The 89,577-nt window shown below is 69.4% G+C and carries 81 protein-coding genes; 34 read left to right on the plus strand and 47 right to left on the minus strand.

From position 1 onward, the window contains the following. Nucleotides 1-303: 303 nt before the first annotated feature. The 3 genes from ACFWIW_RS12185 to ACFWIW_RS12195 all read right to left on the minus strand — a co-directional run bounded on the left by ACFWIW_RS12185 (nucleotide 304) and on the right by ACFWIW_RS12195 (nucleotide 3,504). Nucleotides 304-1,335 carry a sigma-70 family RNA polymerase sigma factor gene (locus tag ACFWIW_RS12185; RefSeq protein WP_126731471.1) on the minus strand — a complete coding sequence of 344 codons (1,032 nt, stop codon included), beginning with the start codon at nucleotides 1,333-1,335 and terminating at the stop codon, nucleotides 304-306. Between the two features lie 247 nt (nucleotides 1,336-1,582). Then, nucleotides 1,583-2,008, minus strand: a complete 426-nt coding sequence (gene dtd / locus ACFWIW_RS12190) for a D-aminoacyl-tRNA deacylase (RefSeq protein WP_378368478.1) — start codon at nucleotides 2,006-2,008, stop codon at nucleotides 1,583-1,585. Beyond that, the gene (locus tag ACFWIW_RS12195; protein WP_378368479.1) at nucleotides 2,008-3,504 is read right to left on the minus strand and encodes a methyltransferase; all 1,497 of its coding nucleotides are present in this window, start codon (nucleotides 3,502-3,504) and stop codon (nucleotides 2,008-2,010) included. The genes dtd and ACFWIW_RS12195 overlap by 1 nt, the downstream gene beginning before the upstream one ends. A 27-nt stretch (nucleotides 3,505-3,531) precedes the next feature. On the opposite strand from ACFWIW_RS12195, the gene ACFWIW_RS12200 reads away from it, so the two are divergent. Both ACFWIW_RS12200 and ACFWIW_RS12205 read left to right on the plus strand, forming a co-directional pair. Then, entirely contained in the window at nucleotides 3,532-4,797 is a 1,266-nt protein-coding gene (locus ACFWIW_RS12200) for an amidohydrolase (protein ID WP_378368480.1), read from the plus strand. A 17-nt stretch (nucleotides 4,798-4,814) separates the two neighbouring features. Then, on the plus strand, nucleotides 4,815-5,168 hold the full coding sequence (locus tag ACFWIW_RS12205; protein WP_043848012.1) for a DUF3099 domain-containing protein: 354 nt from the start codon (nucleotides 4,815-4,817) through the stop codon (nucleotides 5,166-5,168). Nucleotides 5,169-5,234: 66 nt separating this feature from the next. Here ACFWIW_RS12205 and ACFWIW_RS12210 read toward each other — a convergent pair whose 3' ends face one another. From ACFWIW_RS12210 to ACFWIW_RS12225, 4 genes are read right to left on the minus strand one after another with little or no spacing between them, the layout of a single operon-like run. Further along, nucleotides 5,235-6,107 carry a carbohydrate kinase family protein gene (locus ACFWIW_RS12210; RefSeq protein ID WP_378368481.1) on the minus strand — a complete coding sequence of 291 codons (873 nt, stop codon included), beginning with the start codon at nucleotides 6,105-6,107 and terminating at the stop codon, nucleotides 5,235-5,237. Then, nucleotides 6,104-7,021: a pseudouridine-5'-phosphate glycosidase gene (locus ACFWIW_RS12215; protein WP_378368482.1), complete on the minus strand. Its 918-nt coding sequence runs from the start codon at nucleotides 7,019-7,021 to the stop codon at nucleotides 6,104-6,106. The genes ACFWIW_RS12210 and ACFWIW_RS12215 overlap by 4 nt, the downstream gene beginning before the upstream one ends. A gap of 9 nt (nucleotides 7,022-7,030) precedes the next feature. Beyond that, a complete protein-coding gene (locus tag ACFWIW_RS12220; protein ID WP_378368483.1) occupies nucleotides 7,031-7,675 on the minus strand; it encodes a hypothetical protein in 645 nt (214 codons plus the stop codon). Beyond that, nucleotides 7,675-8,481, minus strand: coding sequence for a sporulation protein (locus ACFWIW_RS12225; RefSeq protein WP_378368484.1), 807 nt, complete (start codon nucleotides 8,479-8,481; stop codon nucleotides 7,675-7,677). The genes ACFWIW_RS12220 and ACFWIW_RS12225 overlap by 1 nt, the downstream gene beginning before the upstream one ends. A gap of 58 nt (nucleotides 8,482-8,539) precedes the next feature. Between ACFWIW_RS12225 and ACFWIW_RS12230 the strand changes: the two genes are divergently transcribed. Together ACFWIW_RS12230 and ACFWIW_RS12235 are read left to right on the plus strand one after the other, a co-directional pair. Continuing rightward, nucleotides 8,540-8,782, plus strand: coding sequence for a DUF3039 domain-containing protein (locus tag ACFWIW_RS12230; protein ID WP_007033595.1), 243 nt, complete (start codon nucleotides 8,540-8,542; stop codon nucleotides 8,780-8,782). Between the two features lie 120 nt (nucleotides 8,783-8,902). Beyond that, a complete protein-coding gene (locus tag ACFWIW_RS12235; protein ID WP_378368485.1) occupies nucleotides 8,903-9,739 on the plus strand; it encodes a hypothetical protein in 837 nt (278 codons plus the stop codon). A 59-nt stretch (nucleotides 9,740-9,798) separates the two neighbouring features. On the opposite strand, the gene ACFWIW_RS12240 is transcribed toward ACFWIW_RS12235, so the two are convergent. Beyond that, nucleotides 9,799-12,933, minus strand: coding sequence for an efflux RND transporter permease subunit (locus ACFWIW_RS12240; RefSeq protein WP_378368486.1), 3,135 nt, complete (start codon nucleotides 12,931-12,933; stop codon nucleotides 9,799-9,801). A 123-nt stretch (nucleotides 12,934-13,056) separates the two neighbouring features. Next, a complete protein-coding gene (locus tag ACFWIW_RS12245; protein WP_378368487.1) occupies nucleotides 13,057-14,181 on the minus strand; it encodes a YihY/virulence factor BrkB family protein in 1,125 nt (374 codons plus the stop codon). A gap of 264 nt (nucleotides 14,182-14,445) precedes the next feature. Between ACFWIW_RS12245 and ACFWIW_RS12250 the strand changes: the two genes are divergently transcribed. From ACFWIW_RS12250 to ACFWIW_RS12270, 5 genes are all read left to right on the plus strand, one after another. Beyond that, nucleotides 14,446-16,200, plus strand: coding sequence for a DEAD/DEAH box helicase (locus ACFWIW_RS12250; RefSeq protein ID WP_378368488.1), 1,755 nt, complete (start codon nucleotides 14,446-14,448; stop codon nucleotides 16,198-16,200). 456 nt (nucleotides 16,201-16,656) lie between these two features. Further along, nucleotides 16,657-17,790 carry a sugar ABC transporter substrate-binding protein gene (locus ACFWIW_RS12255; RefSeq protein WP_063274526.1) on the plus strand — a complete coding sequence of 378 codons (1,134 nt, stop codon included), beginning with the start codon at nucleotides 16,657-16,659 and terminating at the stop codon, nucleotides 17,788-17,790. Between the two features lie 78 nt (nucleotides 17,791-17,868). Next, the gene (locus ACFWIW_RS12260; protein ID WP_005164482.1) at nucleotides 17,869-18,642 is read left to right on the plus strand and encodes an ATP-binding cassette domain-containing protein; all 774 of its coding nucleotides are present in this window, start codon (nucleotides 17,869-17,871) and stop codon (nucleotides 18,640-18,642) included. 23 nt (nucleotides 18,643-18,665) lie between these two features. Beyond that, entirely contained in the window at nucleotides 18,666-20,126 is a 1,461-nt protein-coding gene (locus tag ACFWIW_RS12265; RefSeq protein WP_378368489.1) for a sugar ABC transporter permease, read from the plus strand. Between the two features lie 11 nt (nucleotides 20,127-20,137). Next, the gene (locus ACFWIW_RS12270; RefSeq protein WP_378368490.1) at nucleotides 20,138-21,319 is read left to right on the plus strand and encodes an ROK family protein; all 1,182 of its coding nucleotides are present in this window, start codon (nucleotides 20,138-20,140) and stop codon (nucleotides 21,317-21,319) included. A 24-nt stretch (nucleotides 21,320-21,343) separates the two neighbouring features. Here ACFWIW_RS12270 and ACFWIW_RS12275 read toward each other — a convergent pair whose 3' ends face one another. The 3 genes from ACFWIW_RS12275 to ACFWIW_RS12285 all read right to left on the minus strand — a co-directional run bounded on the left by ACFWIW_RS12275 (nucleotide 21,344) and on the right by ACFWIW_RS12285 (nucleotide 23,219). Further along, nucleotides 21,344-21,952 (minus strand): TetR/AcrR family transcriptional regulator, encoded by a 609-nt coding sequence (locus tag ACFWIW_RS12275; protein ID WP_378368491.1) that lies wholly within the window; start codon nucleotides 21,950-21,952, stop codon nucleotides 21,344-21,346. Next, nucleotides 21,933-22,796, minus strand: a complete 864-nt coding sequence (locus ACFWIW_RS12280; protein WP_378368492.1) for an alpha/beta fold hydrolase — start codon at nucleotides 22,794-22,796, stop codon at nucleotides 21,933-21,935. Before ACFWIW_RS12280 ends, ACFWIW_RS12275 begins: the two co-directional genes overlap by 20 nt. Before the next feature lie 243 nt (nucleotides 22,797-23,039). Beyond that, nucleotides 23,040-23,219 carry a hypothetical protein gene (locus ACFWIW_RS12285; protein ID WP_016332937.1) on the minus strand — a complete coding sequence of 60 codons (180 nt, stop codon included), beginning with the start codon at nucleotides 23,217-23,219 and terminating at the stop codon, nucleotides 23,040-23,042. Nucleotides 23,220-23,558: 339 nt separating this feature from the next. Between ACFWIW_RS12285 and ACFWIW_RS12290 the strand changes: the two genes are divergently transcribed. From ACFWIW_RS12290 to ACFWIW_RS12300, 3 genes are read left to right on the plus strand one after another with little or no spacing between them, the layout of a single operon-like run. Then, nucleotides 23,559-24,353 carry a DMT family transporter gene (locus ACFWIW_RS12290; RefSeq protein WP_378368546.1) on the plus strand — a complete coding sequence of 265 codons (795 nt, stop codon included), beginning with the start codon at nucleotides 23,559-23,561 and terminating at the stop codon, nucleotides 24,351-24,353. Nucleotides 24,354-24,399: 46 nt separating this feature from the next. Continuing rightward, a complete protein-coding gene (locus tag ACFWIW_RS12295) occupies nucleotides 24,400-24,816 on the plus strand; it encodes a GNAT family N-acetyltransferase (protein ID WP_240597737.1) in 417 nt (138 codons plus the stop codon). Continuing rightward, on the plus strand, nucleotides 24,816-25,484 hold the full coding sequence (locus ACFWIW_RS12300; protein ID WP_378368547.1) for a DUF6885 family protein: 669 nt from the start codon (nucleotides 24,816-24,818) through the stop codon (nucleotides 25,482-25,484). The genes ACFWIW_RS12295 and ACFWIW_RS12300 overlap by 1 nt, the downstream gene beginning before the upstream one ends. Here the strand turns inward: ACFWIW_RS12300 and ACFWIW_RS12305 are convergent. The 3 genes from ACFWIW_RS12305 to ACFWIW_RS12315 all read right to left on the minus strand — a co-directional run bounded on the left by ACFWIW_RS12305 (nucleotide 25,459) and on the right by ACFWIW_RS12315 (nucleotide 29,120). Then, a complete protein-coding gene (locus tag ACFWIW_RS12305; RefSeq protein WP_378368548.1) occupies nucleotides 25,459-26,898 on the minus strand; it encodes an APC family permease in 1,440 nt (479 codons plus the stop codon). The two genes, ACFWIW_RS12300 and ACFWIW_RS12305, sit on opposite strands and share 26 nt — an antisense overlap. Nucleotides 26,899-27,282: 384 nt before the next feature. Then, entirely contained in the window at nucleotides 27,283-27,945 is a 663-nt protein-coding gene (locus ACFWIW_RS12310; protein ID WP_378368493.1) for a response regulator, read from the minus strand. After that, nucleotides 27,942-29,120 (minus strand): sensor histidine kinase, encoded by a 1,179-nt coding sequence (locus tag ACFWIW_RS12315; protein WP_378368494.1) that lies wholly within the window; start codon nucleotides 29,118-29,120, stop codon nucleotides 27,942-27,944. The genes ACFWIW_RS12310 and ACFWIW_RS12315 overlap by 4 nt, the downstream gene beginning before the upstream one ends. 110 nt (nucleotides 29,121-29,230) lie before the next feature. Between ACFWIW_RS12315 and ACFWIW_RS12320 the strand changes: the two genes are divergently transcribed. Next, nucleotides 29,231-29,815: a hypothetical protein gene (locus tag ACFWIW_RS12320; protein ID WP_378368495.1), complete on the plus strand. Its 585-nt coding sequence runs from the start codon at nucleotides 29,231-29,233 to the stop codon at nucleotides 29,813-29,815. Further along, complete coding sequence (locus tag ACFWIW_RS12325; protein WP_378368496.1) at nucleotides 29,812-30,021, plus strand: hypothetical protein; 210 nt, start codon at nucleotides 29,812-29,814, stop codon at nucleotides 30,019-30,021. The genes ACFWIW_RS12320 and ACFWIW_RS12325 overlap by 4 nt, the downstream gene beginning before the upstream one ends. Here ACFWIW_RS12325 and ACFWIW_RS12330 read toward each other — a convergent pair. Both ACFWIW_RS12330 and ACFWIW_RS12335 read right to left on the minus strand, forming a co-directional pair. Continuing rightward, nucleotides 30,013-31,203: a hypothetical protein gene (locus tag ACFWIW_RS12330; protein WP_378368497.1), complete on the minus strand. Its 1,191-nt coding sequence runs from the start codon at nucleotides 31,201-31,203 to the stop codon at nucleotides 30,013-30,015. The two genes, ACFWIW_RS12325 and ACFWIW_RS12330, sit on opposite strands and share 9 nt — an antisense overlap. Next, a complete protein-coding gene (locus tag ACFWIW_RS12335; protein ID WP_378368498.1) occupies nucleotides 31,200-31,991 on the minus strand; it encodes a class I SAM-dependent methyltransferase in 792 nt (263 codons plus the stop codon). The genes ACFWIW_RS12330 and ACFWIW_RS12335 overlap by 4 nt, the downstream gene beginning before the upstream one ends. Before the next feature lie 62 nt (nucleotides 31,992-32,053). Between ACFWIW_RS12335 and ACFWIW_RS12340 the strand changes: the two genes are divergently transcribed. Continuing rightward, nucleotides 32,054-32,431, plus strand: coding sequence for a hypothetical protein (locus ACFWIW_RS12340; RefSeq protein WP_378368499.1), 378 nt, complete (start codon nucleotides 32,054-32,056; stop codon nucleotides 32,429-32,431). Between the two features lie 46 nt (nucleotides 32,432-32,477). Continuing rightward, the gene (locus tag ACFWIW_RS12345; protein WP_378368500.1) at nucleotides 32,478-33,677 is read left to right on the plus strand and encodes a hypothetical protein; all 1,200 of its coding nucleotides are present in this window, start codon (nucleotides 32,478-32,480) and stop codon (nucleotides 33,675-33,677) included. Nucleotides 33,678-33,717: 40 nt separating this feature from the next. Here ACFWIW_RS12345 and ACFWIW_RS12350 read toward each other — a convergent pair whose 3' ends face one another. From ACFWIW_RS12350 to ppgK, 3 genes are all read right to left on the minus strand, one after another. Beyond that, nucleotides 33,718-34,236 (minus strand): pyridoxamine 5'-phosphate oxidase family protein, encoded by a 519-nt coding sequence (locus tag ACFWIW_RS12350; RefSeq protein WP_378368501.1) that lies wholly within the window; start codon nucleotides 34,234-34,236, stop codon nucleotides 33,718-33,720. Between the two features lie 94 nt (nucleotides 34,237-34,330). After that, entirely contained in the window at nucleotides 34,331-35,731 is a 1,401-nt protein-coding gene (locus ACFWIW_RS12355; protein ID WP_016332951.1) for an RNA polymerase sigma factor, read from the minus strand. A 246-nt stretch (nucleotides 35,732-35,977) separates the two neighbouring features. Beyond that, a complete protein-coding gene (gene ppgK, locus ACFWIW_RS12360; protein WP_378368549.1) occupies nucleotides 35,978-36,739 on the minus strand; it encodes a polyphosphate--glucose phosphotransferase in 762 nt (253 codons plus the stop codon). 67 nt (nucleotides 36,740-36,806) lie between these two features. On the opposite strand from ppgK, the gene ACFWIW_RS12365 reads away from it, so the two are divergent. After that, nucleotides 36,807-37,625 (plus strand): inositol monophosphatase family protein, encoded by an 819-nt coding sequence (locus ACFWIW_RS12365; protein WP_378368502.1) that lies wholly within the window; start codon nucleotides 36,807-36,809, stop codon nucleotides 37,623-37,625. Nucleotides 37,626-37,628: 3 nt separating this feature from the next. Here the strand turns inward: ACFWIW_RS12365 and cei are convergent, their stop codons facing one another. Beyond that, on the minus strand, nucleotides 37,629-38,312 hold the full coding sequence (gene cei / locus ACFWIW_RS12370) for an envelope integrity protein Cei (protein WP_240597711.1): 684 nt from the start codon (nucleotides 38,310-38,312) through the stop codon (nucleotides 37,629-37,631). A gap of 454 nt (nucleotides 38,313-38,766) precedes the next feature. Here cei and ACFWIW_RS12375 point away from each other — a divergent pair, with 454 nt between their 5' ends. Further along, the gene (locus ACFWIW_RS12375) at nucleotides 38,767-39,075 is read left to right on the plus strand and encodes a DUF4193 domain-containing protein (protein ID WP_005164528.1); all 309 of its coding nucleotides are present in this window, start codon (nucleotides 38,767-38,769) and stop codon (nucleotides 39,073-39,075) included. 85 nt (nucleotides 39,076-39,160) lie between these two features. Here the strand turns inward: ACFWIW_RS12375 and ACFWIW_RS12380 are convergent, their stop codons facing one another. Next, nucleotides 39,161-39,661 (minus strand): DUF3093 domain-containing protein, encoded by a 501-nt coding sequence (locus ACFWIW_RS12380; protein WP_378368503.1) that lies wholly within the window; start codon nucleotides 39,659-39,661, stop codon nucleotides 39,161-39,163. Between the two features lie 24 nt (nucleotides 39,662-39,685). Between ACFWIW_RS12380 and dut the strand changes: the two genes are divergently transcribed. Both dut and ACFWIW_RS12390 read left to right on the plus strand, forming a co-directional pair. Further along, a complete protein-coding gene (gene dut / locus ACFWIW_RS12385) occupies nucleotides 39,686-40,168 on the plus strand; it encodes a dUTP diphosphatase (protein WP_378368504.1) in 483 nt (160 codons plus the stop codon). Next, nucleotides 40,168-40,824: a DUF3710 domain-containing protein gene (locus tag ACFWIW_RS12390; protein ID WP_378368505.1), complete on the plus strand. Its 657-nt coding sequence runs from the start codon at nucleotides 40,168-40,170 to the stop codon at nucleotides 40,822-40,824. Before dut ends, ACFWIW_RS12390 begins: the two co-directional genes overlap by 1 nt. Here ACFWIW_RS12390 and ACFWIW_RS12395 read toward each other — a convergent pair. Further along, nucleotides 40,821-41,528 (minus strand): alpha/beta fold hydrolase, encoded by a 708-nt coding sequence (locus tag ACFWIW_RS12395; protein WP_378368506.1) that lies wholly within the window; start codon nucleotides 41,526-41,528, stop codon nucleotides 40,821-40,823. The genes ACFWIW_RS12390 and ACFWIW_RS12395 overlap by 4 nt on opposite strands. Before the next feature lie 103 nt (nucleotides 41,529-41,631). On the opposite strand from ACFWIW_RS12395, the gene ACFWIW_RS12400 reads away from it, so the two are divergent. After that, nucleotides 41,632-42,012 carry an OB-fold nucleic acid binding domain-containing protein gene (locus tag ACFWIW_RS12400; RefSeq protein WP_034316985.1) on the plus strand — a complete coding sequence of 127 codons (381 nt, stop codon included), beginning with the start codon at nucleotides 41,632-41,634 and terminating at the stop codon, nucleotides 42,010-42,012. Nucleotides 42,013-42,021: 9 nt separating this feature from the next. Beyond that, on the plus strand, nucleotides 42,022-42,750 hold the full coding sequence (locus ACFWIW_RS12405; RefSeq protein ID WP_378368507.1) for a DUF3159 domain-containing protein: 729 nt from the start codon (nucleotides 42,022-42,024) through the stop codon (nucleotides 42,748-42,750). On the opposite strand, the gene ACFWIW_RS12410 is transcribed toward ACFWIW_RS12405, so the two are convergent. Together ACFWIW_RS12410 and ACFWIW_RS12415 are read right to left on the minus strand one after the other, a co-directional pair. Continuing rightward, nucleotides 42,747-43,403: a TrkA family potassium uptake protein gene (locus ACFWIW_RS12410; protein ID WP_016332961.1), complete on the minus strand. Its 657-nt coding sequence runs from the start codon at nucleotides 43,401-43,403 to the stop codon at nucleotides 42,747-42,749. The genes ACFWIW_RS12405 and ACFWIW_RS12410 overlap by 4 nt on opposite strands. Then, a complete protein-coding gene (locus tag ACFWIW_RS12415; protein ID WP_016332962.1) occupies nucleotides 43,403-44,068 on the minus strand; it encodes a TrkA family potassium uptake protein in 666 nt (221 codons plus the stop codon). Before ACFWIW_RS12415 ends, ACFWIW_RS12410 begins: the two co-directional genes overlap by 1 nt. A 97-nt stretch (nucleotides 44,069-44,165) precedes the next feature. Here ACFWIW_RS12415 and ACFWIW_RS12420 point away from each other — a divergent pair, with 97 nt between their 5' ends. The 3 genes from ACFWIW_RS12420 to ACFWIW_RS12430 all read left to right on the plus strand — a co-directional run bounded on the left by ACFWIW_RS12420 (nucleotide 44,166) and on the right by ACFWIW_RS12430 (nucleotide 47,992). Further along, nucleotides 44,166-46,193 (plus strand): APC family permease, encoded by a 2,028-nt coding sequence (locus tag ACFWIW_RS12420; RefSeq protein WP_378368508.1) that lies wholly within the window; start codon nucleotides 44,166-44,168, stop codon nucleotides 46,191-46,193. Further along, nucleotides 46,190-47,395 carry a class I SAM-dependent RNA methyltransferase gene (locus ACFWIW_RS12425; RefSeq protein ID WP_378368509.1) on the plus strand — a complete coding sequence of 402 codons (1,206 nt, stop codon included), beginning with the start codon at nucleotides 46,190-46,192 and terminating at the stop codon, nucleotides 47,393-47,395. Before ACFWIW_RS12420 ends, ACFWIW_RS12425 begins: the two co-directional genes overlap by 4 nt. A gap of 252 nt (nucleotides 47,396-47,647) precedes the next feature. Continuing rightward, nucleotides 47,648-47,992 (plus strand): hypothetical protein, encoded by a 345-nt coding sequence (locus tag ACFWIW_RS12430; RefSeq protein WP_378368510.1) that lies wholly within the window; start codon nucleotides 47,648-47,650, stop codon nucleotides 47,990-47,992. A gap of 73 nt (nucleotides 47,993-48,065) precedes the next feature. Here the strand turns inward: ACFWIW_RS12430 and ACFWIW_RS12435 are convergent, their stop codons facing one another. The 5 genes from ACFWIW_RS12435 to ACFWIW_RS12455 form a co-directional block, all read right to left on the minus strand. Further along, a complete protein-coding gene (locus ACFWIW_RS12435) occupies nucleotides 48,066-49,313 on the minus strand; it encodes a DUF222 domain-containing protein (RefSeq protein ID WP_378368511.1) in 1,248 nt (415 codons plus the stop codon). Between the two features lie 403 nt (nucleotides 49,314-49,716). Then, nucleotides 49,717-50,259, minus strand: a complete 543-nt coding sequence (locus tag ACFWIW_RS12440) for a DUF1062 domain-containing protein (protein WP_378368512.1) — start codon at nucleotides 50,257-50,259, stop codon at nucleotides 49,717-49,719. A gap of 232 nt (nucleotides 50,260-50,491) precedes the next feature. Next, on the minus strand, nucleotides 50,492-52,045 hold the full coding sequence (locus ACFWIW_RS12445) for a GMC family oxidoreductase (protein ID WP_378368513.1): 1,554 nt from the start codon (nucleotides 52,043-52,045) through the stop codon (nucleotides 50,492-50,494). Further along, nucleotides 52,042-53,553: an APC family permease gene (locus tag ACFWIW_RS12450; RefSeq protein ID WP_378368514.1), complete on the minus strand. Its 1,512-nt coding sequence runs from the start codon at nucleotides 53,551-53,553 to the stop codon at nucleotides 52,042-52,044. The genes ACFWIW_RS12445 and ACFWIW_RS12450 overlap by 4 nt, the downstream gene beginning before the upstream one ends. A gap of 17 nt (nucleotides 53,554-53,570) precedes the next feature. After that, nucleotides 53,571-55,055 (minus strand): aldehyde dehydrogenase family protein, encoded by a 1,485-nt coding sequence (locus ACFWIW_RS12455; RefSeq protein ID WP_378368515.1) that lies wholly within the window; start codon nucleotides 55,053-55,055, stop codon nucleotides 53,571-53,573. 217 nt (nucleotides 55,056-55,272) lie between these two features. Here ACFWIW_RS12455 and dxs point away from each other — a divergent pair, with 217 nt between their 5' ends. Further along, complete coding sequence (dxs, locus tag ACFWIW_RS12460) at nucleotides 55,273-57,177, plus strand: 1-deoxy-D-xylulose-5-phosphate synthase (RefSeq protein ID WP_378368516.1); 1,905 nt, start codon at nucleotides 55,273-55,275, stop codon at nucleotides 57,175-57,177. 69 nt (nucleotides 57,178-57,246) lie between these two features. Here dxs and ACFWIW_RS12465 read toward each other — a convergent pair whose 3' ends face one another. After that, a complete protein-coding gene (locus ACFWIW_RS12465) occupies nucleotides 57,247-57,774 on the minus strand; it encodes a TetR family transcriptional regulator (RefSeq protein ID WP_378368517.1) in 528 nt (175 codons plus the stop codon). Between the two features lie 90 nt (nucleotides 57,775-57,864). On the opposite strand from ACFWIW_RS12465, the gene ACFWIW_RS12470 reads away from it, so the two are divergent. Then, entirely contained in the window at nucleotides 57,865-58,680 is an 816-nt protein-coding gene (locus tag ACFWIW_RS12470) for an oxidoreductase (RefSeq protein ID WP_378368518.1), read from the plus strand. On the opposite strand, the gene ACFWIW_RS12475 is transcribed toward ACFWIW_RS12470, so the two are convergent. From ACFWIW_RS12475 to ACFWIW_RS12495, 5 genes are read right to left on the minus strand one after another with little or no spacing between them, the layout of a single operon-like run. Continuing rightward, nucleotides 58,677-60,119: a purine-cytosine permease family protein gene (locus tag ACFWIW_RS12475; RefSeq protein ID WP_378368519.1), complete on the minus strand. Its 1,443-nt coding sequence runs from the start codon at nucleotides 60,117-60,119 to the stop codon at nucleotides 58,677-58,679. The two genes, ACFWIW_RS12470 and ACFWIW_RS12475, sit on opposite strands and share 4 nt — an antisense overlap. Before the next feature lie 19 nt (nucleotides 60,120-60,138). After that, complete coding sequence (locus tag ACFWIW_RS12480; RefSeq protein WP_378368520.1) at nucleotides 60,139-61,545, minus strand: aminobutyraldehyde dehydrogenase; 1,407 nt, start codon at nucleotides 61,543-61,545, stop codon at nucleotides 60,139-60,141. Next, the gene (locus ACFWIW_RS12485; protein ID WP_378368521.1) at nucleotides 61,542-63,191 is read right to left on the minus strand and encodes a thiamine pyrophosphate-binding protein; all 1,650 of its coding nucleotides are present in this window, start codon (nucleotides 63,189-63,191) and stop codon (nucleotides 61,542-61,544) included. Before ACFWIW_RS12485 ends, ACFWIW_RS12480 begins: the two co-directional genes overlap by 4 nt. Then, nucleotides 63,188-64,141 carry an agmatinase gene (speB, locus tag ACFWIW_RS12490; RefSeq protein ID WP_378368522.1) on the minus strand — a complete coding sequence of 318 codons (954 nt, stop codon included), beginning with the start codon at nucleotides 64,139-64,141 and terminating at the stop codon, nucleotides 63,188-63,190. The genes ACFWIW_RS12485 and speB overlap by 4 nt, the downstream gene beginning before the upstream one ends. 19 nt (nucleotides 64,142-64,160) lie before the next feature. Further along, entirely contained in the window at nucleotides 64,161-65,609 is a 1,449-nt protein-coding gene (locus ACFWIW_RS12495) for a sodium:solute symporter (protein ID WP_378368523.1), read from the minus strand. A gap of 111 nt (nucleotides 65,610-65,720) precedes the next feature. Between ACFWIW_RS12495 and ACFWIW_RS12500 the strand changes: the two genes are divergently transcribed. The 4 genes from ACFWIW_RS12500 to ACFWIW_RS12515 all read left to right on the plus strand — a co-directional run bounded on the left by ACFWIW_RS12500 (nucleotide 65,721) and on the right by ACFWIW_RS12515 (nucleotide 69,940). Continuing rightward, nucleotides 65,721-67,205: a PucR family transcriptional regulator gene (locus ACFWIW_RS12500; protein ID WP_378368524.1), complete on the plus strand. Its 1,485-nt coding sequence runs from the start codon at nucleotides 65,721-65,723 to the stop codon at nucleotides 67,203-67,205. An 81-nt stretch (nucleotides 67,206-67,286) separates the two neighbouring features. Continuing rightward, on the plus strand, nucleotides 67,287-67,964 hold the full coding sequence (locus ACFWIW_RS12505) for a response regulator transcription factor (protein WP_007033550.1): 678 nt from the start codon (nucleotides 67,287-67,289) through the stop codon (nucleotides 67,962-67,964). Continuing rightward, the gene (locus ACFWIW_RS12510) at nucleotides 67,961-69,088 is read left to right on the plus strand and encodes a sensor histidine kinase (protein WP_378368525.1); all 1,128 of its coding nucleotides are present in this window, start codon (nucleotides 67,961-67,963) and stop codon (nucleotides 69,086-69,088) included. The genes ACFWIW_RS12505 and ACFWIW_RS12510 overlap by 4 nt, the downstream gene beginning before the upstream one ends. A 27-nt stretch (nucleotides 69,089-69,115) precedes the next feature. Further along, complete coding sequence (locus ACFWIW_RS12515) at nucleotides 69,116-69,940, plus strand: aldo/keto reductase (protein WP_378368526.1); 825 nt, start codon at nucleotides 69,116-69,118, stop codon at nucleotides 69,938-69,940. 48 nt (nucleotides 69,941-69,988) lie between these two features. Here the strand turns inward: ACFWIW_RS12515 and ACFWIW_RS12520 are convergent, their stop codons facing one another. After that, nucleotides 69,989-71,584 (minus strand): histidinol-phosphatase, encoded by a 1,596-nt coding sequence (locus tag ACFWIW_RS12520; RefSeq protein WP_378368527.1) that lies wholly within the window; start codon nucleotides 71,582-71,584, stop codon nucleotides 69,989-69,991. A 78-nt stretch (nucleotides 71,585-71,662) separates the two neighbouring features. On the opposite strand from ACFWIW_RS12520, the gene ACFWIW_RS12525 reads away from it, so the two are divergent. Beyond that, a complete protein-coding gene (locus tag ACFWIW_RS12525; protein ID WP_378368528.1) occupies nucleotides 71,663-72,208 on the plus strand; it encodes a permease-like cell division protein FtsX in 546 nt (181 codons plus the stop codon). A gap of 155 nt (nucleotides 72,209-72,363) precedes the next feature. Here the strand turns inward: ACFWIW_RS12525 and ACFWIW_RS12530 are convergent, their stop codons facing one another. Then, nucleotides 72,364-74,475 (minus strand): 3-hydroxyacyl-CoA dehydrogenase NAD-binding domain-containing protein, encoded by a 2,112-nt coding sequence (locus tag ACFWIW_RS12530; protein ID WP_378368529.1) that lies wholly within the window; start codon nucleotides 74,473-74,475, stop codon nucleotides 72,364-72,366. 1 nt (nucleotide 74,476) lies between these two features. Beyond that, a complete protein-coding gene (locus ACFWIW_RS12535) occupies nucleotides 74,477-75,718 on the minus strand; it encodes a thiolase family protein (protein WP_073846907.1) in 1,242 nt (413 codons plus the stop codon). A 185-nt stretch (nucleotides 75,719-75,903) separates the two neighbouring features. Between ACFWIW_RS12535 and bla the strand changes: the two genes are divergently transcribed. Continuing rightward, nucleotides 75,904-76,815: a class A beta-lactamase gene (gene bla / locus ACFWIW_RS12540; RefSeq protein WP_378368530.1), complete on the plus strand. Its 912-nt coding sequence runs from the start codon at nucleotides 75,904-75,906 to the stop codon at nucleotides 76,813-76,815. 115 nt (nucleotides 76,816-76,930) lie between these two features. Here the strand turns inward: bla and ACFWIW_RS12545 are convergent, their stop codons facing one another. The 6 genes from ACFWIW_RS12545 to ACFWIW_RS12570 all read right to left on the minus strand — a co-directional run bounded on the left by ACFWIW_RS12545 (nucleotide 76,931) and on the right by ACFWIW_RS12570 (nucleotide 85,743). Then, on the minus strand, nucleotides 76,931-77,518 hold the full coding sequence (locus ACFWIW_RS12545; RefSeq protein WP_378368550.1) for a D-alanyl-D-alanine carboxypeptidase family protein: 588 nt from the start codon (nucleotides 77,516-77,518) through the stop codon (nucleotides 76,931-76,933). A 126-nt stretch (nucleotides 77,519-77,644) separates the two neighbouring features. Next, nucleotides 77,645-79,258 (minus strand): allophanate hydrolase, encoded by a 1,614-nt coding sequence (gene atzF / locus ACFWIW_RS12550; protein WP_378368531.1) that lies wholly within the window; start codon nucleotides 79,256-79,258, stop codon nucleotides 77,645-77,647. After that, the gene (uca, locus tag ACFWIW_RS12555) at nucleotides 79,255-82,827 is read right to left on the minus strand and encodes an urea carboxylase (protein WP_378368532.1); all 3,573 of its coding nucleotides are present in this window, start codon (nucleotides 82,825-82,827) and stop codon (nucleotides 79,255-79,257) included. Before uca ends, atzF begins: the two co-directional genes overlap by 4 nt. Beyond that, on the minus strand, nucleotides 82,824-83,435 hold the full coding sequence (locus tag ACFWIW_RS12560; protein ID WP_378368533.1) for an urea amidolyase associated protein UAAP2: 612 nt from the start codon (nucleotides 83,433-83,435) through the stop codon (nucleotides 82,824-82,826). Before ACFWIW_RS12560 ends, uca begins: the two co-directional genes overlap by 4 nt. Next, nucleotides 83,432-84,265 carry an urea amidolyase associated protein UAAP1 gene (locus tag ACFWIW_RS12565; protein WP_378368534.1) on the minus strand — a complete coding sequence of 278 codons (834 nt, stop codon included), beginning with the start codon at nucleotides 84,263-84,265 and terminating at the stop codon, nucleotides 83,432-83,434. Before ACFWIW_RS12565 ends, ACFWIW_RS12560 begins: the two co-directional genes overlap by 4 nt. Nucleotides 84,266-84,276: 11 nt before the next feature. Beyond that, nucleotides 84,277-85,743, minus strand: a complete 1,467-nt coding sequence (locus ACFWIW_RS12570; RefSeq protein ID WP_378368535.1) for an amino acid permease — start codon at nucleotides 85,741-85,743, stop codon at nucleotides 84,277-84,279. A gap of 177 nt (nucleotides 85,744-85,920) precedes the next feature. On the opposite strand from ACFWIW_RS12570, the gene ACFWIW_RS12575 reads away from it, so the two are divergent. Continuing rightward, complete coding sequence (locus tag ACFWIW_RS12575; protein ID WP_378368536.1) at nucleotides 85,921-86,577, plus strand: TetR/AcrR family transcriptional regulator; 657 nt, start codon at nucleotides 85,921-85,923, stop codon at nucleotides 86,575-86,577. A 50-nt stretch (nucleotides 86,578-86,627) separates the two neighbouring features. Here ACFWIW_RS12575 and ACFWIW_RS12580 read toward each other — a convergent pair whose 3' ends face one another. Both ACFWIW_RS12580 and ACFWIW_RS12585 read right to left on the minus strand, forming a co-directional pair. Continuing rightward, nucleotides 86,628-87,893, minus strand: a complete 1,266-nt coding sequence (locus tag ACFWIW_RS12580) for an HRDC domain-containing protein (protein WP_378368537.1) — start codon at nucleotides 87,891-87,893, stop codon at nucleotides 86,628-86,630. Nucleotides 87,894-87,961: 68 nt separating this feature from the next. Next, nucleotides 87,962-88,678 (minus strand): response regulator transcription factor, encoded by a 717-nt coding sequence (locus ACFWIW_RS12585; RefSeq protein ID WP_034318331.1) that lies wholly within the window; start codon nucleotides 88,676-88,678, stop codon nucleotides 87,962-87,964. Nucleotides 88,679-89,577 lie beyond the last annotated feature (899 nt).

Here is an 89,577-nt window from a genome sequence, read left to right on the forward strand (position 1 = left end):
GCGGGGGGGGGCGGTTGGTCCCCCGGGGGTGTTTGTTTTGTTTTTTTTCATAAACCCCCAAAAAAACCCCCACCCACCCACGGGACCGAGTGCAATTCCCGCGCTGCAATTTGTCGCCGCGCCCCACAAATAGTTCGGGAGGCCGGGCCCACCCCGACGGACCCGACCTCCCGGGGAAAGCGATCCGGGCGCGAACACCCGACCGCGAAGACTTTTTACCTGCTCGACGGTCTCGTGACGCAGGTCATAAGTCAACGCTGCCGAACGGGTGTTGCTTTTTCCGCGCCGAAAGGCTCTGTGGCACTACGAAGCGTAGGCGCGCAGGCGGTCCGCCCGCTCACCTTGACGCAGCTTCGACATGACCTCTCGCTCGATCTGACGAACGCGCTCACGGGAGAGCCCGAAGTGCTTGCCGATCTGGTCGAGCGTGCGCGGCTGGCCGTCGTCGAGGCCGTAGCGCAAGCGGATCACCTGGGACTCGCGGTCGTCCAGCGTCGCGAGCACGCGGCGCAGGTCGTCCTGGAGCAGACCGGAGATCACGGCGCTCTCGGCGTCGGTCGCCTCGGAGTCCTCGATGAAGTCACCGAGCGGGGCGTCCTCCTCGGTGCCGACCGGCATGTCGAGGCTCACCGGGTCACGCGAGTGGTCGAGCAGATCCGAGATCTTGTGCGCCGGGATACCCGATTCGGCGGCCAGCTCCTCGTGGGTGGCGTCCCGGCCGAGCTGCTGGTGCAGGTCGCGCTTGATGCGGGCCAGCTTGTTCACCTGTTCCACCAGGTGGACCGGCAGCCGGATGGTGCGTCCCTGGTCGGCCATCCCCCTGGTGATGGCCTGGCGGATCCACCAGGTGGCGTACGTCGAGAACTTGAACCCCTTGGAGTAGTCGAACTTCTCCACCGCGCGGATCAGACCCAGGTTCCCCTCCTGGATCAGGTCGAGCAGCGGCATCCCCCGGCCGGTGTAGCGCTTCGCGAGCGAGACCACGAGGCGGAGGTTGGCCTCCAGCAGGTGGTTCTTCGCGATGTGGCCGTCACGCACGAGGGCGGACATCTCCGAACGCCGCTTCGGCGTGAGGCCCTCGGCCGTGTCGAGCATGTGCTGGGCGAACACGCCCGCTTCGATGCGCTTGGCCAGCTCGACCTCGTCGGCGGCGGACAGCAGCGCCGTCTTGCCGATTCCGTTGAGGTACACGCGAACGAGGTCCGCGGCCGGGCTCTGGGCGTCGAGGTCGGCGTCGGTGAGCGCCCCCGTGCTCACCGGCTCCTGGGTGGATTGCGCCGGGATACGGCGCTCGCGAATCCCGCGCGCTTCGCGTTCGAGAGTCTGGACTGACATTCTGCCTCCCCGGTCACGGGCTGAACGTGCTGCGATGTGTCCGCCGGATCCGCCTCGGCGTAGCAGGCCCTGTGGAAAACCCGCTACTCCTCGTCGGCCCAGCTTGGCTGGACACTTGGCTCAACGCCGGGAGGTCCGAAAACGTTCCCGGCTTCTACAGAGGAGACGGGCGGCTGACCTGGGGCGTTGCTCGACCAACCCTGAGCTTTTCCTGAGAATGCCCGTGCCGGGGAGAAGGAAACGTGGTCTAGACCTCTATCAGGAGGGTGAACGGACCGTCGTTCACGCTCCGGACCGCCATCATGGCCCCGAACCGGCCGGTTTCGACCCGGGCGCCGCGTTCGCGCAACGCGTCGACGACGGCCGTCACGAGCGGTTCGGCGACCTCGGGCCGGGCGGCCGCGGTCCAGGAGGGACGGCGGCCTTTGCGGGTGTCGCCGTAAAGAGTGAACTGGCTTACGACGAGCAGGGGAGCGCCGGTGCTGGCGCACGACTCCTCGTCGCGAAGTATGCGAGCTTCGTGCAGTTTGCGCGCCATCGCCGGCACTTTCGACACATCGTCGTCGGCGTGGATTCCCAGCAGCACCAGCAAACCCGGCTCGTCGATGGCGCCGGTCACCTCGTCGCCGACGGTCACGCTCGCTTCCGTGACCCTCGCCACCACCGCCCGCATCAGACGGTGGGCAGCAGCATGCCGTGCCGGACCAGTTCCCGGACGACGGGCAACGCGGCCTCGGCCAGTTCCTCCGGTTCCAGGCCCTGAGCGGCCGCCAGGAGCACGATCAGGTCCTCCAGGGGGAGTGCGCCCCGGCAACCGGCGAGCAGCCGTGTCGCGAGCTCGTCCACTTCGTGCGACCACCCGGGACCGTCGGTGCGGTGCAGCCGCTGGACGGTGGTGGCCCAGCCCTCCTCGCCCGGTTCGGCGACGCTCTCCAGCAGAACGGTTTCCGGGACCCGGAACCGGACATCGAGGAGCGAATCCCCGTTGGTGCGAAGCCATTCCACCCGATCCAGCCAGTTCGCGGCCTCGGCGCCCAGCGGGTCGTCGTAGGCCTGACGCAGGTCTTCGCACACGATCGTCGGGGTCGCGCCGCCGGCCCGGCGAAGGGTGACGAAGCCGAAACCGATGCCCTGTACGTCGTTTTCGGCGAACCAGTCGAGCCACGCGCCCGATTTCGCGCGGCCCTCGGGGGAGCGGGGGTCGATGCCCGCGTCACGCAGCCACGTGCCGACGTAGAGGCCTGGATCGGCGATGTCCCGCTGGACGAACCACGCGTCGGTCTCGGCGGGCAGCCAGCGGGTCACCCGATCGCCCCAATCCTCGCCCTTCACGTGCAGCCAGGACGCCAGGAGCTGGCCGGTGCCGCCGTCGTTGAGGAACCCGGGCAGCTGCCGCACCACGAGCGCGCTGGCGTCGTCACCGGCGAGACCGGAGTCGCGGTAGGTGTAGTCGACCCGCGGCGGGCCTACCACGAACGGCGGATTGCAGACGATCTGGTCGAACCGGCGCCGCGCGACCGGCGCGAACCATTCGCCCCGGACGAGTTCGACGTCCAGCTCGTTGAGCCGGAACGTGGCCGCGGCGAGCGCCAGCGCGCGGGCCGAGACGTCGGTCGCGGTGACCTTCTTCGCGTGCCGGGTGGCGTGCAGCGCCTGGACACCGTTGCCGGTGCCGACGTCGAGCAGGCTGCTGACCTCGCGGCGGCTGGTGGCCCGGATCAGGCTGAGGGAGGCGTGTCCGACACCGAGCACGTGGTCTTCGGGCACGGTCGTGCCCAGGACGTCGGCGTCGAGGTCGGAGACGACCCACCACGAGCCTTCGTCGTCGCCGTGCGGGCGGACATCGAGGCCTGCCCGGTAGCCGTCGGCGACGGGCACGAGCAGGGTGGCGGCGACCGCGTCATCGAGAGACAGTGGCGCGAAAGCGGCCTCGACGTCCTTCTCCGGTTCGGTCGCCCCCAGCAGGAACAGCCGGATCAGCGTGCCGAGTTCACCCGAGTCGCGTGTCGCGCGATAGGCGAGTTCCGGTTCGCCGCGGCCGAGGGCGCCGTGCGCGGAACCGAGGGCGCCGACCACGCCGTCGGTGTCGTACCCCGTCCGGCGGAAGGCGTCCCGCAGCCTCGCGCAAACGTCGTCGGACAGGTCGGGGAGGGCCGCTCGTGTGCTCACGGTGGGTAATACTGCCAGGATTGCGTCGTGAGCCTTGAGAGTGTCCTGGCACCGCTGCAGGCGGCGCTGCCCGGATTGGAAGACCTGTACACCGACCTCCACCGGCATCCGGAGCTGTCGTTCGCCGAAACCCGCACCGCCGCCGAGCTGGCGCGGCGTCTGGAGGCCGACGGCTACGAGGTGCACACCGGAATCGGGCGCACCGGCGTCCTGGGCGTGCTGCGCAACGGGCCCGGCCCGAAGGTGATGCTGCGCGCGGACATCGACGCGCTGCCGGTGGAGGAGAAGACCGGCCTGCCGTACGCGAGCACCGCGCGCGGGGTCGACGCCGACGGCCGCGACGTCCCGGTGATGCACGCCTGCGGTCACGACATGCACGCCACCTGGCTCTCGGGGGCCGCCTCGCTGCTCGCGGCCGGGCGCGGGCACTGGTCGGGCACGCTGATGGTCGTCTTCCAGCCGGGGGAGGAGGCCGGGGACGGCGCGGCAGGCATGGTCCGCGACGGGGTCTTCGAACCCGCCGGCAAACCCGACGTCGTGCTCGGGCAGCATGTCGTGCCCGGTCCGGCGGGCTGGGTGCTGACCAGGCCGGGCGTGATCATGGCGGCGACCGACGCGCTCCGCATCACCCTGCACGGCCGGGGCGGGCACGGCTCGCGCCCCGAGACCACGGTGGATCCCGCCGTGCTCGCCGCGTCCGTGGTGCTCAAGCTGCAGACCATCGTTTCGCGGGAGATCTCGGCGACCGAATCGGCGGTGGTGACCGTGGGGTCGCTGCACGTCGGCACGGCGCACAACATCATCGCCGACCACGCCGTGCTCGAGGTCAACATCCGGTCGTTCGACCAGGCCGTGCGGGAGAAGGTCGTCGCGGCGGTCGAGCGGATCGTCCAGGGCGAGGCGGCCACCGCGGGCGCGCCGAAACCGCCGGAGATCGAGCGGATCGGCGCGTTCCCGGTCACCGAGAACGACGACGCGGCCACGGAGGGGCTCACCGCCGCCTTCCGTGACCATTTCGGCGAGGGCCGGGTGATGCCCGCGCCACTGGTCACCGGCAGTGAGGACTTCAGCGAATTCGGCCGTGCGGCCGGCGTCCCCTCGGTGTTCTGGCTGGTCGGCGGCATGGACGAAGGCGAGGTGATCGCCGCGATGACCGCCGGGCGCTTCGAACAGGACATCCCGTCGAACCATTCGCCGCTCTTCGCGCCGATCCCGCATCCGACGCTTTCGGCGGGTGTGGAGACGCTCGTGGTCGCGGCTCTGCACCGGCTCACCCACCCGGGTGTCGGATGAGCCCGGGGAGTGGGAGCATGGAAGCCGGAGGTGGTGCTGTGAACGCGCCCGCCCACGGTCCCGAACCGAGGGAACCCGCTCCGGTGCTGATCACCGAAGCCGCCCCGTCCTACGAAGACCAGCTGGCCAAGCGGAAGCGGAAGTACATCATCATGATGTCGTTCCGCATCCCGTGTCTCATCCTCGCCGGGATCTTCTACCAGACCTGGTGGCTGGCGCTGGCGCTGATCGCGATCTCGATCCCGCTGCCGTGGGTCGCGGTCCTGATCGCCAACGACCGGCCGCCGCGCAAAAGCGAGAAGGTCAACCGGTACCAGGCCGAACCGACCCGTATCGAAAGCTCCGGTCACCGCGTCATCGACGGCGGCTGACTCGCTTCGCGCCTCGTGAGTGGTAAGGACGGTTCTAACCGTCCTTACCACTCACGAGGGGTGGGACTACGGCTGCGGCCCGACCTTCGAAACCGCGCGGGCCCCCAGCCGCGTCCCGGCCCGAAGCACCTCCACGGTGGACTCGCCGCGCAGCCACGCCGCGAGCACCCCGGCGTCGAAGGCGTCCCCGGCGCCGGTCGAGTCGACGCATTCCGCCGGCTGCGCGGGCACCGAGGTGATGGTGCCGCTCGCGTCGATCCAGCTGGCGCCGTCGAGACCGGCGGTGACCACGACCTCGCCGACGTAGTCGAGCAGTTCCTTCGCCGCTTCGGCATCACTCGACCCGGTCAGCGCGACCAGTTCGCTGGTGTTCGGCATCAGCAGGTCGACGCCGCGCACGTCGTCGAGGAAGGCCGCGGGATCGGTGATCAGCGTCGCCGCCTGCGGGTCGACCGACGTCGTCAGCCCGGCCTTCTTCGCCGCCGCGAGCGACGCGAGCGCCGCGGGCCGTGACGACGGGTACAGCAGGACATAACCCGAGAGGTGCAGGTGGCTCGCCCCGCGCAGCGCGGCCTCGGTGACGTCCTCGGGGCTGAACTTCGCGTTGGCGGCACGGTCGGCGAGCATGCTCCGCTCACCGGCGCCGTCGACCAGCACCACGACGCAGAACGTCGGTTCCTCGGGGTCCACCGCGAACTCGCAGCGGACACCCGCCGCCTCCAGCTCGTTTTTCACCATGCGGCCGCCGGAATCGTCCCCGATCCGGGCGACCAGGGTGGTCTCGGTGCCCTCGGCCCGCAGCCACAGCGCGGTGTTCGCACCCGCGCCGCCGCTGGTGAAGTGGACCTTCGCGCGGATGTCGCCGCCGTGCGGGATGGGGCCTTCGTGCCGCGCGACCACGTCGAGACCGACGTCGCCGACGACGACGATGCCGCTCACGCGGTGGTCCCGGCGAGCGCGACGGCGACCTCGGTGGCCAGTTCCGCGTTGGACAGCACCAGCGCCTCGTTCGCGTCGAGGCTGACGCCCTCGCTGGCGGTGTGGAAGTGCTCCAGCAGCACCGGTGTGACGTCCTTCCCGTGCACGCCACGTGCCTTGAGGAGTTCCAGCCCTTCGGCGAGCAGCCGGTCGTGCAGGTCCCGGTCCATTTCGGACGCTTCCGGGATCGGATTCGCCAGCAGTACACCGGAAGTCGCGTGCGCCCGGTGGGCGGCGATGACCGCGGCCGCCTGCGCGGCGTCGTCGACCCGCCACGGCACCTCGAAACCGGACGAGCGGAGGTAGAACGCCGGGAACTCGCCGGTGCGGAAACCCAGCACCGGCACCGAGTTGGTCTCCAGCACTTCGAGGGTCGCGGCGATGTCGAGGACCGACTTCACCCCCGAGCAGACCACCGTCGTCGGCACCTTCGCGAGCACGCCCAGATCCGCCGAAACGTCCCAGCTCTGTGCCGCGCCCTGGTGCACCCCGCCGAGCCCGCCGGTGGCGAACATGCCGATCCCGGCCGCGGCGGCCAGCGCCGCGGTGCTCGCGACCGTCGTCGCGCCGGAGCGGCCGAGGCCGACGGCCGGGCCGATGTCGCGCAGGGAGAGCTTGTCCAGGTCCGCGCCGGGCGCGCACACGCGTTCCAGCTGCTCGCCGGTGAGGCCGATCAGGGGGACGCCGTCGAGGACGGCGATGGTCGCGGGGACGGCGCCGCCGTCGCGCACGACCTTCTCCAGCCGCCGGGCGACGTCGAGGTTGCGGCCGGGCGGGAGACCGTGGGAGAGGATGGTGCTCTCCAGCGCGACGACGGGGTCACCGCCGGCGAGGGCGGAGGCGACCTCTTCGTGAAGGGACAGTTGCGGAGTCACGAACGAACATCATCGGTGATGTGGGTCCGCGTCACGCCATCGGGTCAGTTCGTTCGAGATGTTCTCGCGCGCCTTGCTCTCCCAGCGTGCCCGCGCGATGTCGCTGCGGTACAGCCGCGGCCGGGCCAGCAGGTTCTCGAGCACGGCCGCCCGCCCCGCCCGCCAGTCCTCGTCGGAGTAGATCGAGTACTCCTCCCGGACACCGTTCGCGTACTGCGCGTAGTCCTCCGGCGCGGCGCCGAGGATGGCGAGGTCGGCGTCCAGCAACGCCGTGGCGAGGAGGTCTTCGTCCGGCGCGGTGTGGTGGACCGTGCTGAGGACCAGCTCGCCGGCCCGCTCGACGTCGGCCTCGGGGACGCCGGCGTTGGTGAGTTCGTCACGCGTCCAGGCCGCGCTCGCCTGTTCGTCCTCGCCGGGGCGGGCGTCGTAGACGACGTCGTGCGTCCACGCCGCGATGGCGACGAGGGCCCGTTCGCGGGCGCCCAGACCGAAGGCGACGGCGAGGGCCCCGCTGTCCCTGGCGACGGCCGTGACGTGCCGGAGATCGTGGTAGCGGCGGTGCGGTTCGGCGTAACGGGTCTGGAGGTCGTCCCACGCGACGGCGGCGATCTGGTGATCGCCACCGAGCCGGGTGATCGCGGTGGGCCAGTCCATCAGTCGAAGATCCCGCGCGACTTGGCCACCTCGTGCAGCCAGCCTTCGAGCTGCGGCTCCCACTTGACCCGGTCCAGCGCCGCGTGGTCGACCTTGAACAGGCCGAGGAACTCCTGGCCGCGGCCGCCGAAGCCACCGCTCTTGGACACGCGCACCCGTTTGGTCACCTCCAGCACGACCTGGGTCTCCGACGGCGAGGACAGGAAGGTCACCGCCACCGAGGTGAAGACGGGCGCGAATCGCGGCGAGGGGGTGAAGCGGATCTCCTGGAAGAACGGGAGCTGCTGGACCGCGCCGTCGACCCGGCCGCGTTCCAGCACGGCCTCGCGGAAGACGAAGCCGATCCGGCTGAAGGCGTCCAAGATCCGTTTCTGCGCGGGCAGCGGCTCGATCGCGGCCCCGTCGACGTCGACCGGGTCGGTCACGGAGTTCGCGATGTCGAGGCTGGTCTGCAAGCCGACGGCCATCCCGTTCAGCGGTTTGCCGAAGACGCTGGAGATCGGCGTCTCCCAGGGCAGGGCCACCTCGAACGGGATGCGGACCTGCTGGCCCGGCGCGATCCGCTCGTTGCCTGCCAGCTGCTGGGTGCCGAATTCGAGGTCCTCGACGCCGGGGCGGCGTTCGTCGGGGACGGTGACCCTGGCGAGCAGCTTCACCGAGAGACCGTTGATCTCTTGATCGACTTCGCCGCCGAGCAGCAGGACCTCGCCGCGCAGCGGGCGGCCGGGGGAGACCGTGCGGTCGAGCAGCCGGGCGTCGATCTTCGCCCCGCCCGAGCCGAACGTCGCGAGCACCTTCTGGAACATGGGCGAGATCCTGCCAGGTCGTCGGTGTGCGCAGGAGGATTTGGGGCATTATGGAGGGGTGAGTACTCAGACCCTTCCGAAGCCGGATACCCGTCCCGAGGGCACCGACGGCACCGACGACGATTCGCCGAAGATGTTCCACTACGTGCGCAAGAACAAGATCGCCGAAAGCGCGGTCATGGGCACGCACGTGGTGGCGCTGTGCGGTGAGGTCTTCCCGGTGACGAAGTCGGCGAAGCCCGGTTCGCCGGTCTGCCCGGACTGCAAGAAGATCTACGACGGTCTCAAGCCGGGCGACTGAGTGTCCGTCCGGTGTCCGAAACCGGACAAAATCTGAAAATCCTTCACATGGCGGCTGCCCGTCCCGGTCTTCGCTGGTAATCAGTACGCGCCAGCGAAAACCCGCCGGGACGGAGCCTTCATGCGTAGAACCGGGATCGTGCTCGCCATCGCCGCGTTGGTCGCGGTGTTCTCACCCGCCGCCGCCCAAGCCGTCACCGGCTGGACCACCGTCGGCTCGGACAACGCCCGCCCGCTCGACGAGGGCCAGGGCCTGGCCACCATCGAACGGCCGTCCGGGACGATCTACCGCTACACCGGGATCGCGACCGTCCCGATGAGCCTGTCGACCCAGGGCTGGAACCACGTCGGCGACCCGGGTTCCGCCCAAGGCTGGTACGTCGAGCCGTACCAGCGTGACGACCGGGGCGCGAAGCTCTTCCGCGTCGAGTCGCCCGACGGGAAGTGGGCGAACTACACGCACGCGCTGGAATCGTGGGAGGCGAACAACAACTCGTTCGCCGCCGTGACGCCCGACGCGCGCTGGATGGTGGCGGGCGAGTGGGGCACGATGGACCGGCTCCTCGTGCACCCGATGCCCGGCGTCGCGCACACGAATCCGTCGGCGAACCTGCCGTACTCGTCCGCGATCCGGCTCGACAAGCCGGTGCGGGACATCCAGGGCTGCGACTTCCTCACCGCGACCAGGCTGCTGTGCGCGTCCGACGATCCCGAAGGCTCGCTCTTCGGGACCACGAAACCGCTGCTGCAGGTGGATCTTTCCGGCGCGCTGTCCGGTTCGGACGTGACCGGGCGGGTGACGTCGCTGGGGCAGCTGCCGCTGAAGAGCACGTGCAGCGGGAACTTCGAGACCGAGGGCATCGACGTCGCCGCCGACGGGACCCTGCGGGTCGTCGTGCTGTCGCCTTCGTGGTGCGTGGCCTTCGACAGCAAGACCTGGCGGTTCCGTAAGGCGTGACTCGCTCGGGCTCGTGAGTGGTAAGGACGGTTAGAACCGTCCTTACCACTCACGAGACCCTAGGCGGTCGGTTCCGGCGCAAGTGTTTCCGACGCGGGTGCCTCCGGCGAGGTCCGGGACCGGCGGGCCGCCTTCTTCGCGCGGCGCTTCTCTTTCCGCGTCTCGACCATCGTGTAGAGCGTCGGCACCAGGATCAGCGTCAGCAGGGTCGAGCTGACGAGCCCGCCGATCACCACGATCGCCAGCGGCTGCCCGATGAACCCGCCCTGCCCGGTCAGCCCGAGCGCCATCGGGATCAGCGCGAAGATGGTCGCGGCCGCGGTCATCAGGATCGGCCGCAGCCGTCGCCGCCCGCCTTCGACGACGGCGTCGGCGACGCTCATCCCCGAAGCCCGGTACTGGTTGATCAGGTCGATCAGCACGATCGCGTTGGTCACCACGATGCCGACGAGCATCAGCATCCCGATCAGCGCGGGCAGGCCCAGTGCGGTCCCGGTGGCCAGCAGCAGCCCGATCGCGCCGGTCGCCGCGAACGGGATCGACACCAGCAGGATCAGCGGCTGGATGAGGCTGCGGAACGTCGCCACCATGATCAGGTACACGATCGCGACCGCGGCCAGCAGCGCGAGGAACAGGTTCCCGAACGCCTCCTGCTGATCCTCGCTGACGCCACCGAGCTTGTACGCCGCCCCGCCGGTGAAGGTCAGTCCGTCCAGTTTGGACTGGATGGCCTTCGTGGTGGCGGCCAGGTCCGCGCCGGTGTTCTTGGCGGTGACCGTGGTGCTCAGCTCGCCCGAGGTGCGGTGCACCGCGGCCGGTCCGTCCACTGTGGACACGGTGGCGACGGAATCCAGCCGCACCACGCCGGTCGCGCTCGGGATCGGCAGCGCCTTGACCGCGTCGACCGACACCGGGGCGGTGCCCGCGCGCAGCACGATGTCCGTGCGCTGACCGTCCACCGGCAGCTGCGTCACCGTGCGGCCGGCGATGGCCTGGTTCGCGATCTGGCCGATCGTGGTCGCCGAAAGCCCGCTCGCGGCCGCCTTGGCGGCGTCGACCTCGACCTGCACGCGCGGCGAGCCCTGCGCGAGGTCACTGGTCACCTCGGTGAGGTCCGGGACGCCCGACAGCGCCTGGCGGACCTGCTCGGCGGCGGGCTTCAGCGCCGCTTCGTCCGGCGCGGTGACGGTGATCGAGATCTGGTCGGAGTTGAACCCGCCCGCTTCCGCGCCGATCTTGACCTCGCCGAGTTCCGGCTTGTCCAGCTTGCCCCGCAGGCGATCCGACAGCGCGTCGAGGTCGGTGTCCTTGGCGACGGTGACCTGGATACTGGTCGCCGTCCCGCCGCCGCCGAAGAAGTTCCCTCCTCCGATGCTGACCTGGTAGGTCTCGACGGCCGGCTCGGCGGCGAGCGCCTGCTCCACCGCGCCCGCGGCCTTCTCCTTGGCCTCGGAACTGGTGCCGGGCGGCAGCTTCTGCGAAAGGCTCAGCGTCGTCGAGCCGGACTGGTCGAGGAAGTTCGTGTTCAGCTGCGAGGCCAGCCCGACCGTGCCGCCGAAGATGATCAGCGCCAGCAGCACGACGGTGACGCGTCGCCGGGTCGCGAACCGGATCACCGGCACGTACCCGCGCTGCAGCAGCCCCCGGCGTTCCTTGTCCTCGGCGGCCTGGCGCGTCAGCTCGGCCTCGCGTTCGTCCGCCGGGGCCTTGGGCGGCTTGAGGAACCAGTACGCCAGCACCGGCACGATCGTCAGCGAGACCAGCAGCGACGCCAGCAGCGCCACGGTGACCGTGATCGCGAACGGCGAGAACAGTTCGCCGACGAACCCGCCCACGAAGGCGATCGGCAGGAACACCGCGACCGTGGTGAGGGTGGACGACGTCACCGCACCCGCGACCTCGCGCACGCCGTCGAGCACCGCGCGCTGTTTCTCCTCGCCGTAGGCCAGATGTCGTTTGATGTTCTCCAGCACCACGATCGAGTCGTCGACCACCCGCCCGATGGCGATGGTGAGCGCGCCGAGGGTGAGCAGGTTCAGCGAGAGATCGCCCGTCCACAACGCCAGCAGCGCCACGACCACCGAAAGCGGGATCGACACCGCCGTGACCAGCGTCGAGCGCACCGACATCAGGAACAGCAGGATCACCACGACCGCGAACGCCAGCCCCAGCAGGCCTTCGGTGGTCAGGCCGCTGATCGCGTCCTTGACCGGGGTGCCCTGGTCGAACACGACGCTCATCTCGGCGCCGATCTTCTTCGACAGCTCCGGCAGCTTGTCCCGCACCGCCTCCGAGATCGCGACCGCGTTCCCGTTCTCCACCATGGTGATCGAGAGCCCGAGGCTCGGCTTGCCGTTGGTGCGGGTGATCGACGTCGGCGGCGCGAAGCCGGCCTGGACGTCCGCGACGTCACCGAGCCTCACGGGCTTGGCCGCCGGCGTGCCAGGGCGGGAAGCCGGTGTCAGGTAAAGGTTCTTGATCGTGTCCACTGTGGTCGGTCCGCCGCCGACCTGGACGGTGAGCGTCTTGCCGCCTTCGGTGAGCGTCCCGGCCGGGACGGCGGCACCGGCGGTCTGCAGCGTGGTGGCGATCGACGACGGGTCGACCCCCGCGGCCGCCAGCTTCGCGTAGTCCAGCGCGATGGTGACCCGCGGCTGCCGCGCGCCGGTCACCTCGACCTCGCGGACGCCGTCGATCTTGCGCAGCTCCGGCGCGACCTCCCCGGTCAGCGCGGGCGCGAGCGCCTGCGGGTCACCCGTGGTCCCGGCGGCGAGCAGCACGACCGGGAGATCGTCGGTGGACCCCGCCGAAACCGTCGGCTCGCTGTTCTGCGGCAGCCGTGCCTTGAGCCCGTCGATGACGCGCTGGATCTGCCCGACGGCCGCGTCGATGTCCGTGCCGAACTCGAACTGCGCGGTGATCCGCGACAGCCCCTCCGACGACGTCGAGCTCAGTTCTTCGAGCCCCTTCAGGCCCTGCAAACCGCCTTCGAGCGGCTCGGTGACCTGACGGTCGACCGCGTCCGGCGACGCGCCCGCGTACGGCGTGATGACCTGCGCCTGCGGGAACTGCAGTGACGGGAACAGCTGCTGCTTCAGCTGCGGCAGGGCGAAGGCGCCGAAACCGATCACCACCAGGGCGAGCAGCCCGATGAGACTTCGGTTGCGCAGGCTCAGTCTGGCCAGCGTGGACATGACGGGATCCCCCAGGAAGACAACTCGGGTACGTGCGGATTAGCGCGAGCTTTTCACGGGAGGGGGTGGAGTGGATTCACACCACGGGTGGAATCGGAGTACGACTTCGGGATGAGGTCCGGCTCAACTTCGCCGTTCGGTCACCTGATCGGTTTCGCTCTGCGTCTCTTCGTTCACCGATTGTTCGGAAGCGTGTTCGGCGTCACCATCGGGAGAATCGCCGTTCTGGCGGGGACGGCGGAGCGGAACGGTCGTCCGTTCCCACAGTTTGCGGCCCTCTTCGGCACGGATCCGTTCGCTGGCGCGTTCCATTTCCAGCCGCCGCCATTTCCGGCGCTGGCGTTTCGTCGCCTTGGCTGGCCACAGTTCCTGGATCGCGCTGTTGAAGTACGCGCCGCCGACCACCGCGAGCCCGATGAAGAACATCAGCAACAGGAACGCGATCGGCGCGGCGAGCGCGCCGTAGGTGTAACCGGTCTTCGTGATCCAGTTCAGGTAGATCCGCAGCCCGATACTGGAGAGCAGGAACACGACCATGGCGAGCATCGCGCCCGGCAGGCCGCGGTGCCACGGCAGCCTGCGCGGCAGGGCCAGCTTGTACAGCGTCGTCAGCGCCAGCACGATCATCACGGCCAGCACCGGGTAGTACAGCGTGCCGACCCAGTACGACACCGTGCCGCGCCAGTCGGTGGGGAAGAACTGGGGGAGCAGGTCCGGCCCGATCGCCAGCAGCGGCAGCCCGACCACCAGGATGACCAGCCCGGCCAGGTACAGCAGCAGCGCGAAGATGCGCTGCCAGACGTCGTTGCGGACGCCGTACTGGTCGTGCGCCACGGTGATGGCGTCGACGAACGACGACATCGCCGACGAGCCCGCCCACAGCGAGATCAGGAAGCCGACGGAGACGATCTCGCCCTTGCCGACGGTGAGGATGCTGTTGACCGTCGGTTCGATGATGTCGTGGACGGCGTTGTCGCTGAAGATCGTCTTGCTGAAGGTGATGATCCGGTCGTGGACCGCGGTCACGACCTCCTGGCCGAACCAGTCGCCGACGAAGCCGAGGCAACCGAGGAGCCCCAGCAGCAGCGGAGGCAGCGAGAGCGTCTGCCAGAACGCGGCTTCGGCGGCCTCGGAGAAGATGTTGCCGTCCCACGCCTTGCTGAGCGTGCGGCTGAGCAGGCGCAACGGCCCCCTGCGGCCCTTCGCGACCTCGGCGGCCGTGTCGGGACGGCCGTTCTCCTCGCTCATGCAGCTCCTCCGCCGGCGCCGAGCGCCCTTGACGGTGTCCAGCATGGTCCATGCCGCGCCATTCGGCTCGCCACCCCTGGGTTTTCGGGTGAGTAAACCGACAACGGGGGTGGCGCTTCCGGCGTTCCACGGGGCTCCGAGGTAGGCTCTCCGGAGTGCCCTCACCTCAGGCGCCGGCGTCGCCGCCGGATACCCAAGTGGGGGTTTTCGCTTGTGTCAGGGTGGATGACCAGGCGTTTCGGGTGAGGGAGGAGGGGAACCTGCATGTCGGAAACCGTTGAACGCGATCGAGGCGAGCTGGGCGCGCCTCCCGCGGCGAAGGACAGCACGGCCCGCCCGCTGCGGGCCTGGCAGCGGCGAGCGCTGACGAAGTACCTCACGAAGAAACCGCAGGACTTCCTGGCCGTGGCGACGCCGGGCGCGGGCAAGACGGTGTTCGGTCTCCGGATCGCCGCCGAGCTGCTGAGCGACCGGACCGTCGAGCGGATCACCATCGTCGCGCCGACCGAGCACCTCAAGCACCAGTGGGCCGCCTCGGCCGCGGCCGCCGGGATCGCGATCGACTCGAACTTCCGCAACGGCACCGGGGTCACCTCGCGTGACTACCAGGGTGTCGCGCTCACCTACGCGCAGGTCGCCGCGCATCCGACGCTGCACCGCGTGCGCACCGAGAACCGCAAGACCCTGGTCATCCTGGACGAGATCCACCACGGCGGTGACGCGAAATCGTGGGGCGACGCGATCCGGGAGGCGTTCACCCCCGCCGTTCGCCGTCTCGCGCTCACCGGGACGCCGTTCCGCAGCGACGACTCGCCGATCCCGTTCGTCACCTACGAGGCCGACGGCTCGGGTTTCCAGCGCAGCAAGGCCGACCACGCCTACGGCTACGCCGACGCGCTCGCCGACGGCGTGGTCCGGCCGGTCGTCTTCCTCGCCTACTCCGGTGAGGCCTCCTGGCGCACCAGCGCGGGGGAGGAGTTCACCGCGCGGCTCGGCGAGCCGCTGACCGCCGAGCAGAACGCGCGGGCCTGGCGCACGGCGCTCGACCCGGCCGGCGAGTGGATCCCGTCGGTGCTGCAGGCCGCGGACACGCGTCTCGCGCAGCTTCGCGCCAACGGCATCCCGGACGCCGGCGGTCTGGTGATCGCCACCGACCAGGACTCCGCGCGCGCCTACGCCAAGATCCTGCAGCGCATCTCCGGCCAGAACCCGACGGTCGTCCTCTCCGACGACCCCAAGGCGTCCGGGCGGATCAAGGAGTTCTCCGATTCGACCGACCGCTGGCTGGTCGCGGTCCGGATGGTGTCCGAAGGCGTCGACGTCCCGCGTCTGGCCGTCGGTGTCTACGCCACGAGCGCGTCGACGCCGCTGTTCTTCGCGCAGGCCATCGGCCGGTACGTGCGTTCGCGCAAGCCCGGCGAGACGGCTTCGGTCTTCCTGCCGAGCGTGCCGGTGCTGCTGGAGCTGGCCAGCGAGCTGGAGGCGCAGCGCGACCACGTCCTCGGCAAGCCGCACCGCGAGAAGGAGGGCTGGGACGACGAACTCCTGGCCCAGGCCAACCGCACCGAGGACGAGCCGGGCGAGGAGGAGAAGGCGTTCACCTCGCTGGGCGCCTCCGCCGAGCTCGACCAGGTCATCTACGACGGCAACTCCTTCGGCACCGCGGTGTTCTCCGGTTCCGACGAGGAGCAGGAGTACCTCGGCCTCCCCGGTCTGCTGGAGCCGGACCAGGTCCGCGCCCTGCTGCGGAAGCGGCAGGAGGAGCAGCTCTCCGACGAGAAGCGGCGCAAGCCCAAGGCCGAGGAAGCGGCGCCGGTCGCGCGGCCGCAGTCGGTCAGCGAGCGGCTCGGCAGCCTGCGCAAGGAGCTGAACGCGCTGGTGGGCGTGCACCACCACCGGACGAAGAAGCCGCACGGCGCGATCCACAACGAACTGCGCCGGGTCTGCGGCGGGCCGCCGACCGCGATGGCTTCGGTGGAGCAGCTCGAAGAGCGGATCGTCACCCTGCGTTCTTGGTGACCGCCCGGTCGCAAACGCCATGAGCGGTCCGTCCTTTGCGTGCACGGACGACACGCGTGATCAGACGGACGCCACGCGTGTTCAGACGGACGCCACGCGGCGGAACCCGGCCGAACACCGTGTCGTCCGTCCAATCACGCGAGTCGTCCCTTGGATCACGCGTGTCGTCCGCCCAGTCACGCGAAACCGCCGGTTCGTCGAGGGCTTCGACACCGCGATCAACTGCGCCGATCACGCTGAGTGAGTGGTGGCGGTCACACCGTCAGCGCACCTAGACTTCGTACGCCTTGCTACGGCCACGTTGCCAAACCGTGTCCATTTGACGAGGCTTAATCGATTCAGCCGTCTTCCGCGAAACCCGATCGGCGGCATATGTTGTCGCCCACAACATATGCGCGATGGTGCGACCGGTCCTCGAGGATCGCCGCCCGCGAGCAAGATCCGGAAGGAACGAGGATGCGCAGCAGAACCCTTACCCTCCTCGCCGCGACGGTGGGCGCCGGCCTGGTGCTCTCCGCCTGTGGCGCCAACACCGCCGACTCGGGCAGCGGCAACTCCTCGCAGTCCGCCCCCGCCCCGGGCGGTGCCGCCGCCGGTGGCAAGGTCGGCGTCATCCTGCCGGAGACCGCCACCTCCGCGCGCTGGGAGTCCTTCGACAAGCCGTTCCTGACCAAGGCGCTCAAGGACGCGGGCTTCGACGCCGACGTCCAGAACGCACAGGGCGACGTCCAGAAGTTCACCACGCTGGCCGACGGCATGATCGCGCAGAACGTCAAGGTCCTGATCATCGCCGCCATCAACGGCGAGGTCGGCGCGGCGGTCGCCCGCAAGGCGCAGGCCGCGGGCATCCCGACGATCGACTACGACCGCCTCAACCTCGGCGGCAGCTCCGACTACTACGTCTCGTTCGACAACGAGAAGGTCGGCCAGCTGCAGGGCCAGGGGCTCGCCGACGCGCTGAAGGACAAGAAGGGCGCCGAGGTCGTCATGATCGAGGGCGCCCCGACCGACAACAACGCGACGCTGTTCGCCAACGGCCAGAAGTCCGTGCTGCAGCCCAAGTTCGCCAGCGGTGACCTGAAGCTCGTGCGCGAGCAGGCCATCGACAACTGGGACAACCAGAAGGGCGGCCAGACCTTCGAGCAGATCCTGACCGACAACAAGGGCAAGGTCGACGGCGTCGTCGCCGCGAACGACGGTCTCGCCGGCGCGGTCATCACGGTGCTGAAGAAGAACGGCCTCAACGGCAAGGTCCCGGTCACCGGCCAGGACGCCACCGCGGACGGCCTCATGGCCATCCTGCGCGGCGACCAGTACATGACCGTTTTCAAGCCCATCAAGGAAGAGGCCGAGGCAGCGGCGAAGCTGGCCGTCCTGCTGGCCAAGGGCGACAAGGCGGGCGCCGACGCGCTGGCCACCGGCAAGGCGAAGGACCCGAAGGGCAACCGCGAGGTCAAGTCCGTGCTCCTCGAGCCGAAGCTGACCACCAAGGACGGCGTCAAGGAGGTCGTGACGCAGGGCTACGTCAAGGCGGCCGAGATCTGCGGCGGCGACCTGGCCGCGGCGTGCACGCAGCTCGGTATCTCCTGACCGTTCCAATCCAGACGACCGGGCCGGTGCGTGCTCCCGACAGCGCGCACCGGCCCGGTACCCAGCCGGGAGAACCCCATGAGTGAACCCATCCTCGAACTGAAGCAGCTCAACAAGAGCTTCGGGCCGGTCCACGTCCTCCACGACGTGGACTTCAACGTGCGGGCAGGCGAGGTCACCGCGCTGGTCGGCGACAACGGTGCCGGTAAGTCCACTTTGGTCAAGTCGATCGCCGGGATCCACGGCTACGACTCGGGAACGGTGACGTTCCAGGGCAAGCAGGTGAACATCCACGGCCCGCGCGACGCCGCGGATCTGGGCATCGAGGTCGTCTACCAGGACCTCGCGCTGGCCGAGAACCTCGACATCGTGCAGAACATGTTCCTCGGCCGGGAACGCGGCAGCAAATGGCTGCTCGACGAGGCCAGCATGGAGAAGGCGGCCCGCGAGACGCTCGCCTCGCTCTCGGTCCGCACCGTGAAATCGGTCCGCACGCCCGTTTCGGCCCTCTCGGGCGGGCAGCGGCAGACCGTCGCGATCGCGAAATCCGTGTTGTGGGACTCGAAGGTCGTCCTGCTCGACGAGCCCACCGCCGCGCTCGGTGTCGCGCAGACCCGTCAGGTGCTCGACCTCGTCCGCCGCCTCGCCGAACAGGGCCTCGGTGTGGTGCTGATCAGCCACAACATGGCCGACGTCTTCGAGGTCGCCGACCGCATCGCGGTGCTCTACCTCGGCCGTCTCGTCGCCGAGGTGCACACCAAGGACGTCACCCACGGCCAGGTCGTGGAACTGATCACCGCCGGTCGCTCCGGCGACCTCGGCCTTGCCCGCCCCGAAGCCGCCGTCCTCTGACCCGAGGCGAGAAAGAACCGGAAATGACTGAGACACCTGCAAAGCCCGCCTCGCCGGAGGGGGGCAAGTCGGCGGCCGCCGCGCTCAACCCGTCGGCGGCCATCACGGACTTCGGCATCGACACGACATCGATGTCGACGCGCGAAGCCGTCGGCGACTACTTCTCCCGGCTCAAGGCCGGACAGCTGGGTTCGCTCCCGGCGCTGCTCGGCCTGCTCGTGCTGGTGATCGTGTTCGCCTCGCTGTCGGACACCTTCCTGACGATGAACAACATCGCGAACCTGATGGCACAGGGGGCCGGCAAGGCGATCATCGCGATGGGCATCGTGTTCGTGCTGCTGCTCGGCGAGATCGACCTCTCCGCCGGTACGGCCTCCGGTGTCACCGCCGCGGTGCTGGCGATGCACTACGTGCGCAACGGAAACCTGTTGGGCGGCATGGGGAACGGCGTGTTCATCGCGTTCCTCGTCGTCCTCGCCGTCGCCGCCCTGCTCGGCGTGATCCTGCGGATCTGGGCGGGCGTCGGATTCGCCGTGCTCGCCATCGCGCTCGTGCTGTCGGGAACCGCGGCCAACGCGTGGATCGAGATGCTGCTCGCGATCAGCGTCGGTGGCGCGATCGGTGTCCTCACCGGCTTCCTCGTCTCGAAGATCGGCATGCCCTCGTTCGTCGTGACGCTGGCGCTCTTCCTCGCCTGGCAGGGTGTCATCCTCCAGTTCATCGGTGAGGGCGGCACGCTCGGCATCAGCACCTCCGACGTGCTGTTCAAGGTCGCCAACGGCAATCTGTCCACTTTGGGCAGCTGGATCCTCTTCGTGATCGCCGCAGGCGGGTTCGCCGCGGTGACGCTCGGCCAGCACTTCTCGCGGCTCAAACGCGGCCTGGTCACCCAGCCGACGCCGATGGTGCTGTTCAAGGTCGGCGCGATCGGCGTGGTCGCCGCGGTCGCGACCTATCTGCTCACGCTGAACCGCGCGCCGAACCCGAACATCGTGATCTCCGGCGTCCCGTACGTCGTGCCGATCGTGCTCGGCCTGCTGGTGCTCGGCACCTACGTGCTCAACCGCACGCAGTACGGCCGCCACATCTACGCCGTCGGTGGCAACCGCGAGGCGGCCCGCCGCGCCGGTATCAACGTCGAGAAGATCCGCGCCTCGGTGTTCGTCATCTGCTCGGCCGTGGCGGCGGTCGGCGCGATCGTCTACTCGTCGAAGGTCGGTTCGGTCGACCCGCAGGCCGGTGGCCTCAACACGCTGCTGTTCGCGGTCGGCGCCGCCGTCATCGGTGGTACGTCGCTGTTCGGCGGCAAGGGCCGGGTCGTCGACGCGGTGATCGGTGGTCTCGTGCTCGCGGTCGTCGAGAACGCGCTGGGCCTGCTGAAGCAGTCGGCGGCGGTGGTCAACATCGTCACCGGTCTGGTGCTGCTTCTCGCGGCCACGGTGGACGCGCTGTCCCGTCGCCGCGCGGCTGCGTCGCCGCGCTGAGTCCGCATGGAATGATGAAGCCCGTGACCAGCACACCCGTTGCACGACCAGACGAGGTGCGCAGGCACAACCGCACGACCTTGCTCCGGTTGCTGCACGTCAGCGGCCCGAGCACCAGGGCGACCCTCGCCACCGAGCTGGGGCTCAACCGCAGCACCATCAAGACCCTCGTCGACGGCCTCGCGGAAGCGGGGGTCGTCGAGGAGCGGGTCCCGAGGCCGGGACGAGGGGCGGGCCGCCCCTCGCTCCTGGTCCTGCCGCAGCCGCACGCGGCGGTGGTGCTCGCGGTGGACCTCCAGGTCGAACACGTGGCGATCGCGCTCGTCGGGTTCGGCGGCCAGATCCTCGGGCGCAACAGCTGGAACCTGCACGGCCGGATGCGGGAGGCCGACGAGGTGATCACGCACGTGATCGAGTCGACCACCGTCCTGGCGGGTGACCTGGGTGTCCAGCCGATCGCCGCGGGCGTGTCCGTCCCCGGTGTCGTCCGCCGGGCCGACGGGCACGTCCACGAGGCGCCCAACCTGCGCTGGACCGACGTGGCGCTCGGGGAACGGCTCGGCGGTGTGCTGCGTATTCCCGTCCTGGTCGGCAACGACGCCGAACTCGGCGCCATCGCCGAACACCTGCGCGGCGCCGCGCGGGGCTCCTCCGACGCCGTGTACGTCTCCGCCGATGTCGGTGTCGGGGGCGGGATCATCGCGGACGGTTCGTCGCTGCGCGGCGGCGCGGGCTACGTCGGCGAGATCGGGCATATGGCGATCCGGCCGGGCGGCCGCCCCTGCTACTGCGGGTCCAGCGGCTGCTGGGAGACCGAGGTCGGCGAGGCGGCGCTGTGCCGCGCGCTCGATCTGCCCGAGGACACCCCGCGCGGGGCGATCCTGTTCGAGCTTCGCGAGCTGGGCCGGGATCCGCACGCGGCCGAGGAACGGCTCTCGGAGTTCGCGGAATGGCTGACGCTGGGCCTGGTGAACGTGGTCAACCTGCTGGGCCCGCAGCTGGTCGTACTGGGCGATCTGCTCACCGTGCTGCCCGATTCGGTGGTGAAATCGGTGGCGGCCGAGGTCCGGCGGCGGAGCCTGGTCAGCCGGGCCGTGGGCGGGACGCAGATCGTGAGCTCCGCGCTCGGGGCGGACGTGAAGCTGCTGGGTGCCGCCGAGTCGGCCTTCGAAATGATCCTGGACACCGTCTAGGCCTCGTGAGTGGCGAGGACGGTTCTAACCGTCCTTGCCACTCACGAGACCGGACAGAAGAGCCACCAGGGCGGCCAGGGCTTTCTCCTTCGCGGCTTCGCGGTCTTCGGCGTGCGCGATCATCAGCGCCGCCTCCGCGCAGGCGCTCAGCGCCAGTTGCGCCAGCTCCGGGATGGGCGCGTCGATCAGCAGCCCGTCCGCCGCGGCGGCTTCCAGGATCTCCGTGATCAGGCCCAGCCCGTACCGGTTCTCCAGCTCCCGCCATTCCTGCCAGCCGAGGACGGACACGGCGTCGGTGAGCGCGATCCGCACCACCTCGGGCCGCAGGCAGAGGTCCAGGAACCGGCTCAGCACCCCGAGCGCCCCCGTCCACGGGTCGCCAGCGGCGCCGAGGACGGTCTTCAGATCCTCGGTGATCTCCGTTTCGATCTGCTCGATCACGGCACGGAACAGACCTTGTTTGTCCCCGAAGTGGTGATACAGCGCGCCGCGGGTGACACCCGCCGCCCGGACGATCTCGTCGGCGGGCACGGCGGCGTAACCCTGTTCGGCGAACAGCGTCCGCGCCGCCGTGATCAACGCGGCCTGCGTCGACTGCGAGCGTTCGGTCTGGCTACGTCGTGGCGTGGGCACGCAGGAATTCCACCATCATGCCGCTCAGCCGCTCCGGCTGGTCCTCCGGCACGAAGGCGTAGGAGTCCTCGATCGTCTTCAGTTCGGCGTTCGGCAGGATCCCGGCGAGCTTGCGGCCCACCCACAACGGGAAGTGCCGGTCTTCGGGCGCCCAGGCCAGCAGCACGGGCTTGGTGAACGCGGGCAGCCGCTCGGCGGCGGTCAACGTGTAGCGGTTGTCGACGCTCGCCGTGAACCGGCGCAGATCGTCGCGGATCTCCGCGCTCCGGCGGCTGGGCAGCAGGTACGCGTCGAGGATGTGGTCCGGGACCGGGTGTTTGGTCAGCCAGAGGAAGTCGGTCTTTTCCAGGAGCCAGCGCCAGCGCAGCGCCTGGACCATCAGCCCGACGCCGCCGGGGATCCGCGCCAGCGTGCTCAGCCCCGCGAACATCGGCGGCAGGAAGCGTTCGAAGGAGTCCGACGGGGTCAGCACGACCCGGCCCACCCGTTCCGGGTTCGTGGTCATGAGCAGTTGGGTGAGCGCGCCGCCGGTGTCGTTCGCGACCACGGTGACGTCGGACAGGTCGAGCACTTCGAGGAACCGCGCGATGAGCGCCGCGACGCCGGGCGGGCTCAGCTCGGCGCGGGGGACCGGGATCTCGTGCGAGCCGAGCGGCCAGTCCGGGGTCAGGCAGCGGAAGCCGGCGTCGGCGACCGCGGGCGCCACCTTGCGCCACAACAGGCCGTTGGTCAGTAGTCCGTGCACGAAGACCACGGGAGGGCCTTCGCCGCGGTCGCGGTAGCGGATACGGGCGTCGCCGAGATCCGCCACGTGTGCTTCGCCGAGGAGGTCGCTGGTCGTCATGGTAACTAACATACATGCTGTCTGTATGTTTTTGGAAGGCGTCGTGGACCGGCGCTCAGCTGAGGTTCTGGGTCCGGATGTCCCCAATGTCGCATTGGAGACGCTCAGCGACACCAATGCCGCATTGGGGACACCGAGCGAGGCGGCAGCAGGCGGAAACCAGGGCGGCCGCAGGCAAAAAAACAGGGCGGCCGGCTCTCTCCCTGGGGAGTAGCCGGCCGCCGGTGGTCGTGGACTGGTGGGTTACCGCTGAATGTCCGCGGACATTTCCTTGAGCTTCGTCTCGTGTGCGCGGGCGTGGTGACCACAGAAGAGCAACTCGCCACCGGTGCTGAGAATGGCTCGAACCTGGGCTGCAGCTCCACACCGGTCGCATCGGTCGGCAGCGGTCAGTTCGGGGCGGGTGAGCGTCGGTGAAGTCATTGGAGTCTCCCTCCGTCCCGGCACCGGTGGCCCGGTGCCATCGATCCAGCTACGACCACTTCGGCACTGATGCCGGCAACGTTCGTTCCCGGCTCCGCCGTGTTCGTGCTTCCACTCTTCCAGACGTTTGGCGGCCCGCAAGTGTTCCCGTGCGGGTGTCTCATTTGTCACTGGTAATTACCTCGGATGCCGTAGCGTAATCACGCAACGTGGGAGAAGACTCCCCGTCGAAGGCTCTTTTCCCACGTCAGGCACCATGCGGGGGTGGGAATCGCAGTCGTCCGGAACCGTCTTCCGAGCGTGCCGTCGCCGATCTTGTTCGTTCTCAGCGGAATTTCGATGTACGCCGGCGCGGCCGTCGCCGTAGGTCTCTTTTCGGTCGCCTCCCCCGCGGGGGTGGCCTGGCTCCGCTGTCTCGGGGCGGCGCTGGTCCTCCTCGCGTGGCGCAGGCCACCCCGTTCGGCGTGGACCGGCCGCACGTTCCTGCTCGCGGGCGCCTTCGGCGTCGTCACCGCCGGGATGAACGTGCTCTTCTACGAGGCGATCGCGCGGCTGCCGCTGGGCACCGCGGTCGCGCTCGAGTTCGCCGGGCCCGTGGTGGTGGCCGCGTTCGGCTCGCGGACCCGTCGTGACGTCTTCGCGCTGGTGCTGGTGGCGGCGGGCGTGCTCGCCATCGCGGACGTCCGGCTCGAAGGCAGCCTGCTCGGCGTGCTGTTCGCGCTCGGCGCGGCGGCCGCCTGGGCGGGCTACATCCTGCTCGGGAAGCGGGTCGCGGTCGGCGGGAACGGGATCGACGGGCTGGCCGTCGGGTTCGCGGTCGGCACCGTGGTGCTGTCACCGCTGGCGCTCGGCACCGGGGCGGTGTGGGGTTCGCCACGTTTGCTGTTGCTCGGCGTCGGAGTGGGCGTGCTTTCCACCGTGGTGCCGTACGCGCTCGACCAGGTGGTCCTGCGCAAGGCCGGGCAGGCGCGGTTCGCGCTGCTGCTCGCGTTGCTGCCGGTCACGGCGGGGGTGATCGGCTTCCTCTGGCTCCGTCAGGTCCCGGCCCTGCCCGAAGCGCTCGGCACGCTGGCCGTGGTCGCCGGGGTGGCGCTGCGCTCCCCGGGGAAACGTGATGACTCGGCGCCCCTCTGAGCGGGATACTGAACGGTCTGAGGCGCTTTCAGCACCGGGAGGACACGTGGCCGAGATCCGGCGGGCCGTCACCGTCGAGGAGGTCGTCGCCGCCCAGCACCTGTTCGACGGCCCCGCGCAACGGGAGGCGTCCGAGAAGTTCCTCGCGGGGGAGGAGAACCATCTCCTCATCGCCTACGAGGACGGCGAGCCCGCGGGGATGATCACCGGCACCGAGGTGACGCATCCGGACAAGGGCACCGAGATGTTCCTCAACGAACTCGACGTCAGCCCGGACTACCAGCGGCGCGGGATCGGCCGCGACCTCGTCGACGCGCTGGCCGGGATCGCGCGGGAGCGCGGCTGCCGCGGGATGTGGGTCGGGGTCGAGACGGACAACAAGGCCGCTCTGGCGACCTACACCTCGGCCGGCGCGTCGAACGACGGGCCGTTCATCATGCAGTCGTGGACGTTCGAAGACTGATGTCCTCCGGAATCGACGGCGACCGGACGGGGCTGTCCGGTCGCCGCTGGCTGCCAGGGGGCGAGCATCTCGTCGCCGTCGCACGGGCCGAACTCCCGCAGCGGGACGGGCTCGCCGGGCCGTTCACGGCGCTGGCGGCCCTGCGTGCGGCGGGTTTCGGCGTCGCGGGCCAGGACGAGGTCGCGGCGCTGGCGGGCACCACGCCGGAAGGTCTCGCGCGGGCGATCGCGACGCTGTCGGGCGGGCGGCTCGTCGCCGTGCCCGCCACCGGGAACTGGGCGCCGCACTCGTTGTTCATGCTCCTGGCGGCGCTGTGGCGGCTGCCGAGGGTGGCGTTGATCGCGGAGGTCGACCCGGCCGAATTCGGCGCGCACGACACCCCGGCGCGAGCGCTGCTCGACTACCTCGACACCGGCATCCCGCCGCTGTGGTCGTCGCGCTGGCGTCCGTCCGAGGGGCATTTCGTGCTGGCGGCCGGGATGCGCATCGGCGCCGAAGGAACCCTGGTGTCCATTATGGACGGTTATCCGTCCTTGGGGGACAACGGTTTGCACGACCAGCCGGTGGAATGGGTGGCCGCGGCGCTGAACCGGATGCTGGTCGTGGTGGACGACGGCGACACCGAGGCCGCCGTCGACGCGATCACGACGGCGGGTTTGTGGAGCTGAGGTCGTCCTTCGCGAAGCGGGAATGCTTGCGTCCGTAGAAGACGTAGATCAGCAGGCCGAGCAGCAGCCACGCGGCGAACCGCAGCCACGTCATCACGTCCAGGTTCAGCATCAGGTAGAAGCACGCCAGCGCCGCCACGATGGGCAGATAGGGCGAGAACGGCACGGTGAACGGCCGGTCCAGGTCCGGGCGGCGCCTGCGCAGCACCGGGACCGCCAGTGCGACGATGATCATCGCCGACAGGGCGCCGATGCTGACCATGTCGGCGAGTTCGGAGATCGGGACGAACGCCGCCAGCGCCGCGATCAGCACCGCGCCGGCGATGGTCATCCGGTGCGGGGTGCCCCAGCGCCGATGCGCCGTGCCGAACTTCTTCGGCAGCAGGCCGTCGCGGCCCATCGCGAAGCCGATCCGGCCGATCGTCACCAGTTCCACCATCATCACCGACGTCAGCCCGGTGACCGCGCCGAGCGAGATCAGCGCGCCGACCCAATGCTGCCCGACCCGGTCGAAGGCGTCGGCGAGCGGGGCGCCCGCGTCGATCTCGGCGAACGGCACCATCCCGGTCAGCACCAGCGAGACCCCGATGTAGAGCAGCGCGCAGACGCCGAGCGCGCCGAGGATGCCGACCCGCAGATCGCGTTTGGGGTTCACGGTCTCCTCGCCGAGGTTGGCGAGCGCCTCGAAACCGGTGTAGGCGAAGAAGACGACGGCGGCGGCGGTCACCATCCCGGCGATGCCGTAGACGGACTGTTCGAGCCCGAGCGCGGCCTGCACGATCGGCTGATGCAGGGTCCCGGCCGTCTCCGTCGGTGGCTGCGCGGCCGGGATGAACGGGGTGAGGTTCTCGCCGCGGACGTAGAACACGCCGACCGCGAGAATCAGCACACAGACCGCGACCTTGACCAGCACGAGCAGATTCGTCACCCGCGCCGACTCCTTGATCCCGAGGACGGCGATCACGGTCAGCACGGCGATGATCACGACCGCGCCTATGTTGACCTTCGCGTCTTCGCCGAACCAGTCGGGGGAGAGCCCCATCAGATTCGCGAGATAGCCGGACCAGCCGCGGGACACGACGGCCGCGCCGAGGGCGAACTCGAGCAGCAGATCCCAGCCGATGATCCAGGCGAAGGTCTCGCCGAGGGTGGCGAAGGCGTAGGTGTAGGCGCTTCCGGCCGTCGGCACGCTGGAGGCGAGTTCGGCGTAACAGAGGGCCGCCATCCCGGCCACCACGGCACCGAGCACGAACGACAGCGTGACCGACGGGCCCGCGTGGGTTTTCGCCTCGACCCCGGCCAGGGTGAAGATGCCGGTGCCGATGATGATGCCGACCCCGAACCCGATCAGGTCGCGCCCGTGCAGGCGGCGTTTCAGCTCACCGGAATCCTGCCGTCGCAGGACCTCGTCCACGTCCAGAGTTCGCCGCATGAAGGGTCACGCTAGAAGATCGCCGTCCACCTCGCAGATCGGTGGGAGATCGAGGGGACATGGCCACCGTGGTGCGAAGTGTCCACAAGGGACGGCTCGCGCCGATTGTGCGCCCGATCTATGCCCTGATGTCGGATTCTCACGTGGGTCGTGAGTGATAAAGAGGGTTAGAACGACCATTGCCACTCACGACCCCCTGTGCAAAACGCTCAAATCGGACATAATGGTGGGAGTGGTGTCCTTTGTGGATGGTTATGGTCGCGTCAGATTCCCCAGATGGGCCCTCGGCATGCCACACGCCACATCAAACGCGGTGAAGGGAGCCTTCAGCCCACGCACGACAGCGGTGAACCATGCGATGGGAGTTCACCCCTCCAGCACGACGCCGTTCTCCTGCGCCAGGATCGCCGCCTGCACCCGTGACCGCAGCTCCAGTTTCGTCAGCACCCGGGAGACATGCGTCTTCACCGTGGTCTCGCCGATGTGCAGCCGCGTCCCGATCTGCGCGTTGGACAGGCCGCCGCCCAGGCACGCCAGCACTTCGCGCTCGCGTTCGGTCAGGTCCGCGAGTCCGGCGGGGACGACGGAAGGTTCCCGGGTCCCGGCGGCGAAGGCGGCGATCAGTTTCCGCGTGACCTGTGGCGCGAGCACACCTTCGCCCGCCGCGACCAGCTTCACCGCCTCGATCAGCCGCGACGCCTCCACCGACTTCAGCAGGAACCCGGCCGCGCCCGCCCGCAGCGCGGCGTGGACGTACTCGTCGAGATCGAAGGTGGTGAGCACGAGGACTTCGCACAGCCCCTCCGCGGTCAGTTCCCGCGTGGCCGCGATGCCGTCGACCCCGGGCATCCGCACGTCCATCAGCACGACGTCCGGCTTCAGCGCCTTCGCCTGGCGGACGGCGATGGCGCCGTCCGCGGCCTCGCCGACCACCTCGATCCCTTCGGCGTTGCCGAGGATCATCATCAGCCCGGCACGGATCGCGCCGTGGTCGTCGGCGACCAGCACCCTGATGTTCCCGTCGCTCAAGACCCCTCCAGAGGCAGTTCGGCGCGGACCAGCCAGCGACCGCCGGACGGCCCGGCGGTGAAGGTGCCGCCCACCGCGGCGGCGCGTTCCCGCATGTTCAGCAGGCCGAGGCCGGACCCGCCGTCGCCGGGGCGGCCCGGCTGAAGATCGTTGCGCACCTCGACGGTGAGTATGCCGCCGCTCGACCGGATGTCGAGGACGGCCCGCCCGCCGGGAGCGTGTTTCATCGCGTTGGTCAGCGCCTCCTGCGCGATCCGGTACGCGGTCAGGTCGACCGCGGCGGGCAGCGGGGACGCCGGATCCGGTACGGAACCGAGCTCGACCGCCAGCCCGCTCGCCCGCGCCGATTCGACCAGTTTGGACAGTTCGGCCAGCCGGGCGGGCGCGGTCGGCTCGATCTCGGTGTCCGCGCGCAGCAGCCCGATCATCGCGCGCATCTCCTCCAGCGCGCTGACACTGTTCTCCCGCACCGATTCCAGGACCTTCCTGGACAACTTCGGGTCGGCGGTGGCCATCGACAGCGCGGCTTCGGACTGGATCGCGATCGCCGAGAGATGCCCGGCGATGACGTCGTGCAGATCCCGTGCCATCTTCGATCGTTCCCCCGCCACGGCGGCCTTCCGGTCCAGTTCGCCGATCGTGGCCAGCTGGACCGCGTTCGCCCGTTCGTTGTCGGCGATGTCCCGTTGCTGACGGACGTTGGCGGCCCACCACACCGGGGTGACCAGGAACGGCAGGAAGGCGAACGCGATGAGGATCGCCGTCCGCCACTGCGCGGACAAGAGGAGCGCGAGGCAGACCGCGGCGAGCGTCCCGATCGCGGCGACGCCGATCATCACCCTGCTGACGCGCCGTGAGCCGTACAGCGTCGTCGCGTAGAGGAAGTCGGTGAAGATGACGAAGATCGGCAGCGAGGGCCCGAACGCGACGTCCACGCCGAGGACGACGAGCCCGCACATCAGTCCCCAAGGGACTTTGCGGCGCAGCAACTGAAGGAGGCACAACACGGTCAGTTCGGCCAGCCGGATCCACAGCGGTGTGTCGTCCTTGCCGCCGAGCAGCACGTGCATCCCGCTGAGGTAGACCAGCACACCGAGGACCCAGGTGCCGAAGGCGATGACGAGGTCCTGTTTCCATTCGGCGAGGTGGTTCAGGCGCGGGACGAACGTGGGCACCGTTCCATCCCAGCACACCGGCCCCCGCCACGGGGTCCTACGAACTGATGACGACGATCTCGTGCCGTACGCCGACGCGGCCTCGGCGGCCCGCGAGCCAGACTCGGTTCGTGAACAAGATCTGGGACTTCATCGCGGAAAACCCGATGGCGGCCGTGATCGCCGGCGGGGAGATCGGTTTCTGGGTCGCCATCCTCGCCGGCCTCGTGGCCCGCTATCCGCTCAAACTGAAGCGCACCGGCGTCGCGCTGCTGCTCCTGACCCCGGTGATCGACGTCGTCGTGCTGGTCGCGACGGTCGTCGATCTGCGCAACGGCGCCACGGCGAACTTCGTGCACGGCCTCGCCGCGGTGTACCTGGGTTTCAGCGTGGTGTTCGGGCATTCGATGATCAAGTGGGCCGACGTGCGGTTCGCGCACCGGTTCGCGGGCGGGCCGCCACCGCCGCCCAAGCCGAGGGGCCGGGAGAAGCTGCGCGCCGAATGGCGTGACTGGTTCAAATGCGTGCTGGCCTGCGGGCTGGCCGCCGGGGTGCTGCTCCTGCTGATCGTCATCGCGGGCGGCGGCGCGCAGGTCGACCCGTTGTGGGGCTGGCTGCCACGGCTGGGGGTCGTGACCGCCATCTGGTTCGCCACCGGGCCGCTGTGGCAGGAGCTTTCCCCCAGGGACAGGGTCGAGGAAGGGGTACGACGATGATCGAACTGCTGGGGATCCTCCTGCTGGTACAGGGCGGGGGCGGGCTGATCAACCGGTTGCTGGGGAGCACGAACCCGAGCTGGTTCGTCCAGCTCCATCTGCTCCCGCCGGGGATGCACGTGGTGGCGAGCGCGCTGATGGTGGCCGCGGGCGTGGGGGTGCTGTTCGCCGAACGCGCCCGCAAGCAGCGCCGCCGGTCAGACTGAGACGAGCACCTGCAGCACCCCGAGGACGATGGTGACGACCGTCAGCACGACGGTCACCACGGTGAGCCGCGTGACCCGCGCGCTCACCGTGTTCTCGTAGGCGTATCTGGTCTCCTCGTCCATCGCCTCGGCCTGGCGGTCGAGCTGGGCGATGATCCGCTCCACGCCCATGCTGGTGACCAGGCGGCGCTCCAGCGAGTCGATCTCGGGCGGGAGCACCGAATGCAGCATTTCGAGGATGTCGTCGAGCGAGCCCCGCAACAGCCTGGTGCGGCTCCCGGCGGCCTTCATCGACGCCAGCCACTGGTCGGCCAGCGCCATCCGGATCAGGACCCGTTCGAGGATGAAGAGCATCCCGTGGTCGAGCCCGCCGATCTCGCTGTCGATGCCGAAATACGGTTCGGCGTCGCCGAACGGGCCGCGCATCAGCTCGGCCTGGTGCTCGACGTACTCGGAATCCTTGCTGTTGAGGCAGACGATCCCGCCCGCCATCGTGTACGCGGCGACGAAGGACCGCGTGCCCCACGACGGGCCGAGCGCGTCCCTGGCGACCTCGCGGGGCACGAACCGCCAGCCCTCGTCGCTGGTCGCCATCCCGTAGAACGGTCGGGGATCGGCGGCGACCCGCTGGGCGGGCGGATGCCCGTCGTGGGAGCGCAGTTCGACGCACCAGCCCTTGCGGCCGAGTCCTTCGGTCAGGTCGCAGCCCTTGGTCAGGTCCTCGAAGACATGGGTGACGGCCTTGAGGAGCGAAGGGAACGTCTTCTCGCCGTAGACGCCGTGCAGCCCCTGTTCCCCGCTCGACGTCTCCCGGCCCTGAAGGCTTTGCAGGATCGCGATGGCGAGGTCGAACTCGGCGGCGGGACCGTCCGCCGCCGCGCCGGCGATCCTGGTGGCGAGGACCAGCGTCATCGCGTGATAGGCGGGATGCCAGGTGACGACGAGTTCGCACGGCAGGCCTGCCTCGCCGAGGCGGATCGCCAGCTCGCGTTTGCGCAGCACCCGTCTTCGCGGCGGTGTCGTGTAGCTGGCCAGGAAGTTCTCCGCCGCCGTCCACTCGTCGCCGAGCTTCCCGTCGAGGTGGGCCAGCAGCCCGCGGTCCCGCCCGCCGTCCAGCACCTTCCCGGCCTCCCGCTCGGACAGCGGGACGGCCCACGCGAAGGTGAGGAGCACCGCGGTCATGCGCGGCGCAGCAGCGTGATCAGGTCGCGGCCGAGGTGGCGCCGCAGCGGGCCGGAGGCGTTGACCAGTTCGTCGCGGTCGATGTGCTCGTCGGCCGGGCCGAGATCGTCGAGGACGTGGTACGTCCACTCCCACTCGGTGCGCCAGCCCGCTTCGGCCGCGTCGGCGGCGATCTCCGCCGGGTCCAGATAGCGCACCGGGAGCGCCGGGCCGCCGTCGTGCAGCGCCTTGTCGAACTCTTCGCGCGACACCCGGCGTGAGCGGACTTCGTCGCCCGCTTCGACGCTGTCGAGACTGAACGCGCCCTGCCCGATCGGTGACCGGCTGTAGGCGAGCACCAGCACGCCGCCGGGCGCGGTGAGCCCGGCCAGCCGCCGCAGGATCGGGCCGACGTCCGGGGTCGGCACGTGCTGGATGACGTGACTGCACACCACGAGGTCGTACGGGCCGCCGTCCAAACCGGTGATCGGTGAGACGGCGAAGGAGAACTCGGTGTCCTCGACGACGGTCTCGCGGGCCTTGGCCAGCCTGTCCGGGTCGGGATCCGCGGCGGTGACGTCGGCGGAGAACCGGGCCAGCCAGGGGAGAAGGCGGCCTTCCCCGCAGCCGGCGTCGAGTGCCTTGACCTTGTCGCGCGGGCCGAGGATCGCGGCGAGCCGTCCGGCGGCCTTCCCGAGCGCGCGGTCCTCGCTGGCCGTCCAGTACCCGTCGTAGGGTTCGTGCCGTCGGATGAACACACCGGTGACGTGATCGCCGGTGTCCGGGTAGCGGTAGCCCTCGGTCAGCACAGTCGCGAATATAGCCCGGATTCGCGGGTTCTCCGGTGCTCCGCGCGGGATTACCATGAGTCATGGCCATCGGGCCTGTCACGCTGTACGCCGTTGTCGCCGTGGCGCCTTCGGTGCTTTTCTGGTGCGCGCTGAAAGTGCCCGCGCTGGTGCGCCGATGGCGCCGCCGCCGCGCCCCGGAACTCCCGGCCGGGCCGCCCATCGAGAAACTCGCCGCCGATCTCCGCCGGGTGCACCGGCTGCTGGCGGAGCTTCCGTCCGGTGCCTCCGCCGTCCGCCGGTACGGCACCAGGCAGGCGTACGACGCGCTGCTCGTGCAGGCCTGCCGGGAGGTCGAGGTCGAGCACCGGCTGGCCGAACTGCCGGAGGGGTTCGACCGGGAGATCGAGCGGCTGCGCGTCGAGGAATCCCTGGCCGAGCGCGGGCTTTCCGTGTCCTGACGCGGTTTGTATCGAAAGTATGCGCGCGACCGGAAGGCTCGCGGGCATGAAGAGGCTGGGACTTCTCGCTTCGCTCCTGCTGGTGTTCGCGCTCATCCCGGGCGTCGCCTCCGCCGCGGCGGCCTTCCCGAGGATGGACGCGGCCACGGTCGACGGTTTCCGCTGGACCTCCGGTTCGAGCTTCGGCACCTACGGCGCCCGGATCGCCGAACTGGAGAAGCACCTCCCGGCTCGCGGGCTGCCGGAGATCCTGTCGTCGGCGAACCGGAAGGCGCGGCCGCTGTGCCACGCCACGTATCTCGCGGCGGCGCTGAACCCGGCGGGATTCTGCTGGGAAGACGCCAACGACGACAAGACGAACGACTGGATCCCGCAGGGACTCACCGGTTCCGGCGACGCCGACGCGGCGACCGGGAAGGTCGGCGGCAAACGGGTGGTGGCGACGTCCTGGCACACACCCGGCGACACCATGGTCCGTCTGTCCTTTGTGGACGCCACAGGGCTGGGATACCGGCATGTGCTGCTCGTCGAACCGACGTCGAACGACAACTTCGCCGTCGTGCAAGGACACGGGCACGGGATGACCTGGATCGGGAACCGGCTGTTCGTCGCGACCACCGGTGGTGTGGTGCGGGTTTTCGACACCACGCACTTCTGGAAGGTCGACGACAGCTCCGGTGTCGTCGGGAAGGGCCCGGACGGCAAGTACCACGCGGCTTTCTACGACTACGCGATGCCGCAGATCGGTGCGTACTGGTACCCCGGCGGCGGTTCCTGCACCAACGCGCCCGGCACGCGGCCGTGTCTCGCGACGATGTCGTTCGACCACAGCGACGGCTCGATCGTGACCGCGGAGCACATCCCGAACGCGGCGGGCGGCCGGGTGCTGCGGTGGCCGTTCGACCGCGCGACCGGCCTGCCCAAGGTGTCCGCCGATGGGACCGTGCACGCGAAGGAGGGCTTCGTGTCGCCGGTGTGGGGAATGCAGGGAGCGGTGTCGCGCAACGGATATTTCGTGCTGACCGGCGTGTGCCCCGAGTACGCAGGCGTGGCGGGCGACCATCCGTCGTGCCTGCACGGCGGGGTCGGCGGCACCTCGACGTCGCGGCTGAGCGGCCGGGCGCCGGTGAACTCGCAGAACCTGTCGTACTGGCCGGCGACGGGGGAGCTGTGGCTGATGAACGAACAGCTCCGGGAACGGGTGACCGTGCACGTCCCGTGGACCACCTTGACGGGGAGGTCGTGAGTGGTAAGGACGGTTCTAACCGTCCTTACCACTCACGAGGTCAGGGGGCGAAGTCCCAGCGCGTGGCGCCATGCGGTTCGGCGCCCGCCACACCGATGGCCCGGCGCAGGGTGAGGCGGTACAGATACCACGGCGGGGCGCCCGCGCTGGGCGCGCTGAAGGGAGCGGTGAGCGCGTCGCCCTCCACCGTCGCGGGCCAGCCGCCGCTCCGGTAGACCGCCGCCACCTGTTCCAGCGTGGCCGGGTCGGTGACCCGGTGCGCTTCGCCCTCCATCGTGAGGTCGATTCCCCGCAGCCGCACCGAAACGGTGCACGCCGGGTTCGCGGCCAGGTTGCGTGACCGGCGGGTGCCGGGCCCGCCTTTGAAGTACAGGGCGTCGTCCACCCAGACGGCCCCGACACCCGCCGAATGCGGGCGCCCGTCGGGGCGGACGGTCGTCACGAAGAAGGTCAGGTCGGCGGTCGGGGTGTCCTCGGCGAGGACGTCCCGCGCGCGGCTCCAGGGGAGTTCCGCGGAGCCGTAGCGGTCGAGGTTCTTGGTGGCGTGAGGTTTCGTCATACCCACGCGTCGAACGGGCGGGCCGCGATTCGACACCGGACGCGAAAAACCCCGCCACCGGAAACGGTGACGGGGTCTTCCGTGAATCCTGGGCTCAGTCCAGGTAGTCGCGCAGCACCTGCGAACGCGACGGGTGACGCAGCTTCGACATCGTCTTCGACTCGATCTGCCGGATGCGCTCACGGGTCACCCCGTACACCTGGCCGATCTCGTCGAGCGTGCGCGGCTGGCCGTCGGTGAGGCCGAACCGCAGCCGCACCACCCCCGCCTCACGTTCGGACAGGGTCTGCAGCACCGACTGGAGCTGGTCCTGCAGCAGCGTGAACGACACCGCGTCGACCGCGACGACGGCCTCGGAGTCCTCGATGAAGTCACCGAGCTGCGAGTCGCCCTCGTCGCCGATGGTCTGGTCGAGCGAGATCGGCTCGCGGGCGTACTGCTGGATCTCGAGGACCTTCTCCGGGGAGATGTCCATTTCCTTCGCGAGCTCTTCGGGGGTGGGCTCGCGACCGAGGTCCTGCAGCAGTTCACGCTGTATACGGCCGAGCTTGTTGATGACCTCGACCATGTGCACCGGGATACGGATGGTGCGGGCCTGGTCGGCCATCGCTCGGGTGATCGCCTGACGGATCCACCAGGTGGCGTACGTGGAGAACTTGTAGCCCTTGGTGTAGTCGAACTTCTCGACCGCGCGGATCAGGCCGAGGTTGCCCTCCTGGATCAGGTCCAGGAACGCCATGCCGCGGCCGGTGTAGCGCTTGGCCAGCGAGACCACGAGCCGGAGGTTCGCCTCCAGGAGGTGGTTCTTCGCCCGCTCACCGTCGCGCACGATCCACTTGAGGTCGCGCCGCATCTGGGTGACGAGCTTCTCGCCCTCCTCCTCGGCGTTGCGGACGCGCTCGGCGGCGTAGAGCCCGGCCTCGATGCGCTTGGCGAGCTCCACCTCCTCCTCGGCGTTCAGCAGGGCGACCTTGCCGATCTGCTTGAGGTACGCGCGGACCGAGTCGGCCGAAGCGGTGAGCTCGGCGTCCTTGCGGGCCTGGCGCAGCGCCTCGGACTCTTCCTCGTCCCAGACGAAGTCCGGGTTGTCGGAAGACTTGCCGGCGTTCTTGTCGGTCGACGTGCGGCGCCCGCGGGCGGGCGTCTCTTCGACGTCCTCCTCGGACTCCGCGTCCTCGTCCGTCTCCTCGGTGACGGACGCGTCGACGACATCCACCTCGACCTCTTCGAGGTCGGACAGATCCGGGGTCTCGAGGTCGGCCTCGTCGAGGTCGCCGGGACCGTCTTCCGGGTCGCCGTCTTCGGTCTTCGCACTCTTGGTGCTGGGTTTCTTGGCCGGAGCCTTCTTCGCCGGGGCCTTCTTCGCGCCGGCCGCCTTGGCGGCGGTCTTGCGCGCCGCGGGCTTCGCCGCGTCGGTGGCTGCCTCGTCGGCCGGCTCGCCGGCTGCGGTCGCTGTCTTCGTCCCGCTTCGGGTTGCGGTTCTTGCGGCTGCCACTTACGCCCTTTCGCAGCGGTCGATCATGACGAGCCGAGGCGTGATGGTCTCGGCTGCCTCAAACTTCGGGGAACACCCCTCGGCCTGCGGTTTCCCTCGTTCTCGTGAGTGCCGCCGCCGGGGGCCGTGTTCCATTGTAACGACGATACGTGACAGCGTCGCGGCGCGGACCACCGACCGGCGGGCGCGACACGCCGTGCGACGCGCCGAAGTGACATCCGGGGCATGGATGTCAGCGTGGGCGGGTCAGTGCTCGATGCCCTCCGCCGCGGCGGCCGCCGCGCCGACGATGCCCGCGTTGTTCTGCAACGACGCGACGATGACCGGCGTGCGGATGTCCAGCAGCGGGACCCACTTGTGCGACTTCTTGCTGACCCCGCCGCCGACGATGAACAGATCCGGCCAGATCAGGTTTTCCAGCACGGAGAGATACCTGTTCACCCGTTCCGCCCATTCGGGATACGACAGCTCCTCGTTGTCCTTCACCGACGCGGCGGCCTTCTTCTCCGCGTCGAAGCCGTCGACCTCGATGTGGCCGAACTCGGTGTTGGGCACGAGCTTGCCGTCCTGGAAGACCGCGCTGCCGATACCGGTGCCGAAGGTCAGCAGCGCCGTCACGCCGCGCCGCGCCACGGGGTCGCCCCAGCGGATCTCGGCCATGCCGGCGGCGTCCGCGTCGTTGAGCATCGCGATGTCGTCCACGCCGCGGCCGAGGCGCTTGGCGAACAGGGCGTCGGCGTCGGTGCCGATCCACTTGCGGTCGATGTTGGCCGCGGTGTGCGCGACCCCCTTCTTGACCACCGCGGGCAGCGTGACCCCCACCGGGCCGTCCCAGCCCGCCTGGCCGGTGATCTCGGCGACGACGTCCGCCACCGCCTCCGGGGTCGACGGCTTCGGCGTGTCGATGCGGATCCGGTCGCCGATCAGCTGTCCCCGCGCCAAGTCCACCAGCGCGCCCTTGATCCCGCTGCCGCCGATGTCGATACCGAAACCTCGGGTCGCCTCCACCACGGACGTGGTCCCTTCTCGCACGATTCAGAAGCCTGCCTCGGAGACTTTAACCGGATGTGGTGACATGGCGGACGTGGGAGTTGACGAGACGTTGCTGAAGGGTGTCGCCGAGCGTGTCGCGGGCGAGGCCGCCGAGCTGGTCCACGAGGCCTGGACCGGGATGAACGTGGGCCGCGAGGTGCGGGTGGACACCAAATCCGCCGACACCGACGTGGTGACCGCGGTGGACCACGAGTCGGAACGGCTGGTGCGCGCCCGGCTGGCCGAGTTGCGCCCGGACGACGCCGTGCTCGGCGAGGAGGGCGGGGGGATCGCCGGTGACGGGGTGACCTGGGTGGTCGACCCGATCGACGGGACGGTGAACTTCCTCTACGGGCTGCCGTGGTTCGCCGTCTCGGTGGCCGCGCAGGTCGGCGGGGTGTCGGTGGCGGGGGCCGTCGTCGAACCGGTCAGCGGGCGCCGCTGGACCGCCGCACGGGGGCAGGGCGCGTTCCTCGACGGGCGGCCGCTGTCGGTCAACGCGCCTTCCCGGCTCGACCTGACGCTCGTCGGCACCGGATTCGCCTACAAGGTCGAACGGCGGACGAAACAGGCCAGGTTCGTCGCCGAACTGGCGACCCGGGTGCGGGACGTCCGGCGCAACGGGGCCGCGTCGCTGGACCTGTGCGCCGTCGCGGCGGGCTGGCTGGACGCCTACGTCGAGCACGGCCTCGGGCACTGGGATTGGGCCGCCGGGGCGCTCATCGCCGCCGAGGCGGGCGCTGAGGTGTCGTTGCCGGGGGAGGACACGGAGCTGGGGCCGGACGCGACCTTCGCGGTGGCGCCGTCGATCGCGGCGCCGTTGCGTGAGGCGCTGCTCGACTCGGGTGTGGGCGCGATCTGAGCCTTAGCAGGGAGCTTCGCGGGCGGCCTTCAGCAGTGCCTGGTCGATCACCGGGGCACCGCCGCCCGCGGACTGCTCACCGCCGCCGCTGCCCTGCTGCGCCTTCGACCACTGCGTGAGCTGGTCGAGCACCTGGCGCGCCTCCGCCTTCGGGCGGATGTCGCCGAGCAGGGTGCCGGTGGTGAGGGTGACCGAAGCGTCCTTGCGGTTGTCCTTGACCAGTTCGGCGCACGGGACCACCAGGCTCAGCGTGCGGGCCGCCGCGGCGCCGTTCTCGCCGAAGCGGATCTGGCCGCGGCACTTGGCTTCGGCGTTCTTGTAGGCCGGGTCGACGTCCGGTTCGACGATCTGGGAGAAACCGAGTTCCCGCAGCGTGCTGGTGACGATGCCGCCCTGGCCGCGGACCTGGGAGCCGTTGAGCACCTGGACGGCCACCTTGTCCGGCGGGACCGGCGCGCGGTCGTCGAGGCCGTTGTGCGCCAGCGGCGTGTACGTGACGCCCTGCTGCGGGACGGGCGGCGGATCGCAGCGGACCCTGGCGTCGATATCGGATTTGCTCGCGACGACGTTCACCCAGACGATCACCGCGCCGAGGGCCATCACCCCGATGACGATGAGCGCGGGCAGCGGCTTGTGCTTGCGATACGGCCTCGCCCCGCGGTCCCCGATGCCGTTCCCCGACGCCACCTGCCAGTCCCTTCCCCAAAGCCCGGATCCCCGGACGGTGCTTCATCTCACCATCGTGTCCGATCAGCCTATGCGTTGCGGCGCGGATGATCGGCGCGGGCCTCCGGATAGCACCACGCGATGGCCACTCCGGGCAAGCAGCCGGGCCCAAGGGGTGAGGTACCCGACGCGGGGGCAACCCATTCGGACGACAGGCGTCTTGACAGCAGGGTTCCCCCTGTTGGGTGACGTAATCGCGGCAATGTCTGACTCGTTGCAGAGCCGGTATCGGCGTGAGCTACCCTTCGCGGGCTCAGGCGGCAGTAAGAGGCGCAAAAGAGAGACCTCGCTCACTGCCCAGCCGGGCACAAACAGGGGCGCTGGGACGTTAACCAGCGGCACGAAGGACTCACGAGCCGCGCGCTCGCGGGTCCGGGCCATCTGACATCGAAAGCATCGCAGGGGTGAGGGACTAATGGCGACCGACTACGACGCTCCGCGCCGCAGCGAAGCCGACGAGCTGGCCGAAGACTCGTTGGAAGAGCTGAAGGCACGGCGTAACGAAAACCAGTCCGGCGTCGTGGACGTCGACGAGGACGCGACCGCCGAGAACTTCGAGCTGCCGGGCGCGGACCTCTCCGGACTTTCCGGTGAGGACCTGACCGTCAAGGTCGTGCCCAAGCAGGCCGACGAGTTCACCTGCTCCGTCTGCTTCCTGGTGCACCACCGCAGCAGGCTGGCCGAGGAGAGTGGCGGACGGCTCATCTGCCGCGACTGCGCCTGAGCCTACGGGCACAGGGGACGGCGCGACAGGGGTTTCGGGGACTGAACAGGAATAAGGGGGTCGGCCGGGTGGCCGGCCCCCTTTCCTATGCCTGGGGCTTCGAGGCGGGGTGGCGCAGCAGCGCGGCCACCTTCTCCGGATGCCGGGTGCTGAACAGCCAGTACGGCGTCGGGTCGTCGGGGTCGGTGAGCCAGACCCGCACGACCGGCCCGACCCAGCCCCGGTGCAGCACGAAGGCCGCCGGATCGGCGTCGCGGCCGAGGGCCTTGCGCTTCGCTTCCTTGTCGATGACGTCGACGTCGCCGACGAACTTGAGCGGGAGGTGCGCGTCGCGCAGCCACAGCTCCGGCTCGGCGCCGCCGGTCACCTTCACCTTCGACCGGCCGAGCGAGATCATCAGCGCGATCACCGCGGGGATCAGCACCACGTACGGCAGCCATCCGCGCAGCCCGGGATAGCCCATGTCGATCTCGGCCGCCAGCAGCCCGCCGCCCAGCAGCGGCAACGGCCAGCCCCACCACGGGACGTAGAGCCGCTCTGAATGCTTGACGGCGCCGCCTTCGGCCGTGTTCACGCTTTCACCCACCTCTTCAGGGTAGTCTCGCCGCCCGTGTCCACCGTTCAGGTACTGCTTTCCCGGATCGATCCTTCGGTCCCCCTCCCCGCCTACGCGCGCCCCGGCGACGCGGGCGCCGACCTCGTCACCACCTCGGATCTCGTGCTCGCGCCCGGTGAACGCGGCGTGGTCGGCACGGGCGTCGCGATCGCGCTGCCGCCCGGCTACGCGGGCTTCGTCCACCCGCGCTCGGGTCTCGCCGCCCGCGTCGGCCTCTCGGTCGTCAACACCCCGGGCACGATCGACTCCGGGTACCGCGGTGAGATCCGCGTCTGCCTGATCAACCATGATCTCTCCGAGAAGGTCGTGCTCACCCGCGGCGACCGGATCGCGCAACTGGTCGTGCAACGGGTCGAACAGGCCGAGTTCGTCGAGGTCGCCGAGCTCGAGCCGTCCGAGCGCGGCCAGGGAGGGTATGGCTCCACGGGCGGACACGCCACACTGGGAGCCGGAGCCAGGGAAGGAACGGAGAACTAGTGGGGATTTTCGGACGCAAGCGCGCGAAGCCGACCGGACGGCACGCCGCGCCCGAGGTCGAGGAGCGCCCCGACAGCGCTGCCGACGACGCCGACGAGATCGAGTCGCAGCTGTCGGAGACCTCCGACGGCCCCTTCGACCTCGCCGACGCGCCCGAGGACGGCATCCCGAGGATCGACCTCGGCTCGGTGAAGGTCCCGGTGCCCGACGGTTCCCAGGTCCAGGTCGAGATGGACCCGGAGAGCGGCGGCGTCCGCGCGGTCCACGTCGTCACCGAGCAGGGCCAGATCACCGTCAGTGGCTACGCGGCGCCCCGGTCCGGAGGACTGTGGAAGGACGTCAGCACCGAGCTCACCGAGCAGCTCCGTGCCGACGGCGCCAAGGTCTCGGTCGGCATGGGGGAGTGGGGGCTGGAGCTGTCCGCGATCGTCGGTGACGTCGCGCTGCGGTTCGTCGGGGTCGACGGCCCGCGCTGGATGCTCCGCGGTGTCATCGCGGGCCCGCAGTCGCAGGCGTCGCAGGCGCCCGCCGTGCTGCGGGAGATCGTGCGCCACACCATCGTCGACCGCGGTGACGCGCCGATGCCGGTCCGCACCCCGCTGACCATCACGCTGCCCGACGCCGTCGCGCAGCACATCGCCGAACAGCAGGGTTAAAGCACCCTCAGCCAGGCCAGCACGGTCGCCCGGCCCAGTGACTCCCGGTCCGCGCCGAGGGCGGTGAGCGTCGACTCGCCGACCTCGGCGCGCGGCAGGGCGTCCGCCCAGGCGCGGGCGATGGCCGCCGGGTGGATCGGATCGTCCGCGCACGCGCCGATCCCCGCGGGTACATCGAGGCCCTTCAGGTCTTCGAGCGACGGCGCGGGACGGGCCGCCGCCGTCCGCAGGCTCGCCGCCAGCCCGGCGCCGTGCCGCCGCCACGCGCGGCCGAGTTCCGCCGCGAGCCATGCCGGGACGCCGTCGGAGGATTCCGCCAGCGCGCCGTCGACCCCGTTTTCGGCCACCAGATCCGCTGACAGCCGCGCGGCGAGCGACGCGGGCGCACGTCCGGCCGGGCCGTTCCAGGCCGGGAGCGCGGCCAGCAGGCCGGTGCAGTGGCCAGGATTTCGCGCCGCCCACTCCGCCGAGAGGTGCGCCCCGAACGAGATGCCGCCGACGAGCAGCGGACCGTGCTCGACGGCGAGCCTGTCCAGCTCGGCCAGATAGCCGTCCGCGAGCCGGTCACCAGGGGGCGGGGGCGGCGCGATCAGCCGGATGCCGAGCGCCCGCAGCGGACCGGCGAACACGGCGCGCACGAACACTTCGTCGGACCCGGTGCCGGGGAGTACTACTGCCGTCGTAGGCGGAATAGCGGAGGTCACGTTGCGATCTTCTCCCAAACCCGTTGTCCTGGTCCGAGCACAGTTACGCTGGATTACGCACGGGCCGTTCGAGTCGGGGGCCCCGGAGCACAGGAGCACCGTTATGTCCGCCAAAGACGGCGGCTACTTCAGCCGGCTGGTCCGCAAGCTGACCAGCGACGTCGAGGATCTCGACGCCGACGATCTGTCCGAAAAATCCGAGGCCGGCGGAGCGCAGCGCGCCTGCGACTGCCGGTCGGGACAAGAGGTGACGGTGCTCGGCAGACTCCGCAGCGTGGAGCTCTGCCCGACCAACGAGGCGGCGACCCTGCAGGCCGAGCTGTTCGACGGCACACAGGGTGTGACGCTAATCTGGCTCGGACGCCGCCGGATCCCCGGGATCGAACCCGGGCGAACCATCAAGGTGCGCGGCCGGATGGCCGAACGTGATGGTCAGAAGGTGCTTTACAACCCCTATTACGAACTTCAGAGCCCTGTGAGTTGATCCCGCATCGTGACTGAACCCGTCGGCGGCGAAGAGAAGACCGAAGACAAGAAGCCCCAGCCCACCCTGCTGGAACAGATGGGCGGACTGTCCGGTCTGTTCTATTCCTCGCTGCCGGTGATCGTGTTCGTGATCGCGAACGCGATCTTCGGGCTCACGGTGGGGATCTGGGCCGCGGTGGGCAGCGCGGTGGCGATCACGGTGCTGCGGATCGTGCGCAAGGAGCCGCTGCAGCCCGCGATCTCCGGGTTCTTCGGCGTCGCGATCGCGGCGTTCATCGCCTACCGGACCGGTTCGGCCAAGGGCTTCTTCCTGTTCGGCATATGGACGAGCCTGGTCTACTGCGGTGTCTTCGTGCTTTCGATCGTCGTCCGCTGGCCGCTGGCCGGCGTGGTGTGGAACGCGCTCAACGGCAGCGGCCACGCCTGGCGCAAGGACAAGAAGTCGCTGATCTCCTACTCGATCGCGACCGCCGCCATGGCGCTGATCTTCGGTGCCCGGTTCGTCGTGCAGCGCTGGCTGTACGACGAGGACTACACCGGTTGGCTGGCCTTCGCGAAGATCGCGATGGGCTACCCGCTGTACGCGCTCGGCCTGCTCACCGTCGTCTGGGCGGTGCGGCGATCGGACAAGCACCTCAAGGCGCTGGCCGAAGAGGCGCCGCGCGAAGAGACCGACGAAGAGGTCGAGGCCCGCCTGCGCGCGAAGTACGCGCAGGCGCCCGCCACGGAGAACTAATAACCCAGCGCGGTCCGGATCTCCGGTTCCACGTCCGACGTCGCCACGAACAGCAGCTCGTCACCCGGCTCCAGCGGGTCCTCGGGCTGCGGCACGATCACGCGGTCGCCACGCAGGATGGTGACCAGCGCCGCGTCCCGTGGCAGATTGATCTCGCTGACCGCCTTGCCCGCGAGCGGCGTCTCCTCCGGGAGGGTGAGTTCCACGAGGTTCGCCTGGCTCTGCCGGAACGTCATCAGCCGCACCAGATCGCCGACGCTCACCGCCTCCTCGACCATCGCCGCGAGCATCCGCGGGGTCGAGACGGCGACGTCGACGCCCCAGGCGTCGTTGAAGAGCCATTCGTTGGCCGGGTTGTTGACCCGCGCCACCACCCGGCGCACCGCGAACTCGGTCTTCGCGAGCAGCGAGACCACCAGATTCGCCTTGTCGTCGCCCGTCGCGGCGATCACGACGTCGCACTCCTCGATCCCGGACTCCTCGAGGATCGAGACCTCGCACGCGTCACCCAGCACCCAGTCCGCCTGCTCGACGGTATGCGGCTCGAACTGGTCGGCCTCGCGTTCGATGAGCATCACCTGGTGGCGCCCGTCGATCAGCTCCGCGGCGATCGACCGGCCGACCGCCCCGGCCCCGGCAATCGCGACCCGCATCAGTTCTCCTCTTCCGGTTCGCGAGCGGCGACGCTCGTCACGTCGCTGACAGTGCCTGATTTCGCGGCGACGTACACGACGTCGTCCGCCTGGATCACGGCCTTGGTGTCGGGCAGCACGGCGGTGCCGAACCGCATGATGAACGCGACCCGCGCGCCGGTGGTGTCCTGGAGATCGCGCACGCTGTGCCCGACCCAGCCCTCGTTCAGCGGGAGCTGCAACAGCGCCACACTGCCCGACGGATCGCGCCACTCCGAAGCGACGCCGTCGGGGAGCAGGGTGCGCAGGAACCGGTCGGTCGTCCACGGCACGGTCGCCACGGTCGGGATGCCGAGCCGTTCGTAGACCGCCGCCCGTTTGTGGTCGTAGATCCGGGCGACGACCTTGTCGATGCCGAAGTTCTCCCTGGCCACCCGTGCCGAGATGATGTTGGAGTTGTCGCCGCTGGACACCGCCGCGAAAGCCCCCGCGCGTTCGATCCCGGCCTCGATCAGCACCTGCCGGTCGAAGCCGACGCCGACCACCTGCTGACCGTGGAAATCACTGCCGAGCCGCCGGAACGCCTGCTGGGTCTTGTCGATGATGGCGACTTCGTGCCCCAGCCGCTCCAGCGCCGCGGCCAGGGATGCGCCTACCCGGCCGCATCCCATGATCACCACGTGCACGCCCTGCCTCCTTCGTCGTCGGACGTTCACCCGTCCGCAGGTACCCAGACATACCAGCGCCGAACCTACCTTGGGGGCCGACCGTTAGTCTTCCGTGGTGTCGAAGTTCCCGACCGTATTGAAGCGGCTCGTCCTCGGACGTCCATTCCGGAGTGACCGCCTCTCGCATACGCTGCTGCCGAAGCGCATCGCGCTGCCGATTTTCGCGTCCGACGCGTTGTCGAGCGTCGCGTACGCGCCTGAGGAAATCTTTTTGACCCTCAGTGTCGCCGGGTTGTCGGCGTACGCGTTCGCGCCGTGGATCGGCGTCGCCGTCGCGCTCGTCATGCTGGTCGTGGTGGCGTCCTACCGGCAGAACGTGCACGCCTATCCCAGCGGTGGCGGTGACTACGAAGTCGCGAACACCAACCTGGGCGGCAAATTCGGCCTCACCGTCGCCAGCGCGCTGCTGGTCGACTACGTGCTCACCGTCGCGGTGTCGACGTCGTCCGGCGTGGCGAACATCGGGTCGGCCATTCCGTGGGTGGCGCAGCACAAGGTGATCGCCGCGGTCATCATCGTGGTCGTGCTGACCGCGCTGAATCTGCGCGGAGTACGCGAATCGGGCAAAGCGTTCGCGATCCCGACCTACGGGTTCATCATCGGCATCCTCGGCATGGTGATCTGGGGCCTGATCGAGGCGGCCTCCGGAGCCGACATGCGGGCCGAGAGCGCGGACTTCCAGCTGCACGAAGAAGCCTCTTTGACCGGTTTCGCCTTCTTCTTCCTGTTGCTGCGCACATTCTCCTCCGGTGCGGCGGCGCTGACCGGGGTCGAGGCGATCAGCAACGGTGTCCCGGCGTTCCAGAAACCGAAATCGAAGAACGCGGCGACCACCCTGCTGATGATGGGCGTGCTCGCGGTGACGATGCTGGTCGGCATCATCACGCTGGCGATCATCACCGACGTCAAATTCGCCGAGCACCCGGAGACACAGCTCACCGGCACTCCGGCGGGCTACGAGCAGAAGACGATCGTCGCGCAGATCGCGCAGGCGGTGTTCGCCGATTTCACCCCGGCGTTCTACTACATCTCCTTCGCCACCGGCATCATCCTGCTGCTGGCCGCGAACACCGCGTTCAACGGTTTCCCGGTGCTCGGCTCGATCCTCGCGCAGGACCGCTACCTGCCGCGTCAGCTGCACACCCGGGGCGACCGGCTGGCCTTCTCCAACGGCATCCTGTTCCTGTCGGCGTTCGCGCTGGTGCTGATCATCGCGTTCGACGCCGAGGTCACGAAGCTCATCCAGCTCTACATCGTGGGGGTGTTCGTCTCCTTCACGGTCAGCCAGGCCGGCATGATCCGGCACTGGAACCGCTTGCTCGCCAGGGAAACCGATCCGGCGGTGCGGCGGCGGATGCGGCGTTCGCAGACGGTCAACGCGATCGGCCTCACCATGACCGGCACCGTGCTGATCATCGTGCTGGTGACGAAGTTCCTGCTCGGCGCCTGGATCGCGATCGCGGCGATGGTGGCGATCTACGTGCTGATGACCGCGATCCGGAAACACTACGACCGGGTCGCCGAGGAATTGCGCGAAATGGACCGGAAACCGGCCGTATTGCCCTCGCGCAACCACGCGATCGTGCTGATTTCGAAACTGCACCTGCCGACCCTGCGCGCGGTCTCCTACGCCAAGGCGGTGCGGCCCGACGTACTCGAAGCCGTCACGGTGAACGTCGACGACGTCGAAACGCGCAAACTCGTCCAGGAATGGGACGACCACAATTTCAAGGTGCCGCTGAAGGTGATCGAATCGCCGTACCGCGAGATCACGAAACCGGTGCTGGACTACGTGAAGCGGGTCCGCGGCGACAATCCGCGCAACGTGGTGACCGTGTTCATCCCCGAATACGTGGTCGGGCACTGGTGGGAGCAGGTCCTGCACAACCAGAGCGCCCTGCGGCTGAAGGGACGACTCCTGTTCCAGCCCGGCGTCATGGTGACCAGTGTGCCGTGGCAGCTCGAATCGTCGGAAAAGGCGATCAAACGCGACCGGAAGGCACGTCCGGCGGCCGGCGACGTGCGACGCGGGTTCTCCCCGGTCGTGAAGCAACCCGAAACGAAGAAGGACAAAGCAGAATGAGTGTGGACGCGTCGACCGGCACCTGGCTCGGACGAACGATCGAGCTGGAGGTCGGCGCGGTCGCGCACGGCGGGCACTGCGTCGCACGGACGGAGGGCCGGGTCGTGTTCGTGCGGCACGCGCTGCCCGGCGAGCGGGTCCTGGCCTCGGTCACCGAGGACAAGGGCGGCTCGTTCTGCCGTGCCGACGCGATCGAGATCCTGGAAGCATCCCCGGACCGCGTCGAGCCGCCGTGCCCGCTCGCGGCGCCGGGGGAGTGCGGCGGCTGCGACTGGCAGCACGCCAGGCCCGAACATCAGCGTGAACTCAAGGCCGCCGTGGTCATGGAGCAGCTGAAGCGGCTCGCCGGGATCGAGCGCGACGTCGTCGTCGAAGCGCTCGACGGCGGCCCGCTGGACTGGCGCAGCCGGGTGCGGCTCGTCGCGGGCAAGGACGGCAAGGCGGGTTTCCGGGCACACCACAGTCACCGCGTGATCCCGGTCGACGACTGCCCGATCACCGTCCCCGGCGCGCTCGACGACGTCGTGTCGCGCAACTGGCGGCCCGGCAGCGAGATCGAGGTCACCAAGGACGGCGAGGGACAGGTGCACCTTCGCGACCTGTCGACGGTCCACGGGAAGACCCGGTCGCGGCAGCTGGCGGGCGGTATCGCCGTGCAGCACGCCGCCGGCCGCGACTGGCGCCTGGACGCCCACGGCTTCTGGCAGGTCCACCCGGCCGCCGCGGACGTGCTCGCCGCCGTCGTCGCGGAATGGGCGGAGGCGCCGCGCGACGGCGTGGCCTGGGACCTGTATGCCGGCGTCGGCCTCTTCGCGTCCGTGCTCGCTTCGCAGGTCGGCCCGCGTGGACGCGTCCTGGCCATCGAATCCGGCCGCCGTGCCGTCGCCGACGGCGAGGAGAACCTGGCCGACCTCCCGCAGGTCCGCTGGCGCTCCGGCCGCGTCGAACACCTGCTGGCCGACGCCCCGAAACCGGTGGACGTCGTCGTCCTCGACCCGCCGCGCAAGGGTGCGGGCAAGGCCGTCGTGGAGTCCATTGTGGAGGGATCCCCGGACCGGATCGTCTACGTGGCGTGCGACCCGGCCGCCTTGGCGCGCGACATCGCGCTGTTCAAGGAGCACGGATACGGGCTGGTGGATCTGCGGGCTTTCGACGCGTTCCCGATGACGCACCACGTCGAATGTGTTGCGTTGTTGCAATAACTCGGGATTTGTAATCCGTCGGAATGGAGTGGCTTCGTTCGGCTTGTCCGGGTGTTGTCGTGCTCGCTAACTTGAGTTTCGTGCTCACGAGGTAATTCGGGTACTTCGGGCACTTCTCTTCGACGCGAACGGATTTCCGGATCATGGATTATCTTACTTCGGTATGTGGTGATTGCGACGGAAAAGGCTGTGCCGGCTGCGACGGGCACGGCACGATCACCATTGTGGAGGACTGACCGAGTGGAACCGTTGATGCTTCCTCCGGGTGTCACCGCTCAGGAGATCAGCTACCGCAACGGCCGGAAGCAGGTCATCTACACGGCGCCGTACCAGTCCGAAGGTCCGGTGCTCGTGCGGGACGCGATGGGCAGGCAGGCATGGATGTTCATGTACGCCCACTTCGTCTTCACGTGGCTGGAAGGCGCGGTTCGCGTCCAGGTCAGCCACGGAACGCTGGGTGGGCCGAAAATGCCGCTGTGGTCCGGAATCAGGATTCGCGCCTACTGGTCTGGGCCGGCGCTGGCGGAGTTCGGCAAAGCGTGGGCGCTGGAGCAGATCACCGGTGACCGGGGTACTCCGGCCGTTGTTTCGATTTGATGTTTCGGGCGATGGGCATGCCGAGGAGCCCGTCGCCGGTGCGGCCGGCGGGCTCCTCGGGGTGGGGCGAGGGTCAGGTCACGACGCGGTGGATGGTATTGCGCCGTGGCACCTGTAGCGGGTCGAGGTATTGGGGCGGCACGAATTCCGGTATCCCCTCGGGAGTCATCCGGACCTGCCAGTCACCGTGGTGGACGAGCCGGTGGTGGAAGGAACAAAGCAGGACCAGGTTCCGCAGGTCGGTCGGGCCGCCGTCGGCCCAGTGCCGGATATGGTGGGCGTGGCAATGCTTCGGCGCTCGGTGGCAGCCAGGGAAAGCGCAGCCGCCGTCGCGGATGTTCAGGGCCCGGCGTTGGCCGGGGGTGACGAAGCGTTTCATCCGTCCGACATCGAGGGGTTCGCCGGCGGCGCCGAGCACCACCGGGACCATCAGGCAGTCGCAGGCGGCCAACCGGGCTTCGCGGGCGGTGATCCGGCCGACGAAGTCGAGGCACGCCGTCCCGAGCCCGGTCTTCAGGGCATCGAGCCCGACGGTCACGTGCACCAGTGTGCGGTAGCCGGACGTGCCCGGTTGGTCGGGGCAGGCGATGGCGAGGTCGAGGAGTTCGGCCCACGCGTCGCCCCGGCGCTGAGGCAGGGTGCGGTGGTCGGCCTGGCCGAACTCGTCGACCGGCCGCTTCGCCGCGTAGGCGTCCAGCGCGGCCGCGGTGCGGGCGCCGGTCTCGGGGTCCAGGAGCCCGGAGAGCTTCCAGAAGCCGTCCTTGCGGCGCTCGACGAACACCTCGCGGCGCGGCGGGGCGGGCTCGGGGTCTTTCGGCTCCTTCCCGTCGGGGTCGAGGTGTGCGAGCAGGTCGGCTCCGACCTCGGCGATCTCTTTCGGTCCGGCGTGACGGGCGAGGGTCTGCTCGGCCCCGGCTCGTTCCTCCGCAGGCACGTCGGAGGGGATCTTGCGCAGGATCTCCAGGATCAGGTCGATATGCTGCTCCCCGAGCGCGCCGTCGTCGGCCGCGGCGGCGGTCGCGGGCGCGAACACGGCACCCTCACCGCCGACGCTCGGAGCGGGGTTCAAGGCCAGGGCCCGGTTCACCATGTCTTGCGCGTCGCCCTTGGAGATCCGCGCGACATCGGCGAGCCATGATGCGGCGCTCCCATAGCCGAACAAGTCTTCCGCGCCCCGCGACTCGACCTCCGCCAGGTACTTCCCCAGCCCGGCGGAGGCCACCCGTATCACCTGCAGCAGGTGCGTCACGCCGTGGGCAAGCTCCAGCTTGCCGGCGCGCCACAGTTCCTGCGGCAGTTCGGGAATGGTCGTCTCGGGCACGTCTCCATATTACCGGAAAACACCCCAGGAATCATTCGTGATTTTAAGCGACAATGGTAATTGCCCATTTGCCACTGATGAGTGATTTGAGTGCTGTGCGTCGTGACTCTCGCGATTCGTGAAGGGGGCGGACGGGAGGTCAGCGTGTCGCGAAAGCCTCTTCGCGACACTAAAGGTGCTAAGGTCTCCATCCCCTACTGCGCGGCGTGATCGGAGGCGTGACTCCCGTGATCAGGGACGTCACTCGCGTGCTTGGAGGCCGCACTCGGGTGTTCCGCTGCTGATCACGCGAGTTCCGCCTTCGATCACGCGAGTTACGCCGCTGATCACGTGAGTGCGGTGCCGCGTCCTCGTGAGTGGTAAGGACGGTTAGAACCGTCCTTACCACTCACGAGACCCAAGGTCAGCGTTTCAGTGTGAAAGTGAAGTCCCCGGACACCTTTCCACGGAACCGCACCGCCGAAACCACCTTCCCCGCCTCGATCAGCCTCTCGACCTCGCCCCGCGAAAGACCGCACCCTTCGGCGATCAGCCGCACGGGCCGGAGCGGAATGCGAGCCTCGAAGCGAACCGAGACATCGCGAAAGTCCTCATGACATGTAGAGCCGGTATCGAGCCGCCAGGCGCCGTCCCAGTCGAGAGAGACGTGGTTGCGGCGGAGCACGGCCGGATCCTGGAGCAGTCCGGCCGCCAATCCCAGGTCGTTCTCGTGCAGCCGGTCCAGCAACTCAGGCCGGACGGAGCGCACGTTCACCCGCTCCAGGATCGTGAGTTTCGCGGTGTTCCCGCACCCGTCGCAGAGCACGAGAAGCCAGACATCGAGGAGTTTGTGGTTGGCGTTGACCCGGAATTTGCCGTTCGCCCGGAAACGCCCGGACCCGCAGGCGTGGCAACGGCGGAGGACGAAAGGAAGGCAGGTGGGAACGACCACCCAGTTTTCGAGCATGGGAAGCACACCCGTTCAGTGAGAAATCCGCAGCAACAGGAGACGCGGCGCGAAAGGCGCGACGCGCGGCGAAATCAGCGCTCGGGAGGTCTCACAGGGTGTACAACGGCAGGCCCTCGGGCTCGGCGACGTGGTCCGGCAGCACGGTAATGGCCCGGCGGCGGCCGCTCCACCGGTTTTCCGGGCACGAAAAGGCCCCCTGGCCGAAACCAGGGGGCCGAACGAGCGAGTCCTAGGAGCGCGCGTCCTCCTTCAGCATGTCCGCGCACTTCTCACCGATCGCCATCGTCGTGATGCACGGGTTCACCGCGACCAGGTACGGCATCGCCGAACCGTCGGCGACCCGCAGGCCTTCGACGCCGCGCACGCGCAGCCGGGCGTCCAGGACGGCCATCGGGTCGCCGTCGCCGCCCATTTTCGCGGTGCACGAGGGGTGATAGACCGTGTTGTGCGTCTTGCGCAGGTAGTCCGCGATCTCGTCGTCGGTCTTGACGTCCTTGCCGGGCGCCAGTTCCGTGCCCGCCCATTCGTCGAGCGCGGGCTGTTCGGCGATCTTGCGCGCGAGTTTGATGCCGTAGGTCATCACACGCATGTCGTGTTCGTCGGTGAAGTACCGCGGGTCCACCTTCGGCTTGTCCCGGTAGTCGCGGCTGCGCAGCCGCACGGTGCCGGTCGACCGTGACCGGGTGACGTTCGGGGTCAGGCAGAAACCGTTCTCCGTGGTGGGATATCCCTGCCGGAGGGTGTTCATGTCGAACGGCACCGAGCCGTAGTGGAACATCAGGTCCGGCCGGTCGAGGCCGTCTTCCGTGGTGGTGAAGATGCCGATCTCCCACCATTGCGTGGATTCGGTAGTCATCGGCTGCAGCGCGTCCCACTGGATGACGCCTTCGGGGTGATCCTGCAGGTTCTCGCCGACGCCGGGGGAGTCGACCAGCACGTCCACGCCGACCTCGCGCAGATGCTCGGCGGGGCCGATCCCGGACAGCATCAGGAGTTTCGGGGTGTCGATCGCGCCCGAAGACAGGATCACCTCGCGCCGCGCGCGCAGCCGGACGCCGTGGATCAGGTCGTCGGCGAGGTATTCCGCGCCGGTGCAGCGTTTGCCGTCGAACAGCAGCCGCCGGACGCGGGCACCGGTGATGATCTCCAGATTCGGCCGTTTGCCGATGATCGGGTGCAGGTACGACACCGACGCCGACGACCGCGTGCCGTCCTCGCGCGCGTTGATCTGGAACCAGTTCGCCCCGTGTGTCACGGTCTTGCCCGAGTTGAACTCCGTCCTCGGGATCCCCGCCTGCTCGCACGCCTGCAGCAGCGCGACGCCGGTCGGGTCGTTCGGCGGCACCGAGCGGATGGTCACCGGACCCGAGCGGCCGTGGTGGTCACCGGGGCCGTCGTTGGTCTCAAGACGCTTGTACAGCGGGAAAATATCCTTCGAAGACCAGCCGGGCAGGCCGAGCGACGCCCATTCGTCGAGGTCTTCCGCCGGTGCCCAGAACGCGATGCACGAGTTGTGCGACGAGCAGCCGCCGAGCACCCGTGCGCGGGCATGGCGCAGGAACGAGTTGCCGGATTCCTGCGGCTCCACCAGATAGTCCCAGTCGTAGCCGGATTCCAGCAGGGCCATCCACTTCGTGAGCTCCAGCACCGCCGGATCGTCCACATCGGACGGACCCGCTTCCAGGAGCGCCACGGTGACGTCCGGGTCTTCCGAGAGTCTCGCCGCGACCACCGAACCCGCCGTCCCGCCGCCGACGACGATGTAGTCGAACTCTCCGGTCACTGTGCTGCCTCCTCGGGAAGTGCTTCCGCGGCGTGATCGGCAAGAACGCCGCTCTTGTGCCGCAGGACGAACCAGTAATACGCGAAACCGACGACCGCCACCGCGCCGACGAACAGCACGGCCCCCCATTCGAGGTACCAGTGATACGGCTCGGTCGCGTTGTAGACCTCACGCCGCGGCCAGGCCAGGTTCACCACGATCGCGCCGCCCCACAGCACGCCGAGGATGTTGACCGGCAGCCCCAGTTTGCCGAGCGAGAAATACTTGGTGCCCGCCACCTTCGGGGGCGGCCACTGCCCGCGGAAGCGCTTGACCAGCATCGGCACGGTGACCAGCAGGTACGCCAGGTAGATCATGATGATGCCGATACTGGTGATCACCGTGAAGATCTGCGGCTGGCCGACGTTGACCACCAGGATCAGCACCGCGATCACGCCGGACACGATCGCGGGGATCACCGGTGTCTTCGTCTTCGGTGACACCCTCGCCAGATGCTTCCCGGCGGGGAGGTTGTTGTCGCGGCCCATCGCGAACATCATCCGGATCGCCGCCGATTGGACGGCGAGATTGCACACGGTGATCGCGATGACGACCGCCAGCAGGAAGATCGTGCCGATCGTGCTGCCGAGGACGTCCAGCACGATGAACTGGAGCCCACCGGTCGAGATCTCCGGGTTGTTGATGTCGCCGACGGCCATCAGCGCGAGGATCAGGATGAGCCCGCCGATGACGAACGACGCGATCAGCGCGCGCAGGATCGCCTTGGGCGCGTTCTTGCGCGGGTCGTGCGATTCCTCGCCGAGCGAGCTGGCGGTGTCGAAGCCGTACATGACGTAGGTCGACGCGAGCGAGGCGACCAGGAACGCCCCGAAGTATCCCCACGGCTGGTCGGCGCCGGTGTTGTTGGTCTGCATGACGACCTCGGGACCGCGTGTGATGTTCACCGCGAGCGCGACGATCAGCAGGACCGCGGCGATCAGTTCGATGAACACCCCGGCGCTGTTGATCCGCGCCATCAGCTTGACGCCCCAGGCGTTCACCAGCGTCGTGAACACGATCAGCGCCGTACCCAGGATGACCGCGTTCACCGCGCTGTCGCCCGAGAAGGAGAAGAACGACGAGATCTGGGGGAGCGTGATCTGGTACGCGAGCGCGACCGCGGCGATGCTGACGATCGACGCGGTGAGCATCATCCACCCGGCCATCCAGGCGACGTGCGGGCTGCCGAGCCGTTTCGACCAGTTGTAGATCGAACCGGCGACCGGATAGTGCGCGGCCAGCTCGGCGAACGACAGCGCCACCATCAGCTGGCCGACGAACACCATCGGCCACGACCACCAGTACGCCGGACCGCCGAAGCTGAAGCCGAAGTAGAACAGCTGGAAGGTCCCCGTCAGGATCGAGATGTAGCTGATCCCGGCGGCGAAGGTGTGGAAATTGCCGAGCGTTCTTTCGAGTTCCTGTTTGTAGCCGAAACCGGCCAAGCCGTCGTCGGAAGGATTGCTCATCGGCAATTTTCCCCTCTTCAGTTGGACGCGGGCTCCCCGGAGAACCAGCGCTGTGGAGCGGGCCGGAGGTTCTGGTAGATGTGTTTCGCCTCCGTGTACTCGGCGAGCCCGGTCGGGCCGAGTTCGCGCCCGAAGCCGGACTGTTTGTAGCCGCCCCATTCCGCCTGCGGCAGATACGGGTGGAAGTCGTTGATCCAGATCGTGCCGTGCCGCAGCCGGTTCGCGACCCGCTGCGCGCGGGAGGCGTCCGAGGTGAACACCGCGCCGGCGAGGCCGTAGTGGGTGTCGTTGGCGATGCGGACGGCGTCGTCCTCGTCGGTGAAGGTCTCGACGGTGAGCACCGGGCCGAACGATTCGTCGACCACGGCGCTGCTGCCCTGCTTCACGTTGTCGAGGATGGTCGGCAGGTAGTAGTGCCCCTTCGCGAGTTCGCGATCGTCGGGGCGTTTGCCGCCGGTGCGCAGGACGGCGCCCTCTTCGAGCGCGGCGGCGACGTAGCGTTCGATCTTTTCCAAATGGGCGGCCGAGATCAGCGGCCCGGTTTCAGCCTTCGGGTCGAAAGGTCCACCCAGTCGGATCAGCTCGGCGCGGCGGACGAGTTCGTCGACGAACCTGTCATGCCACTCCTCCTGGACGATCAGCCGCGCACCCGCCGAGCAGACCTGCCCGGAGTGCAGGAACACCGCGGTCAGCGCGTAGTCGACGGCGGTGTCGAAATCCGAGTCCGCGAAGACGACGTTCGGGTTCTTGCCGCCCAGCTCCAGCGCGACCTTCTTGATGGTCGCGGCGGCGGACGCGGCGATGATCTTGCCGGTCGCGAGGCCGCCGGTGAACGACACGAGGTCGACGTCGGGATGCTCGGACAGCGGGGCCCCGGCCTGCGCGCCGGCGCCGAGCACGAGGTTCGCGACCCCGCCGGGGAGGCCGGCCTCGGTCAGCAGCTTCATCAGCATGATCGAGGTGTGCGGGGTCAGCTCGCTGGGCTTGAGGACGAAGGTGTTGCCCGCCGCGAGCGCGGGGGCGACCTTCCAGATGGTCTGCAGGAGCGGGTAGTTCCACGGCGTGATCAGCCCGCAGACACCGACCGGCTCGTGCACGATCCGGCTGAACGCGTCCGGGTTGCCGGTGTCGACCACGCGGCCCGCGTCGTTCGCGGCGAGCTTGCCGAAGTAGCGCAGGCACGCGGCGATGTCGGCCATGTCGTACTCGCTCTCGACCAGCCGTTTCCCGGTGTCGAGCGACTCGGCGCGGGCGAAGGCCGCGGCGTCGCGGTCGAGCAGGTCGGCCGCCTTCAGCAGCAGGTCACCGCGCTGTGGGGCGGGCGTCTGTGGCCACGGGCCGGTGTCGAACGCCTTCCGTGCGGCGGCGATGGCCGCTTCGGTGTCTTCACGGGTGCCTTCGGCGACTTCCGCGACCAGCGACCCGTCGGCGGGGCAGCGGATCTCCCGGCGACCACCGCCGACCGCGTCGACCCATTCGCCACCGATGAAAAAATCCGCCATCAAGCCTCTCCAACCGGGCTCCTGCTCAACCGTCGATCAGCGATTATCGCGGCCACCCGACGTGACCGCTACTTGGCAAAAGAGACCATGTTCACACCCTTGGGTGTCGAGTGGTGATTTTCTGACATGTGACCCGTGACGCGGCGGACGGAAGGCTCTCAGGCGACCTCCGTAGACTGGTCGGAACGGCGGAAGAGGAACCAGGCGAGGTGGGAGAGTGACGTTGCTCGAGTCCGTGCACGGACCGGCCGACTTGAAGCGGATGAACCAGGACCAGCTCGGCGAGCTGGCCGCGGAGATCCGGGACTTCCTCGTCGAGAAGGTGCGGCTCGCCGGTGGTCACCTCGGCCCGAACCTGGGTGTGGTCGAGCTGACCATGGCGCTGCACCGTGTCTTCGATTCACCGGACGACGCGATCGTGTGGGACGTCGGCCACCAGGCGTACGTGCACAAGATCGTCACCGGCCGTCATGACGGCTTCGGCAAGCTGCGCCAGCTCGGCGGCCTCACCGGCTACCCGGCACGCTGCGAGAGCGAGCACGACCTCGTCGAGAACAGCCACGCCTCGACCGCACTGTCCTATGTGGACGGCCTGGCGAAGGCGTTCGAGCTCGAAGGCGGTGGCAGGCACGCGATCGCCGTCGTCGGCGACGGCGCGCTGACCGGCGGCATGTGCTGGGAGGCGCTCAACAACATCGCCGCGAACCCGCGCCGCCCGGTCGTCATCGTCATCAACGACAACGGCCGCTCCTACTCGCCGACCATCGGCGGCGTCGCGGACCACCTCGCGTCGCTGCGGCTCAAGCCGGGCTACGAGCGCGTGCTGGACCGCGGCAAGGAGTTGCTGCGGCACACGCCCGTCGTCGGCAAGCCGATCTACGCGGCGCTGCACGCGGCGAAGGCGGGTCTCAAGGACGCGCTGAGCCCGCAGATGATGTTCTCCGACCTCGGCCTCAAGTACCTCGGCCCGGTCGACGGGCACGACCTCGTCGCGCTGGAGAAGGCGTTCCAGAGCGCCCGCGACTTCGGCGGCGCGGTCATCGTGCACGTGGTCACCGAGAAGGGCCACGGCTACGAGCCCGCGGTCACCAACCAGGCCGACCAGATGCACCAGACCGACCCGATCGACCCGGAAACCGGCCTCCCGCCGGTCAAGGGCCCGAGCTGGACCGGGGTCTTCGCCGACGAACTGGTCAAGATCGGCGCCGACCGCGAGGACGTCGTCGCGATCACCGCGGCCATGCTGCGCTCGACCGGGCTGCACAAGTTCGCCGAGGCGTACCCCGACCGCTGGTACGACGTCGGGATCGCCGAGCAGCACGCGGTGACCTCGGCCGCCGGGCTCGCGATGGGCGGCAAGCACCCCGTGGTCGCCGTCTACTCGACCTTCCTGAACCGGGCGTTCGACCAGGTCCTGATGGACGTCGCGCTGCACCGCCAGCCGGTGACGCTGGTGCTGGACCGCGCGGGCATCACCGGCCCGGACGGCCCCAGCCATCACGGGATGTGGGACCTTTCGCTGCTGGGCATGGTGCCCGGGATGCGGGTCGCCGCTCCGCGTGACGCCGGCACGCTCCGCGAGGAGCTGCGGGAGGCCGTTGCGGTCGAGGACGGGCCGACCGCGCTGCGGTTCTCCAAGGGCGGCGTGATCGACTCGGTGCCCGCCGTGGAACGCGTCGGCACGGTGGACGTGCTGCGCAAGCCCACCGGCGAGGCCGACGTCCTGCTCGTCGCGGTGGGCGCGTTCGCGATGCTCGGGCTCGCCGCCGCGGACCGGCTGGCGGATCAGGGCATCGGCGTGACCGTGGTGGACCCGCGCTGGGTCGTCCCGGCCCCGGCCGAACTGGTGGCGCTGGCCGAGCAGCACAAGCTCGTCGTGACCGTCGAGGACAGCGGGCGGCACGGTGGCTTCGGCTCCGCGCTGGCCGCGTTGTTCCGTGACGCCGAATGCGACGTGCCGCTGCGGGATCTCGCGGTGCCGCAGATGTTCCACGACCACGGTTCTCGCGAGGAGGTGCTGGCCCGCGTCGGGCTCACCGCGCAGGACGTGGCGCGGCGGGTGACCGAGTGGTCGGCGAAGCTGGCGAGCCGGACGCCGGCGCCGGAGGACACGCGGCGCTGAAGGGGACTTTCCCCGCATCGGACGCGGTGAAGGACGCTTTCCTCGCATGACATGCGGGGAAAGCGTCCTTCAGCCGCCCACGATCCGGCCGACCGCGCGGACGACGAGGTCGCGGGTCGCGGTGGGGGAGGAGAACCCGAGGATCGACAGGTGCACGACGAGGCTCAGCAGTTCCTCGGCGTCGAAGTGGTCCGGCACGGTGCCCGCGCGTTGCGCCTCCCGGACCGCGGCGACCTTGTCCGCGTGCGCCCGGACCTCGGCCTCCGGCGTCGCGTCGAAGCCGTTCTCCAGCCGAAGCCAGCCCATGAGCCGGAGGAGATGGGGATGTTCGAGGTAGCGGTCGAACAGCTTCCCCGCGTAGCCGGGCAGGTCTTCGGGAGTGATCGTGAGCGTCCGGATGGCGAGGTCCACCTGCTCCTGGATGACCTTTTCGAAGAGCTCTTCCTTGCTGCAGAAGTAGGCGTAGATCAGCGCCTTGTTCGCGCCCGCGTTCTTCGCGATGCGATCCACCCTGGCGCCGGCGATGCCGTACGTCGCGAACTCCGTCGTCGCCGCGTCCAGCAGTTTCCGCTTGGTCGCTTCCTTGTCCCTGACCATGTGACTCAGTCTAACTAACTGGTTGGTTGACAGCCAGTCAGGGGTGTGGCAACCTGAATTGGCAACCAACCGGTTAGTTAGGAGAGGGACATGAAGGTCGCACTGGTCACGGGCGCTTCCGCGGGGATCGGCGAAGCCACGGCGCTCGCGCTGAAGGACGCGGGCTACACGGTCTACGGCGCCGCGAGGCGCGTCGAGCGGATGGCGGGGCTGGCCGAACGCGGGGTGAAGGTCCTCGCGATGGACGTCACCGACGACGCGTCGATGGTCGCGGGCATCGAGCGGATCATCGAGGAGTCCGGCCGCATCGACGTCCTGGTCAACAACGCCGGCTACGGCTCGTACGGCGCCTTCGAGGACGTGCCGCTCTCGGAAGGGAAATACCAGTTCGAGGTCAACCTGTTCGGGCTCGCGCGGCTCGTCCAGCTGACCACACCGCATATGCGCGCCCAGGGTTCCGGCAAGATCGTGAACATCTCGTCGATCGGCGGCAAGATCTACGAACCCCTCGGCGGGTGGTACCACTCGACGAAGTTCGCGGTCGAGGGCCTGAGCGACTCACTGCGGCTGGAGCTCAAGCCGTTCGGCATCGACGTCGTGGTGGTCGAGCCCGGCGCCATCAAAACCGAATGGGGCGACATCGCCATCGAGAACCTGATGAAGACCTCGGGCGACACCGCGTACGCGCCGCAGGCGAAGGCCTTGGCGAAGTTCTTCGACCAGGCCGCGCGCGGATCCCACCCGAAGGTGATCGCCGACGTCATCCTGAAGGCCGTCCGGGCCCGGCGCCCGAAGACCCGCTACGCCGCCGGTTTCGGGGCGAAGCCGATCCTGTTCGTGCGCCGGGTGCTCCCGGACCGCGCCTTCGACGCGGTGTTCCTCGGGGCGCTGCGCCGTTTCGCCTAAACCGCGACGGCCGGTTCCGCGACAGGCTCGGCGTACGAGTAGACCTCCCGCGGCTCGGGGAAGAGCTTCACCAGCACGGGGTACGCGATCGCGGCCGTGCACAGCGTCACCACCATGCTGATGTCGACGCCGCCCGCGATGTCCTTGAACGGCCCGGCGATCATCGGGGTGTTGGCCGTCAGCAGGCCCAGCGTCGTCGCCGGGATCCACGCGGCCATCGCGCGCCAGTTCACGCCGCGGGTGAACCAGTAGCGTCCGCCCTTGCGGCCCTGGTTGAACACCTGTAGGTCGTCCGGGTCGTAGAACCCGCGCCGCAGCACGAAACCGATCATCATGATCACCATCCACGGCGACGTGCACAGCACGATCAGCGTGGCGAAGGCGTTGATGCTGGAGACCATGTCCAGCACGAAATTGCCGACGAAGATGAACACCACGCTGAGCGAGCCGATCAGCAGCGTCGCCTGCACCCTGCTCAGCTTCACGAAGATCGAGCTGAAGTCCAGCCCGGTCCCGTAGAGCGACGTCGTGCCGGTGGACAGCCCGCCGATCAGCGCGACCACGATCAGCGGGATCGCGTACCAGAGCGGGGAGATCGCGGTCAGGCCGGTGATGTAGTCGGCCGGATCCGCGACCAGGGTGGCGGTGGCGATGCCGAAGCCGAACGGCAGCAACGTCGCCACCTGCGCCAGGAACGGCGCGGCCAGCAGCGAACGGCGGCTGTGCCGCGCGGGGATGTAGCGCGTCCAGTCGCCGAGGAAGGCGCCGAACGAGATCGGGTTCGCCATCGTGGTGAGCGCGGCCAGGATCCACGTCGGCCAGAAGTCCCCGAGCGCGTAGGTGCCGGTGCCGGCGAACCCGGGATCGAACGTGCCGCCGTAGGCCACGATCCCGAGCAGCATGATCGCCGTGCCCAGCACCACGGCGACCCGGTTCACCAGCAGCATGAACCGGTAGCCGTAGATGCACACCACGAGCGTGGCGAGCGCGATGACGCCGTACGCGACGCCACGGAGCACTTCGCCACCGTCGAAGCCGAAAAGCCGTTGTGCCGCACCGGCGACGGCGTCGCCGCTCACCCAGACCGAGATGGCGAAGAAGGTGATCGCCGTCAGCAGGGAGAGGAAGGACCCGACACAGCGGCCGACGACGCCGAAATGCGCGCCGGAGGAGACCGCGTTGTTGGTCCGGGTGAGCGGGCCGAACAACGACATCGGCGAGAGCACCAGCGCGCCGACGACCACACCGGCGACGGTGGCGGCCACCGCCGCCCAGAAGCTCAGGCCGAAGGCGATCGGGAGGGTCCCGAGGATGATGGTGGCGAAGGTGTTCGCGCCGCCGAACGCCATCCGGAACAGGTCGCGTGGACGCGAAGTCTGTTCCTCGGGCGGGATCGGCGCGATACCGTGCTGCTCGACTTCGGTGACCTTGTCACCCATGGGGACCTCCGGTAAAGCTTCAGGCGAAGCGGGTCATGACGTGCTTCACGCGGGTGTACTCGGCGAAGGAGTAGGACGAGAGGTCCTTCCCGTGGCCCGAGTGCCCGAAGCCGCCATGGGGCATTTCCGAGACCAGCGGCCCGTGGGTGTTGACCCAGACGCAGCCGAAGTCGAGTTCACCCGAAACGCGGGTCGCGCGTGACAGGTCGTTGGTCCAGATCGACGACGCCAGCCCGTAGGGGACGCCGTTCGCCAGGCGCACCGCCTCCTCCTCGTCCACAAAGGACTGGACGGTGATCACCGGGCCGAAGATCTCCTCCCGCACGATCTCGTCGTCCTGCTTCAGACCCGAGATCACGGTGGGGGAGAAGAAGAAACCGCGGTCACCGGCGGGCGTCCCGCCGGTCTCCACGCGGGCGTGCGACGGGAGCCGGTCGACGAGACCGCGCACCCGCCCGAACTGCGCTTCGCTGTTGAGCGGGCCGAAGTCCTCGCCCGGTGTCTGCGCGGCGGCGGCCTTGGTCAGCTCCGCGACGAACTCGTCGTGGATCGCCGCGTCCACCAGCACCCGGCTGCCGGCCGTGCAGTCCTGCCCGGCGTTGTAGAACGCCGCGCCGACGATGCCCTCGGCCGCCTCGGCGAGGTTCACGTCGCCGAAGACCAGCAGTGGCGCGTTGCCACCGAGTTCGAGGTGCGTGCGCTTGAGGTCGGCCGCCGCGACGGTGGCGACGTCGATGCCGGCACGGGTCGAGCCGGTGATCGACACCAGAGCGGTGATCGGGTGCTTCACCAGCGCGCGCCCGGTGTCGCGGTCGCCGCACAGCACGTTGAACGCGCCCTGCGGCAGGAACTCCGCCGCGACCTTCGCCAGCAGCACGGCCGTCGACGGCGTGGTCTCCGCGGGCTTCAGCACGACGGTGTTGCCCGCCGCCAGCGCCGGGGCGATCTTCCAGACACCCATCATCAGCGGGTAGTTCCACGGCGCGATCTGCGCGCAGACGCCGACCGGCTCCCGGCGGATCGCCGACGTGTGCCCCGGCAGGTACTCCCCGGACGCGGTGCCTTCGAGCTGCCGCGCCGCACCGGCGAAGAACCGCAGCGCGCTGACGCACTCCGGGATCTCCTCGTCCAGCACGACGGCGCGGATCTTGCCGGTTTCGCGGATTTCGAGCTCGGCGAACTCCTCGGCGCGGGACTCCAGCGCGTCGGCGATCTTCAGCAGCGCGAGCTGACGCTGCGCGGGTGTGCTCTTGCGCCACACCTTGAACGCCCGTCCGGCCGCGGCCAGCGCGGCGTCCACATCGGACTGCTCCGATAGGACGCTGGTGCCGAAGACCTCACCGGTGGCGGGATTCACCAGATCGAGCGTCCGCGAACCCGACGCCCGGGCCTCGGTGCCGTCGACGAAATTCAGGACCTGAGTCATTTCTTCTCCAGGTGGGTCGGCTCGAACATCTTGAGCAGGGCGGGCAGGACGACCACGGACGGCCCAGGTGTGGCCAGCGCGTCGGCCAGGTCCTTCCCGATGGTGTCCAAAGAGGACACAGTCGCGCCGACGCCGAAGGACTGGGCCAGCGCCGCGAAATCGGGCCGGGCGAGTTCGGTGGCGGTGGACTGCCCGAACGCGCCGGTCAGGTACTCGCGCAGGATGCCGTAACCACCGTCGTCGATGACCAGCCACGTGACGTCCAGCCCGTGCTGGACCGCCGTGGCCAGTTCCGCGATGCCGTACATCGCGCCACCGTCGCCGGACACCGCCAGCGCCGGGCCGCCGGTCGCCGCGGCGCCGCCGAGCGCGCCGGGCAGGCCGTAACCGAGCCCGCCCGCGCCCTGCGCGGTGTGGATCGGCGCGCCCTCGGGATTCCACGCCGACCAGGCCCAATAGGCCGCGATCGTCATGTCCCAGAACGTCTGGGTGCCTTCGGGGATCGCCGCGCGGATGTCGTCGATGAGCTTGCGCTCGGTTTCGAGCGCCTGGCCATCGAGACGAAGACGTACCTTCGCCAGCAGATCCGCGACCGCCTTCTCGGCGGCGCCGTCGGCCTGACGGAACGGCACCTGCTCCAGAAGTCCTTGCAGGGCAAGACGGACGTCGGCGTGGATACCCAGCGCGGGGTAATTCGACTCCAGCTTCCCGAGATCGGCCTCGACCTGGATCAGCCGGCCGCGCGGGGCGAACTCGCGGTAGTTGCTGGACAGCTCGCCGAGCCCGGAACCCAGTACCAGCAGTACATCCGCGGCCGAGAGGAACTCGGTGCTGTGCCAGTCTTCGAGCCACGACTGCCCGGACAGCTCGTGATCCCAGCCGAAGACGCCCTTGCCGCCGAACGTCGACAGCACCGGCGCGCGCAGTGCCTCCGCGAGTGCCTTCAGCTCCGCGTGCGCGCCGGAGCGCAGCGCGCCACCACCGGCGAGAATCACCGGATTCTTCGCCGCGCCAAGGAGATTCGCGGCTTCGGTGATCAGCTCCGGCAGGGGCTCCAGCGGTGCGGGCCGCGCGGTCACGGACGTGATCCGCGGCAGATCCGTCGTCGCCAGCAGGATGTCCTGCGGGATCTCGACCCACACCGGGCCGTACGGCGCGGTCGCCGCCGATTCCCACGCTTCGCGCAGTGCCGTCGGGATCTGGCTGACGGTGCGCACCACGTGCACCGACTTCACCACATCGCGGAAACTGGCCTGCTGATCGGGCAGTTCGTGCAGGTAGCCGTGCCGCCCGCCGCCGAGCCCGGCGACCGGGATTTGGCTGGAGATCCCGAGCACCGGCACCGAGGCCGCCCGGGATTCCTGCAGCGAAGCCAAAGTCAGCAACGCGCCGGGGCCGGTCGACACGATCATCGGGGTCACCGGGACCGGGCCTTCGGGATCCGCCGCGAGCCGGGCGCGGGCGTAACCGTCGGCCGCGAACGCCAGATTGTTCTCCACCCGCGAACTGATGACGCGCAGGTCGTCCGTGCGCCGCAACGCTTCGAACAGGCCGAGCGCGTGCTGGCCCGGCAGGCCGAACACGGTGTCCGCGCCGAGCGCGTGGAGGGTTTCGACGACGACGTCGCCGCCGATGCGTTGTGTCATGCGCTCTTCCCCAAACTGAGCAGGCTCACCAGGTCGTAGGCGACGTGGGAAGCCGCGATGGCGGTGATCTCGGCATGATCGTAAGCCGGGGCCAGCTCCACCACATCGGCTCCGACGAGATTGCAGTCCCGCAGCCCGCGCAGGATCTCCAGCAGTTCGCGGCTGGTCATACCGCCCGCTTCGGGGGTGCCGGTGCCCGGTGCGTGCGCCGGGTCGAGCACGTCGATGTCGACCGAGATGTAGAGCGGGCGGCCGCCGATGCGCTGGCGCAGCGCGTCGACGGTCTCGGCGACCCCGCGGCGCATGACGTCGCCGGAGGTGACGATGCCGAATCCGAGGCGGCGGTCCTCTTCCAGATCCCGCTTGCCGTACAGCGGGCCGCGCGTGCCGACGTGGGACAGCGCTTCAGTGTCGAGGATGCCTTCCTCGGACGCCCGCCGGAACGGGGTGCCGTGGGTGTAGGGCTCGCCGAAGTAGGTGTCCCAGGTGTCGAGGTGCGCGTCGAAATGCAGCAGCGCCACCGGTCCGTGCTTCTTCGCCGCCGCTCGCAGCAGCGGCAGCGCGATCGTGTGGTCGCCGCCGACGGTCACCAGCCGCGTCCCGTCCGCGGTGAGCGCCTCGGCCTCGCTCTGCAGTGTTTCGATCGCCTCGCCGATGTTGAACGGGTTGAGCGCGATGTCGCCGGCGTCGGCCACCTGCGTTTCGGCGAACGGGGAAACGTCGAGTTCCGGGTGGTACGGGCGAAGGAGCCGGCTGGCCTCACGGAGCGCGGAGGGGCCGAAACGCGCGCCGGGGCGGTAGGACACCCCGGCGTCGAACGGCACCCCGACGACGGCGACGTCGGCACGCTCGACCTGATCGAGCCGCGGAAGCCTCGCGAAGGTCGCGAAACCGGCGAACCGGGGCACCTTCGAAGAGTCGACGGGACCGATCGGGTTCTGCTCAGGCACTGTGTCTCCTAACGGGTTTTCAGGACTGCGAAGCGGCGAGTTCCGCCTCTTCTTCGGCGGCCGCGCTGCCGTTCAGGCGGCGGGTCCACACGGTGAGGATTTCGTCGGAGGTACGCGGGGTGAGGAAGCTGACCAGCAGGTACACCGCGAGGCTGGAGCCGAGGCCCCAGTAGATCGGGCTGTTGGCCTCGACGCCGTCGACGAACATGAACGTGATGACCACGACGGTGCCGACGACCATCGACGCGAGCGCGCCCTGACGCGTACCGCGTTTCCAGGCCAGCCCGCCGATGATCGCCACCAGCAGGCCGCCGACGAGGATGTCGTAGGCGATGGTGAGCGCGTTGACGACGTCGTCCACGACCATCGCGATGCCGATCGCGACGATGCCGAGCACCAGCGTCGTGACCCGGTTCCTGCTGACCTCGTCGGCGGCCTTTTTGAGGCCCAGCTTGGAAAGCAGGTCCGAGGTGCTGACCGTGGAGCAGGCGATGAGCGCGCCGCTCGCGGTCGACATCATCGCCGAGAGCGCCGCCGCGAGCACCAGGCCGCGGACCCCGGCGGGCAGCTGCTGTTCGACGATGGTCGCGAACGCGTCCTGCGCGCTGGCGAGGTTGGGGTACAGCGTCTTGGCCGCGGTGCCGATCAGCGCGCCGGCGAGACCGTAGACGAGGCAGTAGACGCCGGAGATGACGCCGCCGCCGGTCGCGATACCCGGCGTCCGCGCGGTGAACACGCGCTGCCAGATGTCCTGCCCGATCAGGAGACCGAAGCTGTAGATGAGGAAGTAGGTGAAGATCGTGTCGCCGCCGATGGCGGTCAGCTCGAAGTAGCTCTCGTCCAGCCGCGCGGCCATGCCGTCGAAACCGCCCGCCGAGACGATCGAGACCGGCAGCAGGATCAGCAGGATGCCGATGGTCTTGATGACGAACTGGACGATGTCGGTCAGCGTGATCGACCACATGCCGCCGAGTACCGAGTAGAGCACCACGATCGAACCGCCGATGGCGATCCCGGCCCAGCTCGGCACGTTGAACAGGACCTTGAAGATGGTGGCGAACGCCAGCGTCGAGGTGACGGTCAGCATCAGCGTGTAGCCCCACATGACCACGCCGGAGATGGTGCTGGTGGAGCCCCCGTAGCGCAGGTCGAGCATCTCGCCGACGGTGTAGACGCGCAGTTTCACCAGCCGCCGTGCGAACAGCGTGTGCAGGACCAGGATGCCGACGCCGATCGCGATCACGAGCCAGGCGCCGGAGATGCCGTAGGTGTAGCCGAGTTTCACCCCGCCGACGGTCGAAGCGCCGCCGAGGACGACAGCGGACATCGTGCCCGAGTACATGAACCAGCCGAGGCGGCGGCCGGCGACGAGGTAGTCGGATTTGGTCTTGGCGAGCCGCAGCCCGAACCAGCCGACCCCGATCATGCCCGCTATGTAGAGCGCGATCACCGCGTAGTCACCGGCCACGGTGTCCTCCTTGACTTGGGGCTGTTCGCTTCGTTCGGGTCACCGTAGGTTCGTTCGCGGCTTGAACGACATGGGATGATCCGTCCGAAGTCATCGGAGATCGAGGATGAAATGACCCAAGGCAGCGCTCCGTTCGACTCGGATGTGAATGTCCCGTTACGGGCCGTGGTCGGCAACCCGGAACTGGCACTCGACCCGGTCGTGGAGACCTTGCGGCCGGGCGCGCTGGACGCCCCGGTGCGCTGGGCCCACGTCAGCGAGCTGCGGGATCCCGCGCCGTACCTGCTCGGGGCGGAACTGCTGCTCACCGCCGGGGTGAACCTGCCGGTGGAACCGGTCGAGATCGACCGCTACGTCCGGCGGCTGGCCGACAGCGGGATCTCCGCGCTGGGGTTCGGGCTGACCCCCGGCGCCTACGAGACGTTGCCGCCGCCACTGCGGTCGGCCTGCGCCCGGCACGGTCTCCCGCTGCTGGTCGTCCAGCCGCGAACGCCGTTCCTCGCGATCAGCCGGGCCGTGTCGGTCGCGCTCGCCGAGGCGGGGCAGCGGGAACAGAGGCGGATCGCGGTCGCGCGCGAGGCGCTGACCAGGGCTGCGGGCGACGGGCTCGGCGAACTGGCGAGCGCGCTGGCCGGACGGCTGGGGGCGTGGGTGGCGCTGGTCGGCGACGGTGACGTCCTGGCCGCGGACCACGGTGCGCCGTCACCGTTGCCCGCCGAGGTCGGGGAACTGGTCGCCACGCTCCGGGCGGGCCGGGGGATCCGCAGCGCGACCACGGAACTGGCCGACGGCACGCACGTCGTCGCGCAGCCGGTGTATCCGCAGGCGACGGCGTCGCATCTGGTCGTGGTCGGCCGGGTCGCGCGGTTCGACGGCGCGGACCGCTCGATCCTGTCGGTCGGGGCGGCGCTGCTCGGGCTGGCGGGCCGCGCGGGTTCGGACGCCGCCGGGCTGGGCGCCACCGCCACGGGGCTGCTGCTGGGGGAGACCGAGGTGATCGGCGGGGACGAACGCCGCCTGGTCGCCGGGATCGCGTACCGCAAGGGGCCGAACGAGGTCGCCGTCCGCTACGACTGGCTGCGTGCCCGCCTCGACACCCCGCTCGTGCGGCTGCGGCCGGGGCCGCGTTTCGACGCGATCGTCCGCGAGGCGCCGGAGGCCGCCGACCTCGACCGGCTCCGTGCCGACGGCTGGCTCGCGGTGGTGGGTTCGCCCGTGCCACCCGGACGGCTTCCCGACGCGGCGGGTGAGATCGAGCTGCTGCTGACGCGGGCCACCGCGCTGGGACGGCCGGTGGTGGCGGAAGGTCCTTCGGGGCTGGACGCGCTGATCGATCCGGGCGCCGCGGCCGGGTTCGCCACCCGGCTACTGGCGCCGCTGCGCGAACTCGACCTGAAGGGTGACCGCGAACTGGTCGGCACGCTGCGGACGTGGCTCGCGCACCACGGCGGCTGGGACCGCACCGCCGCCGAACTCGGCGTGCACCGCAACAGCGTCCGGCACCGGATCGGGCAGATCGAACGGGCGCTGGGGATGGATCTCGCGGATCCGGAGACCCGGATGCGGCTGTGGTTCGCCCTGCGCTGGGCCTCGTGAGTGGTAAGGACGGTTAGAACCGTCCTTACCACTCACGAGTCCAATAAGGTCACTCTCAGGAATGTGTGGCAACGTAGGGTCGTGCGAATTCTGGTAGTCGAAGACGAAGAACCCCTCGCCGACGCGATCGCACGCGGCCTGCGGCGCGAGGGCATGGCGGTGGACATCGCGCTCACCGGTGACGACGGGCACGAGAAGGCCGCCGTCACCCGGTACGACGTCGTGCTGCTCGACCGCGACCTGCCCGGTATGTCCGGTGACGACCTGTGCCGGGAGATCGTCGCGTCCGGCGAGCTGACCCGCGTCCTGATGCTCACCGCGAGCAGTTCCGTTTCGGACCGGGTCGACGGGCTTTCCCTCGGCGCCGACGACTATCTCGCCAAGCCGTTCGCCTTCCCCGAACTCGTCGCGCGCGTGCGGGCACTGGGCCGCCGCGCCACCCCGGCCGCGCCGCCGCTGCTGACTTCGGGCGACGTCGAACTGGACCCGGCGAGGCGGACCGTCCGCCGCGCGAGCGGCCCGGTCGAGCTGACCCGCAAGGAGTTCGGCGTGCTGGAGGTGCTGCTGTCGGCCGCCGGTTCGGTGGTCAGCAGCGAGGAGCTGCTCGAACGCGTGTGGGACGAGAACGCCGACCCGTTCACCACCACCGTCCGGGTCACCGTGATGACCCTGCGGAAGAAGCTCGGTGAGCCGGGCATCATCGAGACCGTCGTCGGCTCCGGCTACCGGGTGCCGGAGCAGGGGACCGCACGCGGGTGAACCTGTCCGGTGCCCGCAGCCTGCGCGCGCGGGTCACACTGCTCGCGACCGGGCTGGTGGCACTGGTCAGCCTCCTGTTGCTTTGGCTGACCTGGAATCTGGTCGGCGACGCGGTTTCCGCCGTGCCTCAGCTGCCGCCGGGCACCTTGGTGCGGGTCGACGGCGTCGAGGTGGACGCGTCCGCCGTCACCGAGCATCTGCGGGTCTACGCCCGGAACCGGGTGCTGCTGTTCGGCGCGGTCGCGTTCTGTTTCGTGGTGCTGGCGGCCGGGATCCTCGCGTGGACGTTCACCGCGCGGGTCCTTCAGCCGCTGCGCGAGATCACCGGCACCGCGCGCCGTCTCTCGATCGAGTCGATGGGGGAGCGGATCGGCGAGGTCCGCACGAAGGACGAACTCGCCGAACTGGCCGAGACCTTCGACGACATGCTCGACCGGCTACAGGCCGCGTTCGACGCGCAGCGGCATTTCGTCGCGAACGCCAGCCACGAACTGCGGACGCCGCTCGCGGTCATCCGCACGGAACTCGATGTCACCCTGGCCGACGAGCACGCGGACGAAGCCGAATTACGCCGGATGGCGGGTGTCGTCCGCGACGCGACCGAACGGGCCGAGCGGCTGGTCGGTTCCCTGCTGCTGCTCGCGCGCACCGACGGCGCCGGACTGGTGGCCAGGGAACCGGTCGATCTGGCGGTGATCGTCGCGAGCGCGTGGCGCGCGGTGCGCACCGAAGCCGGGAAACGCGGCATCCGTACCGAATTCGCGACCGCTGGGGCGCCGACGTTCGGTGATCCCGCGCTGCTGGAGCGGATCGCGGGCAACCTGCTGGAGAACGCGGTGCGGCACAACGTCGACGGCGGCTGGCTGGACGTCGTCACGCAGGCCGGTCCACAGTGGTCGGTGCTGCGGGTGCGTTCGTCGGGCGGGCTGCTCGATCCGGCCGCGGTCCCCGAACTGTTCGAGCCCTTCCGCCGCGCCGGCGTCGCGAGGACGGCCCGGACCGGTGCCGGGCTGGGCCTGTCGATCGTGCGGGCCGCGGTGCAGGCGCACGGCGGCACGGTGTCCGCGGAACCCGTTGTGGGCGGCGGTCTTTCGGTGACCGTGCACCTGCCCGCTCTGCCCTGACCCCCGGCGGGGGTTACGGTTCTGAGCATGGTTCCCAGTATTCGGCTGAACAACGGAACATCCCTTCCGCAACTCGGATTCGGGGTGTACAAGATCGGCGACGACGAGGTCGTGGGCGCGGTCCGCACCGCCATCGAGGCGGGCTACCGTGCCATCGACACGGCGACCCTGTACGCCAACGAACGCGGAGTCGGCGAGGCCGTCCGCACCAGCGGGCTGCCGCGTGAGGAACTGTTCGTCACCACGAAACTGTGGAACACCGAACACGGCTACGACGCGGCGTTGCGCGCCTTCGACACGAGCATGCGCGAACTCGACATCGACTATGTCGACCTGTACCTGATCCACTGGCCGCTGCCCGCGCAGGACAAGTACGTGGAAACGTGGCGGGCGCTGGAAAAGATCGCCTCCGACGGCCGGGCGAAGGCGATCGGCGTCTCGAACTTCCAGATCCCGCATCTGGAGCGGCTGATCGAGGAGACCGGGACCGTTCCCGCGGTGAATCAGATCGAATGCCATCCGTGGCTACAGCAGCCGCTGCTGCGGGACTTCCACGTGAAGCACGAGATCGTCACCGAGGCGTGGGGCCCGCTGGCGCGCGGCGGAGACCTGCTCGCCGACGAGAAGATCACCACGATCGCCGAGAAACACGGCAAGACACCGGCTCAGGTCGTGCTGCGCTGGCACGTCGAAATGGACCATCTGGTGATCCCGAAGTCCGTCACGCCCGAACGGATCAAGGCGAACATCGACGTCTTCGACTTCGCGCTCGACGCGCACGACACCGCCGCGATCGCGACGCTGGAGCAGGGGAAGCGGCTGGGCCCGGATCCCGACACCCTCGGCTCGTGAGTGGCGAGGACGGTTAGAACCGTCCTTGCCACTCACGAGGCCCAAGGGTCACCGCACGTCGACGAAGATCGGGTTCCCGTACAGCCACAGGTCTTCGAAGGGGTTCGAGTGCCCGATCACGTCGGCGCTCGGCTCGATCCCGCCGGGCACGTGCTTCTTGCCGTCCGTTCCGCGTGTCCGCACGAAGAACGGTTCACGCACGTCGCGGAACGTGTGCCGGAAGGTGACCCGTCGCCCGGGCGCCCATCGCGGCTCGAAGGACCGCACCACCCGCGTGCCCGGGGCGGTCTGCGTGTCGCGGTCGGCGGCCGGGCCGGTCACCGGTCCGGACACGAGGTCGAGCCGGGCGAGCCGCGGGATCGCGCCGCCGCCGTTCGGCCGGGCCGCCAGCTTCGCCGAGACGACCACCGTGACGTCGGATCCGCGCCGGACCCGCAGCCTGCCGCCCATCGTCGCCGAGCTCCAGCCGCTGTACGCGCCGAACTCCAGTTCCTGCGCGAGCCCGCCGTGTGCCACCCAGACGCGGCCCGCGCGCAGGCCTTCCAGCACCCCTTCGTGGCTTCGCCGGGTCACGCCGACCATCGTCCGGCTGAATTCGGCGGGAGCGAAGTCCGCGTACGGCGGCAGGGTCTGCGGGACGCCGGTGTCGATCGGGTCCGGGTAGCCGCCGTGCTCGTCGTAGTAGCCGTCGGGGACGCTGGGCCGCACGTGGGTGTCGCCGCGGTTGTAATGCGAATCGGAGTTGCTGGTGATCCACCACGGCTTTCCTTCGGCCAGCAGCGAATCCCAGAGCCCGCCGACGGTAGCGGTGCTCCAGTCGAAGCCGCCGTAGGTGCGGTACGCCGACTCCGGGAAACCTGGCCACGAGTTCGAGCCGGGCGAGTTGCCGTACCCGCCACGCGCGCCACCACCGCTCCCGAGCGGTTTCGGGAAACCGTCGGCCTGCGCTCCCGGCGCGCCTTCCATCCCGATGACGATGCCGGGCGCGGCGTCGCGCAGCGCGCGGATCTCGTGCGGGGCGATCCGGCCGTTGCGCAGCGGATGGTTGATCACCACCACCGGCGCGTGGATCCGGCGTGCCCGCTCCTCGGTGGCGAGCCACCGGATCGCCTTCACGGCAAGCGCCTCGTTGTCCGGCGTGCCCGGTTCGGTCCCGGTCAGCCGCCAGTCGAAGGCGCGCTCGAACTCGCGCAGTTTCACGGCCTGGTCCGCGCCGGCCTGGAAGAACAGCGTCGCGTGCTCGGCACCCGGCACGTTCCACTCCATGCCCTGCCACAGCAGGAGATCGGGATGCTCGCGCTGCGCGGCCCGGATCGCGGCGTTCGTGCGCTCCACCGACGATTTCTCGTGCGCGGCGTGGCCGTGATCGGTGATCACCGCCCAGTCCGCCCCGTGCCGGAGCGCGTCGGCGGCGATTCCGTCCACTGTGTACATCGCGTCGTAGGAGTACTGCGTGTGGATGTGGTGATCGCCCGCCAGCCACCGATAGCGGTCCCGGCCGAAGAGACGGCCGAGATCGAGGTCGAGATCGAGGGCCTCCGCCGGGGCGGTGGCGGCGAGCGGGGCGCCCGCGGCCGCCGCGGACACGAGGCCCGCGCGCTTGAGGAATCCGCGGCGGTCGACGCCGGGTTTTTCGCTGTTCACCGGCCGGACGCTAAAGAGCCTCGTTGAACGGACGATGTCCGGACGGCGAATGAACCGCGCCGTGTGATGATCGTCCCTGTGGAAGAACCGGAACGGACACCCAAGGCGTCTCGACGGTTGCTCTGGGTGGTCGCGGCTGTCGCGGTCGTGGTCCTCGCCGCCGTCGTGACGACGGCCGTCGTCGTCCTGAACCAGGTCACCGAAAAGCCCGTCCCGGCGGCTCTGCCACGGGATGCGGCACCCGTGCCGCTGGGAAAGCGGGAACTGTGCGGGCTCCGGCTCGCGGTGTTCATCGACACCGACGAGGACATGATCGCCACCGCTCAGGCGCTCCGGGACGACCGGAAGGCCCGTCGGGTGCTGACCGAAACCAAGGCGGAGGCGTACGAGCGTTTCAAGATGCTCTTCGCGGACCGGCCGGAACTGCTGGAGCTGACGACGCCGGACACGCTTCCCGCGGTGGTGCATCTCGTGCCCGTCGCCGGAACCGACGTCCAAGCGTGGGCGGGGGAATTGCGGCAGCGGTTCCCCAAGGCGGAGAAGGTCGACGTTCTCGATCCCGCGCGGATCGCCGCTCAGCTGACGACCACTCCGCCGCCCTGCCCGCCTTCAGGGGAACGCTGACGGCCCGTCTCCCCGGGGGATGGCCGGGGAGACGAACTTTCCCGTACCACCCAAGGCTTTCACGAAAACGTAGCCGTTCGCCATCAAATCCACGAAAAACGTGAAAGGCCACCGCCCGCGATCAAGGGATCGCCGACGGTGGCCTTCGCCGAGGCTCAGGAGAGCGGCACGCTCGCCACACCCGGGGCCAGGAACGGCTCGCCGTTGACCTTCTCGGACACACCAGCCCGGTCGAGGTACGGCGTGATGCCGCCCAGCCAGAACGGCCAGCCCGCGCCGAGGATCAGGCACAGGTCGATGTCCTGCGCCTCCGCGACCACGCCCTCGTCGAGCATGATCCGGATCTCTTCGGCGATGGCGGCCAGCGCGCGGTCACGCACCTGCTCGGACGTCGACGGCGAGTCGCCCCGCTGCCAGAGCTCGGCCACCTCGGGATCGACGGTGGCGTTGCCGTGAGCGTCCCACTGCCAGACGCCCTTCTTGCCCGCCTTCACGAAGCGGTCGAGGTTCTCGCTGACGGTGAACCGGTCCGGGAACGCCCCGTGCAGGGTCTCCCCGACGTGCAGGGCGATCGCCGGGCCGACCAGCTGCATCAACGTCAGCGGCGTCATTGGCAGGCCCAGCGGCTCCAATGCCTTGTCCGCGACGTCGAACGGCGTGCCCTCGTCCACGGTCACCAGCACCTCGCCGAGGAAACGCAGCAGCAGCCGGTTGACCACGAACGCGGACGCGTCCTTGACCAGCACGCTCGACTTCTTGAGCTGCTTGCCGAGCGCGAACGCCGTCGCCAGGGCGGCGTCGTCGGTCTTCTCCGCGCGGACGATCTCCAGCAGCGGCATCACCGCGACCGGGTTGAAGAAGTGGAACCCGACCACGCGCTCCGGGTGCTTGAGCTGCGACGCCATCGCGGTGATCGACAGCGACGAGGTGTTCGTCGCCAGGATCGCCTCGGGCGAGACGTACTGCTCCAGGTCGGCGAAGACCTTCTGCTTGACGCCCAGCTCCTCGAACACCGCCTCGATCACGAAGTCGGCGTCGGCGAACGCGGACTTGTCGAGCGAGCCGGTGACGAGCGCCTTCAGCCGGTTCGCGCCGTCCTGCGAGACCCGCTTCTTGGCCAGCAGCTTGTCGATCTCACCGTGCACATAGGACACACCCTTGTCGACACGTTCCTGGTCGACGTCGGTGAGCACCACCGGCACCTTGAGACGGCGGACGAACAGCAGCGCCATCTGGCTGGCCATCAGGCCCGCGCCGACGATGCCGACCTTGTTCACCTTGCGCGCCAGCGACTTGTCCGGCGCGCCCGCCGGCCGCTTGGCGCGCTTGTTGACCAGGTTGAACGAGTACAGCCCGGCGCGCAGGGTGTCGTCCATCAGCAGTTCGGCGAGCCCGTCGGTCTCGGCCGCGTAACCGCGGTCCAGATCGTTCTCGCGGGCCAGCTCCAGCAGCTCGACGGCCTTGGTCGCGCCCGGGGAAGCACCCTTCGTGCGACCGTCCACAATGGCCTTGGCGCGGGCGATCGCGGCGTCCCAGCCGGCGCCGCGGTCGATCTCGCGGCGGGCGGGGGTGATCTCGCCGTTGACGACCTTCGCCAGCCACGGCAGGGACTGCTCGAGGTAATCGGCCGAGCCGAAGACCTCGTCGACGATGCCGAGCTCCGCCGCCTGCGCGACCTTGAGCATCTTGTTCTGCGCCAGCGCGTTCTCGATGATCACGGTGACCGCCGCGTCCGGGCCGATGAGGTTCGGCAGCAGCTGCGTGCCACCCCAGCCCGGGAACAGGCCGAGGAAGACCTCGGGGAACGCGATCGCGGCGGTGTTCTCCGAAAGCGTGCGGTAGTGGCAGGAGAGCGCGAGTTCGAGCCCGCCGCCCATCACCGCGCCGTTGACGAACCCGAACGTCGGGATCTCGGATTCGGTGAGGCGACGGAACACGTCGTGCCCGGTCTGCGCGATCTCCCGCGCCAGCGCCGGATCCGCGACCGCTTCGACGCCGGAAAGGTCGGCGCCGACGGCGAAGATGAACGGTTTGCCGGTGACCGCGATCGCGGCGGGCTCGGCCGCGAAGGCGGCGTCGATCGCGGCGTTCAGGCTCACCAGGCCCTGCGGGCCGAAGGTGTTCGGCCGGGTGTGGTCGTGGCCGTTGTCGAGGGTGATCAGCGCGACGGGCTTGTCGAGCCCGGGCACCTTCACCAACCGCGTGACCGCGTTCGTGACGACCTCGTCGGGGAAGGCGGCTTTCGCCTGCTCAGCGGTGAAAGTCATGTTACTTGGCCCCCTTGGAGTCGCTGTAGGCCGGGTTCTCCCAGATGACCGTGCCGCCCATGCCGATGCCGATGCACATGGTGGTCAGGCCGTAGCGCACGTCGGGACGCTCGGCGAACTGACGCGAGAGCTGCGTCATCAGCCGGACGCCGGAGGACGCGAGCGGGTGACCGCAGGCGATCGCGCCACCCCACTGGTTGACGCGGGGGTCGTCGTCGGCGATGCCGAAGTGGTCGAGGAACGCGAGCACCTGGACCGCGAACGCCTCGTTGATCTCGAACAGGCCGATGTCGTCGATCGACAGACCGGTGCGCGCGAACAGTTTCTCGGTGGCGGGCACCGGGCCGATGCCCATGACCTCCGGCTCGACCCCGGCGAAGGAGTAGCCCACCAGGCGCATGCCGATCGGCAGGCCGAGCTCGCGGGCGGTGTCCTCGTCGGCGAGCAGGGCCGCGGTGGCGCCGTCGTTGAGACCGGCCGCGTTGCCCGCGGTGATCCGGCCGTGCGGGCGGAACGGCGTCTTCAGCCCGGCGAGCTGCTCGACGGTGGTGCCCGGCCGCGGCGGCTCGTCCTCGGTCGCGAGACCCCAGCCGAGTTCCTTGGACCGCGTGGCGACCGGGACCAGCTCGGGGCCGATCTTGCCGGTCTTCACGGCTTCGGCGTATTTCTCCTGGCTGCGCGCGGCGAAGGCGTCGGTGCGCTGCTTGGTGATCGCCGGGAACCGGTCGTGCAGGTTCTCCGCGGTCTGGCCCATCACGAGCGCCGTCGGGTCGACGAGTTTGTCGGCGATGATGCGCGGGTTCGGGTCCACGCCCTCGCCCATCGGGTGGCGGCCCATATGCTCGACGCCGCCGGCGATGGCGATGTCGTACGCGCCGAAGCCGATCCCGCTCGCCGTGGTGGTGACCGCGGTCATCGCGCCCGCGCACATACGGTCCAGCGCGAAGCCGGGCACGGACTTCGGCAGGCCGGCCAGCAGCGCGGCGGTGCGGCCGATGGTCAGGCCCTGGTCACCGATCTGGGTGGTGGCGGCGATCGCCACCTCGTCGACGCGCTCGGGCGGCAGCTCGGGGTGCCGCCGCAGCAGTTCACGGATGGCGTTGACGACGAGGTCGTCGGCACGGGTGCCGGCGTACATCCCCTTTTCGCCTGCCTTGCCGAAGGGCGTCCGCACCCCTTCGACGAAGGCGACATTGCGTACCGATCGCGCGTTCGGCGCGAGCGGTGTTGCTCCTGCGGCCACGAATGCTCCTGAAGTAGAGGTTGTCCTGACCGCACCCTAGCCCCGGTTACCCGTCGGTAACCAGGTTGGTGGCCCGGTCGAGTGGGGGAAGGCACACTCCCGGGGTCACCCGCCTCGGCCGCTTGGCCGATCCGGGACAGGTGGGGAAATTGCTATGTTCGAAGTGATCAGGGGGAGGGATCACGATGAACTCGCCGGGGCAGGCCGTCACCCGTCGTGCGCTGCTGGGGATGGCGGTCCTCGCGTCAGTGGCCGCCTGCACGCGGGCGAACCCGCCCGCGCCGTCGCCTCCGCCACCCCCGCCGTCCACCACGCGTCAGTTCCACGACCGGTTGATGGAGCTGGAGAAGAAGTACGACGCCCGGCTCGGCGTGTACGCGCTCGACACCGAGGGCGGCGCCACGGTCGAACACCGTGCCGACGAGCGGTTCGCGTTCTGCTCGACGTTCAAAGGGGTCGCGGCGGCCGCGGTCCTGCAGCGCAACCCGTTGTCGCATCTGGAAACCCGGGTCCGGTACTCGCGGGAAGACCTGATGAAACACGCCCCGGTCACCGAGCGGCACGTGGCCACGGGTATGACGATCCGCCAACTGTGCGACGCCGCCGTCCGGTTCAGTGACGGCACGGCGGGCAATCTGCTGCTGCGGGATCTCGGCGGCCCTGCCGCGCTGACGGCGTTCACGCGGGGTCTCGGCGACACGGTCACGCGGATGGACCGGGTCGAACCGGCCATCACCGAGGCCACCCCGGGCGACCTTCGCGACACGACCACACCGCGGGCCTTCGCGGCCGACTACCGGGAGATCGTGCTGGGCGACACGCTGCCCGCCGAGAAACGCGACTTCCTGCGCGATCTGCTCCAGCGCACCGTCACCGGCGCCGGCCGGATCCGGGCGGGCCTGCCGCCCGGCTGGACCCTCGCCGGCAAGACCGGAACGGGTGAGTACGGCACGCTGAACGACATCGCCGTCCTGTGGCCGCCGGGTAAGGCGCCGATCGTCCTGGCGGTCATGTCCAGCAAGGCGGCGAAGGACGCTCCCTACGACGAAGCGTTGCTCGCCGAGGCCGCGAAATACGTCGTCGAAACGCTGGCTTAGGCCGAACTCGCGTGTCTGGACCCGGAACTCACGTGATTGAAGGCGGAACTCGCGTGTCTGGGCGAGTTCCGCCTCTAATCACGCGAGTTCCGGCTCTGATCACGCGAGTCACGGCTTAGTTGCCGGTGGCGCTGGGGAGCAGGGCGGGGCAGCCGGCGGTCTTGTAGGCCGGGTCGTACTCGAAGTGCCATTTCTCGTTGTCGTAGCGGCGGCACCAGCCGAGCGGGCCGCCGTTCTTGTCCACCCACGAGGCCGAGTTCAGCGGTTGGATGTCGACGGCGATTCCCTTGACGTGCATGGACGTCTCCGGTTGCAGTGCCCATTTCTTGGCCTGCTCCACGGAGCCGAACCGCTCGACGGCCTTGTCGAATTCGCGCTGCTGCTGGGCCCGGCTGCGTTTGCCGTCGTTCACGCAGAGGGTGATGTTCTGTGCTTTGGCCTTGGCGCGCATGGCGTTCCATGCCTCGATCACGTCCTGGCGCATACCGAAGGTGTCCTCGTCGACATAGCGCTTGTCGACGGCGCACGTCGGGCCGCTCTCGGGACCGGGGACCTCTTCGAGGATCGCGAGCGCCTGTCCGTTCACCGGTTTGACGGCCAGCCCGGTGGCGCCCAGCGTCACCATCGCGGCCACGACGAGTCCCAGCGCCGCGAACACGCTGATCACGGTCCGGCGGCTGGAGGTGGATGTGGTGGGCACCACCCCGAAGCTACCCAGCACCCGGCGGGCCGCCACGGTTTGTGAGCTTCTTCCCAGAACGGCGGAACCAGACAACCTCGTGAGTGGTAAGGACGGTTCTAACCGTCCTTACCACTCACGAGACCGGACTCAACGACTCAAGTACCCGAGCCACCCGCCGTACCCCGTGATGTCCTCGGCACCTTCCACGGCGCCGGGCTCGCAGACGAATCCGGACACCTCGCTCCCGTCGGCCAGCCGCACCTTCCCGATCGCCAGCGGCGCGGGAACGCCCGCCACGAACTCGCCGAAGCCGCTCAGGGGCAGGTCCCACACCTCGGCCTCGATCGCCTCGCCGCCCGAAGCGACGCGGACGAGACCGGGTTTCGGCGGCACGGTGTCCAGCGCGAACAGCCGGTACTCGGCCGCCGTCGGTCCCGCGGAAACGAACCGGCCGCCCCGCGAGGTCAGCTCGTGGTTCAGCGGCTGCCCACGCAGATGCGCGCCGACGACCGCGATCCGGGTCCGCCGCGGCACCGAGCGGGCGACGTCGGCGAGGATCCGGTCGGCGTACGCGGGCCCGATCAGCATCACCCCGAACGGCAGCCCGGCCACGGTTCCGGCGGGCACGGCGAGTGACGACAGGCCCAGCAGGTTCGTCGAGTTCGTGAACCGGCCCAGCCGCGCGTTCACGCCCAGCGGATCGGCCTCGACTTCGGCGATCGTCGGGTGTTCCGTCGTCGTAGGCAGCAGAAGGCAGTCCACAGTGGACAACACGGCTGATGCCTCGCCGGAAAGACCGTCGAGTTTCGCGAGGTCGCTGAACAACCGATGCGCCGGGATGTCCTTCGCCGCGCCGATGATCCGCCGCACGGCCGGATCGACGGCGTCCGGATGCGCGTCGATGAACTCGCCGACCGCCGAGTACCGCTCGGCGACGAAGGCGCCTTCGTAAAGCAGGCGCGCCGCGTCCAGGAACGGCGATATGTCGACAGGGACCAGTTCCGCGCCCGCGTCATGGAATTCCCGGGCCGCCGCGGAGAACGCCTCGGTCCACCCGTCCTGGAGCGGCCCCACCTCGGACGGCACACCGATCCGGAACGGACGGTTCAGCGACGGAAGGTCCCGAGGCTCGCTCAGGCAGGCGAACGCGGCCGTCGCCTCGTCGACCGTCCGCGCGAACACCGACACGCAGTCGATGCTCGCGCACGCGGGCACGACACCGGCCGTCGGCAGCAGTCCCCGCGTCGGCTTCAGCCCGACGATCCCGTTGAACGCCGCCGGGACCCGCCCGGATCCGGCGGTGTCCGTACCCAGCGCGAGATCCACGATCCCGAGCGCCACGGCGACCGCCGACCCCGAACTCGACCCGCCCGAGACGTACGCCGGGTCGATCGCGTTCCGGACCGCCCCGTGCGGGCTGCGCGTCCCGACCAGCCCGGTCGCGAACTGGTCCAGATTCGTGGTGCCCAGGATCAGCGCACCGGCCGCGCGCAGCCGCGCCACCACCGGAGCGTCCTCGGCGGGCAGGTAGGCGTACTCGGGGCACGCCGCCGTCGTCGGCAGCCCGGCGACGTCGATGTTGCCCTTCACCGCGGCGAGTTTCCCGTACAGCGGCAAGGATTCCCCCGCCGCGCGACGGGCTTCCAGCTTCTCCGCGTCGTCGAGCACGTCCGCCTCGGGACGCAGGTCGATCCAGATCTCGGGCCGGTCGGCCCGCGCGATCCGGTGGTACGCGGCGCGCACCCGCTCCGGCACGCTCATCCCGCGCTCCTTCCCAGAACCACCAGCGGAGTGCCGGGGGCGACTTGATCACCGGGCGAGACGAGGACGTCGACGACCTCGCCGCCGGCGGGCGCGGGGATCCGCGCCTCGGTCTTCATCGCTTCGAGGATCACCAGCGTCTCGGCCGCGTCGACCTTCTTGCCGGGCTCGACGTCCACCCGCCACACGGTCGCCGCGAACGGCGCCTCGACGACGTGCCCGCCGGGCGGGGCCTCGACCTTCGTGGTCGGGACCTTCGCGCCGACCGGCTCCGGCCGCGGGTCGAACTCGCCCGCCGCCGCCCATGCCCGCCGTTCCGCCTCGAACGCCGCGCTCTGCTTCGCCCGGAACGCGGCGATGTCCGCCGCGTTGTCGGCCAGGAAGCGTTCGTGGTCGGCCAGCGCGAACTCGCCGTCGGTGATGTCGAGTTCCAGCTCTCCCGCCGAACTTCGGGCCCGCAGCTCCAGCAGCTCCTCCGCGCTGACCGGATACCAGGAGATCCGGTCGAAGAACCGCAGCAGCCACGGCGAACCCGGCTCGAACGACCCGCGCTGCCGCCAGCCGCTCCACACCTGCACGGTCCGCCCGACGAACTGGTAGCCGCCCGGGCCCTCCATCCCGTAGATGCACAGGTACGAGCCGCCGATGCCGACCGAGTTCTCCGCGGTCCAGGTGCGGGCCGGGTTGTACTTCGTGGTCACCAGCCGGTGCCGCGGGTCCAGGGGAGTGGCCACCGGCGCGCCGAGATAGACGTCGCCGAGGCCGAGCACCAGGTACTCCGCGTCGAACACCGTGCGGTAGACATCGTCCACACTGGACAGACCGTTCACCCGGCGGATGAACTCGATGTTCCACGGGCACCACGGCGCGTCGTCGCGCACACCCGCCATGTACCGCTCGATCGCCTCGCGCGTCGCCGGATCGTCCCAGGACAACGGCAGCCGCACGGTCCGGCTCGGCACCACGAGATCGGCGGTGCGCGGCAGGTCGTGCTCCACCTCCTGCACGAGGCCGAGCAGTTTCGGCACCGGCAGCACGTCCGGATCGACGTGCACCTGCAGCGAGCGGATGCCCGGCGTCAGGTCGATGACACCGCCGCCGTCGAGCCCTTCCTTGGCCAGCCGATCGGCCAGGGCGTGGACCCGCATCCGCAGCGCCAGGTCGAGTTTCATCGGCCCGTACTCGATCAGCAGGTTGTCGTCGCCGCTGCGCCGGTAGGTGACCTCGGGGTTCTCGTCCGATGTGGACAGACGGCCGAGGATGCCGCCGTCGTCGATCGGCTTCCGGCTCGCCTCGACCGCCGTCGCCGGCTCGTCCCGCAGAGTGTCCGCATGCTCGGTCGTGATCGGCACGAACCGCACGGTGTCGCCCGGCCGCAGCTGGCCGAGTTTCCACCGCTGCCCGGTCACCACGGTCGCCGGGCAGACGAACCCGCCGAGGCTCGGCCCGTCCGGGCCCAGCAGGATCGGCAGGTCGCCGGTGTAGTCGACGGCGCCGATCGCGTACGGCGTGTCGTGGATGTTCGACGGGTGCAGCCCCGCCTCGCCGCCGTCCTCCCGTGCCCAGCGTGGCCGGGGCCCGACGAGCCGGACACCGGTCCGCGCGGAGTTGAAGTGCACTTCCCAGTCGGTGGCGTAGAACGTCTCGACGTCGTCCGGGGTGAAGAACTCCGGCGCGGCGTGTGGTCCCTCGGCCGCGCCGATCTCCCAGTGCGTGGCGAAAACCGGGCGTTCCGCCTCGGGAACGGGGCCGCTGACGGCGTTCTCCGGCCGCGGTCCGGGGTAGAGGACGTCCCCGGTCGCCAGCGCGCGTCCGCCGTGCCCGCCGAAACCGCCGAGGGTGAACGTCGCCGCGCTGCCGAGGAAGTCCGGGACGTCGATCCCGCCGCGCACGAGGACGTACGCGCGAAGCCCGGCGGTCCCGGTGCCGACGTCGAGCACGCCGCCCGCGGGGACCTCGACCGGTGTCCACTGTGGAACGGGCGAGCCGTCGACGGTCACCGGCGACGGCGATCCCGTGACGCAAACGATTGCGTCCTCGGTGAACCTCAGCGAGACACCGTCCACAGTGCACTCCAGGCCCGCCGCGCCTTCGGGATTGCCGAGGGCGCGGTTGCCCAGCCGCAGGGACAGATCGTCCATCGGCCCGTTCGGTGGGACACCCACGTGCCAGAACCCGAGGCGTCCCGGCCAGTCCTGGACGGTGGTCATCGTGCCGCCCCGCAGGACCTCGATCCGCGGTTCGGGGTCGGTGATCGTGCCGAGCGTCGCGGTGTCGTGCGTGACCTCGTGCAGCCGCGGATCCGCGGCGACCGCGCGCAGCTGACCGAGGTTCGTCCGGACGCCGTCCACCCGGCTCTCGCCGAGCGCGTCGCCCAGCGCGGAAAGCGCCTCGCGCCGATCCGCGCCGACGGTGATCACCTTGGCGAGCAGCGGGTCGTAGTGCGTTGTCACGTTCGCCCCGGCCTCGACCCAGGTGTCGACCCGGACGCCCTCGGGGAAGTCGGCGCGGGTCAGCAGGCCCGCGCTCGGCCGGTGCCCGGCGGCGGGATCTTCCGCGTAGACGCGGGCTTCGATCGCGTGCCCGCGCGGTTCCGGCGTGGTGGCGAACATCCCGGTGTCGCCGTCGGCGAGCCGGAGCATCCACGCGACCAGGTCGACGCCGTAGACCGCCTCGGTGACCGGATGTTCGACCTGCAGCCTCGTGTTGACTTCGAGGAACGAGGCCTCTTCCCGCTCCGGGTCGTAGATGAACTCGACCGTCCCGGCCGACCGGTAGCGCACCGAAGCGCAGAGGTCGACGGCCGCCGAGACCAGTTTCTCCCGCACCGCTTCGGAAAGTCCCGGTGCCGGGCACTCTTCGAGCACCTTCTGATTGCGCCGCTGCAGCGTGCAGTCCCGCGTGCCCAGCGCCAGCACCTCACCCGTACCGTCGCCGAACACCTGGACCTCGACATGCCGCGCGTGCGTCACGAGCCGTTCGAGGAACACGCCCGAGGTCGAGAAGCTCTTGGCCGCGATGCTCTGCACCGCCTCCCAGGCGTCTCGGAGTTCCCCGGCGGACGCGCAGGCCCGCATCCCGATCCCGCCGCCACCGCCGGTGGCCTTGAGCATCACGGGGTAGCCGATCCCGGCGGCCGCCGCTTCGGCGTCGGCCAGGGTGGCCAGCAGCCCGGTGCCCGGCAGCAGCGGGACCCCGGCTTCGACGGCCTTCTCCCGTGCGGTGTGCTTGCTGCCGAAGACATCGAGGTGATCCGCGGTGGGACCGGCGAACCGGATGCCTGCCGCTTCCACCGCCCTGGCGAAAGCGGCGTCCTCGGACAGGAAACCGTAGCCGGGGTGGATCGTGTCCGCGCCGGTCTTCAACGCGGCTTCGATGATGGCGTCGCCGAGGAGATAGCTCTCCCTCGCCGGCGCCGGGCCGAGCCGGACGGCTTCGTCGGAAAGCCGTACGTGCGCGGCCGTACGGTCGGCGTCGGAGTACACGGCGACCGTCGGAATGCCCATCTCCCTTGCCGTCCGGATGATCCGGACGGCGATTTCCCCCCGGTTGGCGACGAGCAGTTTCACGCGCCACCGCCGGTGACGATCATCCGGACCGGCGTCGGGTCGAAACCGTTGCACGGATTGTTGATCTGGGGGCAGTTCGACACCAGCACGAGCACGTCGGTCTCGGCGCGCAGCTTGACTTCGAGACCGGGCGCGGAGATGCCGTCGACGATACCGAGCGTGCCGTCCTGTTCCACCGGCACGTTCATGTACCAGTTGACGTTGCTGACCAGATCCCGTTTCGAAAGGCCCCATTTCGCGCCCTCGGTCAGGAAGTTCTCGACGCAGGCGTGCTGGTACCGCGTGTGCTGGCCGTAGCGGAGGCTGTTCGACTCCTTGCTGCAGGCGCCGCCGATCGTGTCGTGCCGCCCGCAGGTGTCCTCCACGACGGTCAGCAGCGGCGCGCCTTCGCCGGTGCGCAGCACGCTGCCGGTGGTGAGGAAGATGTTGCGCTGCGCGGCGATCGTGGCGGCCGCGCTGTACCTCTTCGCCGTGTCGGCGGCGTCGTAGCAGAGGAAGTCGACGGCCTGGTTGCCGCCGAGATCGATGATCGCGAGCGTCTCGCCCTTCCGCAGCACGGTGGAGTACGGCGCCCGCGCGGCGACCTCGGTGTCGGAGATGATCGTCATGCCAGGCCCCTAGCGGTGAGGTAGTCGGCGGTGTTCTCGAAGGCGCGCTGCGCCTCGGGCGACGCGGTCCATTCAGGACTGTCCGGTGTGGACGGCGCGCTGCGCTGGGCGAGGACGCGCAGCGGGGTGACCGTGTAGTCCGGGCGCGGGTCGAGCGGGTGTGCGACGTTGGCGATCAGGACGATCACCGGGAGTTCGGTGCGCAGGACCACGGATTTGCCGGGGCCCGCCGAACCGGTGAACGTCAGCCCGCCGTCGGTCTCCACGTGGACGCCCTGGAAGAAGGACAGGCTCGGCGGGAGATCGCGCGGGGTGAGGCCGTTTTTCGCGGCGGCGAGGGTGAACAGCGCGTTGCCCGACGGCGAATCGCCTTGTGGGCTCCCGTCGCCGTAGCGCTCGGCATTACCGTCCACAGTGGACGTGCCGCAGAGGGCGTCGTGTTTCCCGCTCTCGTCCGTGACGACGGTCGCGAGCACCCGCGCCTGATCCGAAAGCAGGGCGATCGCCTCGCCGAGATAGGCGTTCCACTGGACCTTCACCGTGTCCGCGACGTTCAGCCGCTCCCAGGGCTGGTCGGCGTTGAACAGCAGCAGGTGCGCGCAGGCGTCGCCCTCGACGTCGGTCAGCCGCAGCTCGGTACCACGGGCGAGCACCTTGTGGGTGTAGCCGCCGCCGGCGACGGTCTCGGCCCAGACCAGCTTCTCCGGGTCGATCCCGGGCGGCGGATCCGGCCAGGTGGACGCGGGGATGGCGGGCATCGCTTCGGTCACCGTGCCCGCCTGGGCGCGGGCGTGGTCGCGAGCGCCGTACGTGGTCGATGTCGTGCTCATGGAACCTTCCTTCAGGTCGCGGGGACGGGAACCGTGGTGAGCGCGGAGCGGCGGCGCCAGCAGAGATAGCCGGTGAGCAGCGCGGCGCCGACGAACTCGATCGGGAACAACAGGACCCAGACGGAACCGGTGCCCGCCAGGTCGTAGATCCCGGCTCGTGGCCAGGCGATGTTGACGATCATCATCGCGCCGTACCCTACTGCCGCGATGTTGACCGGAATAGCCCATCGCCCCAGGGAGAAATGGCCGGGTTCGGCGGTGAAACGGCCTTGACGGCGCCGGATCAGCAGCGGTCCGGTCACCAGCAGATAGGCCAGGTAGACCACGACCACCGAAGTGGCGGTGATCGTGCTGAAGATCGTCGGGTTCCCCAGATTCAGCAGAAGCAGTCCGATGGCGAGCGCCCCGGAGAGCACTGCGGGCGCGATCGGCGTGCCGGTGCGGGTGTTGACCGCGGAAAGACGTTTGGCGCCGGGGAGCGCGCCGTCGCGGGCCATCGAGTAGATCAGCCGGACGGTGCCGGTCTGGATGGTCAGGGTGCAGACGACGACCGCGATCGCGACGTCGGCGAGGAAGACCCGGCCGAGGGTGTCCCCGAAGACGGCCGTGATCACATACGGCAGGCCCTTCCCGGCGAGTTGCCCGTCGGTCAGGCTCGGCGCCGCCATCAGCGCGGTGATGACGACCGCGAGCCCGCCGATCCCGGAGATCAGGAGGGCGCGGAGCACGGCGCGCGGAGCCGTGCGGCGAGCGTCCTTCGTCTCCTCGGCGACGGAGGCGGCGGTGTCGAAGCCGTACAGAACGTAGGCCGCCATCAGTGCCGAAGCGAGGACGCCGCCGGCTCCCGGGCTTTCACCCGCGGGCTGGAGCACGACCTGCGGGCCGCGGACGGCGAACAGCGCGAGCCCGATGATCAGCACGAGCACCCCGACGAGTTCGGCCGCGACCCCGACGTCGTTGATCCGTGCCATGAGCCGCACGCCGCCCGCGTTGATCGCGGTGGTGACCACGATCAGCGCGGTGCCGAGCAGGACCGCGTTGCTGGCACCGGTCGGGGAGGTGATCGCCGGATCCCCGCCGACGAGCTGGAACCCGCTCCAGACCGACGGGAGGACGACCTGCAGCGCGATCGCGGCACCGGCGAGCGCCACGACGCAGCCCACCAGCATCATCCAGCCGGCGAGCCACCCCGCGAATCCGGGGGAGAGGTGTTTCGCCCACTGGTAAACCGATCCGGCCAGCGGGAATCGGGCGGCGAGTTCGGCGAAGTTGAGCGCGACGAGCAATTGCCCGGCGATCACCAGCGGCCATGTCCAGAAGAAGAGCGTGTCGCCGAAGGAATAGCCGAAGGCGAACAGCTGGAACACCGTCGTAAGGATGGAAACGAAGGAGAAACCGGCGGCGAAGGCGGAGAAACCGCCCAGTGTCCGGCGGAGTTCTTGGCGGTACCCGAAGGCGGAAAGGTCTTCGGAAGGCATTGCGGAGGCTCCTGTCTCAAGGGCCGGATTTCGATCGGCTGACCGAAATTAAGCGCGTGCGGGATCCTTCCGATCTCCGCCGGGTAAGCGCGGTGTTAACAGATACCGGATTCGGTAACCTGGGCCGACCGCCGGACGTAACAAAGATCTTCGCGGAGAAATGGCAGGATCGGATAGATGACGAAAACGACCGGGGTGGGCAGACCGAGAGCCAGTGGCGCCGCGGCGAGCAAGCGCGAGGCGCGGCTCGCCGTCTTGGACGCGGCGGGGGAGCTGTTCACCGGCGCCGGCTACGCGGCGACGACCACACGGGCCATCGCCGAACGCGCCGGGCTGCGCCAGGCGTCGCTCTACTACCACTTTCCGTCCAAAGAGGACATTCTCGCGGCGCTGCTGGAGGACACCGTCCGGCCGTCGCTGGACGTCGCGGGCGGGCTGTCGGCCAAGTTCGCGCCGGTCGGCACGAGGCTGTGGGCGCTGGCCTACGCGGACATCCACCTGCTCGGCAGCGCGCGGCACAACCTCGGCGCCCTGTACCTGCTGCCGGAGATCTCGTCGCCGCGGCTGGCGCGGTTCCGGGCGGAACGAGCGGAACTCAAACGCGTGTACGGCTCGCTCGTCGCGGCGGCAGGTGTCGCGACGGCCCTCCAGGCGATCCGGACGGACCTCGTGTTCGGGCTCGTCGAGAGCATCGCGATCGTCCGGCGCGACCAGCCGGACCTGGACGTCGAGGCGCACGCCGTCGAAGGGGCCGACAGCGTGCTGAGGCTCACCGGGCTGGGGGAGCCGGACGCCGCGCTGCGCGGCTCCGCGCGAGCGCTGCTGGAGGGCTGAACGCGTCCTTCACCGCGTGACATGCGGTGAAGGCGTCCTTCAGCTCCCGTTCAGGTCGCGGTGGAGTGGAGCGCTTTGCTCAGCACCGCGACCGTCAGCTCCACCTGCCAAGGCCGGGCACCGCCGTCGCGCAGGACCTCGGCGACGGAGTCCTCGCTCAGATCCGCGGGCGGACGCCAGCAGGTGCGGCGCACCAGTTCCGGCAGCAGCAGGTTCTCCACCGGCAGCCGCCGGTCCTCCGCGATCGCCGACAGCGCCGCGCGAGCGGCGGAAAGCCGGGCGGCGGCGTCGGGATCCTTGTCCGACCACCGGTTCACCGGCGGCGGCCCGTCGGTCTGCTGCGCGGGGGTGGGCAGTTCGTCGGCGGGGAGCGCGCGGGCGGCCTGCAGATGCCGCAGCCAGCTCGCGGTGTACTTGCGCTGGACCCGGCCGCTGAACACCGGCAGCGCCTGAAGCTGCTCGACGGTCTTCGGGTCGGCGGTGACGGCGTTGATGATCGCGCTGTCGGGCAGGATCCGGCTCGGCGCGCGGTCGCGTTTGCGGGCGAGCTCGTCGCGCGCCTGCCACAGCTCGCGCACGGCGGCGAGGCCGCGGGCGCTGCGGATCTTGTGCACCCCGGACGTCCGGCGCCACGGCTCGGCCCGGGGAGCGGGCGGCGGCGCGGTGCGGACGGCCTCGAATTCCTGCTGGGCCCATTCGAGCTTGCCCTGGGCGGCCAAATCGGCTTCGAGCTTCTCGCGCAGCTCGATGAGCAGCTCGACGTCGAGGGCGGCGTAGTTCAGCCAGTCGACGGGAAGCGGGCGCTTCGACCAGTCGGCGGCGCTGTGCCCCTTCTCCAGCTGGTAGCCGAGGAGGAGTTCGACGAGGGTGCCGAGGGCGACCCGTTCGTACCCGGCGAGCCGTCCGGCGAGTTCGGTGTCGAACAGGCTCTTCGGGCGCAGGTCGAGTTCGGCGAGGCACGGCAGGTCCTGCGAGGCCGCGTGCAACACCCATTCGGCGTTGTTGAGCACTTCCGCGAGGGGCTCGAGCTGCCCTTCGAGCGGAATGGGGTCGATGAGGAAGGAGCCGGCACCTTCGCGGCGCAGCTGCACGAGATAGGCCTTGGGCCAGTATCGGTAGCCGGACGCGCGTTCGGTGTCCACGGCGATGGCCCCGCTGCCGCCCGCGATCTTCACGCAGGCTTCGGCGAGGGCGGTCGCGTCGGCGATCACCGGTGGAGTGCCCTCGGCGGGCTCGCGCAGCAGGACCGGTCCACCGGTGTCGTCGGTGCCGGTCTTCGGGTCCGTCTGCGGTTCTCCGGGTCGGTCGCCTTCCATAGGTGAAGACCCTACGGGACGAGCGGACCGCGCCTGGTCCGCCCGCCCCGCAGGGCTGTTCGCCTTTGTCAGCGGATCACGCCGGCACGCATGGCCAGCGCCACCATCTGAGCCCGGTCACCCGTGCCGAGCTTGCGCCCGATGCGGGAGAGGTGAGACTTCACCGTGAGAGCGGAGAGGCTGAGTTCCTCGCCGATCTCCTTGTTGCTCTGGCCGTCGGCCACGAGCTGCAGCACCTCGACCTCGCGCGCCGAAAGCTCGCGCGGGGTGTTGTCGGTGCCGGCGACCCGGGTGCCGGTGGCCAAGACCGGTGCGACGCTCGGGTCCGCGTAGACGCCGCCCTCGAGCACCCTGCGGACGCCGTCGGTCACCACGACCGGCGAAGCCGACTTGAGCAGGTATGCCTGGGCGCCGGCCTGGAACGCCGACCTGACCGCGTACGGGTCGTCTGATGAAGCGAGCACCACTACTCGAGGCCAGCCGTGGCTACGGAGTTCCGTAACCAGCTCGATGCCGCTGCCATCCGGCAGTCCGAGATCGAGGATCGCCAGGTCACAAGGCCCGGTGGCCTGTGCTCGCGCCCTCGCCTCGGCCACCGTGGCGGCCTCGTGGACGGTGCCCGCACCCATCTGTGCGAGTCTTGCTGAGATTGCCTCCCTCAACAGCGGGTGGTCATCGACCACCAACACGGAAAAAAGCTCTTCCCGCGGGTGCGGAACCATGCTCGCCGGCAATGAACCGGCTGGCGTGGATCGGACGGCCTGAGAAATGCCGACGGTAGCCACGTCACTACCTCCCTGGAGTCGGTCGTGCCCCCCGACCGGCACCGGGACTTTCGGCCGTTTAGCCGCGCCAGCTTTAGACCGAAAGTGGTGTCGTCGATGGCACTGTAGCCGCCCTGAGGCCTTCGCGGGGGGATCGAATGGGTATCTATCTCAAACCAGTGGTCACTCAGGGAGTTCGTAGTAACACGATCGGGCTAGTACACAGCCGGTGGCTAACACATCGCCGAAAGAACACGATGCACTGGGGTTACCGGGGTCCAACCGACTGTGCAGATGAGCCGTGCACCTGCCGGTGCCTCTGCCCGGGACCGCCGAGGGGCTGGGTGGCCGGGGCCGGAAAGTGCCTCCGGCGTGGGTCTTGATCAACTTCGCGGAGAGTCATGATCGCTCCGCTCGGTGACGGTCGCGGTAACGCTCCGGAAGTGCCGTGGGGTGTTCGCCGGCTGATTTGATCTTGTTGCGGACGGTGACAGCCGGGTTAGCACGAACGGGGTGGTCCAGACCTCTGAGTGACCAGCTCCGCGCAGGTGGGGGCTGGTCTAGTCCAGATGGCCGCGAAGCGGCCTTCGGCGGCGTACAGACGCTCTGGGGGGCTCGCGAATGGGGTAGCGAAGGCGCTTCGCGCCCCTTCGCGACATGGCGGCTGTCCGTGAGGGCCTCCTTGCCTACCTTGAGGGTAGTGAAGGAGGCCCTCACGGCTCCCGCGGGGGGAGCAAGGGACCTTTGCTACCGCGCTAGTTTTTCTAGCGGTGCTAGATGGCCGACGATCGCAATATAACCCGAATGCTATGTCTCGATTGATGGGAATCCGGCGTGTCGGGCCCCGGGGAGAAGTCCGTGAAGGCCTCCTTGTGGGGCGGCAGCGTGCGCCGAGGGGGCGTTGACGCGGGGGGGTGGGC

The sequence above is a fragment of the Amycolatopsis sp. NPDC058340 genome, assembly GCF_042723975.1.
In the GTDB taxonomy this organism is placed as follows: Bacteria; Actinomycetota; Actinomycetes; order Mycobacteriales; family Pseudonocardiaceae; genus Amycolatopsis.

Excerpts from the sequence above, each read along its gene's own strand:
- ACFWIW_RS12185 (WP_126731471.1), bottom strand. The coding sequence starts at position 1,335 with ATGTCAGTCCAGACTCTCGAACGCGAAGCGCGCGGGATTCGCGAGCGC.
- dtd (WP_378368478.1), bottom strand. The coding sequence starts at position 2,008 with ATGCGGGCGGTGGTGGCGAGGGTCACGGAAGCGAGCGTGACCGTCGGC.
- ACFWIW_RS12205 (WP_043848012.1), top strand. The coding sequence starts at position 4,815 with ATGGAAGCCGGAGGTGGTGCTGTGAACGCGCCCGCCCACGGTCCCGAA.
- ACFWIW_RS12220 (WP_378368483.1), bottom strand. The coding sequence starts at position 7,675 with ATGGACTGGCCCACCGCGATCACCCGGCTCGGTGGCGATCACCAGATC.
- ACFWIW_RS12225 (WP_378368484.1), bottom strand. The coding sequence starts at position 8,481 with ATGTTCCAGAAGGTGCTCGCGACGTTCGGCTCGGGCGGGGCGAAGATC.
- ACFWIW_RS12235 (WP_378368485.1), top strand. The coding sequence starts at position 8,903 with ATGCGTAGAACCGGGATCGTGCTCGCCATCGCCGCGTTGGTCGCGGTG.
- ACFWIW_RS12240 (WP_378368486.1), bottom strand. The coding sequence starts at position 12,933 with ATGTCCACGCTGGCCAGACTGAGCCTGCGCAACCGAAGTCTCATCGGG.
- ACFWIW_RS12245 (WP_378368487.1), bottom strand. The coding sequence starts at position 14,181 with ATGAGCGAGGAGAACGGCCGTCCCGACACGGCCGCCGAGGTCGCGAAG.
- ACFWIW_RS12250 (WP_378368488.1), top strand. The coding sequence starts at position 14,446 with ATGTCGGAAACCGTTGAACGCGATCGAGGCGAGCTGGGCGCGCCTCCC.
- ACFWIW_RS12255 (WP_063274526.1), top strand. The coding sequence starts at position 16,657 with ATGCGCAGCAGAACCCTTACCCTCCTCGCCGCGACGGTGGGCGCCGGC.
- ACFWIW_RS12260 (WP_005164482.1), top strand. The coding sequence starts at position 17,869 with ATGAGTGAACCCATCCTCGAACTGAAGCAGCTCAACAAGAGCTTCGGG.
- ACFWIW_RS12265 (WP_378368489.1), top strand. The coding sequence starts at position 18,666 with ATGACTGAGACACCTGCAAAGCCCGCCTCGCCGGAGGGGGGCAAGTCG.
- ACFWIW_RS12270 (WP_378368490.1), top strand. The coding sequence starts at position 20,138 with ATGATGAAGCCCGTGACCAGCACACCCGTTGCACGACCAGACGAGGTG.
- ACFWIW_RS12280 (WP_378368492.1), bottom strand. The coding sequence starts at position 22,796 with ATGACGACCAGCGACCTCCTCGGCGAAGCACACGTGGCGGATCTCGGC.
- ACFWIW_RS12285 (WP_016332937.1), bottom strand. The coding sequence starts at position 23,219 with ATGACTTCACCGACGCTCACCCGCCCCGAACTGACCGCTGCCGACCGA.
- ACFWIW_RS12290 (WP_378368546.1), top strand. The coding sequence starts at position 23,559 with ATGTACGCCGGCGCGGCCGTCGCCGTAGGTCTCTTTTCGGTCGCCTCC.
- ACFWIW_RS12300 (WP_378368547.1), top strand. The coding sequence starts at position 24,816 with ATGTCCTCCGGAATCGACGGCGACCGGACGGGGCTGTCCGGTCGCCGC.
- ACFWIW_RS12325 (WP_378368496.1), top strand. The coding sequence starts at position 29,812 with ATGATCGAACTGCTGGGGATCCTCCTGCTGGTACAGGGCGGGGGCGGG.
- ACFWIW_RS12330 (WP_378368497.1), bottom strand. The coding sequence starts at position 31,203 with ATGACCGCGGTGCTCCTCACCTTCGCGTGGGCCGTCCCGCTGTCCGAG.
- ACFWIW_RS12340 (WP_378368499.1), top strand. The coding sequence starts at position 32,054 with ATGGCCATCGGGCCTGTCACGCTGTACGCCGTTGTCGCCGTGGCGCCT.
- ACFWIW_RS12345 (WP_378368500.1), top strand. The coding sequence starts at position 32,478 with ATGAAGAGGCTGGGACTTCTCGCTTCGCTCCTGCTGGTGTTCGCGCTC.
- ACFWIW_RS12350 (WP_378368501.1), bottom strand. The coding sequence starts at position 34,236 with ATGACGAAACCTCACGCCACCAAGAACCTCGACCGCTACGGCTCCGCG.
- ACFWIW_RS12365 (WP_378368502.1), top strand. The coding sequence starts at position 36,807 with ATGGCGGACGTGGGAGTTGACGAGACGTTGCTGAAGGGTGTCGCCGAG.
- ACFWIW_RS12375 (WP_005164528.1), top strand. The coding sequence starts at position 38,767 with ATGGCGACCGACTACGACGCTCCGCGCCGCAGCGAAGCCGACGAGCTG.
- ACFWIW_RS12400 (WP_034316985.1), top strand. The coding sequence starts at position 41,632 with ATGTCCGCCAAAGACGGCGGCTACTTCAGCCGGCTGGTCCGCAAGCTG.
- ACFWIW_RS12410 (WP_016332961.1), bottom strand. The coding sequence starts at position 43,403 with ATGCGGGTCGCGATTGCCGGGGCCGGGGCGGTCGGCCGGTCGATCGCC.
- ACFWIW_RS12425 (WP_378368509.1), top strand. The coding sequence starts at position 46,190 with ATGAGTGTGGACGCGTCGACCGGCACCTGGCTCGGACGAACGATCGAG.
- ACFWIW_RS12430 (WP_378368510.1), top strand. The coding sequence starts at position 47,648 with ATGCTTCCTCCGGGTGTCACCGCTCAGGAGATCAGCTACCGCAACGGC.
- ACFWIW_RS12440 (WP_378368512.1), bottom strand. The coding sequence starts at position 50,259 with ATGCTCGAAAACTGGGTGGTCGTTCCCACCTGCCTTCCTTTCGTCCTC.
- ACFWIW_RS12450 (WP_378368514.1), bottom strand. The coding sequence starts at position 53,553 with ATGAGCAATCCTTCCGACGACGGCTTGGCCGGTTTCGGCTACAAACAG.
- ACFWIW_RS12455 (WP_378368515.1), bottom strand. The coding sequence starts at position 55,055 with ATGGCGGATTTTTTCATCGGTGGCGAATGGGTCGACGCGGTCGGCGGT.
- ACFWIW_RS12465 (WP_378368517.1), bottom strand. The coding sequence starts at position 57,774 with ATGGTCAGGGACAAGGAAGCGACCAAGCGGAAACTGCTGGACGCGGCG.
- ACFWIW_RS12470 (WP_378368518.1), top strand. The coding sequence starts at position 57,865 with ATGAAGGTCGCACTGGTCACGGGCGCTTCCGCGGGGATCGGCGAAGCC.
- ACFWIW_RS12475 (WP_378368519.1), bottom strand. The coding sequence starts at position 60,119 with ATGGGTGACAAGGTCACCGAAGTCGAGCAGCACGGTATCGCGCCGATC.
- ACFWIW_RS12480 (WP_378368520.1), bottom strand. The coding sequence starts at position 61,545 with ATGACTCAGGTCCTGAATTTCGTCGACGGCACCGAGGCCCGGGCGTCG.
- ACFWIW_RS12485 (WP_378368521.1), bottom strand. The coding sequence starts at position 63,191 with ATGACACAACGCATCGGCGGCGACGTCGTCGTCGAAACCCTCCACGCG.
- ACFWIW_RS12500 (WP_378368524.1), top strand. The coding sequence starts at position 65,721 with ATGACCCAAGGCAGCGCTCCGTTCGACTCGGATGTGAATGTCCCGTTA.
- ACFWIW_RS12515 (WP_378368526.1), top strand. The coding sequence starts at position 69,116 with ATGGTTCCCAGTATTCGGCTGAACAACGGAACATCCCTTCCGCAACTC.
- ACFWIW_RS12530 (WP_378368529.1), bottom strand. The coding sequence starts at position 74,475 with ATGACTTTCACCGCTGAGCAGGCGAAAGCCGCCTTCCCCGACGAGGTC.
- bla (WP_378368530.1), top strand. The coding sequence starts at position 75,904 with ATGAACTCGCCGGGGCAGGCCGTCACCCGTCGTGCGCTGCTGGGGATG.
- atzF (WP_378368531.1), bottom strand. The coding sequence starts at position 79,258 with ATGAGCGTGCCGGAGCGGGTGCGCGCCGCGTACCACCGGATCGCGCGG.
- ACFWIW_RS12560 (WP_378368533.1), bottom strand. The coding sequence starts at position 83,435 with ATGACGATCATCTCCGACACCGAGGTCGCCGCGCGGGCGCCGTACTCC.
- ACFWIW_RS12565 (WP_378368534.1), bottom strand. The coding sequence starts at position 84,265 with ATGAGCACGACATCGACCACGTACGGCGCTCGCGACCACGCCCGCGCC.
- ACFWIW_RS12570 (WP_378368535.1), bottom strand. The coding sequence starts at position 85,743 with ATGCCTTCCGAAGACCTTTCCGCCTTCGGGTACCGCCAAGAACTCCGC.
- ACFWIW_RS12575 (WP_378368536.1), top strand. The coding sequence starts at position 85,921 with ATGACGAAAACGACCGGGGTGGGCAGACCGAGAGCCAGTGGCGCCGCG.
- ACFWIW_RS12580 (WP_378368537.1), bottom strand. The coding sequence starts at position 87,893 with ATGGAAGGCGACCGACCCGGAGAACCGCAGACGGACCCGAAGACCGGC.